This window comes from Micromonospora sp. NPDC049049, assembly GCF_040649115.1.
Taxonomy (GTDB): domain Bacteria; phylum Actinomycetota; class Actinomycetes; order Mycobacteriales; family Micromonosporaceae; genus Micromonospora.
Genome location: NZ_JBEZEX010000020.1, coordinates 14,770 through 130,112, shown reverse-complemented (window position 1 = coordinate 130,112; position 115,343 = coordinate 14,770). Strand labels below are relative to the sequence as shown.

99 protein-coding genes (1 of these 99 running past the window's edge) are annotated in these 115,343 nt (G+C 71.4%); 55 read left to right on the top strand and 44 right to left on the bottom strand.

All coding sequences use genetic code 11. The features are described 5' to 3' along the window. Positions 1-166 carry the 5' portion of a LytR C-terminal domain-containing protein gene (locus AB0B68_RS21130; RefSeq protein ID WP_355009418.1) on the bottom strand. It extends 347 nt beyond the left edge of the window, so only the first 166 of its 513 coding nucleotides appear in the window; it begins with the start codon at positions 164-166; its stop codon lies beyond the left edge, outside the window. A 433-nt stretch (positions 167-599) separates the two neighbouring features. Between AB0B68_RS21130 and AB0B68_RS21125 the strand changes: the two genes are divergently transcribed. Both AB0B68_RS21125 and AB0B68_RS21120 read left to right on the top strand, forming a co-directional pair. Further along, positions 600-896 (top strand): DUF4193 domain-containing protein, encoded by a 297-nt coding sequence (locus AB0B68_RS21125; RefSeq protein ID WP_007075406.1) that lies wholly within the window; start codon positions 600-602, stop codon positions 894-896. A gap of 119 nt (positions 897-1,015) precedes the next feature. After that, complete coding sequence (locus AB0B68_RS21120; protein WP_357261934.1) at positions 1,016-1,921, top strand: hypothetical protein; 906 nt, start codon at positions 1,016-1,018, stop codon at positions 1,919-1,921. A 78-nt stretch (positions 1,922-1,999) separates the two neighbouring features. Here AB0B68_RS21120 and AB0B68_RS21115 read toward each other — a convergent pair whose 3' ends face one another. Further along, a complete protein-coding gene (locus AB0B68_RS21115; protein WP_357261955.1) occupies positions 2,000-2,527 on the bottom strand; it encodes a DUF3093 domain-containing protein in 528 nt (175 codons plus the stop codon). A gap of 90 nt (positions 2,528-2,617) precedes the next feature. Between AB0B68_RS21115 and dut the strand changes: the two genes are divergently transcribed. From dut to AB0B68_RS21095, 4 genes are all read left to right on the top strand, one after another. Continuing rightward, positions 2,618-3,154: a dUTP diphosphatase gene (gene dut / locus AB0B68_RS21110; RefSeq protein WP_355009340.1), complete on the top strand. Its 537-nt coding sequence runs from the start codon at positions 2,618-2,620 to the stop codon at positions 3,152-3,154. A gap of 25 nt (positions 3,155-3,179) precedes the next feature. Then, the gene (locus tag AB0B68_RS21105) at positions 3,180-3,842 is read left to right on the top strand and encodes a DUF3710 domain-containing protein (RefSeq protein ID WP_357261931.1); all 663 of its coding nucleotides are present in this window, start codon (positions 3,180-3,182) and stop codon (positions 3,840-3,842) included. A 114-nt stretch (positions 3,843-3,956) separates the two neighbouring features. Then, positions 3,957-4,337, top strand: a complete 381-nt coding sequence (locus AB0B68_RS21100; RefSeq protein ID WP_357198509.1) for an OB-fold nucleic acid binding domain-containing protein — start codon at positions 3,957-3,959, stop codon at positions 4,335-4,337. Positions 4,338-4,362: 25 nt separating this feature from the next. Further along, complete coding sequence (locus AB0B68_RS21095; protein WP_357198506.1) at positions 4,363-5,046, top strand: DUF3159 domain-containing protein; 684 nt, start codon at positions 4,363-4,365, stop codon at positions 5,044-5,046. Positions 5,047-5,083: 37 nt separating this feature from the next. On the opposite strand, the gene AB0B68_RS21090 is transcribed toward AB0B68_RS21095, so the two are convergent. Then, positions 5,084-5,773 (bottom strand): TrkA family potassium uptake protein, encoded by a 690-nt coding sequence (locus AB0B68_RS21090; protein WP_357198503.1) that lies wholly within the window; start codon positions 5,771-5,773, stop codon positions 5,084-5,086. Between the two features lie 3 nt (positions 5,774-5,776). Beyond that, on the bottom strand, positions 5,777-6,442 hold the full coding sequence (locus tag AB0B68_RS21085; RefSeq protein ID WP_355009344.1) for a TrkA family potassium uptake protein: 666 nt from the start codon (positions 6,440-6,442) through the stop codon (positions 5,777-5,779). 163 nt (positions 6,443-6,605) lie between these two features. On the opposite strand from AB0B68_RS21085, the gene AB0B68_RS21080 reads away from it, so the two are divergent. The 3 genes from AB0B68_RS21080 (at position 6,606) to dxs (ending at position 12,042) form a co-directional block, all read left to right on the top strand. After that, on the top strand, positions 6,606-8,690 hold the full coding sequence (locus tag AB0B68_RS21080; RefSeq protein WP_357261928.1) for an APC family permease: 2,085 nt from the start codon (positions 6,606-6,608) through the stop codon (positions 8,688-8,690). A gap of 70 nt (positions 8,691-8,760) precedes the next feature. Further along, the gene (locus tag AB0B68_RS21075) at positions 8,761-9,981 is read left to right on the top strand and encodes a TRAM domain-containing protein (RefSeq protein ID WP_357261952.1); all 1,221 of its coding nucleotides are present in this window, start codon (positions 8,761-8,763) and stop codon (positions 9,979-9,981) included. A 114-nt stretch (positions 9,982-10,095) separates the two neighbouring features. Further along, on the top strand, positions 10,096-12,042 hold the full coding sequence (gene dxs, locus AB0B68_RS21070; protein WP_355009346.1) for a 1-deoxy-D-xylulose-5-phosphate synthase: 1,947 nt from the start codon (positions 10,096-10,098) through the stop codon (positions 12,040-12,042). A 715-nt stretch (positions 12,043-12,757) separates the two neighbouring features. Here the strand turns inward: dxs and AB0B68_RS21065 are convergent. Then, entirely contained in the window at positions 12,758-13,951 is a 1,194-nt protein-coding gene (locus AB0B68_RS21065) for a hypothetical protein (protein ID WP_357261925.1), read from the bottom strand. 398 nt (positions 13,952-14,349) lie between these two features. Between AB0B68_RS21065 and AB0B68_RS21060 the strand changes: the two genes are divergently transcribed. Then, on the top strand, positions 14,350-16,113 hold the full coding sequence (locus AB0B68_RS21060; protein WP_357261949.1) for a hypothetical protein: 1,764 nt from the start codon (positions 14,350-14,352) through the stop codon (positions 16,111-16,113). After that, positions 16,113-17,909, top strand: a complete 1,797-nt coding sequence (locus tag AB0B68_RS21055) for a hypothetical protein (RefSeq protein WP_357206243.1) — start codon at positions 16,113-16,115, stop codon at positions 17,907-17,909. The genes AB0B68_RS21060 and AB0B68_RS21055 overlap by 1 nt, the downstream gene beginning before the upstream one ends. Here the strand turns inward: AB0B68_RS21055 and AB0B68_RS21050 are convergent, their stop codons facing one another. Further along, positions 17,910-19,772, bottom strand: a complete 1,863-nt coding sequence (locus tag AB0B68_RS21050) for a hypothetical protein (protein ID WP_357261922.1) — start codon at positions 19,770-19,772, stop codon at positions 17,910-17,912. A gap of 133 nt (positions 19,773-19,905) precedes the next feature. Between AB0B68_RS21050 and AB0B68_RS21045 the strand changes: the two genes are divergently transcribed. Next, positions 19,906-21,204 carry a PQQ-binding-like beta-propeller repeat protein gene (locus AB0B68_RS21045; protein ID WP_357261919.1) on the top strand — a complete coding sequence of 433 codons (1,299 nt, stop codon included), beginning with the start codon at positions 19,906-19,908 and terminating at the stop codon, positions 21,202-21,204. Further along, positions 21,201-22,478 carry a PQQ-binding-like beta-propeller repeat protein gene (locus AB0B68_RS21040; protein ID WP_357261916.1) on the top strand — a complete coding sequence of 426 codons (1,278 nt, stop codon included), beginning with the start codon at positions 21,201-21,203 and terminating at the stop codon, positions 22,476-22,478. The genes AB0B68_RS21045 and AB0B68_RS21040 overlap by 4 nt, the downstream gene beginning before the upstream one ends. Here AB0B68_RS21040 and AB0B68_RS21035 read toward each other — a convergent pair whose 3' ends face one another. Then, positions 22,479-23,630, bottom strand: coding sequence for a peptidase C39 family protein (locus tag AB0B68_RS21035; RefSeq protein WP_357261913.1), 1,152 nt, complete (start codon positions 23,628-23,630; stop codon positions 22,479-22,481). 141 nt (positions 23,631-23,771) lie between these two features. Between AB0B68_RS21035 and AB0B68_RS21030 the strand changes: the two genes are divergently transcribed. The 3 genes from AB0B68_RS21030 to AB0B68_RS21020 all read left to right on the top strand — a co-directional run bounded on the left by AB0B68_RS21030 (position 23,772) and on the right by AB0B68_RS21020 (position 26,289). Beyond that, on the top strand, positions 23,772-24,440 hold the full coding sequence (locus AB0B68_RS21030) for a response regulator transcription factor (RefSeq protein WP_357206235.1): 669 nt from the start codon (positions 23,772-23,774) through the stop codon (positions 24,438-24,440). After that, the gene (locus AB0B68_RS21025) at positions 24,437-25,612 is read left to right on the top strand and encodes a HAMP domain-containing sensor histidine kinase (RefSeq protein WP_357206233.1); all 1,176 of its coding nucleotides are present in this window, start codon (positions 24,437-24,439) and stop codon (positions 25,610-25,612) included. Before AB0B68_RS21030 ends, AB0B68_RS21025 begins: the two co-directional genes overlap by 4 nt. Positions 25,613-25,851: 239 nt before the next feature. Beyond that, complete coding sequence (locus tag AB0B68_RS21020; protein ID WP_357206231.1) at positions 25,852-26,289, top strand: VOC family protein; 438 nt, start codon at positions 25,852-25,854, stop codon at positions 26,287-26,289. A 111-nt stretch (positions 26,290-26,400) separates the two neighbouring features. On the opposite strand, the gene AB0B68_RS21015 is transcribed toward AB0B68_RS21020, so the two are convergent. The 8 genes from AB0B68_RS21015 to AB0B68_RS20980 form a co-directional block, all read right to left on the bottom strand. Beyond that, positions 26,401-27,027 carry a dihydrofolate reductase family protein gene (locus tag AB0B68_RS21015; RefSeq protein WP_357261910.1) on the bottom strand — a complete coding sequence of 209 codons (627 nt, stop codon included), beginning with the start codon at positions 27,025-27,027 and terminating at the stop codon, positions 26,401-26,403. Next, the gene (locus AB0B68_RS21010; RefSeq protein ID WP_357208556.1) at positions 27,024-27,500 is read right to left on the bottom strand and encodes an SRPBCC domain-containing protein; all 477 of its coding nucleotides are present in this window, start codon (positions 27,498-27,500) and stop codon (positions 27,024-27,026) included. The genes AB0B68_RS21015 and AB0B68_RS21010 overlap by 4 nt, the downstream gene beginning before the upstream one ends. After that, positions 27,497-27,835, bottom strand: a complete 339-nt coding sequence (locus AB0B68_RS21005) for a metalloregulator ArsR/SmtB family transcription factor (protein WP_357220954.1) — start codon at positions 27,833-27,835, stop codon at positions 27,497-27,499. Before AB0B68_RS21005 ends, AB0B68_RS21010 begins: the two co-directional genes overlap by 4 nt. A gap of 117 nt (positions 27,836-27,952) precedes the next feature. Then, on the bottom strand, positions 27,953-28,813 hold the full coding sequence (locus AB0B68_RS21000; RefSeq protein WP_357261907.1) for a hypothetical protein: 861 nt from the start codon (positions 28,811-28,813) through the stop codon (positions 27,953-27,955). 170 nt (positions 28,814-28,983) lie between these two features. Then, positions 28,984-31,053, bottom strand: a complete 2,070-nt coding sequence (locus AB0B68_RS20995) for a 3-hydroxyacyl-CoA dehydrogenase NAD-binding domain-containing protein (RefSeq protein WP_357261904.1) — start codon at positions 31,051-31,053, stop codon at positions 28,984-28,986. Further along, complete coding sequence (locus tag AB0B68_RS20990; RefSeq protein ID WP_357261901.1) at positions 31,050-32,246, bottom strand: thiolase family protein; 1,197 nt, start codon at positions 32,244-32,246, stop codon at positions 31,050-31,052. The genes AB0B68_RS20995 and AB0B68_RS20990 overlap by 4 nt, the downstream gene beginning before the upstream one ends. 241 nt (positions 32,247-32,487) lie before the next feature. Next, positions 32,488-33,816: a ribonuclease D gene (locus tag AB0B68_RS20985; protein WP_357207092.1), complete on the bottom strand. Its 1,329-nt coding sequence runs from the start codon at positions 33,814-33,816 to the stop codon at positions 32,488-32,490. A gap of 95 nt (positions 33,817-33,911) precedes the next feature. Next, complete coding sequence (locus AB0B68_RS20980) at positions 33,912-34,484, bottom strand: DUF3000 domain-containing protein (RefSeq protein WP_357207090.1); 573 nt, start codon at positions 34,482-34,484, stop codon at positions 33,912-33,914. Positions 34,485-34,621: 137 nt separating this feature from the next. Between AB0B68_RS20980 and hemE the strand changes: the two genes are divergently transcribed. Genes hemE through hemQ form a run of 3 tightly spaced genes read left to right on the top strand, consistent with a single transcriptional unit; the run spans position 34,622 to position 37,832 of the window. Further along, positions 34,622-35,719 (top strand): uroporphyrinogen decarboxylase, encoded by a 1,098-nt coding sequence (hemE, locus tag AB0B68_RS20975; RefSeq protein ID WP_357207088.1) that lies wholly within the window; start codon positions 34,622-34,624, stop codon positions 35,717-35,719. Positions 35,720-35,724: 5 nt separating this feature from the next. After that, a complete protein-coding gene (hemG, locus tag AB0B68_RS20970; protein ID WP_357261898.1) occupies positions 35,725-37,134 on the top strand; it encodes a protoporphyrinogen oxidase in 1,410 nt (469 codons plus the stop codon). After that, positions 37,131-37,832, top strand: coding sequence for a hydrogen peroxide-dependent heme synthase (gene hemQ, locus AB0B68_RS20965; RefSeq protein WP_196921722.1), 702 nt, complete (start codon positions 37,131-37,133; stop codon positions 37,830-37,832). Before hemG ends, hemQ begins: the two co-directional genes overlap by 4 nt. A gap of 264 nt (positions 37,833-38,096) precedes the next feature. Here the strand turns inward: hemQ and AB0B68_RS20960 are convergent, their stop codons facing one another. From AB0B68_RS20960 to AB0B68_RS20945, 4 genes are all read right to left on the bottom strand, one after another. Then, on the bottom strand, positions 38,097-38,297 hold the full coding sequence (locus tag AB0B68_RS20960; RefSeq protein ID WP_357261946.1) for a GNAT family N-acetyltransferase: 201 nt from the start codon (positions 38,295-38,297) through the stop codon (positions 38,097-38,099). A 405-nt stretch (positions 38,298-38,702) separates the two neighbouring features. Further along, a complete protein-coding gene (locus AB0B68_RS20955; protein WP_357261895.1) occupies positions 38,703-39,833 on the bottom strand; it encodes a lytic polysaccharide monooxygenase in 1,131 nt (376 codons plus the stop codon). A gap of 117 nt (positions 39,834-39,950) precedes the next feature. Next, the gene (locus AB0B68_RS20950) at positions 39,951-40,406 is read right to left on the bottom strand and encodes a GNAT family N-acetyltransferase (protein ID WP_357203277.1); all 456 of its coding nucleotides are present in this window, start codon (positions 40,404-40,406) and stop codon (positions 39,951-39,953) included. 82 nt (positions 40,407-40,488) lie between these two features. Beyond that, positions 40,489-40,749 carry a Prokaryotic metallothionein gene (locus tag AB0B68_RS20945; protein WP_357203274.1) on the bottom strand — a complete coding sequence of 87 codons (261 nt, stop codon included), beginning with the start codon at positions 40,747-40,749 and terminating at the stop codon, positions 40,489-40,491. A gap of 156 nt (positions 40,750-40,905) precedes the next feature. On the opposite strand from AB0B68_RS20945, the gene AB0B68_RS20940 reads away from it, so the two are divergent. The 3 genes from AB0B68_RS20940 to AB0B68_RS20930 all read left to right on the top strand — a co-directional run bounded on the left by AB0B68_RS20940 (position 40,906) and on the right by AB0B68_RS20930 (position 42,716). Further along, on the top strand, positions 40,906-41,181 hold the full coding sequence (locus tag AB0B68_RS20940; protein WP_357203271.1) for an isoamylase early set domain-containing protein: 276 nt from the start codon (positions 40,906-40,908) through the stop codon (positions 41,179-41,181). A 109-nt stretch (positions 41,182-41,290) separates the two neighbouring features. Beyond that, the gene (locus AB0B68_RS20935) at positions 41,291-42,043 is read left to right on the top strand and encodes a lytic polysaccharide monooxygenase (RefSeq protein ID WP_357203268.1); all 753 of its coding nucleotides are present in this window, start codon (positions 41,291-41,293) and stop codon (positions 42,041-42,043) included. 64 nt (positions 42,044-42,107) lie between these two features. Further along, entirely contained in the window at positions 42,108-42,716 is a 609-nt protein-coding gene (locus AB0B68_RS20930) for a DUF305 domain-containing protein (protein WP_357261892.1), read from the top strand. 12 nt (positions 42,717-42,728) lie between these two features. Here the strand turns inward: AB0B68_RS20930 and msrB are convergent, their stop codons facing one another. After that, entirely contained in the window at positions 42,729-43,133 is a 405-nt protein-coding gene (msrB, locus tag AB0B68_RS20925) for a peptide-methionine (R)-S-oxide reductase MsrB (RefSeq protein WP_030336225.1), read from the bottom strand. A 47-nt stretch (positions 43,134-43,180) separates the two neighbouring features. Here msrB and ligD point away from each other — a divergent pair, with 47 nt between their 5' ends. After that, the gene (gene ligD / locus AB0B68_RS20920) at positions 43,181-44,212 is read left to right on the top strand and encodes a non-homologous end-joining DNA ligase (protein ID WP_357203261.1); all 1,032 of its coding nucleotides are present in this window, start codon (positions 43,181-43,183) and stop codon (positions 44,210-44,212) included. A gap of 19 nt (positions 44,213-44,231) precedes the next feature. Here ligD and AB0B68_RS20915 read toward each other — a convergent pair whose 3' ends face one another. Continuing rightward, positions 44,232-44,483 carry a hypothetical protein gene (locus AB0B68_RS20915; protein ID WP_357261943.1) on the bottom strand — a complete coding sequence of 84 codons (252 nt, stop codon included), beginning with the start codon at positions 44,481-44,483 and terminating at the stop codon, positions 44,232-44,234. A gap of 166 nt (positions 44,484-44,649) precedes the next feature. On the opposite strand from AB0B68_RS20915, the gene AB0B68_RS20910 reads away from it, so the two are divergent. The 11 genes from AB0B68_RS20910 to AB0B68_RS20860 all read left to right on the top strand — a co-directional run bounded on the left by AB0B68_RS20910 (position 44,650) and on the right by AB0B68_RS20860 (position 56,751). Then, positions 44,650-44,805, top strand: coding sequence for a hypothetical protein (locus AB0B68_RS20910; RefSeq protein WP_357203258.1), 156 nt, complete (start codon positions 44,650-44,652; stop codon positions 44,803-44,805). A 73-nt stretch (positions 44,806-44,878) separates the two neighbouring features. After that, complete coding sequence (locus AB0B68_RS20905) at positions 44,879-46,129, top strand: DUF222 domain-containing protein (protein ID WP_357261889.1); 1,251 nt, start codon at positions 44,879-44,881, stop codon at positions 46,127-46,129. 71 nt (positions 46,130-46,200) lie between these two features. Continuing rightward, positions 46,201-47,427 (top strand): hypothetical protein, encoded by a 1,227-nt coding sequence (locus tag AB0B68_RS20900; protein WP_357203251.1) that lies wholly within the window; start codon positions 46,201-46,203, stop codon positions 47,425-47,427. Positions 47,428-47,474: 47 nt separating this feature from the next. After that, the gene (locus AB0B68_RS20895; protein WP_357203247.1) at positions 47,475-48,119 is read left to right on the top strand and encodes a YdeI/OmpD-associated family protein; all 645 of its coding nucleotides are present in this window, start codon (positions 47,475-47,477) and stop codon (positions 48,117-48,119) included. A gap of 31 nt (positions 48,120-48,150) precedes the next feature. Continuing rightward, on the top strand, positions 48,151-48,630 hold the full coding sequence (locus AB0B68_RS20890) for a DUF2975 domain-containing protein (protein ID WP_357203244.1): 480 nt from the start codon (positions 48,151-48,153) through the stop codon (positions 48,628-48,630). Next, entirely contained in the window at positions 48,630-48,845 is a 216-nt protein-coding gene (locus tag AB0B68_RS20885; protein WP_030336216.1) for a helix-turn-helix transcriptional regulator, read from the top strand. Before AB0B68_RS20890 ends, AB0B68_RS20885 begins: the two co-directional genes overlap by 1 nt. Then, entirely contained in the window at positions 48,842-49,006 is a 165-nt protein-coding gene (locus AB0B68_RS20880; protein ID WP_357203241.1) for a hypothetical protein, read from the top strand. Before AB0B68_RS20885 ends, AB0B68_RS20880 begins: the two co-directional genes overlap by 4 nt. A 117-nt stretch (positions 49,007-49,123) precedes the next feature. Next, a complete protein-coding gene (locus AB0B68_RS20875) occupies positions 49,124-52,312 on the top strand; it encodes an ABC transporter permease (protein WP_357203238.1) in 3,189 nt (1,062 codons plus the stop codon). After that, entirely contained in the window at positions 52,309-55,017 is a 2,709-nt protein-coding gene (locus AB0B68_RS20870) for an FtsX-like permease family protein (protein ID WP_357261886.1), read from the top strand. Before AB0B68_RS20875 ends, AB0B68_RS20870 begins: the two co-directional genes overlap by 4 nt. A gap of 1 nt (position 55,018) precedes the next feature. Then, positions 55,019-56,014, top strand: a complete 996-nt coding sequence (locus AB0B68_RS20865) for an ABC transporter ATP-binding protein (protein ID WP_357261883.1) — start codon at positions 55,019-55,021, stop codon at positions 56,012-56,014. Between the two features lie 11 nt (positions 56,015-56,025). Beyond that, the gene (locus tag AB0B68_RS20860) at positions 56,026-56,751 is read left to right on the top strand and encodes an ABC transporter ATP-binding protein (RefSeq protein ID WP_357203283.1); all 726 of its coding nucleotides are present in this window, start codon (positions 56,026-56,028) and stop codon (positions 56,749-56,751) included. Positions 56,752-56,908: 157 nt separating this feature from the next. Here AB0B68_RS20860 and AB0B68_RS20855 read toward each other — a convergent pair whose 3' ends face one another. Then, positions 56,909-57,361, bottom strand: a complete 453-nt coding sequence (locus tag AB0B68_RS20855; protein WP_357261880.1) for a GNAT family N-acetyltransferase — start codon at positions 57,359-57,361, stop codon at positions 56,909-56,911. A 389-nt stretch (positions 57,362-57,750) separates the two neighbouring features. Between AB0B68_RS20855 and AB0B68_RS20850 the strand changes: the two genes are divergently transcribed. Then, positions 57,751-61,644 carry a LamG domain-containing protein gene (locus AB0B68_RS20850; RefSeq protein WP_357261877.1) on the top strand — a complete coding sequence of 1,298 codons (3,894 nt, stop codon included), beginning with the start codon at positions 57,751-57,753 and terminating at the stop codon, positions 61,642-61,644. Positions 61,645-61,733: 89 nt separating this feature from the next. After that, positions 61,734-68,423: a polymorphic toxin-type HINT domain-containing protein gene (locus AB0B68_RS20845; protein ID WP_357261874.1), complete on the top strand. Its 6,690-nt coding sequence runs from the start codon at positions 61,734-61,736 to the stop codon at positions 68,421-68,423. A 502-nt stretch (positions 68,424-68,925) separates the two neighbouring features. Here the strand turns inward: AB0B68_RS20845 and AB0B68_RS20840 are convergent. The 3 genes from AB0B68_RS20840 to AB0B68_RS20830 all read right to left on the bottom strand — a co-directional run bounded on the left by AB0B68_RS20840 (position 68,926) and on the right by AB0B68_RS20830 (position 72,438). Further along, positions 68,926-69,471, bottom strand: a complete 546-nt coding sequence (locus AB0B68_RS20840) for a hypothetical protein (protein ID WP_357261871.1) — start codon at positions 69,469-69,471, stop codon at positions 68,926-68,928. A gap of 221 nt (positions 69,472-69,692) precedes the next feature. Next, a complete protein-coding gene (locus AB0B68_RS20835; protein ID WP_357261940.1) occupies positions 69,693-71,234 on the bottom strand; it encodes an alpha/beta hydrolase in 1,542 nt (513 codons plus the stop codon). An 88-nt stretch (positions 71,235-71,322) separates the two neighbouring features. After that, positions 71,323-72,438: an ATP-dependent DNA ligase gene (locus AB0B68_RS20830; protein ID WP_357201437.1), complete on the bottom strand. Its 1,116-nt coding sequence runs from the start codon at positions 72,436-72,438 to the stop codon at positions 71,323-71,325. A 135-nt stretch (positions 72,439-72,573) separates the two neighbouring features. Here AB0B68_RS20830 and AB0B68_RS20825 point away from each other — a divergent pair, with 135 nt between their 5' ends. Beyond that, on the top strand, positions 72,574-72,786 hold the full coding sequence (locus tag AB0B68_RS20825) for a hypothetical protein (protein WP_357201440.1): 213 nt from the start codon (positions 72,574-72,576) through the stop codon (positions 72,784-72,786). 148 nt (positions 72,787-72,934) lie between these two features. Further along, a complete protein-coding gene (locus AB0B68_RS20820; RefSeq protein ID WP_357261868.1) occupies positions 72,935-73,357 on the top strand; it encodes an SRPBCC family protein in 423 nt (140 codons plus the stop codon). On the opposite strand, the gene AB0B68_RS20815 is transcribed toward AB0B68_RS20820, so the two are convergent. Further along, complete coding sequence (locus AB0B68_RS20815; RefSeq protein ID WP_357261865.1) at positions 73,332-73,826, bottom strand: GNAT family N-acetyltransferase; 495 nt, start codon at positions 73,824-73,826, stop codon at positions 73,332-73,334. The genes AB0B68_RS20820 and AB0B68_RS20815 overlap by 26 nt on opposite strands. A gap of 97 nt (positions 73,827-73,923) precedes the next feature. Between AB0B68_RS20815 and AB0B68_RS20810 the strand changes: the two genes are divergently transcribed. Next, entirely contained in the window at positions 73,924-74,427 is a 504-nt protein-coding gene (locus tag AB0B68_RS20810; protein ID WP_357261862.1) for a DUF1990 domain-containing protein, read from the top strand. A 21-nt stretch (positions 74,428-74,448) separates the two neighbouring features. On the opposite strand, the gene AB0B68_RS20805 is transcribed toward AB0B68_RS20810, so the two are convergent. Next, the gene (locus tag AB0B68_RS20805) at positions 74,449-75,369 is read right to left on the bottom strand and encodes a DNA-3-methyladenine glycosylase 2 family protein (protein ID WP_355009388.1); all 921 of its coding nucleotides are present in this window, start codon (positions 75,367-75,369) and stop codon (positions 74,449-74,451) included. Between the two features lie 400 nt (positions 75,370-75,769). Between AB0B68_RS20805 and AB0B68_RS20800 the strand changes: the two genes are divergently transcribed. From AB0B68_RS20800 to AB0B68_RS20790, 3 genes are all read left to right on the top strand, one after another. After that, positions 75,770-77,587 carry a stealth family protein gene (locus tag AB0B68_RS20800; protein WP_357201453.1) on the top strand — a complete coding sequence of 606 codons (1,818 nt, stop codon included), beginning with the start codon at positions 75,770-75,772 and terminating at the stop codon, positions 77,585-77,587. Between the two features lie 67 nt (positions 77,588-77,654). Further along, positions 77,655-80,384 carry a CDP-glycerol glycerophosphotransferase family protein gene (locus tag AB0B68_RS20795; RefSeq protein WP_357261859.1) on the top strand — a complete coding sequence of 910 codons (2,730 nt, stop codon included), beginning with the start codon at positions 77,655-77,657 and terminating at the stop codon, positions 80,382-80,384. Then, positions 80,381-82,138, top strand: coding sequence for a stealth family protein (locus AB0B68_RS20790; RefSeq protein ID WP_357261856.1), 1,758 nt, complete (start codon positions 80,381-80,383; stop codon positions 82,136-82,138). The genes AB0B68_RS20795 and AB0B68_RS20790 overlap by 4 nt, the downstream gene beginning before the upstream one ends. A 78-nt stretch (positions 82,139-82,216) precedes the next feature. Here the strand turns inward: AB0B68_RS20790 and AB0B68_RS20785 are convergent, their stop codons facing one another. The 8 genes from AB0B68_RS20785 to AB0B68_RS20750 all read right to left on the bottom strand — a co-directional run bounded on the left by AB0B68_RS20785 (position 82,217) and on the right by AB0B68_RS20750 (position 91,947). Beyond that, positions 82,217-82,864 (bottom strand): hypothetical protein, encoded by a 648-nt coding sequence (locus AB0B68_RS20785; RefSeq protein WP_355009394.1) that lies wholly within the window; start codon positions 82,862-82,864, stop codon positions 82,217-82,219. Positions 82,865-83,066: 202 nt separating this feature from the next. Beyond that, positions 83,067-83,849 carry a zf-HC2 domain-containing protein gene (locus tag AB0B68_RS20780; protein WP_357201463.1) on the bottom strand — a complete coding sequence of 261 codons (783 nt, stop codon included), beginning with the start codon at positions 83,847-83,849 and terminating at the stop codon, positions 83,067-83,069. After that, positions 83,846-84,538, bottom strand: a complete 693-nt coding sequence (locus tag AB0B68_RS20775; protein ID WP_030488630.1) for a sigma-70 family RNA polymerase sigma factor — start codon at positions 84,536-84,538, stop codon at positions 83,846-83,848. Before AB0B68_RS20775 ends, AB0B68_RS20780 begins: the two co-directional genes overlap by 4 nt. 125 nt (positions 84,539-84,663) lie before the next feature. After that, positions 84,664-85,521, bottom strand: coding sequence for a fused MFS/spermidine synthase (locus tag AB0B68_RS20770; protein ID WP_357201467.1), 858 nt, complete (start codon positions 85,519-85,521; stop codon positions 84,664-84,666). Between the two features lie 18 nt (positions 85,522-85,539). Beyond that, positions 85,540-86,499 (bottom strand): hypothetical protein, encoded by a 960-nt coding sequence (locus AB0B68_RS20765; protein ID WP_355009397.1) that lies wholly within the window; start codon positions 86,497-86,499, stop codon positions 85,540-85,542. A gap of 55 nt (positions 86,500-86,554) precedes the next feature. Continuing rightward, positions 86,555-89,029: an SMC family ATPase gene (locus tag AB0B68_RS20760; RefSeq protein ID WP_357261853.1), complete on the bottom strand. Its 2,475-nt coding sequence runs from the start codon at positions 89,027-89,029 to the stop codon at positions 86,555-86,557. After that, the gene (locus tag AB0B68_RS20755; RefSeq protein WP_357261849.1) at positions 89,029-90,177 is read right to left on the bottom strand and encodes an exonuclease SbcCD subunit D; all 1,149 of its coding nucleotides are present in this window, start codon (positions 90,175-90,177) and stop codon (positions 89,029-89,031) included. The genes AB0B68_RS20760 and AB0B68_RS20755 overlap by 1 nt, the downstream gene beginning before the upstream one ends. A gap of 18 nt (positions 90,178-90,195) precedes the next feature. After that, positions 90,196-91,947, bottom strand: a complete 1,752-nt coding sequence (locus AB0B68_RS20750; protein WP_355009400.1) for an ATP-binding protein — start codon at positions 91,945-91,947, stop codon at positions 90,196-90,198. Between the two features lie 234 nt (positions 91,948-92,181). Here AB0B68_RS20750 and AB0B68_RS20745 point away from each other — a divergent pair, with 234 nt between their 5' ends. Together AB0B68_RS20745 and AB0B68_RS20740 are read left to right on the top strand one after the other, a co-directional pair. Next, positions 92,182-92,700 carry a SigE family RNA polymerase sigma factor gene (locus AB0B68_RS20745; RefSeq protein ID WP_357206980.1) on the top strand — a complete coding sequence of 173 codons (519 nt, stop codon included), beginning with the start codon at positions 92,182-92,184 and terminating at the stop codon, positions 92,698-92,700. Then, positions 92,693-93,442 (top strand): hypothetical protein, encoded by a 750-nt coding sequence (locus AB0B68_RS20740; RefSeq protein WP_357206982.1) that lies wholly within the window; start codon positions 92,693-92,695, stop codon positions 93,440-93,442. The genes AB0B68_RS20745 and AB0B68_RS20740 overlap by 8 nt, the downstream gene beginning before the upstream one ends. A gap of 4 nt (positions 93,443-93,446) precedes the next feature. On the opposite strand, the gene AB0B68_RS20735 is transcribed toward AB0B68_RS20740, so the two are convergent. After that, on the bottom strand, positions 93,447-94,193 hold the full coding sequence (locus AB0B68_RS20735; RefSeq protein WP_357261845.1) for a pyrimidine reductase family protein: 747 nt from the start codon (positions 94,191-94,193) through the stop codon (positions 93,447-93,449). A 150-nt stretch (positions 94,194-94,343) separates the two neighbouring features. On the opposite strand from AB0B68_RS20735, the gene AB0B68_RS20730 reads away from it, so the two are divergent. From AB0B68_RS20730 to AB0B68_RS20705, 6 genes are all read left to right on the top strand, one after another. Beyond that, positions 94,344-94,907, top strand: coding sequence for a plasmid pRiA4b ORF-3 family protein (locus AB0B68_RS20730; RefSeq protein ID WP_357206984.1), 564 nt, complete (start codon positions 94,344-94,346; stop codon positions 94,905-94,907). Between the two features lie 345 nt (positions 94,908-95,252). Next, positions 95,253-96,542 (top strand): extracellular solute-binding protein, encoded by a 1,290-nt coding sequence (locus AB0B68_RS20725; RefSeq protein ID WP_357206986.1) that lies wholly within the window; start codon positions 95,253-95,255, stop codon positions 96,540-96,542. Positions 96,543-96,651: 109 nt separating this feature from the next. Next, the gene (locus tag AB0B68_RS20720) at positions 96,652-97,623 is read left to right on the top strand and encodes a sugar ABC transporter permease (RefSeq protein WP_357206988.1); all 972 of its coding nucleotides are present in this window, start codon (positions 96,652-96,654) and stop codon (positions 97,621-97,623) included. Positions 97,624-97,633: 10 nt separating this feature from the next. Beyond that, positions 97,634-98,476, top strand: coding sequence for a carbohydrate ABC transporter permease (locus tag AB0B68_RS20715; protein WP_357206990.1), 843 nt, complete (start codon positions 97,634-97,636; stop codon positions 98,474-98,476). Continuing rightward, positions 98,473-99,894 carry a GH1 family beta-glucosidase gene (locus tag AB0B68_RS20710; RefSeq protein ID WP_357206992.1) on the top strand — a complete coding sequence of 474 codons (1,422 nt, stop codon included), beginning with the start codon at positions 98,473-98,475 and terminating at the stop codon, positions 99,892-99,894. The genes AB0B68_RS20715 and AB0B68_RS20710 overlap by 4 nt, the downstream gene beginning before the upstream one ends. An 82-nt stretch (positions 99,895-99,976) precedes the next feature. Further along, entirely contained in the window at positions 99,977-101,023 is a 1,047-nt protein-coding gene (locus AB0B68_RS20705; RefSeq protein WP_355009408.1) for a LacI family DNA-binding transcriptional regulator, read from the top strand. Positions 101,024-101,300: 277 nt separating this feature from the next. Here AB0B68_RS20705 and AB0B68_RS20700 read toward each other — a convergent pair whose 3' ends face one another. Together AB0B68_RS20700 and AB0B68_RS20695 are read right to left on the bottom strand one after the other, a co-directional pair. After that, positions 101,301-102,512: an acyl-CoA dehydrogenase family protein gene (locus AB0B68_RS20700; protein WP_357261842.1), complete on the bottom strand. Its 1,212-nt coding sequence runs from the start codon at positions 102,510-102,512 to the stop codon at positions 101,301-101,303. Then, complete coding sequence (locus AB0B68_RS20695) at positions 102,512-103,591, bottom strand: phosphotransferase family protein (RefSeq protein ID WP_357261839.1); 1,080 nt, start codon at positions 103,589-103,591, stop codon at positions 102,512-102,514. The genes AB0B68_RS20700 and AB0B68_RS20695 overlap by 1 nt, the downstream gene beginning before the upstream one ends. Before the next feature lie 150 nt (positions 103,592-103,741). Here AB0B68_RS20695 and AB0B68_RS20690 point away from each other — a divergent pair, with 150 nt between their 5' ends. Next, complete coding sequence (locus AB0B68_RS20690) at positions 103,742-104,446, top strand: amino acid-binding protein (RefSeq protein WP_357205263.1); 705 nt, start codon at positions 103,742-103,744, stop codon at positions 104,444-104,446. Between the two features lie 88 nt (positions 104,447-104,534). After that, a complete protein-coding gene (locus AB0B68_RS20685; RefSeq protein WP_357261836.1) occupies positions 104,535-105,599 on the top strand; it encodes a GNAT family N-acetyltransferase in 1,065 nt (354 codons plus the stop codon). A gap of 7 nt (positions 105,600-105,606) precedes the next feature. Here the strand turns inward: AB0B68_RS20685 and AB0B68_RS20680 are convergent, their stop codons facing one another. After that, positions 105,607-106,005 (bottom strand): VOC family protein, encoded by a 399-nt coding sequence (locus AB0B68_RS20680; RefSeq protein ID WP_357261834.1) that lies wholly within the window; start codon positions 106,003-106,005, stop codon positions 105,607-105,609. A gap of 65 nt (positions 106,006-106,070) precedes the next feature. Further along, positions 106,071-107,636, bottom strand: coding sequence for an aldehyde dehydrogenase family protein (locus AB0B68_RS20675; RefSeq protein WP_357261831.1), 1,566 nt, complete (start codon positions 107,634-107,636; stop codon positions 106,071-106,073). Between the two features lie 434 nt (positions 107,637-108,070). On the opposite strand from AB0B68_RS20675, the gene AB0B68_RS20670 reads away from it, so the two are divergent. Beyond that, a complete protein-coding gene (locus tag AB0B68_RS20670; RefSeq protein ID WP_357261828.1) occupies positions 108,071-110,974 on the top strand; it encodes a glycoside hydrolase family 9 protein in 2,904 nt (967 codons plus the stop codon). A 72-nt stretch (positions 110,975-111,046) separates the two neighbouring features. On the opposite strand, the gene AB0B68_RS20665 is transcribed toward AB0B68_RS20670, so the two are convergent. After that, on the bottom strand, positions 111,047-111,394 hold the full coding sequence (locus AB0B68_RS20665) for a hypothetical protein (protein WP_357205279.1): 348 nt from the start codon (positions 111,392-111,394) through the stop codon (positions 111,047-111,049). A 278-nt stretch (positions 111,395-111,672) separates the two neighbouring features. On the opposite strand from AB0B68_RS20665, the gene AB0B68_RS20660 reads away from it, so the two are divergent. Further along, the gene (locus AB0B68_RS20660) at positions 111,673-112,200 is read left to right on the top strand and encodes a DUF488 domain-containing protein (protein WP_357205281.1); all 528 of its coding nucleotides are present in this window, start codon (positions 111,673-111,675) and stop codon (positions 112,198-112,200) included. 1 nt (position 112,201) lies between these two features. On the opposite strand, the gene AB0B68_RS20655 is transcribed toward AB0B68_RS20660, so the two are convergent. The 3 genes from AB0B68_RS20655 to bioB are packed head-to-tail and all read right to left on the bottom strand — an operon-like array spanning position 112,202 to position 113,906. Further along, positions 112,202-112,708 carry a GNAT family protein gene (locus AB0B68_RS20655; protein ID WP_357205284.1) on the bottom strand — a complete coding sequence of 169 codons (507 nt, stop codon included), beginning with the start codon at positions 112,706-112,708 and terminating at the stop codon, positions 112,202-112,204. A gap of 5 nt (positions 112,709-112,713) precedes the next feature. Next, a complete protein-coding gene (locus AB0B68_RS20650; RefSeq protein ID WP_355007073.1) occupies positions 112,714-112,905 on the bottom strand; it encodes a hypothetical protein in 192 nt (63 codons plus the stop codon). Positions 112,906-112,910: 5 nt separating this feature from the next. Continuing rightward, complete coding sequence (bioB, locus tag AB0B68_RS20645) at positions 112,911-113,906, bottom strand: biotin synthase BioB (RefSeq protein WP_124819840.1); 996 nt, start codon at positions 113,904-113,906, stop codon at positions 112,911-112,913. 155 nt (positions 113,907-114,061) lie between these two features. On the opposite strand from bioB, the gene AB0B68_RS20640 reads away from it, so the two are divergent. Then, positions 114,062-115,198, top strand: a complete 1,137-nt coding sequence (locus tag AB0B68_RS20640; RefSeq protein ID WP_357261825.1) for an 8-amino-7-oxononanoate synthase — start codon at positions 114,062-114,064, stop codon at positions 115,196-115,198. Positions 115,199-115,343: the final 145 nt, after the last annotated feature.

The window sequence follows — 115,343 nt, the reverse complement described above, 5'->3', positions numbered from 1 at the left end:
TGATCTTGACGTCCTTGCGCTCGCGCAGGGTCAGATCCGCCAGCGGCCAGCCCTCGGGGCAACCCGCCGCGGTGCCCACGTTGCCCTGGCTGTCGCGGACCACGGCCACGACGACGAAGACCAGGGCGATGATCGCCAGCAGGCCGACGACGACGAGTGCTCGCACGCGCGCAAAACTCATCAGGGCTCTCCCCGGAACCTCAGTGGGTGGTGGCGGCCGGGAACGATCGCTCAGGCCGCCGGCCGTCGAATACGCCGCTGAGGTTAACGGTTGTCCGGCCGTCGCGTGGAAACAGCCCGACATGCCGGCGCGCCGACCGCGAACCGGGTACTACTACCCCTATCTTCGTGTCGCCTGAATCACATTGGGAACAATCTCGCGTGCGGGGGCGTACATCTCAGCCGCAAGGGCGGTATACATGCCTCGCCCAAGGGGGGGTAAGGTTCCGCGCTCGCAGGGCAGTCGCCCCAGCGAGCTCGACCCGTTCGGTCCTCGGGTCGGGTGCCCGACACAAGTGATGGCCGGCCAGCGGAACCGAAACAGCGTCGTCCGGCGTTACAACCGGAAGCGACAACATCGATATGGGAGAGTGAAACCGATGGCCACCGACTACGACGCCCCGCGTCGCGACGAGGTCGACCTCGGCGAGGACAGCCTGGAAGAGCTCAAGGCACGGCGCGTCGACTCACAGTCGGGCGCGGTGGACGTCGACGAGGCCGAGGTCGCCGAGAGCTTTGAGCTGCCCGGTGCCGATCTGGCCGACGAGGAGCTCACGGTCAAGGTGCTTCCGATGCAGCAGGACGAGTTCCGGTGCGCCCGCTGCTTCCTGGTCCACCACCGTAGCCAGCTGGCGGTCGAGCGTAACGGCGAGCTGATCTGCCGCGAGTGCGTCTGAGAAGCACGACAACACCGGCGGCGGCCTCCTGAACGGGGTCGCCGCTGCCGGTGTAGGCATGCGGCCGCGGTGGGTACCTGCTTGACTCGTAGCGGGTAGCCACAGCACCGGGAGGTCCGATGAGCGATCGAGGCGGCACCACCGAAGGCGGCACGGACGGCCTGGGTGCCACCCGTGGCACGGACGACCTTGGTGCCACCCGTGGCACGGACGACCTCGGTGGCGACGGTGGCTCGGACGACCTCGGTGGCGACGGTGGCTCGGACGACCTCGGTGCCACCGTCGCGGCGTTGACCGCGGACGACATCGCGCCGGCCCGACGCCGCCAACTACTGACCCGAATGGTCGGGCAGGCCCGTGCACGGGGCATCTCCGACCTTTTCAAGCCCCGCGCCGCCGTGCGGTGGATGGTCGACGCCGTCGCCGAGATCGCCCCGCACGTGCCGGTACGGGACCTGGACACGTTGCGCCAGCACTTCCCCGGCCTGGACGACACCGCCCTGGCCGACCGGCTCATCCGTAACGCGTCGAGGACCACCGCCGCCATCGGCGCGGCCGGTGGGGGCGTCGCGGCCGTCGAGTGGACGGTGGCCCCGACTTTGCTCTCCGCGCCGGTGCTGCTGGCCGCCGAGACCGTGGCCGTGGTGGCGGTGGAGCTGAAACTCGTGGGAGAGCTGCACGAGATCCACGGCGTGGCGCTACCGGCCGCCGGGAGTCAACGGGCGGTCGCGCTGGTGCACTCCTGGGCCACTCAACGCGGCGTCAACCCGATGGTGCCCGGCGTGGGAGTGGGAGCGGTGCTCGGCACCGCCGCCCGCAAAGAGTTGCGGGACATGCTGCTGCGGCGCTTCGGTCGCAACCTCACCACGCTCGGGCCGTTCCTGACCGGGGCGGCGGTAGCCAGCTTCCTCAACCGTCGCGCCACCCAGCAGATGGCCGAGCAACTCCAGGTGGACCTGCGCCGGCGGGGTATCGCCCGGCCCGCGCCACCGGCGGCCCTCCCAGGCCCGCCGACCGGCACCTGAGCGGGCCCTTCGGCGTCAGACGGGCAATTGAGCGCCCTTCGGCGTCGGACCGCCAATTGAGCGCCCTTCGGCGTCGGGTCAGCCCGGCTCGCCCGCCGTCGGGTGGGAGGCCGACAGGGCGTCCCGTGCGGTCAGCACCGCCTCGGCCAGTTCGACCGGGTGGCGGGTGCTCACCACCCAGAACGGGGTCGGGTCCGCGGGATCGTCGAGGATCACCTGCACGGCGCCGCCGATCCACGGTCGCTGCACCACGAAGGCGAGCGGGTCCGCGCCGACGCCGAGCACCTCACGTCGGCCGGCCACGTCCAGCGGCACCACGTCGGCCACGAAACGGACCGGCAGGCGGGCGTCGTCCACCCGCAGCTCGGCGTCGGCAACCGCGACCCGGATCCGGCCCAGCCACCACAGCCCCACCGCGGTGAGCGGCACCAGCACGGCGAACGGCAGCCAGGCGCGGACGCCGGAGGCGCCCATCCAGATCTCGACGGCCAGCAACGCGGCGGCCACCAGCCCGGCCAGCCACAGCCACCAGGGCAGATCCAACCGCTCGGTGTACGCCGAGCGGGCGGTGACCGGCGGCTGATCGGCGGACGGGGAGGGCGACATGCTCACTCCTGCGAGGGTACGGCGCACGGCGGCTCGACGAACCGGCAGGATGGCAGGGTCACCCCGCGAACCGGACGGAAGAGGGGACCCGTGACCGACGTCGTACCCGTGCCTGTGCAGTTGCTCGACCCGGAGCTGCCGTTGCCCACGTACGCGCATCCCGGCGATGCCGGGGCCGACCTGGTGGCGGCCGCGGACGTGGAGCTGCCACCTGGCGGCCGTGCCCTGGTGCCCACCGGCGTGGCCATCGCGCTGCCGGAGGGGTACGTGGGCCTGGTCCATCCCCGCTCCGGTCTGGCGGCCAGGCTCGGCGTGACGGTGCTCAACGCGCCCGGTACGGTCGACGCCGGCTACCGGGGTGAGATCCTGGTCAACCTGATCAATCATGATCGGGATGTGCCGGCGAAGATCTCCCGCGGCGACCGGATCGCTCAGCTCGTCGTCCAGCAGGTCGCGCGGGCGCGGTTCGAGCCGGTGGTCGAGCTGCCCGCGTCCCGGCGCGGGGCTGGTGGGCACGGGTCCACCGGTGGGCACGCCGGGCTGGTGCCGTCGCCGACGGGCCAGGACCGGGTCGAGCGGCGGCCGAGCGAGCCGGGCCGCGGGCAGACGGAAGAGGTGGCAGGGTGAGTGTGAACAGCGGAGGGCAGGCGCAGTGATCTTCTCCCGAAAGCGGGCCGACGCGGAGCGGCAGACCCGTGACGAGCGGGCCACCCAGGGCCCGGACCAGGGCGATGCGACGCCGACGTTGGAGCGCGGCCCGTACGACATCTCCGAGAGCTACGACGACGTGCAGCGACTCGACCTGGGCAGCCTGCACATCCCGGCGATCGCCGACGTCGAGGTGCGGGTGCAGGCCGACCCGCAGGGTGTGGTCCAGCAGGTGGTGCTGGTGCACGGTGACAACGCGCTCCAGTTGGGCGTCTTCGCCGCCCCCCGGTCCGAGGGCATCTGGGACGAGGTGCGCGAGGAGATCCGGCAGTCGCTGCTCCGCGACGGCGCGAGCGCGCAGGAGGTCGCCGGCGAGTACGGCCCCGAGCTGCACGCACAGGTGAACACGCCGGACGGCGCGACGAACCTGCGGTTCGTCGGAATCGACGGGCCGCGTTGGATGGTCCGGGGCGTCTTCCAGGGCCCGGTGGCCACCGACCCGGCCATGGCCGGTCCGCTCGTCGAGTGCCTGGACGGCCTTGTGGTCGACCGTGGGCAGGAGGCGAAGCCGGTCCGCGAGCCCCTGCCGCTGCGGCTGCCTCGGGAGATCGCCGACCAGGCCGAGGCCGAGGCGGGCGACGCCGCCGCCGCGCCGCGTCAGGTCTGACCGGCGCGCACCGGCCCGCCGGAACCAGCCCCGTCGGCGTACGCTGGCGGCACGGTTCCGGCGCCGCCGGGGCCGGCCGGGGACGGCGAGCGTGGAGAGGGTGACGCGGAGGTCATGACGACCGACGAGGGCCGGGTGTCGCTGCGGCGCATCCTGCAGAGGTTCACCGCCAGCGAGGCCGAAATCGACGCGCAGGAGCTGCGTCGGGAGAGCGCCCAGTGCGGCGGGATCCCCGCCCAGCAGTGTTCCCGGGGTCAGCTGGTCTCGGTCGCCGGTCGGCTGCGCACCGTGGTCTACACGCCGCGCACCAATCTGCCGACCCTTGAGGCCGACCTGTACGACGGCAGTGACGTGGTCACCCTGGTCTGGCTGGGGCGACGGCACATCGCCGGGATCGAGCCGGGCCGGCATCTGACCGCCCGTGGCCGGGTGGCCGTGCGGGACGACCGCAAGGTCATCTACAACCCCTACTACGAGCTGGACACGCCCAAGTGACGGCACTGCGGACGGAAGGCCGGCGATGACGACGGGACAGGACCGGGCGGCACAGCCGGATACCGACCCTCAGGACGAGGAGCCGCTGCCGACGATCGCCGAGCAGATGGCCGACCAGCTCGGCGGCTGGCGCGGGCTGGTCGAGTCCAGCATCCCGGTCGTGGTGTTCGTCGTCGCCAACATCATCGGCGAGCTGCGCCCGGCGGTGATCGCGTCGATCGCGGTCGCCGTGCTGATCGCGGGGCTGCGGCTGGCCCAGCGTCGACCGATCCGACACGCCGTCAACGGGCTCTTCGGCGTCGGTGTCGGCGCGGCCATCGCGTGGCGCACCGGCGACGAGCGTGACTTCTACCTTCCCGGCATCCTCTACGGCATCGGCTACGGCATCGCCCTGCTGGTCTCGGCCGCGATCCGGCAGCCGTTGGTGGGCTGGATCTGGTCGGTGCTGGTGGCCAAGGGCCGTTCGGAGTGGCGGTCCGACCCGAAGCTGGTGCGCACGTTCACCCAGCTGACGGTGCTCTGGGGCGTGGTCTGGCTGGCCAAGGTGGGCGTGCAGGCCGGGCTCTACCTGGCCCACCAGGACACCGCGCTGGGCGTGGCCCGACTGGCGTTGGGCTACCCGCCGTACGCGCTGCTGTTGCTGATCACGGTCTGGACGGTGCGCCGGGTCACCCGGGAGACACCGCCGGCCCCGCTGCCCAGCGCCTGAGCGACGTCGGGCGGCCGGACCGCTCAGCCCCGTGGGGTCAGCGTGAGCCGCGGGTCCGTTCGACGCTGTCCGGTCCGAGGATCACCGCGCGGACGGCGTCCTCCACCTCGGCGGTGCAGACGAAGATCAGCTCGTCCCCGGCCTCGATCGGGTCGTCCGGGCTGGGCACCAGGACCCGCTTGCCGCGCAGGATCGCCACCAGGGCGGCGTCTCGGGGCAGTGGCACGGCGTGGATCGGCTCACCGACGTACGGGGCGGTCGGCGGCAGGGTGATCTCGACGAGGTTCGCCTCGCCCTGTCGGAAGGTCATCAGCCGGACCAGGTCGCCGACGGTGACCGCCTCCTCGACGAGCGCAGCCATCACCCGCGGCTTGCTCACCGCGACGTCCACGCCCCACTGCTCGGTGAACAGCCACTCGTTCTCGGCCCGGTTGACCCGGGCGACCACCCGGGGCACCGCGAACTCGGTCTTGGCCAGCAGCGACAGCACCAGGTTGGTCTTGTCGTCGCCGGTCGCCGCGACCACCACGTCGCAGCCGGCGACGTCGGCCTCCTCCAGGCTGCTCACCTCGCACGCGTCGGCCAGCACCCACTCGGCGGCCGGCACCCGGTCCGGGCGAAGCATCTTGGGTTGACGCTCGATCAGCATCACCTGGTGGCCGTTGTCGATCAACTCCTGGGCGATCGAGCGGCCCACGTTGCCCGCGCCCGCTATGGCGACCCGCATGGCTCAGTGCCCTCCTTCCGGCGGCGTCGCCGCCACCGACGTGACAGTCGCCACGATGTCATCGCTGACCAGCATGAACGCCTGGTCGCCCTCCTGAATGACGGTGGAGCCGGTGGGCAGCGTGCCGATGCCGAAGCGGATCAGGTAGGCCACCCGCGCCCCGGTCGCGTCCTCCAGCGTCCGCACCGGTCGGCCGATCCAGTCCTTGTGTACGGGCACCTCGACGATCGACACCGTGCTCGTGGGGTCGCGGAAAATCTCCACGTTGCCCTCCGGGACCAGGTGTCGCAGCATCCGGTCCGCCGTCCACCGCACGGTCGCAACGGTGGGGATGCCCAGCCGCTCGTAGACCTGCGCCCGGCGCTGGTCGTAGATGCGGGCGGCGACCCGGGACACGCCGAACGTCTCGCGGGCCAGCCGGGCCGAGATGATGTTGGAGTTGTCGCCGCTCGACACCGCCGCGAAGGCGTCCGCGCGTTCGATGCCGGCCTGCCGGAGCACCTCGCCGTCGAAGCCGGCCCCCGTCACGGTGATCCCGGCGAAGTCGGGGCCGAGCCGGCGGAAGGCGTCGGCGTCCTGGTCGATCACCGCCACCGAGTGCCCTCGGGACTCCAGGCTGTGGGCGAGCGTCGACCCGACCCGACCACATCCCATGATCACGACGTGCACGCTGTCCCTCCCAAGGTGCGTACCACTCCCGCTGCCGGTGGCCTTCGAGTGCGAGCCTGCCACGTCCCGGTCACGAGCGGGGACCGACCGTACCCCGCCGTCGCGAGCAGCGGTGATCGCCCACCCCCGCGCCCCCGCCGTGGTGGTCGTACTCTTGGCGTTCGTGGCCAGTCCCACCTCGCTGCTGAAGCGGCTTCTTCTCGGTCGACCGTTCCGGTCCGACCGGCTCCAGCACACCCTCCTGCCGAAGCGCATCGCGCTGCCCGTGTTCGCGTCCGACGCGCTGTCCAGCGTCGCGTACGCGCCCGACGAGATCCTGCTGACCCTCTCCATCGCCGGTGCCTCCGCGTACGTCTTCTCGCCGTGGATCGCGCTGGCCGTGGTCGTGGTCATGCTCACCGTGGTGGCGAGCTACCGGCAGAACGTGCACGCCTACCCGTCCGGTGGCGGCGACTACGAGGTGGCCACTGTCAACCTGGGGCCGAAGTTCGGCGTCGGGGTGGCCAGCGCGTTGCTGGTCGACTACGTGCTCACGGTGGCGGTGTCGGTCTCCTCCGGGGTGGCCAACCTGGGCTCGGTGGTGCCGTTCGTGGCCACCCACAAGGTCCTGATCGCGGTGAGCGCTGTCGTCCTGCTGAGCGCGGTCAACCTGCGTGGTCTGCGCGAGTCGGGCACGGCGTTCGCCATCCCCACCTACGGCTTCGTGATCGTGATGGGCGGCATGCTGCTCACCGGTCTGTTCCGGGTCTTCGTGCTGGGTGACGAGCTGCGCGCGCCGAGCGCCGACCTGGTGATCCAGGCCGAGCACAGTGTGACCGGTTTCGCGCTCATCTTCCTGCTGCTGCGGACGTTCAGCTCGGGCGCCGCCGCGCTCACCGGTGTCGAGGCGATCTCCAACGGGGTGCCGGCGTTCAAGGCGCCGAAGAGCCGCAACGCCGCCACCACCCTGCTGCTGCTCGGCACCATCTCGGTGAGCATGCTGGTCGGGATCATCTGGTTGTCCCGGCTGACCCACCTCCAGTTCGTGGAGGACCCGGGCCTCCAGATCATCTCCGGCCCCGAGGGGTACGTGCAGAAGACGGTCACCACCCAGCTCGGCGAGACGGTCTTCGGCTCCGGGTCGATCCTGCTCTACGTGGTGGCCGGGATGACCGCCCTGATCCTCTTCCTGGCCGCGAACACCGCGTTCAACGGTTTCCCGGTGCTCGGCTCGATCCTCGCCCAGGACCGCTACCTGCCCCGCCAGTTCCACACCCGGGGCGACCGGCTGGCCTTCTCCAACGGCATCGTCTTCCTGGCTCTCTTCGCGATCGTGCTGATCGTCGGTTTCCAGGCCGAGGTGACCCGACTCATCCAGCTCTACATCGTCGGGGTCTTCGTCTCGTTCACCGTCTCCCAGGCCGGCATGATCCGGCACTGGAACCGGCACCTGCGCACCGAGCGGGACCCGGAGGCGCGCCGCCGGATGTACCGCTCGCGTGCCATCAACACCTTCGGCGCGGGCCTGACCGGCGCGGTGCTGGTGATCGTCCTGATCACGAAGTTCCTGCTCGGTGCCTGGATCGCCATCGCCGCGATGGCGGTGATCTATGTGCTGATGCTGGCGATCCGCCGGCACTACGACCGGATCGCCGTCGAGCTGACCCCGCCGGACGAGGGCCGGGCCGTGCTGCCCGCCCGCAACCACGCCATCGTGCTGGTCAGCAAGCTGCACCAGCCGACGCTGCGGGCCATCGCCTACGCCCGCGCCACCCGGCCGGACACGCTCACCGCGGTGACGGTCAACGTGGACGAGAAGGACACCCGGGACCTCCAGGCCGACTGGGAGCGACGGGAGATGGCCATTCCGCTCACCGTGATCGACTCGCCGTACCGGGAGATCACCCGCCCGATCCTCGACTTCGTCGCCTCCACCCGCCGCAAGTCGCCCCGGGACGTGGTCACCGTGTTCATCCCCGAGTACGTGGTCGGCCGTTGGTGGGAGAACCTGCTGCACAACCAGAGCGCCCTGCGCCTCAAGGGCCGGCTGCTCTTCGAACCGGGGGTCATGGTGGTCAGCGTGCCGTGGCAGCTCGCGTCGACAGCGAGCAAGAACCTGGACCGGCTGGACGCCACACTGTCCCGGACACCGGCGCGTGGGCCACGGAGCGCCGTGCCAGCGCCGGTCGCCGCACCGCCGGTGGCCGCCGCGCCGCCCGGCGAGGGCGGTCCTGAGAGCAGCGCAACGATGGGGAACACTCGTGACTGAGCCAGGCGGTCAGCGGACCGCGACACCCGGGACGCCGTCGGCGTCGGCCTCACCGGCGTTCGAGCGGGGCCTGGCCGAGACGGACCGGGTCGAGCTGACCGTCGACGCGGTCGCGCCCGGCGGGCACTGTGTCGCCCGGGTGGACGGGCAGGTGGTCTTCGTCCGGCACGCGCTGCCGGGTGAGCGGGTCGTCGCCGAGGTCACCGAGGTGCACCGGGGGTTCGTCCGGGCCGACGCGGTGACAGTGCTGGAGCCCTCACCGGACCGGGTCGAGCCGCCCTGCCCGTACGCGAAGCCGGGTGCCTGCGGGGGCTGCGACCTCCAGCACGTCGCACCGGCCGCCCAGCTGGCCTGGAAGACCGCAGTGGTCCGCGAGCAGTTGGTCCGCCTCGGTGGGCTGACCGACGTCGAGCTGGACCGGCTCGGCGTGCGCGTCGAGGCGTTGCCCGGTGGGCTGCTCGGCTGGCGCTCCCGGGTCCGTTACGCGGTCGACGCCGCCGACCGTGCCGGCCTGCTCAAGCACCGCTCGCACGAGGTGGTGCCGATCGACCGCTGCCGGATCGCCCACCCGGCCATCCAGCAGCTTCCGGTGCTCACCCCCACCGGTGCGCGCTGGCCGGCCGCCGAGGCGGTGGAGACCGTCGCCAGCACCGGCGGAGACGTCACCGTCACGGAGATCCGCGACGGGGCGCCCGCCCCGGTCAGTGGCCCGACCGAGGTCCGCGAGGTCGCCGCCGGACGGGACTGGACGCTGCCCGCTTCCGCGTTCTGGCAGGTGCACCCGGCCGCCGCGGACGCCCTCTCCGCAGCCGTGCTGGAGTTGCTGGACCCGCAGCCGGGCGAGGTCGCCTGGGACCTCTACGGCGGCGCTGGGCTGTTCGCCGCCGGGCTGGCCGCACGGGTCGGCGCCACCGGCCGGGTGACAGTTGTCGAAGCGGCGGCGCAGGGTGTCGCCGCCGCCCGAAAGAACCTCGCCGACCAGCCCAGCGTCGAGGTGGTGTCGGCACGGGTGGAGACCGCGCTGGCCCGCCGACGGATCACCGGCCCGGTCGACGTGGTGGTGCTCGACCCGCCGCGCTCCGGGGCCGGAGCCCAGGTGGTCCGCGCGCTGGTCGCCGCGGGCCCGCGGGCGGTCGCGTACGTGGCCTGCGACCCGGCCGCCTTCGCCCGGGACGTGCGTACCTTCGCCGGGCTGGGCTGGCGGTTGGCGGCGCTGCGCGGATTCGACCTCTTCCCGATGACGCAGCACGTCGAGCAGGTCGGGCTGCTGCTTCCCCCGGACGTGCGGTAGAACACCCGCGTCGGCGCCTGACCGGGTGCTCAGCTGCCCACTTCCGGCCCGGCCCGGGTGCGTGCGGCTCGGGCCGGGCTGCGGAGTACCGGGGGGCCGATAGACTCTCCGGTCATGAGTGTTGAAGAGGACACGGCCAACCACGGCCGGCTGCTGGGGACGGTTCGCGGTCCGCAGGACGTCAAGCGGATGTCCGGCGAGGAACTGGACGTCCTCGCCGCCGAGATCCGGGACTTCCTGATCACCAAGGTCTCCCGCACCGGCGGGCACGTCGGGCCCAACCTCGGTGTGGTCGAGCTGACGCTCGCCATGCATCGCGTCTTCGACTCACCCCGGGACCGGCTCCTGTTCGACACCGGCCACCAGGCGTACGTACACAAGATCCTTACCGGGCGTCAGGCCGGCTTCGACAAGCTCCGCCAGCGCGGTGGCCTCTCCGGCTACCCCAGCCAGGCGGAGAGCGAGCACGACCTCATCGAGAACTCGCACGCTTCCACCGCGCTGTCCTACGCCGACGGCCTCGCCAAGGCGTACGCCCTCCGGGGCGAGGCGCGCAGCGTCGTGGCCGTGGTCGGCGACGGCGCGCTGACCGGCGGCATGTGCTGGGAGGCGCTGAACAACATCGCCACCGCCGGCAACTCCCTCGTGATCGTGGTCAACGACAACGGCCGGTCCTACTCGCCGACCATCGGCGGGCTGGCCGACCACCTCTCCTCGCTGCGGCTCAACCCCGGCTACGAGAAGGTCCTCGACACCGTCAAGGACGCCCTCGGCTCCACGCCGCTCGTCGGCAAGCCGATGTACGAGGTGCTGCACGCGGTCAAGAAGGGCATCAAGGACGCGGTCGCCCCGCAGGCCATGTTCGAGGACCTGGGCATCAAGTACGTGGGCCCGGTGGACGGGCACGACGTGACGGCGGTCGAGGCGGCGCTGCGCGCGGCCAAGAACTTCGGCGGCCCGGTCATCGTGCACGCCGTCACCCGCAAGGGCTACGGCTACCGTCCCGCCGAGGAGGACGAGGCCGACTGCCTGCACGGCCCCGGCAGCGCCTTCGACGTGGAGACCGGCGCGCTGCTCGCCGCCCCGTCGGTGAAGTGGACGCACGTCTTCGCCGACGAGCTGCTGGCCATCGCTGACGAGCGCCCGGACGTGGTGGGCATCACCGCCGCCATGGCCGAGCCCACCGGCATCGCCAAGCTGGCCCGCAAGTACCCCGAGCGGGTGTACGACGTGGGCATCGCCGAGCAGCACGCGGCCACCTCGGCGGCCGGTCTGGCGCTCGGTGGCCTGCACCCGGTGGTGGCGGTCTACGCCACCTTCCTCAACCGTGCCTTCGACCAGGTCCTGCTGGACGTGGCGATGCACAAGCTGCCGGTGACCTTCGTACTGGACCGGGCGGGCATCACCGGCCCGGACGGGCCCAGCCACTACGGCATCTGGGACATGTCGGTCTTCGGTGTGGTGCCGGGGCTGCGGATCGCCGCTCCCCGCGACGCCGCCACCCTGCGCGAGGAACTGCGCGAGGCGATGGCCGTCGACAACGGTCCGACAGTGGTGCGGTTCCCAACCGGTGCGGTCGCCGCGGACCTGCCGGCGCTGCGCCGGGTCGGCACTGTCGACGTGCTGGCCGAGTCCGCCCGTACCGACGTGCTGCTCGTCGCCGTCGGCTCCTTCGGCCAGTTGGGCATGGAGGTGGCCGCCCGGGTCGCCGAGCAGGGCTACGGCGTCACCGTCGTCGACCCCCGCTGGGTGCGCCCGGTCCCGGCGGAACTGGTCGACCTGGCCGCCCGCCACCGGCTCGTGGTCAGCGTCGAGGACGGCGTCCGGGTCGGCGGGGTGGGCGACGCGCTCGCCCAGGCGATGCGCGACGCCGACGTCCGGGTGCCGCTCAAGGACCTGGGTGTACCGGCCGACTGGCACCCGCACGGCACCCGCGCGCAGATCCTCGCCGACCTGGGCCTGACCGCTCAGGACGTGGCCCGCAACGTCACCGGTTGGATCTCCGGCCTGGACGCCACCCCGGACCGCCTCACCCCCAGCGACGCAGCCGCACAGAACTGACGAGAACAAACAACGGCGGGCGTCCCTCGGGACGCCCGCCGTCGCATATCCACCCCCAGCCCCCAGCCCCCAGCCCCCAGCCCCCAGCCCGCAGTCCGCAGCCCCCAGCCCGCAGTCCGCAGTCCGCAGTCCCCAGCCCGCAGCGCCCAAGCCCTCCGACTGACTGCCCCGCCCCGCCCCGCCCCAGCTCCGCCTCGGCTGCGTCGATCAAGGACTTGTGGTGCCCCGCAAAAGGTGCGTATGGCCAGTAGTTGCCCACCACAACTCCATGATCGACTTTGCGGAGGGGTGGCGGGGGTGGCGGGGGTGGCGGGGGCGGCGGAGCGGCGGGGTGCGGCGTGGCGGGGTGCGGTGCGGCGTGGCCGGGTGCAGCGTGGCGTGGCGGGGTGCGGCGGGACGCCCGACGTCTCCATATCCGCCCCACCGCCACCGCCCAACCCTTCCCACCCCCACCGCGCCGCCCGCGCCCTTCCCGCGCCGATCTTGCACTTTCGGTCGACGTAATGCGCCTTGAGCCCGTTTTGTCGGCACAGAAAGTGCAAGATCGACGCGGCTGAGCGGGCTGAGCGGGCTGAGCGGGCTGGGCGGGCTGAGCGGGGTGAGCGGGGTGAGGCCGGCTGAGGGCCTGCTCCGGCCCGGCCCGGCCCGGCCCGGCCCGGCCCGGCCCGGCCCGGCCCGGCCCGGTCTGGCGGGGTGAGGGGGCGGGGCGGGTGGGTTAGCGGGGGGAGATTGAGCGGTAGTGGGTTTTGTCGGTGTTGGCGAGGCTGTAGGTCTGGGAGCGGGACGGGGTGGGGACGACCACCAGGCCGGGGCGCTCGACCAGCAGGGGAGTGCCCGGCGGAACGGACAGGGAGCTGTCCCGGGTGGCCCGCCAGCTCAGCACCACCAGCGGCTGACCGGGCACCGGCAGTTGGTACGCCTGCAACGGGGTGGCCCGGTCGGCGGGTGAGACGACGGGCGCGCTCCCGTCGGCAGGTCGATAGATCACCGCCGTCATCGCGCCGGCGTCGGTGTCCCAGCTGAGCTGCTGCAACTCGGCCGGCTCGCCGCCGCCGAGGGCAACTTCGCCGAGCGAGCGTACGGTGAGTTTCGCCATCGGCCAGGACGTCGGCACCGAGCGTGGGGCGTCCCGGTCCCCGATCCGGCGCGGGATGCTGCCGAAGGGGCCCCGGTCGCCGGACAGCACGCAGGTGTCCAGACCGGTGAGCGCACGCCGGCCCGTGCCGGACTCGTCGCGGACCAACGGGTAGCGCGGGTCAACGGTGCCGGTGCCCAGGTCGAGCAGCCGGTCGGCGGCCCGACCACGGGGGAGCGACTCCGTGGTTCGCAGGGTCGCGGTCACGCCGACGGCGGTGCAGGACGGCACGTCGACCGGTGCGCTGAGACCGTCCGCGATGGTCAACGTCCGGTCCTTGGGCCCGAGGAGGCTCTGCACCCGGGCCGAGACCAGGTAACGCCGGCCGCCGGCCGTCTGCACCGGCAGCACGTCGGAGTAGACGAGGTAACCCGGATCGGTGTATTCGGTGGCGCGGGTCACCGTGTACCGGTCGCCCTCGCGAGTCAGTTGCAGAAGCCAGGATGCGCTTTCGCCGGGCACGTCGGCGGCCACCAGCGCCACCGGGGCGCCGTCGACCCGACCGGAGAAGAGGATGCCCGACGAGGGCAGGTGCGCGCGGTCGTCGGCCGGCGACCGCCAGCTCCGGACCGCCGCGGTGACCGCCGACGTCGCCGTGGCGTCGCTGGAGAGGTCGCCCCGGGGCGGCCACACGGCGAGGGTGCCGTCCAGGCTGTCGTACCCGACCCGGAGGTCCTGCGGCTTCCGCTCGGCAACCGGACCGCAGGCGGTGCCGGCCAGCAGCGCGCTCAGCAGGACGGGAAGCGCCCTGCCGTACCGACGGCCTGGAATCATCTGGACCGCCCCCGATCGCCTCGCCGTCGCTGTCGGAAAGCGCCATAGTACGAGATGTCCGATGCGGCGCCTCAGTTGGCCGGCACCCGAAGCACCACAATGGACACCACCGGGGGTTTAGGGCGTTTTGGTTACTCCGGTAGACTCCGCCGACTGTGACGCCTGCCGAGTCCCGCGCCCTGCCCGCGCCGCACCCGGAGGCGGTAGCCGACTCCGCCGAGCTGGTGAGCTACCGCACACCGGCCGGTCTCTTCGCCGGCCCGCCCGCGCTGGCCGCCCCCACCACAGCGCCGGCCGATCCCGAAGCGCCGGCCGACCCGGCCACAGCGCCAGCCGATCCCGAAGCGCCGGCCGCCCCAGGAGCGCCCGCCGAACCCGGAGCGCCGGCCGAGAGCGCGGTGCCGACGCGAGCACGGTGGCGGCGGTGGACCCGGCGGCGGCAGCATCTGGCGGTGGGCGGGCTGTTCCTGCTCGCCGCACTCTGGGTGACCAGCCGGATCTGGTTGGACCCCTCCGGTCGGGTGGCCTCGCTCTACACCGGTGACCCGGCGCAGGTGCAGTTCTTCCTCGCCCACTCGGTACGCGTGGTGCTGCACGGCGAGTACCCGTTCTACACCGAGCAGTTCAACTACCCGGACGGCGTCAACCTGATGGCCAACACTGCCGTGTTGGCGCTGGGCATTCCGATGGTCCCGGTGACGCTGCTCTTCGGGCCGGCGGTCTCCTTCGTGGTGCTGGTCACGCTCGGTCTCGCCGGCACCGCCATGGCCTGGTACCTGATGCTCTCCCGCCACCTGGTGCGTACCCCGCTCGCGGCGGCGGTCGGCGGCTGGTTCTGCGGTTTCTCGCCCGCGATGCTCTCGCACGCCAGTTGGCACCCGAACATCATCAGCCAGTTCCTGCTGCCGTTCATCGTGTGGCGGGTGCTGGTGCTCACCCGCTCCGGAAAACCGGTTCGGGACGGGGCGCTGCTCGCCCTGCTGGTCACCGCGCAGGCGTTCATCAACGAGGAGATCCTGCTCTTCACGGCGCTGGCCTGCGGCGTCTTCCTGCTGGCGGTGCTGGCTCAGGAGCCGGCCCGGTGGCGAGCGGCCTGGCGGCCTCTGGGCGTCGGCGTGGTGACCTGCGCGCTGCTGGCGGGGGCGCTGCTGGCGTACCCGCTCTACGTGCAGTTCGCCGGGCCGATGGCCTACCACGGGCTCAGCGACGCGGTGAAGGACTACGGCAACGACATCGCCGCCTTCTTCGCCCCCGGCTCGCCCACCCTCGGCGGCAACCAGCGAGCCAACATCAACCTGGCGCCGAACTACTCCGAGGAGAACGCCTTCTTCGGCTGGAGCCTGTCGATGCTGGCCATCGGCATCGTGGTCTGGCTGCGCCGGGAGTTGATCGTTCGGGCGCTCGCGGCGACCGGCGTGTTCTTCGCCGTGCTGTCCCTTGGCGAGCGGGTGTCCTGGTGGGACCGCGAGCTGATCACCGGACCGTGGCAGTGGTTGGTCCACCTTCCGCTGCTGGACGCGGTGGTGCCGACCCGGTTCGGGCTCATCACCAGCGTGGTGATCGGCCTGCTGCTGGCGCTCGCCGTCGAGCGGGCCTGGGCGCTACGCCCGGCCGACCGCCGTACCGTCCGGGTGCTGACCGCCGCGGGCCTGGCCTTCGCGTTGCTGCCGATCGCACCGATGCCGCTGCGGATGGTCTCCCGGCCGCCGGTGCCGGACTTCATCACGGCGGACCGGTGGCGGGCGTACGTCGGGCCGGACCAGACGCTGGTGCCGATCCCGGTGCCCAGCATGGGCAACACGCACGGCATGCGCTGGGCGGCGGCCACCAACCTCGACTTCAAGATCCCAGGCGGTTACTTCCTCGCGCCCCGCAACGGCAACACCGGTGACGCGGGCCGGTTCGGCGGTCGTCCCAGCGGCGTGGGTCAGATGTTGGAGGAGGTGGCGACCACCGGGCGTACGCCCAAGCTTGACGACCGGCAGCGTCGGCGCTTCGCCGACGAGCTGCGGCACTGGCGGGCGGCGATCCTGGTGCTGCCGGTGCGGCAGCAGAACGTCGAGCCACTGCGTCGTACTGTCGAGGAGCTTGTCGGTCCGGGCCGCCAGGAGTTGGACGTCTGGGTCTGGGACGTCCGGACGCTCACCGACCGTTCGGTCTGATGACCACCGGGACGACGTCCCCGAACATCTCGCCCCCGGCGACGGTCGGCGCGTCCCGCTCGGCCTGGCTGCGGGACGCGCTGGTGGTGGCCGGCTATCTGGGCCTCGCGGTGCTGGTGACCAGCGGGCAGTGGAGTCACCCGTGGCGGCTGTTCCACCAGGCGGGTGACCAGATCCTCTTCGAGTGGATGCTGGCTCACGCCGCGCATGCGGTGGTCGAGGGGGAGAACCCGCTCTTCAGCACCGCGTTGAACGCGCCCGACGGGGTCAACCTGATGGCGAACACGTCGGTGCTCGGTCTGGGTGTTCCGCTCACTCCGGTCACAGTGCTCTTCGGCTCGCAGGTGGCGTTCTGCGTGGCGGTCGTCTGCTGCCTCGCCGGGTCCGCCGTCGCCTGGTACGTGCTGCTGCGCCGCCGGCTGGTCGGCACCCGGGCCCCTGCCGCGGTGGGTGGGCTGATCTGTGGCTTCGCCCCGGGCATGATCGCCCAGGCGGGGGCCCACCTGCACATCGCCGCCCAGTTCCTGGTGCCCGCGATCCTCGCCCTGGTGTTCCGGCCGGCCTCGAAGACGACACGAGACGGCGTGTGGCGGCCCGGCGTCGGCCTGGGGCTGCTGCTCGTCTGGCAGGTCTTCATCGGCGAGGAGGTGCTGGTCTTCCTGGTGCTCGCGGCCGGCGTCTTCGCGTTGGGTTACGCGCTCGCCGACCGGGTGGCCGCACGGCGGCTGGCGCCGGCCCTCTGCGGTCGGCTCGCGGTGGCCGCCGGCGTGGCGGGGGTGCCGCTGGCGTACCCGTTGTGGTTCCAGTTCTACGGCCCGCAGCACTACTCCGGGATGGCGTTCGCCACGCAGGGCTTCCAACTGGACGTCGCCTCGTTCACCGCGTCGGCCCGGCAGACAGTGCTGGGTGACGACTGGCTGCCAGGGCTGCTCTCGCCGAATCCGACCGAGGAGAACTCGTTCTTCGGCCCGGGCCTGCTGGTGCTCGCCGTGGTGATCGTGATCTGGCAGTGGCGACGACCGCTGGTCCGGGCACTGGCCGCCTGCGGCGTGGTCTTCGCCCTGCTCTCGCTCGGCGACGAGTTGCGGGTGGACGGTGCGGCCACCGGCATTCCGGGGCTGTACCGGCTGGTCGGTGGGTTGCCGTTGCTCGATCTCGCGGTGCCGGCCCGGTTCGCGCTGGTCTGCGTACCGGTGCTGGGGGTGCTGGTGGCGCTGTCAGTGGACCGGGTCCGGGCCGCGCGGGGGCCGAACGTGGCACCGGGCCTACCGGTGCGGCTGCTGTGGGCCGGCGCGGTCGCCGCCGCGTTGCTGCCCCTGTTTCCGACGCCGATCCGCGTCGTGCCGGTCGCGCCGGTGCCGGAGTTTCTCGCCGCCGGTGGCTGGCGTCCGCTGGTGCCGCCCGGTCGGACGGTGGTCGCGGTGCCCCCGGTCACCGGTGCCGGGCGCAGCCCGGTGATGCTCTGGTCCGCCCGTACCGGTTTGGAGTTCGCCGCGCCGGGCGGTTACTTCATCGGCCCCAGCGCCCCGGACGACCCGGCGGCCCGCTGGGGCGCGCCGGACCGGCCCACGTCGGTGCTGCTGCGGCAGGTGGCCGAGACCGGCGTGGTGCCGGCGCTCGACGACGCCGCCCGCCGCCAGGCGGTCGAGGACCTGCGGCACTGGCGTGCCGCCGTGGTCGTACTCGGGCACCTGGAGCACGGTGACCCGGTCCGCCGAACCGTCGACGACCTGCTCGGCCCGGGCCGACCGGTCGACGGCGGATGGTTGTGGGACGTCCGGGACCGGGTCGGCTGACTAACCCACCAGGGCGCGCACGTCCCAGACCCAGACGTCGTCCACCCGCTGCGGTGGCCCGATCAGGGCGGTGACCAGCTCACGGAGCACCGCCTCGCGGGGGTGCGCCCCGAGCACCACCACCGACGCCCGCCAGAACCGTAGATCCTCGACGGCCTGCCGGCGGTTCTCGTCGGTCAGCGCCGGAACCGTGCCACTGTCCATTGTCGAGTAGATGAGGGTGCTGGTTGGTCGGTTCGGCGCGCCGAAGACCCCCTCATCCAGCTCGTTCGGGCCGATGAAGTAGCCGCCCGGAACGGGGAACTCCTGCCCGGTCAGCGCACTCCACCGCAGCGTCGGCAGACCGTGCACGTTGCTCGGGATCGGCACCGGCACCAGGGTGCGACCCGCCGGCACATACGGCCGCCAGCCGCCCGCGGTGATGAAGTGCGGCGGCGGGTCGATCTGCTGAGCGGGCAGCGGGCGGGGGAAGAGCGGCAGCACGGCGAGGGCGACCGCCGCGTACCCCACCGGGCGCAGCCACCGGCGGCGGGAGGCGGCCGGCGCGGCCGGCGCGTCGTCGGTCGTCGCCGGAGTCGCGTCGTCGACGCGCTGGGCCGGCACCCGCGGCCGGTCGGCCACCGCGCGCCCCTGGCGGTGCGCGGCGTCCCAGGTCAACGCGAGCAGTACGCCCACCGCGGCCGCGACCACCAGCGTCAACCGGGTCGGCATCATCATCTCGACCAGCGGCAGGTCGTCCGACACGTACGACCACGGGCCGCGCACGCCGGTCTCCACACCGTTGAAGCGCACGAACGGCCCGATCGCGGCCACGCTGAACACCACGATGAGCACCGCGGCGATCCGGGCGGCCAGCGAGCGGCGTACGAGCAGCACCAGAGCCACCACCGAGAGCAGCACCAGCGGCCAACCGAACCAGGTGTTCTGCTCGGTCAGACCGATCGTCTTCTCCACTGCCGGGTCACCGGCCCAGGTGTCCCTGGCGAACGTGACGAAGGCGACCAGGTCCTCGCCCCAGTTGTGGAACACGCCACCCTGCAGGCCCCGGTAGGACTGCGGGCCGTTGAACTGGAACCAGATCGGGTACGCGGTGAGCACCAGCGCCAGCCCGCCGGCGACGCCGAGTCCGGCCAGGAAGGTGCCGGCGGCGGCCCGGGTGGCCCGCGGCCGCTGCACGGCGTACGCCAGCACGATGACCAGGCAGGCCAGCGCGGTGAGCAGCAGCATCTCCTCGTTGATGAAGATCTGGTACGCCACCAGCGCACCGAGCACGAGGCCGTTGCGGCGCCACCGGCCCGGCTCACCCAGGGTCAGCACCCGCACCACGATCAGCGGGAGCAGGAAGTTCGAGACGAAGTTCGGTTGGCCGTTGGCGTGGTGGATGATTCCCGGCGCGAAGCCGAGGAAGGCGCCGCCGACGAACGCCGCCGCCCGGGAGCGCACCAGGTGGCGGGAGAGCATCCAGTACCCGGTGCCGGCGGTGGCCGCCAGCGCCGCGCCCAGGTAGACGGCGTACATCACCTGGGGGCCGAGCAGCATGGTCAGCGGGGCCAGCGGCAGGGTCACCCCGAGCAGCGAGGTGTTGGCCATCATGTTCACCCCGTCCGGGGCGTTCTGACGGGCCGTGAACAGCGGGTTCTCCAGGTGCCGCACCGAGTACTCGCCGTGCGCGAACAGCCACTCGAACCAACTGTGGTCGGTGGGCAGGTGCGAGGAGACCCGGCCGTTGACGTCACCCCAGTAGTTGAGGCAGACGAAGACGCCGAGCAGCACATAGGCTCCGAGGGCCAACAGGTCGGCTCGGGCCGGACGGCGTCGAGGCCGCCGTGTCGACTCGGCCTCGACCGGGTCGGCGTCGGTCACGGGAATCAGCGAAGGGTCTACCACCGGCACAGCCACGACGCGCCATCGTACAGGCGGGGTTCCGTCACTTTTGCCGGGCCGGTGCGCTGACGGTCGGTTTGCCGGACGGTGACTCGTCGGCCAGCCTTACCTGGTGACGGAAGGACGGTCGTTGTCGATCATCGAGCTGGGCGAGATCAGCGACGAGCCCACGTCGGCACCTCCGGTTCGCCGCCCGCGCGCCGTCGGTCGCCCGCTGCGCAGCGCGACTGTGTTGCTTCTCAGCCTGGTGATGCTGGCCGGTGCCGCGCCGCCGACGCAGCGCACGGTGAGCGTGGTGCCGGGGTCGCGGATGGCCACCGCGTATCTGGCCGGGGACGGGGTCTACGTGGTCGATCCGCCGGCACCCGACGGGGAGCGGTACCTGACCGCGTACGCCCAGCCGGCACCGACCGGCGTCGGGGTGCGGCGGCGGTGGCAGGCGCCGCTGGCCCGCACGGCCAACTACCTCGAGGTCCGGGTCGAACGGGGTCTGGTGCTGGCGCTGGCGGTCACCGCCCCGAATCGGCGGTTCCAGACCACCGCCTTCGACAGCGCGACGGGCCAGCAACGCTGGCAGCATCCCGGTGCTCCCCAGCCGACCCCTCGCGGTGGCCTGCTGGTGACCAATGGCCGAGAGGACGGGTCGGGCGCGATGAGCGGGGTGGAGCCCGACACCGGCCTGGTGCTCTGGTCGGTGCCGCTCCCGCCGGCCGCCAGCCCCACCTACCACCTCACGTCAGAGGGGCAGGTCGACCGGTTCGTGCTCCTGCAACCGACCGGCGAGGTGCAGGTGCACGACGCCGACACCGGCCAGCTGCTGCGCAGCATCGACACGCTGCCCGGTGACCGGTCGGCGTACCAGCGGGTGCAGATCGTCGCCGACCTGCTGCTGCTCGTTCCGCCGGGCAGCACCCGGCTGGTGAGCTTCGGGCTGGCCGAGTTGGAGCCACGGTGGACGGCGGAGGTGACGTTGGTGTCGCATGCGCTCGAATGCGGCGGTCTGCTCTGCGCGGTGCCGCAGACCGGCGGCCTCCAGGTGCTCGACCCGGCCACCGGCTCGGTGCGGTGGTCGGAACCGGGCCAGGACGTCCTGGCCGACGTCCGCTACGGTCGGCTGCTGATGGCCAGGCCCGGCCAGGGGTACGCGGTGCGGGACGCGGCCACCGGGCAGGTACGAACCGAACTGGGCGTGTGGAGTCTGATGCCGGTGCTGGGACCGGACGATCCGTTGGTCGGTGTGCGGCGAAGTGACGACGGTCGGATGGTCGTCGCCGAACTGGACCTGGTGGCCGGTCGGACGCGGATCGTCGACGTGCTGCCGGGTATCGCCGGCAGCTGCCAGGCGTCCCTGCCGGTCCTGCTCTGCCAGCGCCTCGACGGCACCACCGCGCTGTGGCGGTTGACGCGATGACCGGGCCGGTGATCGACCTCGGTGAGCTGCGGCACGACCCGGACCCGGACCCGGTGCCCCGCCCGCCCCGCGCTCATGGTCGTCCGCTGCGCGTGGCGCTGGTCGTGGTGCTCGCGCTCGTCACGCTCGCCGGTTCCGTCGTCACACCATCCCGGCCGGCCCCGGTGACGCTGCCGGTCCGGTCCGGGTCCGACGTCATGGTCGACGGTGACCTCCTCCTGGTCCTGGAGCCGACCAACACCACGACCCGACGGGCGCGGGTGTCCGCCTACCGGTTACCCGGCGGCGAGCCGGTCTGGCAGGCGCCGCTGTCGGCGGAGGCCAGGTACTGGGGGATGACTCCACTGGCCGGGATGCTGCTGGCCACCGGCTACGAGATCGGCCCGGAGGGTCGGGACACGATCACCGTCGCGCTGGACCGGGCGACCGGGGCGTACCGGTGGCAGCAGCCAGGCACCGTCTCCAAGCTGACCGACGGCAACGTGCTGCTGCGTAGCGGCGGCGAGACCTTACCGTCCACTCTGCGCGCGGTCGATCCGTGCTGCGGCACCGTGCGTTGGCAGCTCTCCGGCGCCAGCGCCGAGACGACTGTGCGGGGCACCGAGCGCGGGGTGGACCGGGTGGTGCTCAGCGAGGCGGACGGGCCGGTCGAGGTACGCGACGCGATCACCGGCGCGGTGCTGGCCCGCGCCGACCTGCGCCCGCCCGACGGTGGTCGGATCGGCCTGGACCTGACGAAGGACCTGCTTCTGGCCATCGACAGAGGCTCGGGCACTGTCACCGCGTACGGGCTGGACCAGCTTGAGGCCCGCTGGACCCGCGCCCGGCTCCACATCGACTTCGCGCTGGACTGCGGCCCCGTCCTGTGTGTGCGTACCGGCAACAACGAGCTACAGGCGCTCGACCCGGCAACCGGCGAGGTGCGCTGGAGCAGCACCCAGTGGGGGTGGGCCTGGCCGACCGGCGGCCGGCTGATGGCCAACATCAGCGGAATCGGTCCGCTGGAGCAGTACATCGTGCTCGATGCGCTGACCGGCCAGCAGGTGGCCGACCTGGGCCGGTGGGAGCTGTACCAACTCGGCCCCGGCGGCCGGTTGGTCGGCATACGGCGGCACCCCGACGCAGGGGTGCTCGTCGGTGAGTTGGACGTCGACGCCGGAGAGGTGCGCATCGTGGACGTGCTGCCCGACGCCACCGGGGAGTGTCAGGCGATCACCGGCTACCTGGTGTGCAGTGCGGCCGGCGGGTACCAGCTCTGGAAACTGACCGACTGATCACCAGTTGGCCTGGGCGGGTGGCGGGGGCAGCGGCACCGACGCGGGTCGCAACACGTACGCCACCCCGCCGCTGCCCCGTTGCCAGACCGCCTCGAACGCCTGCCGGGGCACTGTGCGACGGACCGCGTCGTCGTCCGGGGCGTACGGGTCGTTGAGCACCGGGTCGCCGTCGGCGCTGAAACCGACCAGGGCCATCAGGTGCCCACCGGTGTCGTACCCGAGCCCCGGCACCTCATGGGCCCGAAACGCGGCGGAGACGATCAGGGGGATGCCGGCGGCGACGAACTCCTCCGCCTCGACCAGCGACCGCAGCCGGGTGACGAACGCGTCCACCCCGTGCAGACCGGCGTACGCGGTGTTGAACGGCCAGTTGCCGGCCCCGGCGTACGCGTGGTCGTAGCAGTGCCGGGCGGCGTGGACCACCACCGGACGCGGGCCGGACGGCTCCACCCAGGCGTAGCGGTCCGGCGTCGGCTCGGCGCCCCAGTAGGCGAGCACCATCGAGGTGCAGGTGGGGCTGCACCAGGAGTCCCCGCCACCACCCCACTGCGGGTACTGGCCGGCGTGCAGCCGCTGCGAGTAGCGGGGCACGTCCAGCACCCGGCCCCAGGCGGCGGACGAGACGGGTTCCCCCGTGTACCCCTGGTCGACCGTCGCGGGGCCGGTGGCGACAGCGCCGATGCTGCGCAGCACCGGGCCGGTCGGGTTGCCGGCGGGCCGGCACAAGGTCACCCGCGTCTGCCAACCGGTGACCGTCGCTCCGGTCACGATCAGGGTGTCGGTGTCGACCCGGGCGGCAGTGTCGCGCTGTCCGGGCAGCGAGGTGCGCCGTACGGTGTCGTCGCCGGCGGCCCAGCGGGCCAGCCGGTACCAGTCGGTGCTGGGCGCGTCGTCGTGCCAGCCGCGCAGGTCCACCTCGATCCAGCAGCCGTCGGGGGTGTCCGCCGTCCAGGACGGCACCACCTCGGCGACGGCGAAGCCGACCGGTACCGGCGGCGACGTCCAGGTGCCCCGTTCGGCGACGCCGTCGAGGACGAGCCCTCGACCGTCGGCGAGCAGGTCTTCGCCGCTGCCGCTGCTCAGGTCGGCCGGCAGGTGGAAACCCCGGTAGGCGATGTCCCGCCGGGTGGGTGGTGCCGCAGTGGTCATGCCAGTCCGTCCGTCGCTCGATACCGCCGGCCAGCATCGCGTACGCCGCGGTGGCCCGCAACGCCGGCCGGCGCGGACGGCGAGGGACGATGGTTGCCCGCCGGCACTAGGTTGTCGGTGGTCAGCAGCGAGGAGGCCGGGATGCGGGTACTGGTGGTCGAGGACGAGCGCAACCTCGCCGACGCGATCGCGCGGGGGTTGCGCAAGCGGGGCATGGCTGTCGACGTGGCGTACGACGGCGACGCCGGCCACGAGGCGGCGTTCGTCACCCGGTACGACGTGGTGGTGCTCGACCGCGACCTGCCGGGTGTGCACGGCGACCAGATCTGCGCCGACCTGGCGTCCTCCGGAGCGTTGACCCGGGTGCTGATGCTCACCGCCAGCGGCACGGTGGCCGACCGGGTGGAGGGCTTGCAGCTCGGCGCTGACGACTACCTGCCCAAACCGTTCGCCTTCGACGAGCTGGTCGCCCGGGTGCAGGCGCTGGGCCGGCGGGCCACCCCGGCCGCGCCTCCGGTGCTCGAACTGGCCGACCTGGTGCTCGACCCGGCCCGTCGGGTGGCCACGCGCGCCGGGGTGCCGGTGGACCTCACCAACAAGGAGTTCGGGGTGCTCAGCGAACTTCTCAGGGCGCGTGGCGCGGTGGTCTCCAGCGAGGAGCTGCTGGAACGGGTCTGGGACGCGAACACCGACCCGTTCACCACCATCGTCCGGGTCACCGTGATGACGCTACGCAAGAAGCTCGGCGACCCGCCGTTGATCGAGACGGTGGTCGGTGCGGGCTACCGCACCGCCGAGGTGAGCGCGTGAGCCGCCGGCTGCGACCCACTCTGCGGTTGCGGCTGACCCTGCTCAACGGGGTGCTGCTGGTCGGGGCCGGAGCGATCCTGGTGTTGCTGGCCTGGCTGCTGGTCCGCGACGCGTTGCGACCCACCGACGAGTTGGTGCCCGGCACGATCGTGCTGCTCTCCGACGGCCGGCGGATGGACGCCGCCGAGTGGCAGCGGCAGTTGGTCGATGCCGCCTCCGGGGAGCTGCTGGCCAAGGGCCTGGTCGCGCTGCTGGCGATCAGCGTGGTCGGGGTGGCCGGCGCGTACGCGGTGGCCGGTCGGGCGCTGCGCCCACTGCACCAGGTCACGGCGACCGCTCAGCGGCTGGGTGAGGCGACCCTGGACCAGCGGATCGGCTACTCGGGCGCCGACGACGAGGTGGCCGAGCTGGCCAAGACGTTCGACGCCATGCTGGACCGGATCGCGTCCGCCTTCGAGGCCCAGAAGCGTTTCGTGGCGAACGCCTCGCACGAGCTACGTACCCCGCTCGCGGTGATGCGCACGGAGATCGACGTTACGCTCAGCGACGACGACGCGGATGCCGCCGAGTATCGACGGATGGCGACAGTGGTCCGCGACGCCTCCGAGCGGGCCAACGGCCTGGTGGACGCGCTGCTGGTGCTGGCCCGCAGCGAGGCGCAGGCCGGACGGCAGCTCGGCCGGCGTACCGAGTGTGACCTCGCCGCGGGCACCGCCAACGCGCTGTCGGCGATGCGCCGCGAGGTGGAACGGATCGGCCTGCGGGTGCAGACGTCGCTGGAGTCCGCGCCGGTCGTCGGCGATCCGGGGCTGCTCGACCGGTTGGCCGGAAACCTGATCGAGAACGCGGTCCGCTACAACCACCTGCACGGTCGGCTCTGGGTGCGTACCGGCACCGACGGTGACCGGTCCTGGCTGGTGGTGGGGAACACCGGTTTCGAGGTGGACCAGGCCGACGTGCCGGGGCTGTTCGAGCCGTTCCGCCGTGGTGGCCGGGAACGCACCGGTGCCCGTGGCTCAGGTCTGGGGCTGTCCATCGTCCGGGCGGTCTGCACCGCGCACGGCGGCACCGTACGGGTGGTCGCGCAGCCCGGCGGTGGCTTGGAGGTCACTGTCACCCTCCCGTCGTCGGACGCCCCGGCGGCGTCCGCGACGGTGTCCGCCGCCAGCTGATCGGGGTTGCGCACCTCGCTCGGCCGATGGCAAGATCACGTCGTCAGCTCGACAGGGAAGGGGGTGCGTCGATGTCCACCAGTCTCGGCTCCGCGCCCCGGGTCAGCGTCGGCTGACGTCCTGGAGGCGGAGCGCCCCCGCACGGGTCGGGCGCTGATCGCCCACTCGAAGGGGAACCAGTTCCTGCGTGGTGCGCCGGGTACACGGGCCGCACCACGTCACCACCGTGGAGGACCACTGTGAGTTCGACGATCCACAACATCAGCATCGACTGTCACGACACGTACGCCCTTGCCGGCTTCTGGTCGCAGGTCTTCGACTGCCCCCGGCAGCCCGACGACTTCCCGGGTGACCCGGAAGCGATGCTTCTGCCGCCGGGTGGCCCGGAGGTGCTGTTCATCGCGGTGCCCGAGGGCAAGACGGTGAAGAACCGGCTGCACCTGGACCTGCAACCCGCCGACCGGACCCGGGCCGAGGAGGTCGAGCGACTGCTCGGCATCGGCGCGACGCTGGTCGCCGACCACGTCGGCCCGACCGGTGGAGGTTGGGTGGTGCTCGCCGACCCCGAGGGCAACGAGTTCTGTGTGCTCGGAAACGCCGACGAGCGGGCGGCAGCGGCGGCGGCGCGGGCAGCGGCAGCGGCGCTCGCCACGTCGGAGGTTGCCGAACCGGCCTGATGGTCGACGTACGGCACCGGGGCACCGGCCACCTTCGCGTGGCCGGTGCCCCGGTTTCCCGCTGTCGGGGCGGGGCCTGATCGCGAGATTCCGGCGGTGGCCGGGCCGTGTCTAGACGAAGGCCGTCGCGCCTTCGTACTGCGCCGTCGGGGCGGCGCCGACATGCTCGTACTCGAGCAGGAGCAAGCCCTTCGCCGTCGCTTCGTGGTGAACCAGTCGGAGGCCGACGGATGCGTTCGGGTGGTCGAGCAGCCGCCGCCCGGAGCCGGCCACGGTGGGGGCCACGACGAGTCGGAGTGTGTCGACGAGGCCAGCTGACAACAGAGCCTTGCCAAGTCGTGCGCTTCCGTGAATCTGGAGCTCCCGTCCTGGCTGCGCCCTGAGCGCCCCGACGCTGTGGATCGGGTCGCCGTGGAGCACTGTCGTCGGGCGCCAACCACCCTCCGCCAGGGTGTTGGTCACGACGTACTTCGGTAGTGAGTTCATCATTTCGGTGAACGGATCGTTCGGGTCGGTGATCTGCGGCCAGTCGCGAGCGAACGCCTCGTAGGTCCGCCGTCCGAGTAGCAGACCGTCGGCGAGACCCAACCACTCCGAGGTACGGCGGACGAAGACCTCGTCCAGGTAGGGCACGAGCCAGCCGCCCAGGGTGAAGCCGCCGCTCGTGTCCTCGGTCGGCGAGCCGGGCCCCTGGCTGACGCCGTCGAGAGTGACGAACTCGGTAAGGACGATCTTCACAGCGCCTCCTGGCTCTCGGCGAGCCCGGCGAGTTGTTCGGTGACCGAGCCCCAGCCGTCCGCGAAGCCGATCTTCTCGTGAAGGTCACGAGCGGCGGGATCACCGTGGCGGACGATGATCCGGTAGTCCGTGCCGTCCGGATGGTCCTTCATGGTGATCTCCGCCGTCATCGGGACCGGGGTGGGGTTCGCGGGCCGCCAGGCGCTGTCGATCACGTTGGTGAACACGATCCGTTCGAGGTCGTCGACGACGAGGAAGCACGCGTCGAGGTGCGGGACGAACTCCACCCCGTCCTCGCTCAGTCGGGTCACGAGTGCGCCACCGGGCCGGACCTCCAAGCGGTCGACGCGGCACAGAGCCGGCGCCGGTATCCACCACTTCTCGAAGCGGGACGGGTCGGTCCAGGCGGCCCACACGGTGGCGCGAGGGGCGCGGATGACCCGTGTCATGGTCAGGTCCAGGTCGGGATTCATTGTTGGTTCTCCTGCTGATCGGTGACGAGGCGTTCCAGGCGATCCGTGCGCTCTTCCCAGACCCTGCGCTGCTCCGCGAGCCAGTCGTCGACGACAGCGAGGCGCTCGCGGTTGAGCACGCAGGTGCGCACCCGGCCGGACTTGGTCGTGTGGATCAGCCCGTTCGACTCGAGCGTCCGCACGTGCTTCATGAACGAGGGAAGGGTCATCGGAAGCTCGCGGGCGAGGTCGCCGACGCTCGTCGGACCGTGGCCGAGGCGTCGGATGACCCAGCGCCGGGTCGGGTCAGCGAGGGCGACGAACACGCCGTCGAGCTGCGCCGAATACTGTGCCATGCGGCTAAGTATTTCGGGAGATGATACTTAGCGCAAGGGCAAAGTATTGGCGGCCGCAGGAGAAGCAATGGGGGCCCCGGCCACCCGAAGGTGGCCGGGGCCCCGGTCGCGTACGGATCAGGACTGCTGCTCGACCTGGCCCCGGATCGCGGTGAACTCGGCCTTCGCCTGGTCGGCGGACTTGAAGTACATCACCACCATGCCCAGGCTGCCCCGGTCGGCCCAGACGCAGATGCCCAGCGGCACGGTCTCGGCCTTGCCGTCGCCGCAACGCGCCTCACCGCCGAGCGGGCCGGCGTCGACGGCCGTCATCGTGTCCACCGTCAGCTGCTTGGACAGGCCGTCCACATAGGCGTCCAGCTCCTTCTTCGGGTCCGACAGCAGCCCGGACACGCCCGCGATCATGACGAGGTCCTGCTTGGTCGGGTCGCCGTAGAAGGCGGCGACCGTGCTCGTCTCGTTCCCCGCCGCCGTCTTCATCCCGGCGACCGCCTGCTCGGCGGCCGTCAGGAGCTCCGGGTTGGTGAGCTTCGGCCGGCCGGCGAGGGTGGTCGGCGCGACGACCCGGGTCTTGCTCGCGTCCAGCGCTTCGTTCACCGGCCCCTTGGCGACGGCCCAGATGATCGCCGCGCCGCCGACGCAGAGCACCAGCACCACCGCCAACACGATCAGCACGATCTTGCCGACGTTCGACTTCTTCGCCGGGGGAGGACCGCCGGCCAGGTTCGGGTCACCGTACGGCTGACCCGGCTGCGCGTGTGGGAAGCCAGGCTGGGCCGGCGGGAAACCGGGCTGCGCGGGCGGGAAGCCCTGCTGCGCGTACGGCTGACCCGGCTGCGCGGGCGGGAAACCACCGGGCTGCTGCGGCTGTCCCTGCTGCTGCGGCGGCGGCCACCCGCCAGGCTGCTGGCCCGGCTGCTGCGACGGGTCGGGGGAATCGTGCGGCGGGCCGTAGGGATTGGCCGGCGGCTGAGACATCAGTCAGCTCCAAGATGGGGTTGCAAAACGCGTGATCCTAACCCGGCGCGATGCCCGCCGCCGTCCCCGCGAAAACCCGCATCCCGCAATCGTCTGATCACAAACGGTCGCGGTGGCCGGTCCGTCCGATAGGGACGGTCCGACCACCGCGACGGTGGTGCTGCGATCTGTCAGGCGGGCAGGCTCGCCGCGCCGGGCGGCAGGAACCGCTGGCCGGTGACCCGCTCGGAGGTGCCGGTCCGGTCCAGGTACGGCGTGACACCGCCCAGGTGGAACGGCCAGCCGGCGCCCAGGATCATGCACAGGTCGATGTCCTGCGCCTCGGCGACCACGCCCTCGTCCAGCATCAGCCGGATCTCCTGCGCGAGCGCGTCGAGGGCGTTCTGGCGTACCTGCTCGGCGGTCAACGGCTGATCACCCACCACGAGCAGCTTGGCCACCTCCTCGTTGACCTCGTCGTCGACCACGATCGGCTGACCGGAGTCGGCGATCCGCTTGAGGTTCTCGCTGACCCCGAACCGGTCCGGGTACGCGGCGTGCAGGGTGCCGCCCACGTGGTACGCGACGGCCGGCCCGACCAACTGGAGCAGAGCGAGCGGACGCATCGGCAGGCCCAGCGGGTCCAGTGCGCTGTTCGCCACGTCCAGCGGGGTGCCAGCGTCGACGGCGGCGAAGACGGTGCCCAGGAAGCGGGTGAGCAGCCGGTTCACCACGAACGCCGGAGCGTCCTTGACCAGCACGCTCGACTTCTTGAGTTGCTTACCCACGGCGAACGCGGTGGCCAGGGTGACGTCGTCGGTGCGCTCGCCCCGGACGATCTCCAGCAGCGGCAGCACCGCCACCGGGTTGAAGAAGTGGAAGCCGACCACCCGCTCCGGATGCTCCAACTCGGCGGCCATCTCGGTGATCGACAGCGAGCTGGTGTTGGTGGCGAGCACCGCCTCCGGAGAGACGACCTTCTCCAACTCGGCCCAGACCTGCTTCTTGACGCCCAGGTCCTCGAAGACGGCCTCAATGACGAAGTCGGCGTCGGCGAACGCGCTCTTGTCGACAGTGCCGCTGACCAAGCCGTACAGCTTGGCGGCGGTGCCCTTGTCCATCCGGCCCTTGGTGACGGCCTTCTCGATCTGGGTGTGCACGTAACCGACGCCCTTGTCCACCCGGGACTGGTCGAGGTCGGTCATCACCACCGGCACCTGGAGGCGGCGGGCGAACAGCAGCGCCAGCTGGCTGGCCATCAGACCCGCGCCGACGATGCCGACCTTGGTGATCGTGCGAGCCAGGCCCTTGTCCGGTGCGCCGGCCGGGCGCTTGGCCCGCCGCTGCACCAGGTCGAACGCGTACAGGCCGCTGCGCAGCTCCTCGGAGAAGACCAGGTCCGCGAGGGCCTCGTCCTCGGCGGCGGTGCCGGCGGCGAAGTCGCCGTCCTTCGCCGTCTCCAGCAGGTCGAGCGCCTTGTACGCGGCCGGGACCGCGCCGTGCAGCCGCTGGTTCAGCGTCTCCCGGGCGAAGTAGAGCACGCCCGCCCACATGTCCTTGTCGACCTCGGGTCGGGTCACTGTGACCTGACCCCGGACCACGCCGGCAGCCCACTCCAGGGACCGCTCCAGGAAGTCCGCCGGCTCCAACAGGACGTCCGCGATGCCCAGCTCGGCGGCCTGCTTGGGCTTGAGCATCTTGTTCTGCATCAGCGGGTTCTGGATGATCACCTGGGTCGCGGCGGGGATGCCGATCAGGTTCGGCAGCAGCTGGGTGCCGCCCCAGCCCGGCACCAGACCGAGGGACACCTCGGGCAGCGCGAGGGCCGCCGCGCCTCCGGAGAGCGTCCGGTAGTGGCAGTGCAGCGCCAGCTCCAGGCCACCGCCCATCGCCGCGCCGTTGACGAACGCGAAGGTGGGAACGGTGCTGTCCTTGAGCCGGGCGAAGACCCGGTGGCCGAGCCGGCCGATCTCCAGCGCCTGCGCGCGGTCGGCGAGCTGCGGCAGGCCGACGATGTCCGCGCCCACGCAGAAGATGTACGGCTTGCCGGTGACCGCGATGAACGCCGGGTCGGCGGCGAGCGCGGCGGTGATCGCCTCGTCCAGGCTGGCCAACCCACCCGGGCCGAAGGTGTTCGGCTTGGTGTGGTCGAAGCCGTTGTCCAGCGTGATCAGGGCGGCGGGCCGGTCCAGCCCCGGCACGTTCACCTGGCGCAGCAGCGCCTTGGTGACGACCTCGTTCGGTGCGGCGAGCGTGCTCACTTGTTGCCCTCCGTCCAGTGCGGGTTCTCCCAGATGACCGTGCCGCCCATGCCGATGCCGATGCACATCGCCGTGAGGCCGTAGCGGACCTCCGGGTGCTCGGCGAACTGGCGGGCCAGCTGCGTCATCAGCCGTACGCCGGAGGACGCGAGGGGGTGACCAATGGCGATCGCACCACCCCACGGGTTGACCCGCGCGTCGTCGTCGGCGATGCCGAAGTGGTCGAGGAAGGCGAGCACCTGCACGGCGAAGGCCTCGTTCAGCTCGAACAGGCCGATGTCGTCGATGCTGAGCCCGGCGAGGCGCAGCGCCTTCTCCGTCGACGGGATCGGGCCGACGCCCATCACCTCCGGCTCGACACCGACGAAGCCGAACGACACCAGCCGCATGGCGACCGGCAGACCCAGCTCGCGGGCGGTGGCCTCGTCGGCCAGCAGACTCGCGGTGGCGCCGTCGTTCAGGCCGGCCGCGTTGCCCGCGGTGACCTTGCCGTGCGGGCGGAACGGGGTCTTCAGGGTGGCCAACTTCTCCAGCGAGGTGTCCCGCGGGGCCTCGTCCACGGTGGCCAGGCCCCAGCCGCCCTCCGCGTCGCGGATCGACATCGGCACCAGGTCGTCCTGGAGCTTGCCGTTGGCGTACGCCTTGGCGGTCTTCTGCTGCGAGGCGAGCGCGAACGCGTCGGTGCGTGCCTTGGTGATGTGCGGGACCAGGTCGTGCAGGTTCTCCGCGGTGGAGCCCATCACCAGCGCGGACGGGTCGACCAGCTTCTCCGCGATGATGCGCGGGTTGGGGTCGACGCCCTCACCCATCGGGTGGCGGCCCATGTGCTCGACCCCACCGGCGATGGCGATGTCGTACGCGCCCATGGCGATGCCGCTGGCCACTGTGGTGACCGCTGTCATCGCCCCCGCGCACATCCGGTCGATGGCGAAGCCGGGAACGGTCTTGGGCAGCCCGGCCAGCAGGGCGGCGGTGCGGCCGATGGTGAGGCCCTGGTCGCCGATCTGGGTGGTGGCCGCGATGGCGACCTCCTCGACCCGCTCCGGGGGCAGCTGCGGGTTACGACGCAGCAGTTCCCGGATGCAGCGGATCACCAGGTCGTCGGCGCGGGTGTTGGCGTACATGCCACCCGCCTTGCCGAACGGGGTACGGACGCCGTCGACGAAGACGACGTCGCGAACTTCACGGGGCACTTGAGCCTCCTAGCCGAGGGGCACGTTGCCCCGAATGCTACTCGTCAGTAACCAACCCCGTCCCCCACCCCCCGCTGTGGCCCACCCCACACCGGCGCGCGCCAACGCCCCGTTGATCATGAAGTTGTTGCCATCGGCATCGGCGTGTCCTGGCAATAACTTCATGATCAACGGGCGGGCGGGCGGGGCGGGCGGGCGGGCGGGCGGGTGGGGGGGCGGGGCGGCAGGTCGGGGTGGGGGGTTAGGGGATTGGGGTTTTTGGGGCCAGGGCTTCGGTCAGGTCGGGGACGAGGAGGCCGATCTGCCACTCGCGGGCGTTGAGGCCGCGCAGGGTCTCCGCCACCGACTCCTCGGTGATCTCCTCCGGCGGGGTCCAGGCCAGCCGGCGGACCGAATCCGGAGTGATCAGGTTTTCCGGCGGCAGGTTGTGCTCGCCGGCGATGCGGATCACGACCTCCCGGCAGCGGGCCAGCCGACCGGCCGCCACCGGGTCCCGCTCGGCCCACCGGTGCGGTGGGGGCGGGCCCTCCACGGCCGGCGAGACCGGCAGGGAATCCTCCGGTAGTTGCCGGGCGTCGTCGAGCGCGGCGAGCCAGGTGCGGGCCAGCCGACGGACCGACCGACCGCCGAAGCCGGGCAGGGTCAGCAGGGTCTTCTCGTCCTTCGGGTCCAGCTCGGCCGCGGCGATGATCGCCGAGTCGGGCAGCACCCGACCGGGAGCGGCGTCGCGCCGGGACGCGATCTGGTCCCGGGCGTACCACATCGAGCGGACCCGGGCCTGCGCCCGCGCCCCCCGCAGCCGGTGGATGCCCGAGGTGCGCCGCCACGGCTCCGCCCGAACCCGGGGCGGGCGTGCCCCGGTGCGGACCAGCGCCGCGAACTCCTCCGCGGCCCAGGCCGACTTGCCCTGCCGGGTCAACTCGGCGTCCAGCGCGTCGCGCAGGTCGGTGAGCAGCTCCACGTCGAGGGCGGCGTACGTCAACCACGACTCGGGCAGCGGTCGACTCGACCAGTCGGCCGCCGAGTGGTGCTTCTCCAGGGTGAACCCGAGCAGCTGCTCGGTGAGCGCGGCCAGCCCGACGCGTTCGAACCCGGCCAGCCGAGCCGCCAGCTCGGTGTCGAACAGTCGGCGTGGACGCAACCCCACCTCGGCCAGGCAGGGCAGATCCTGGCTGGCCGCGTGGAGGACCCACTCGGCCTCACCGATCACCGCGTCCAGCGCGCTGAGGTCGGGCAGTGGCAGCGGGTCGATCAGCGCCGTGCCCGCACCGGCCCGGCGAAGTTGAACGAGGTAGGCCCGTTGGCTGTAGCGGTAGCCGGAAGCCCGTTCGGCGTCCAGCGCGACCGGGCCGGTGCCCGCCGCGAAGCGGGCCACGACCTCGGCAAGCTCGGCCGGGGCGGCCACCGGATCGGGGGTGCCGTCACGCGGGGCGATCAGCGGAACGGGCCCACCGTCGGCCGGGTCAGCCCCCTCGCCCGCCGGCTGCGGCTGGGCCGACGGCGGGTGCTGGGGTGCGTTTCCCGGAAGTGCTTCGGTGGGCCGACGGCGCAGGGGTGGTTCGTCGGTCACCTGCCAACCCTAGTGCGCGCGGAGATCCGGCGGGTGCAGCCGGTCCGGCGTGTGTCGATCAGGTGTCCGCAAGATGTCCTCCCGAGGGCCGAACGTCAGGCTGCGCCAGCCGGGCGGCGGTCGGCGAGGGCGGTGACGCCCGGTGGGGGGAGACCGGCGGTGGAGGCGAGCAGGGCGCACCAGCCGAGCAGGTGCGGGGTCAGGTCGTCGTCGACCGGCGTCCAGGACGCGCGAATCTCGATGTCACCGATGGTCGGTGGCCCGGCGAGATCGCCGAACCGGGTCGACATGGTCTGCGTCACCGTTCCGCCGATCGCCCGGTGGCCGGCGTCCTGGGCGTCCAACGCGTCGGTCAGCCACGTCCAGCCGACCCCGGGCAGCAGCGGGTCGGCGGCCAGATCGACCTCCAACTCGGCTGTCACGTAGGTGACCAGCCGCAGGGTGCCCTGCCACGCCTCGTGCCCGACCGGGTTGTGCAGCAGGATCAGCCGACCGGTCGCCACCTCGTCGTCGTCGCGCAGCACTGTCGCGGCGAGCGCGAACGCGTACGGGGCCAACCGCTGGGGAGCGCCGACCTCCTCCAGGGTGATCTCCGGCCGGGGGGCGGCCGACCGCAGCCCGGCGACCGCGCGGGCGAACGTCTCCGGGAGCGCGATCGGGGGGGCCATGTCGGCAGCCTATGCCGCCGTCCGTCGCCCGCTTCGACGGCGCGCCGACGCTCGTGAAGGGCACCGGGCGTAAGGAACGGTGCCCTTCCTCTCACCCCCACCCGGTTTCCGGTGGTGGGCGTGGCACGATTGCGGCGATGACCACGGACACCACGGGCACTGTCGCCCGAGACGGAGAATCCCGCCCCGGCGGACCAGCCGACTCGCCCTTCATTCGGGCCTGCCGACGTCGGCCCGTCCCGCACACCCCGGTCTGGTTCATGCGCCAGGCCGGCCGCTCCCTCCCGGAGTACCGGGAGATCCGGGCGAGCGTGCCGATGCTGGAGTCCTGCCGGCGCCCGGAGCTGGTCACCGAGATCACCCTCCAGCCGGTGCGCCGACACGGCGTGGACGCGGCGATCCTGTTCAGCGACATCGTGGTGCCCGTCGCCGCCGCCGGGATCGACCTGGACATCGTGCCGGGCACCGGCCCGGTGGTCGCCGAGCCGATCCGCACCGCCGCCGACGTGGAGCGCATCCGCCGGATCACCCGCGACGACGTCTCGTACGTCGACGAGGCCGTCCGGCAGTTGGTGGTCGAGCTCGGCGACACCCCGCTGATCGGTTTCGCCGGTGCGCCGTTCACGCTGGCCAGCTATCTGGTCGAGGGCGGACCGTCGCGCACCCACGCGAAGACCAAGGCCCTGATGTACGGCGACCCGGAGCTGTGGCACGCGCTGTGCGCCCGGCTGGCCGAGGTGACGCTTGCCTTCCTGCGGGTGCAGATCGAGGCCGGCGTCTCCGCCGTGCAGCTGTTCGACTCGTGGGCCGGCGCGCTCTCCGAGGCCGACTACCGCCGTTTCGTGCTGCCGCACTCGACCACCGTGCTGAGCGGGCTGGCTGACGCCGGGGTGCCCCGGATCCACTTCGGGGTGGGCACCGCCGAGCTGCTCGGCGCGATGGGCGAGGCCGGGGCCGACGTGGTCGGCGTCGACTGGCGTACGCCCCTGGACGTGGCCACCGGCCGGATCGGCGCGGACAAGGCGGTGCAGGGCAACCTGGACCCGTGCGTGCTGCTCGCGCCGTGGCCGGTGGTGGAGGCCGAGGTGCGCCGCATCCTGGAGCAGGGCCGGGCGGCCCCCGGGCACGTGTTCAACCTCGGCCACGGGGTCATGCCGGAAACCGACCCGGAGGTGCTGACCCGGGTGGTCGCGCTGGTGCACGAGCTGTCCAGCCGCCGAGCCGACCAGGGCTGACCGGAATGCGGCGGCCCTGGCGGGTGGCGGTGGTCGGCGGCGGGATCGCCGGGCTGGCCGCCGCGGTCCGCCTGCGCGACCGCGCACCCGCCGGCACCGAGATCACTGTGTACGAGCAGTCCGGCGCGCTGGGCGGGAAGCTGCGCACCGGGGAGCTGGCCGGTCAGCCGGTGGAGTTCGGCGCGGAGTCGTTCCTGATGCGCGACCCGACCGGCGCCGAGAGCGCGGCGGTGGCCCTCGCCCGCCGGCTCGGGCTGGCCGAGAAGATCGTGCACCCCACTGTGGGGCAGGCCGCGCTGGTCATCGACGGAGGGCTGCGCCCCATCCCGGGCGGCACCCTGGTGGGCGTACCCGGGGATCTGGATCGGGTGGCCACTGTCGCCCGCCCGGCCGCGGACGCCGACACCGACGGCGGGCGGCCGCTTGTCGGGCCGGACGCTGACGTTTCGGTGGGCGCGCTGGTCCGGTCCCGTTTCGGCGACGAGGTGGTCGAGCGGCTGGTCGACCCGATGCTGGGCGGCGTGTACGCGGGCCGTGCCGACGATCTTTCCCTGGTCACGACGATGCCGGCGCTGGCCCGCACGGCCCGGGTGGAGCACACCCTGGTCGGTGCGGTCCGGGCCGCGCAGGCCGCCGCGCCGCGCGCGCCCGGTGCCCCGGTCTTCGGCACCCTCGCCGGTGGGCTCAGCACCCTGGTCGAGGCCGCCGTGACGGCCAGCGGCGCGACGGTACGGCGGGACGCCGCCGTGCGCGAGCTGACAGCGACCGACACGGGTTGGCGGCTCACCGTCGGCCCGACCCGCGACAGTGAGCTGGTCGACGTGGACGCCGTGGTGCTGGCCGTGCCGGCGCGACCGGCGGCGCGGCTGCTCGCCGGCCCCGCGCCGGCGGTGGCGGCGGGCGTCGGTGCGCTGGACTACGCGAGCGTCGCGCTGGTCACCATGGCGTTGCCGCAGCCGCGACTACCCGAGCTGTCCGGCTTCCTGGTGCCGAGCACCGAGGGCCTGCTGATCAAGGCGGCGACCTTCTTCACCACCAAGTGGGGGCACCTGCGCCAGCCGGACGGGTTGGCACTGGTACGCGCCTCGGTGGGCCGGTACGGCGAGGAGGCGCACCTGCAGCGCCCCGACGCGGACCTGGCGGCGACCGTGCACCGGGAGTTGTCGGCGGTGCTCGGCACCTCGCTGCCCGCCCCGGTCGACGGGCACGTGCAGCGGTGGGGCGGTGCGTTGCCGCAGTACGCGCCGGGGCACGCCGACCGGCTCGGCGCCGCGCGGACGGCGCTGCGGGCCGCGCACCCCACACTGGTCCTCGCCGGCGCCGGCTACGACGGCGTCGGCATCCCGGTCTGCGTCCGCTCCGGCGAGACGGCGGCCGAAGAGATCATCACAGCACTGGGAGGATCGGCGAGATGACCGAGCAGACCAACGCGGCCCGGTTGCGGGAGCTGAACGACAGCATCCGCTACACCATGTGGTCGGTGTTCCGGGCCAGCTCCCCGCTGCCGTCGCTGCGGGACAACGTCACCGGCGAGGTGGTGTCCCTCTTCGACGAGCTGGCCGGTAAGGACGTGGTGGTCCGGGGCGTGTACGACGTCTCCGGGCTGCGCGCCGACGCGGACGTGATGATCTGGTGGCACTCCGCGTCCCCCGACGCGCTCCAGGACGCCTACCTGCGGTTCCGTCGCACCACGCTGGGCCGGGCGCTGACCCCGGTGTGGTCGCAGATGGCGCTGCACCGGCCGGCGGAGTTCAACAAGAGCCACATTCCGGCGTTCCTGGCCGGTGAGGAGGCTCGCCCCTACATCTGCGTGTACCCGTTCGTCCGCTCCTACGAGTGGTACCTGCTGCCCGACGCCGAGCGGCGCGAGATGCTGGCCGAGCACGGCAAGATGGCCCGCGGCTACCCGGACGTGCGGGCCAACACCGTCGCCTCGTTCGCGCTCGGCGACTACGAGTGGATGCTCGCCTTCGAGGCCGACGAACTCCACCGGATCGTCGACCTCATGCGGGACCTACGCGCCTCCGGCGCCCGCCGGCACGTCCGCGAAGAGGTCCCGTTCTACACCGGCCGCCGCCGCTCAGTAGCCGAAATCGTCAACTGCCTGGTCTGACGGGCGCGCCCCTCGCGCCCGCGCCTCCGCGATCTTGCACTTTCTGCTCCGGCGAAAGGGGCGTAAGCCGCGATCTGGCAACCGAAAGTGCAAGATCGGCGCACCGGCTGCCCCGACCTGGTCGATCATGGAGTTGTGGTGCCGGTTTTGGGAACCCACGGGTCCTTTGTCGACCACCACAACTCCTTGATCGACGAGGGGCAGGTGGATCGGCGAGGGGCACGGGGCTGGCTCGGCGGCATGGAGGGTTACGGGTCGTCTCGCTCAGCGTGACGGGGTGAGGTGTGGTGGTTGGAGGGGGCGGAGCATGATCTGTTCTCGGCGTACGCCGTCGGGCATCAGGTCGCCTGGCTCGTCGGTCAGGCGGAAGCCAGCGCGGTGGTAGAGGGCCTTCGCGCGCGCGTTGTCCGTCCTGACGGAGAGCCGTAGCAGCTCGGCGCCGCGCTCCTGGGCCCAGCGCGCCACCTCGTCCACCAGGCGGTCGCCGACACCGCTGCGCGAGCGTCGGGGTGCACCCACATCGAGATCAGGTCCACCATGAGCGGGTCCGTCGTGGGTACGCCGCTCGACATCCCAACCGGACGCCGGTCCAGGACGGCCACCAGGTTGAGTGAGCCGGGGATGTTCAGCCGGTCGCGCCAGCGCTGTTCGCGGTCGCCGTCGCCCTGCCAGTCGGCGAGCCGTGAGCCGAACGCTTCCGGTGCCTCGGCGAGGGCGGCCAGCCGCAGCTCCCGCCAGGTGGGCCAGTCGTCGGGGGTGAGCACCAAGATGTCGATCATGCGGCGATGGTGCCCGGACGGATCGCCGGGCACCACCGCATTTCCGCCGTCCGGCGCCGCACCCCCGCCCGGGTGCGGCGCCGGCCGGGGATCAACTGGTCGTCGTACAGGAGACCAGCGGAACCGGGTTGCTGCCGTTCCACGAGCCGAGGAATCCGAACGTGGTGCTCGCGCCGGCGGCGAGGGTGCCGTTGTGGTTGACGTTACGTGCGGTGACGAGCGTGCCGTTGGTGCTGACCGTCGCGTTCCACGACGACGTGACCTGCTGACCGTTGCCGTAGTTCCAGCTCACGGACCAGCCCCGGGTCGGTGAACCGCCGGCGGTCACCTTGACGTCGGCCTGGAAGCCACCGGACCACTGGCCGGTTACCTGGTACGTCGCCGTGCAGGCACCGGCCGGCGGCGGGGTGCTCGGCGGCGGCGTGGTTGGCGGCGGCGTGGTTGGCGGGGGAGTGGTTGGCGGGGGAGTGGTGGGCGGCGGGGTCGTCGGCGGGGGCGTGGTGGGTGGCGGGGTGGTCGACCCGCCGCCGAAGTCGACGTCGCTGCACAGGTAGTACGACTGGTCCAGGTGGCTGGCCTGCCAGACGGTGTAGACGATGTGCCGTCCGGTGCGTCCCGGCGCGCTCACCGGGATCTGGATCGAGACACCACCGGTGTCCGGGTTCCACTGGGAGGCCGGGGTGTTGCCGATCTGGCCGGCCAATTCCAGGTTGCCCCAGCCGAGCGGTTGGGTGGCGGAGTTGAAGCCCTGCTTGGTCACGTACACCCGGATGTAGTCGGCGCCGTGGCTGGCCTGGTCGAAGAAGCGGAGCCGGAAGTTGTTCGACACCGATGTGGTCTTCCAGGCGCCGACGGTGTCCAGCGCGTTGTAGCGGGGGCTCTGGGTGCGTCCGCCGCTGCACAGTTGGCCGTCGGGTACGGCGGCCTGGTGGTTACCGCCCACGCCCTCGCGGAACAGGCCGTTCCAGTTCCACATGGCGGCCGGGTCGGACTGCCAGGCCTGCCAGCACATCGGGTCCTCGGTGGCCATCCGAGGGTTCTGGAAGTCGGCGCCCCAACGTTGCCAACAGCTGTAGTTGCGCGACGCCGGGTCGACCACCGAACCGTGCGCCGAGGCGGGCTTGGTCAGGATGGTGGTCAGTGCGGCCGTCAACAGGAGCGCGGTGGCCGCCACGATGGCGAACAGCCAGAGCACGCGTCGTGATCGGGTGAGTGTGGACATGGAGCCCCCGGGGGGATGAGGTGGGACGTCGACACCCGGATCGCCGGGAGTTGCCCACTCCCGTGCCTGTCGCTGGCTCCCGCGACGGCTCTACCCGGCACCATGCCAGCTCGATAGTCAGCCGTCAATGGCATCGCGCCGCATCGGGGTGTGCGGGATGCCGTCCTCGACGTACTCGGGGCCGCTGACCGCGAAACCGTGCCGGGCGTAGAACGCGACCAGGTGCGACTGGGCCTCCAGCACGCAGGTCCGGTTGCCCACCACCTCCAGCGCCGCCGTCATCAGCCGGCCGGCGTGCCCACCGCCGCGCGCCGCCGGGGCCACCACGACCCGACCGATCCGGGCGACACCGTCCGGGTCGGCCAGAATCCGCAGGTACGCCAGCGGCGCGCCGCCGTCGGTGAGCCAGACGTGCCGGGTGCCCGGCTCGACGTCCCGCCCGTCCAGCTCCGGGTACGGGCAGTTCTGCTCCACAACGAACACGTCGATGCGCAGTTTGAGCAGGTCGTGAAGGGTGCGGGCGTTCAGGTCGGCGAAGGAGGCCGTCCGGAGTTCGGTCGTCTGCTGGGGCATCCACCGATGGTAGGTCGGACGGGTTCGCCGGGAATCCGCCCGGTCCGGTGCGAGGTGGGTGGCGGCGGTCGGGCGGGCGCGGTCAGGCCGGGCGGGCGCCCACGGCGTCGCGGACCTCTGCGCCCACCGCTCCCTCGACGGCGCGGGCGCAGTGTGCGCAGCAGAAAAAGCGGCCGTTGACCTCGACGCCGTGCCCGGAGATCTTGACCTGGCAGTGCTCGCAGATCGGTGCCATGCGGTGGATCGCGCACTCGAACGAGTCGAAGGTGTGCACGTCGCCGCTGACGGTGTGCACCTCGAACGCCATCCAGTAGTCGTTGCCGCAGACCTCGCAGGTTGCCACCGAAAACCTCCGTTAAATGGACAAGTGCCTACAGAATCCTCCAGATGGCACCGACGTAGGGGCGGAACGTCGACGCCCGACCGCGGCGGCGGCGTGTCGGCGTCGGCGTGTTGCCCGTTGTGCCTGGTGAACCGCCGCAACCCCCGGAGGATCACCGTGATCAAGCGCAACAGGCTCTTCGGCAACCAGACCCGGGTCACCTTCTGCCTGCCCCGCGATGTCCCGCCCGGCCCGGTGAGCGTCGTCGGCTCGTTCAACGGCTGGCAGCCCGGTCGACACGAGTTGGTGACCCGCCGCGACGGCACTCGGACGGTGACGGTGAAGCTTCCGCCGGGGGAGTACCGGTTCCGCTACCTCGGCACCGGTGGCGTCTGGTTGGACGACGAGTCGGCCGACGGGGTCGACGGCGGGGGCAGCCTGCTCCGGCTCTGAGAAGAAAACTGCCGTCATCGATGGATTTATCGATGAGAGTCTTTACTGTTAACAATGTTTAAATTACTTTGAGGGGCACCTCACCGCACCTGGAGAAGGAGCTGCCCCGATGCGTCGAAGAATTACCGTCCCGCTGGTGGCGGCGGGCGCTGTCGCCGCCACCCTCACCGTCGCCGCCCCCGCGCAGGCGCACGGCTACGTCTCCGCCCCACCGAGCCGGCAGGCGCTCTGCGCGCAGGGCCGGGTGCCCGACTGCGGGCAGATCAGGTACGAGCCGCAGAGCGTCGAAGGGCCCAAGGGCCTGCGCAGCTGCAACGCCGGAATCTCCCAGTTCGCCGTCCTCAACGACGACAGCCGGGGCTGGCCGGCCACCTCGGTGGGCACCTCGCTGACCTTCACCTGGGTGAACACCGCCCGGCACGCCACCAGCAACTGGGAGTACTGGATCGGCAACACCCGCGTCGGCGTGGTCAACGGCAACAACCAGCAGCCGGGCGCCACGGTGTCGCACAACGTCAACCTCGGCGGCTTCTCCGGCCGCCAGAAGATCCTCGCGGTGTGGAACATCTCCGACACGGCGAACGCCTTCTACTCCTGCATCGACGTGCAGATCGGTGGCGGCGGATCGAACCCGACCCCGACCCCGACCCCGACACCGACCCCGACCGCCACCCCACGGCCCACCCCGACCCCCACCCCGACCACTCCGCCCACCCAGGGCGGCACGTGGGCGACAGGCCGGGCGTACCAGGTCGGCGACCAGGTCACCTACGGCGGAGCCACGTACCGCTGCCGGCAGGCGCACACCGCGATCCCGGGCTGGGAGCCGCCGAACGTACCGGCGCTCTGGCTCCAGGTCTGACCGCACGGGTGCGGCCCCTGGTCGCACCCGTGTCGCCACTCTCGCGCGAACGGAGGCAACCGGCATGCCCCGCCGTACCCCGCTGGTCTTCCTCGTCGCGGCCCTGCTGCTCATCGGAGCCTGCGCCGGACCGCCCACGTCGAGCCCGTCGACCCTGCCGCAGCCGACACCCACGTCCCCGGCCGGCTCGGCGGCGGCCGGGTCCGCGGGTGCTGGGTCCCCGATCGGGGCGGACTCGATGAGCGGGATCGACGTGGTGTTCCTGAGCACCATGGTCGGACACAGCGAACGCACCCTGCAGATCGTCCGGCTGGCCCGGGACCGGGTACGCGACGACGCGCTGCGCACCCTGGCCGCCGCCGTCGAGGCGACCGAGGCCGACGAGCTGGCCGCCATGCGCGGCTGGTTGCCCACGGCCGGGCCGGGCGCCAGCGCGGCCGCACACCACCACGACGGGCACGGCGACGACGCCGCGCTCGACCGGCTGCGGACCGCGCCGGACGCGGACGTCGACCGCGTGCTGCGCGAGGTGCTCGCCGACCACCAGCGATCGGCTGCCGACCTGGCCAGATCCCAGGTCGGTGTCGGCCGCAACGAGCAGGTCCGCGACCTGGCCCGCCGGATCGAGCAGTCCCGGACCGCCGAGGTCGAACTGCTCAGGGGTACGCCCTGAGCGGCTCCTCGCTCAGCGGGGTTCCAGCTTGATGGAGACCGAGTTGACGCAGTGCCGGGTGTCCTTCGGGGTGAAGCCCTCGCCGTGGAAGACGTGCCCGAGGTGACTGTCGCAGCGGGCGCAGCGGATCTCCGTACGGGCCATGCCGAGGCTGCGGTCCTCGATCTCCTTGACCCGGCCCGGGATGGCGTCGTCGAAGCTCGGCCAGCCGCAGTGCGAGTCGAACTTCGTGTCGCTGGAGAACAGCTCCAGCCCGCAGGCGCGGCAGTGGTAGACCCCCTGGGTCTTCGTGTCCACGTACTCGCCCGTCCACGGGCGTTCGGTGCCGGCCTCCCGGAGAACGTGGAACTCCTCGGGGGTCAGTCGGACCCGCCACTCTTCGTCGGTACGGGGCAGCTCGTTGTCGTCAAGACTCACCCGTCAACGGTACGTCGAACGTCGGGGGCGTGGCATAAGGTCGCGGGATGGGTGGCACCAAGGCTGCGGCCGCCGAGGTCGAAGTAGCCGGGCACACCGTCCGGTTGAGCAGTCCGGATCGGGTGATCTTCCCGCAGCGGGGGTTCACCAAGGCGGACGTCTTCCACTACTACCTCGCGGTCGGCGACGGGATCATGCGCGCCCTGCGGGACCGCCCGACCACCCTGCAACGTTTCCCCGAGGGCGTCGAGGGCGAGGCCTTCTTTCAGAAGCGGGTGCCCACCCGGGGGGTGCCGCCCTGGGTGACGACCGCCCAGATCACCTTCCCGAGCGGTCGGAGCGCCGCGGAGCTCTGCCCGGCCGACCTGGCGCACGTGGCCTGGGCGGCGCAGATGGGCACCATCGTTTTCCACCCGTGGCCCGTTCGAGCCGCCGACGTCGACCGCCCCGACGAGCTGCGCATCGACCTGGACCCGCAGCCCGGCACCGACTTCGCCGACGCCGCGCGGGCCGCCGGCGAGGTCCGCGCGCTCCTCGACGAGCTGGGCGCGACCGGCTGGCCGAAAACCTCCGGCGGTCGGGGCGTGCACGTCTACCTGCGCATCCAACCCCGCTGGACGTTCACCGAGGTGCGCCGGGCCACCATCGCGCTGGCCCGGGAGGTGGAACGCCGCAACCCCGACCTGGTCACCACCGCCTGGTGGAAGGAGGAGCGCGGCACCCGGGTCTTCGTCGACTTCAACCAGATGGCGCGCGACCGCACGATCGCCTGCGCGTACTCGCTGCGGGCCAACGCGCGGGCCACCGTCTCCACCCCGGTCACCTGGGACGAGCTACCCGACGTCGACCCGGACGACTTCGACCTGCGCACCGTGCCGGCCCGGTTGGCCGAGCGAGGTGACCCGCACGCCGGGATCGACGACGCACCGTGGGACATCACCCCGCTGCTGGAGTGGGCCGAGCGCGACGCCGCCGCCGGCCAGGGCGACCTGCCGTACCCGCCGGACCACCCGAAGATGCCCGGCGAACCCAAGCGGGTCCAGCCCAGCCGCGCCAAGCGCACCCCCGACGAGAGCTGACCAGCCGCTGTTGTCGCAGCTACGACTTGGCCGTCCACGCCAGGAACCTGTCGAACAGCTCCCGTGGGTCGGGTCCCGGCTCGGGGTTAAGCGTGAACAGGTCGGCCGTCGCGTCGAAGAGCTGGCTCGCCATGTAGATCGACAGTGCCACCTGGTCGGTGCCGTACTCCACCCGTAGCAACATCCGGGCAAGCGCACACGGCCAGGCGGCGGCGCACACCCGACAGAGCCACGACGGCCGGCGTGGTAGGTGCTGGTGCACCGGATGCAGAGCTTCAAGTGGGTGAGGGCAGTGACGGCTATTCGGCGTGGTCATACGTCAATCGTGGCGTCAGCTATTGTCTCTGTCAACAGTCTGCGTAGTTGTCGCCGTATAGCGACTGCGCCACTGTCATCGTCAATGTGTGGACCTTGTTGGCGTGTCGGAGATTCGGGAGATGCTGGGAAATGTGTCCCGGCAGCGCGCGTCCGTGATCGCCAACCAACGGAACTTCCCCGAGCCGGTCGCCGTGCTCGCCATGGGCAAGGTCTGGCGGAGGTCGGACGTGGTGGCCTGGATCCGGGAGCACCGGCCGGAGTTGGCCGAGGGTTGACCCGGGCCTGATTGGGTCGCCCAGGGCGCTTCGCGCGGCCGTTTTTGTCGTACACCTGTTCTAGAGTTTGCCTGTGATCGATGAGTTGGCGCGGGCGGAGGGTGCGGTGGCGGCCTGCGCCGACGCCCCGGCCTGGGCCCTCTCTGAGCACGATCTGATCGCGGTGCTCGATGCCACGCACCGGTTGCAGCAGCGGCTGGCGGCGGTGCAGCTGGCGGCGGTCCGCGAGTTGGACGGTCGGGGCACCGCTGTCGCGCAGGGCGCGTCCTCGACGACGGTCTGGTTGCGCCATCGCCTGCGGCTCGATGTCTCGGCCGCGCGCCGGCAGGTCAGTCTCGCCGCCACGCTCGACGTGGCCCCGCCCGCCGTGCGCGACGCCCTGGCGAGCGCGGCGGTCACCGTCGAGCAGGCCCGGGTCATCGCCGACACGGCCGCCACGGTGTCTGCGGCGGCCGGCGCCGAGGTGACCGACAAGGCCGTCGGTGTGCTGGTGGAGTGGGCCGGGCAGTTCGAGCCGGCAGTGCTGCGCCGGTTGGGTGCCCGGATTCTCGACCATGTGGCGCCCGACCTCGCCGAGGCCGCCGCCGCGGCGGCCCTGGCCGCCGAGGCCGCCCGCGCGGCCCGCGACCGGCACGTCACGATTTCCGAGCAGACCGGCGGGTGCCTGCGACTCAGTGGCATCCTCGACGCCGAGACCGCCGGCCTGCTGCGCGCCGCCATCGACCCGCTGAGCGCACCCGCCGGCCCCGACGACGCTCGCGGAGCCGGTCAGCGCCGCCACGACGCCTTCGCCGACGTGTGCCGCCTCGCGCTGGGCACCGGCGAGGTACCTGACAGCGGCGGCGACCCCGCCCAGGTCGTTATTACCGCCAGTTATGACGCGTTGGCTGCTCAGGTGGGCGCCGGGACGCTCGACATCGGCCTTCAGCTCACCCCCGACACCGTGCGCCGGCTCGCCTGCGACGCGGCCGTGCTGCCCGCCGTGCTCGGCGGCGCGGGCCAGGTCCTCGACGTGGGCCGGCAACGCCGCCTGATCGCGGGGCCGCTGCGGCGGGCACTGGTGTTGCGCGACGGCGGCTGCGCCTTCCCCGGCTGCGACCGGCCGGCGCGCTGGTGCGCCGCGCACCACATCCGGCACTGGGCCGACGGTGGCCCGACCAGCCTCGACAACGCGGTGCTGCTCTGCGGCCACCATCACCGGCACATCCACCAGGCCGACTGGGTGGTTCGGCTGGGTGACGACGGCCACCCGGAGTTCATCCCGCCGGCCTGGCTCGACCCCGACCAACTCCCGCGCCGCAATCACTACCACCGACGGACGTAGGCCGATCCGTGCCGGCCGAGACAGTTGACGTTGTCGATATTCTGCAGAGGCTCGTCGGGGGAGGGTCGCTGATGCTCAAGGACGTCACGTCGATACGCGTGATCGCCTACTTCCCGTGTCAGATGTCCGCCGAAACCGGGTCCCGGCGCGACGTGCCGGCGGGATGGCACGTCACCGACGGCCTCGACGACCTCGCCCTGCAGCCTTACGGTCAACGGCTGCTCGACGAGCTGCTGGGCAGCATGCCCCGGCCCACCGTGGAGATCAGTGGTGGCTCGGAGGTCCTGCGGATGGCCGGCGAGGAGGTCGACGCCTCCCTGCTGCCCACCACGAGCGCTGGCGCGTGGCAGGTGGTCTCGGCCCGGATCAGCCTCTGGAACGTCGACTGTGGTCTGTTGTGCGTCACCTACGAGCTGCCGGACGGCATCCTCGGTGTCACCGACGACGTGGTCGCCGACGTTGCCCCGCCGGTGCAGCGGATGGTGCCCGCGGTGACCCGGCTGCTGCGAGCCGTCCTGCCGGCGCCGGTCGGGGCGGACGAGGTGTTCGTCCTCTGGGCCAACACCACTTTCGCCATCCGGGTGGACCCGGGCTGCGATCCGGCGCGGCGGCGGGCCATCGCCGAGGAGCTGACCCCGGACGGCGTGGACTGCACGCCCGACGGGGCGAGGGACGGCGTGTTGCGGGTCGGTTCGCACACCACGGCGGTGGTCAGTGACTTCGGGTCCCGTACGGGCCTGCTGTTGTCGCGGTTGACCGGTGTTCATCACGTCTGCTGGGCGGCGGCCCTGCGCTACGACGCGGTGCTGTCGGCGGAGCTGTCCCAGATCGACCCGGGGCGTGCCGACGTCTCGATGAGCGTTCTCGAAGAGCAGGCCAAGCGCATCCTCACCGGTTACCACCGCATCCGCCTGTTCCGGCTCGGATATTCGTCGGTGGAGGCGCACCTCGACGCGGCCGGTGGCACGGTGTGGAACGCCCTGGAGCAGCAGTGGAAGTTTCGTTTTGTCCTCGCCACGCTGGATGAGCGGCTCGACTTCGTCCGAACGTTGCACCAGCAACTGGTCGGCCGGCTCCAGGACCGCCGTTCCCGCCTGCTCAACGAGCTGGTTCTGGCTTTCACCTTCCTCAACATCTTCGCCATCGTGCTCGCCGCCCTGACCTTCGTGGCGTTGCCGAGCCTCGACGCGGGGCTCCTGGCCTCGATGATCGGGCTGGTGATGCTCCTCGTGAACCTGAGCGCGTACCTCGCCTTCCGGCGGAAGATCAACGACCCGGGGCGGAACCTGCGCGCCTGAGCCGGACAGCGCCGCCGGCTGTCGGACCCGGGGTTTAGCCTGCCGGCATGACGAGCGCCGAGCTGGATGAGCTGATCGTCGCGGACGCCGACGCCCTGCGCGTGTGGTTGTCGGCCCACCACGCCACGTCGCCCGGCGTCTGGCTCGCGCTGACCAGGAAGGGTGGCACGGTCACGACGCTGACCTGGCAGCAGACGGTCGACGAGGGCCTGTGCTTCGGCTGGATCGACGGGCAGGCCAGGAAACGCGACGAGGAGTCGTCCTGGATCCGGTTCACCCCGCGCCGGGCGCGCAGTTCCTGGTCCCAACGCAACGTGGCGAACGTGGCCCGGCTGGAGGAGCAGGGGCGGATGCAACCGTCGGGCCGCGCGGCGGTGGACGCAGCGAAGGCGGACGGACGGTGGGCCGCCGCCTACGCCCCGCCGTCCGAGGCCGAGGTGCCGGCCGACCTGCTCGCTGCCATCGCCGCCGAGCCCGCCGCCCAGGCGATGCTCGACGTCCTCACCAAGGCCAACCGGTTCGCTCTCATCCATCGGCTCAATGCCGTCAAGCGCATCGAGACCCGCGAACGCAAGATCGGCGAGTTCGTCGCCATGCTGGCCCGGCACGAGACCTTCTACCCCCAGAAGGCCAGGCCGGCCGCCGGGCCGACGCTGCCGTCAGTCGGCGCGGGCCTCAAGGAAACCGATTGACTTTCGATAGGTAACGAGCGAAACTCGGTGCATGGTTACTGAGCATCGAGCGGTTGCCGCTCTCCGAGTCTTCCTCGTGGTGCTGTTCGGGGTCCTGGTGGTGTTCCAGACCCTCTCGCTGCCCGGGCAGTTCAGGTACATGGCCGAGCAGTCGCCGCAGGACGCCCACCTCAGGTGGCCGGCGACCGCCGTGACGGTCTTCTGGGTGCTCTGCGTCCAGGTGGTCATCGTCGCGACCTGGCAGCTGCTCAGCCTGGTCAAGAACGACCGCATCTTCACCGAGGCGTCCCTCAAGTGGGTGGACGCGATCGTCTGGGCCATCGCCGCCGCCTGGGTGGTGCTGGTGGCGGTCTTCCTCTGGGTCGGGTTCAACGCGGACGACCCCGGGGTGCCACTGCTGCTGTTCCTGCTGACGGTGGGCGTCACCGTGCTGGGGCTCCTCATGGTGGTCATGCGGGCGCTGTTGCGGCAGGCCACCACCCTGCGGACCGACCTGGAAGCGGTGATCTGATGCCCATCGTCGTCCGCATCGACGTGGAGTTGGCCAAGCGCAAGATGAGCGTCGGAGAGTTCGCCGAGCGCGTCGGGCTCACCCCCGCCAACGTGGCGGTGCTGAAGAACGGCCGCGCCAAGGCGGTCCGCTTCAGCACCCTCGAAGCAATGTGCCGAGTGCTCGACTGCCAACCGGGTGATCTGCTGGAGTGGGTCGAGGAAGAAACCCCATGAGGTACGTCCTGGTCGTCGGCGTCGTCCTCTCGGTAGCGCTCGGCATCACCGTCGTGGTGCTCGGCGGGGCCGACGACTCCCCGGGACTGCAGCTCATCGGCGTCGTGCTGGTGCTCTGCGCGGTGGTCTTCGGCATCCGCAACCGTCGAGGCCGCAACTAACCGTCCCGCCCCGACCAACTCTCTCCGTAGTAACGATCATGTAACGGGCGCGAACCTTTCCCGGTAGGTGGCCTGTCTTGATGGTCGTCGGCCCGCCAGGGCCAGGGGAGGCGTCGGATGAAGCTGGTGTGGAGGCGGGCCCGCGAGGCGCGAGGGTTGCTGGTCGCGGCGGTGATCGCTGCCCTCGTCGCCGTCGCGTTGGTCACTGGGCTGTCCGACTACAACCGTCGGGCGGTGGACGCCGGGCAGCGGGCACTGGTCGCCGCCTCACCCGCCGAGGAGCGCGGCCTTCTGGTCAGCGGCTCGGGTGGGCGGGACGCGGCCGAGTTCGCCACCCGTGACAAGGCGGTCCGAGCCGAGTTCGCCACCGGGCTCGGCGGCGTCCCGGTCAGTGTCACCGCCGCCCGTTACGGCACCGGCCGGGAACTGACCGGCGATCTCGGGCAGATCCCGCGTACGGCCGACGAACCGGTCTTCGCGAACCTGGCCACGTTCGCCGACCTCGCCAGTCACGCGGAGCTGACCAGCGGAGCCTGGCCCAGCCCCGGAGCGAACCCCGTCCAGGTGAGCCTGCCCGAGCGGGTCGCCGGCGCCCTCGGCCTGACCGTCGGCGAACGCGTCCCGGTGCGCGACCGGGCCACGGAACGACGCGGGGAGTTGGTGCTCGCCGGCACCTGGCGGCCCCGCGACCCGGCGGACGCGTACTGGCTGCTGGCCCCCGGCGTGGGGGCGGGCAGCGCCGGTTCCGGCACCTCGTACGGGCCGTTCACGCTCGACCCGGCCGACTTCGCGGCCACCTTCCCGGGCTCGGTGTCGGCGTCCTGGCTGGCCCAACCGGACCTCGGTGCCGTCGACACCGCCGACCTGCCCGCCGTTCGGAAAGCCCTCACCGAGGCGGTCACCGCAGTGCCCGAGGCCGCCCAACTGGGCAGCTCCGGGCAGACGGTGACCAAGATGGCGCAGCTGCTGGACCGGATCGGCCGCGCCGACCTGGTGGGTCGCTCGTCGCTGGCCACCCCGCTGCTGCTCATCCTGGTGCTCGCCGGGTACGCGCTGGTGCTGGTCGCCGCGCTGCTGCACGAGGACCGCCGCCCACAGACCGCGCTGCTGCGCGCCCGCGGCGCCGCCCGTCGGCAGTTGGCCGGCCTGGCCGCCCGCGAGGCGACCCTGGTGGTCGCCCCGGCCGCCGTGCTCGGTCCGCTGATCGCCGGTGAGGCGTTGCGGTACATCCGACCCGGCGGGTCGGGTGACCTCTACACCGCCGGCGGCAACACCACACTGGTCTGGGCGGCGGCAGCGGCCACCGCGGCCGGCTGCCTCGTCGCCATGGTCCTTCCGACGCTGCGCGGCGCCGGGACGTACGTCGCTGACATGGCGGCCCGATCCCGGCCGAACCGGGCCGCGAGCGTCCAACGCGCCAGCGTCGACCTGGTGCTCGTGGCGCTCGCCGTGCTCGCCTGGGTGCAGCTACGCCGGTACGCCTCCCCGCTGGCCGGCTCGGGTGGACAGCTCGGGCTCGACCCGCTGCTGGTCGCCGCCCCGACGCTCGGCGTGCTGGCCGGTGCCGTGCTGGCGTTGCGGGTGCTCCCGCCGCTCACCCGGTTCGCGGAGCGGTTCGTCGACCGACGTCCCTGGACCGCCACCATGTTCGGCATGTGGCAGGCCGGCCGGCGTCCGCACGCCGGCCCGGTGCTGCTGCTCGCCCTCGCCGTCGGCGGCAGCACTCTGGCCTGGTCGCTGATCAGCACCGGCGAGCGGTCCCAGGTCGAACAGGCCGGCCACACGGTCGGCGCCGACCTCCGGGTGACCGAACGGACCGGGGGCGCCCCACCGACCCGGGCCGGTGAACTCGCCGCGCTGCCGAGCGTGGACCGGGTACTGCCGGCGTGGCGCGACGAGATCCGGGTCGGGCGGGAGAACCTGCCGGCGACAGTGATCGGTGTCGACCCGGCCAGCGCCCCGGGCGTCGTCCGGCTCGCCGACCGCCTCGGCGACGGATCGGCGGCGGAGCAGTACCGGAAGATGGTCGACGCGCGGGGAGAGCGCGCCGGCGTCGAACTGCCCGCCGGCGCGCGTGAGATCGCCGGCACGATCCGTACCCCGGTGAGCGACGCCGCCCGGTCGGTGAAGGTCGCGGTGACGCTGCTGTTGACCACCCCCGACGGGCTCGCTTTGCGGCTGCCGGTGGCCAACGCCGACGGCGACGGCCGGGCCACCCCGTTCACCGCGCGACTGCCCGACATGGGCGGGGCGCGGCTGCGGCTGGCCGGCTTCGAAGCCGACGGCGGACTGGCGGCCGGCAACGCCTACCGGCTCCAGGTGGACGGGTTGGCGGTGGTCGACGCCGACGGCACGACCCGACCCGCCGACCTGACCGGCGACTGGATGCTGACGGCCCCCGGCGTGGAGTCCACGCCGGTCCGGACCACCGCTGCCGGCTTCGCCGCCGTCCACCCCGTGGAGGTGATTCCCGGCGGGCAGTTCGCGTACCAGCCGCCCACCCGGTTCTCCGTCGTGGCGGGCGGGGAGAGCAAGCCCGCACCGGTGCTGATGACCCCCCAGGTACGTGAAGCCCTGAGCCTGAACGTCGGCGACACCGTCGACCTCACGCTCCCCGGGGTGACGATGCCGGTGCACCTGGTCGGCGAGCTGAGCGCCGTGCCGACGACCAGCACCGCCGCCGGCGTGCTGTTGGACCTGCCGGCTGCGGTCGACGCGATGATCCGGAGCAGCGGCGCGGTGCGACCCGTACCGGAATGGTGGGTCGGCGCCGCCGACGCGAACGCCGCCGCCCAGGCGGTCAGCGCGCTCCCGGGCGTCACAGTGCTCAACCGGGAGGCGGTCATCGAGGCGGCCGCCGACGACCCGTACTGGCGCGGCTCGCGTACCGGCATGCTCGCCGCCGCGCTCGGCGCGGTGCTCCTCGCCCTCGTCGGCCTGGTGGTGGACGTGTGGGCCACCGCCCGGCGTCGGCTCGGCGAGTTCGCGGTCCTGCACACCCTCGGCGCCACGCCCCGGCTGATGGCCCGGGCGCTGCTCGCCGAACAGACGTTCCTCGCCGGCATCGGCGTGGGCGTCGGGCTGTTACTCGGCACTGCGGTCGGCGCGACGATGGCCCCACTGGTCATCCTCACCCCGGCCGCCGGTCGGCCGACACCCCCGGCGGCGTTCGTGCTGCCCTGGGTGCCGATCGGCCTGACCGCTGTCGGTCTGCTGCTGGCGGCGCTCGCCTTCAGCGCGTTCATCGCCGCAGGCATCCGTCAGCGGGTGGCGGCGGTTCAGCTGCGAATCGGGGGAGAACGATGAGCGTCGGGGCGGCCGTCCGGCGGGTCCGGGCGTACGGGGGGCAGTTCCTGCTGCTGGCGGTGCTGACCCTGGTGGTCACGCTGCTGATCAGCGGAGTGCCCCGGCTGGTCAACCGGCTCGCCGAACAGGGGCTGCGAGCACAGCTCACCAGCGAGCCGGCCGCGCGCCGGGACATCTCGTACACCACCAGCCTTGAGCCCGCGACGTCGCGGCGGACGGCGATGGGCGACGCCGCCGAGCGGTTCGACGCCCTGGCCGCGGAGATGCCGCCGCCGGTGCGTTCGGCAGTGACCGAGCGGTGGTACAGCGTCGAGACCGCCCAGGCCCGCGTGGTCGGGCCGGACCTGGCGGCCCGCAACCTGCTGGTCGACATGGGCCTGCGGGCCATGCCCGACATTCAGGGAGCGAGCACCCTCGTCGAGGGGACCTGGCCGAGCGAGACCTACGTTCCTGACCGGCCGATCGAGGTGGCGCTCGACGTCGACGTGGCCGGCAAGCTCAACCTGCGCGCCGGCAGCCAACTGCGCATCGGCGGAACCGACGAAAAGGGCAGACTCGTCGACGGTGTCCCGTTGACGGTGTCCGGGCTGTTCCGCCCCGTCGACCGCGCGAACGGCATCTGGGACGGGCTCCCACAACTACTGCGGATCATCGAACCGCAGGGTGATGGCCAGCCGTTCGTCATCGTCGGCGTCGTCGCGCAGTCGCCCTTCAACAAGCGGGCCGCGGAGGGCTGGGCGATCCAGTCCACCTGGCGGTACCGACTGGGGGTCGACCGGATCGACGCACGTGAGCTGGACCAGATGATCGACGGCCTGCAGGTGATGCAGCGCAACAAGCCGCCGGGGCTCAGCCTGACCCAGGGCGTCGACGTCCCGTTGCGCGCGTTCGCCGCCCAGATCAACGCCGTCCGGACACTGCTCGCGGTGATCGCGGCCGGCGTCCTGGCCACCCTGGCGGGGCTCATCGTGCTCGCGGCCAGTCTCGCCACCAGACGGCGTCGCTCGGAGTTCGCGTTGCTGCGTGCCCGTGGCGGCGGGGCCACCGCCGGCGCCCGGCGTAGCCTCGCCGAATCGGTGCTGGTGGTCCCGATCGCCGCCGTGCTGGGCTGGTGGCTGGGCACGCTGTTCCCCGGCGACCCCGACCCGACCACGCCGTACCTTGTCGCGGCGACCGTGCTGGTGACACTCGCGCTGCCGGTGGCGACGCTGGCCGTACCGGCCGGCGCAGCGGCTCGTCGGGACCTGATCCGGGTGCGCCCGTCGGCCCGTCGACTCACCGCCGAGGTCTCCCTGCTGCTCCTGGCCGGGCTCGCGGCGGTGCTGCTGCGTCGGCGTGGCCTGACCCTCGGAGAGGTGGACCCGCTCCTGGTGTCGGTGCCGGTGCTCCTGGCGGTCGCGGCGGCGGTGCTGGCGCTGCGCGCGTACCCCTGGCCGTTGTTGCTGGTCAGCCGGCTTGCCGCGCGGACCCGGGGCAGCGTGGCCTTCCTCGGCACGGCCCGCGCCGGACGCTCGGCGGTCGCCGCCCCGCTGGTCGTGGTGGTGTTGGCCATCGGCACCGCGGCGTTCTGCGCGGTCGTCGCCGCCGGCGTCGACGCCAGCCGGGAACGGGCCGCCGCGCAGATCGTGCCCGCCGACGCGGTGATCCGCGGGGAGCGCTTCGCACCCGACACCATCGACGAGCTGGGCCGCCTGCCGGGGGTCCGGGCCGTCACCCGGGTGCTGTACGAGGACGACGAGCGGTTCGCGTCCGACGAGGCCGGCACCGACGCCTTCATCGAGCAGACGGACGTGCTGCTGGTCGACGGCTCGGGGTTGGACAAGGTGGCCCGCGAATCGCAGGTGGACGTGTCGGTTCCGGCCGCGCTGCGCACCGCCGCGCCCGGCCCGGGACCGCTGCCGGCGATCGTCTCACCGGCGGTCGCCGCCGACCTGGCCAAGGCCGGGCTGGCCGACTCGGCCTTCATCTCGGTGCAGGGCCAGAGGTACGGGTTCCGGGTGGCCGGCACCGCCGACGGTTTCCCGATGCTGGCGGCGAACGCCAGCCGGTTCGTGATCCTGCCCTGGCAGGCCCTGCCGACGCGGAACACCACACCCGTGCCGACCAGCCTGCTGATCGCCGGGAACTCGCTGGACGCCGAGGCGCTACGCGTCGCCGGCGACCAGGGGCAGGAGCGCTACCAGCGGGACGGCACGGTCACCGGTCGGGAACGGCTGATCGGGGTCACCGTCGACACCCGGGCTGACGTACGCCGGGACCTTGGCGAGGGCGGCGCGAACGGGGTGCTGGCCTTCGGCTTCGTGGCCGGGGCCGTCGGCGGCACCGTGCTCGGGCTGTTGGCCATCGCGTTCACAGTGCTGGCCGGAGCGCGCGCCCGAGGTCAGGTGCTGTCCCGACTTCGTACCCTCGGCCTGTCCCGCCGGCAGTGGCGAGGGCTGCTGCTTGTCGAGTTGACCCCGCTGGTAGCGGTGTCGGTGCTGACCGGCGCGCTGGTCGGTGCGGTACTGCCCCTGCTGCTCAACCCGGTGCTCGGCCTGTCCGCGTTCACCAGTGGTGTGCCGGTCCAGGTGGCTTTCGAGCCCAGCCTGGTCGCCGCGGTGCTCGCGCTCGGGGCGGTCGCCCTCGGCTTCGCGGTCGCCGTCGAGGCCCTGAACAACCGCCGGTTGCGCCTCGGAGAGGTGCTTCGGCTCGGAGAGGAGAGCTGAGATGACCGCTACCGCCCAAACTCCACTGGTGCCTGACCTGGCCGCCCTGCAACAGCGGGCAGCGCAACGCGCCGCCGAGCGGGCCGGCGGGCAGGACCGCCTTCGCGGGCACATCGTCTGCGACGGCCTGGTGCGCATCTTCAAGACCGAGGGGGTGGAGGTGGTCGCCCTACAGGGGCTCGACCTGGTCATCGACCGGGGCGAGCTGGTGGCGATCGTCGGTGCCTCCGGTTCGGGCAAGTCGACCCTGCTCAACATCCTCTCCGGCCTGGACACCCCGACCGCCGGCATCGCCCGGGTGGCCGACTACGACCTGCTCTCGCTCTCGGCGAAGCGACGGCTGAGCTACCGCCGGCAACTGGTCGGGTTCGTCTGGCAGCAGACCGGCCGCAACCTGCTGCCGTACCTCAACGCGCTGGAGAACGTCGAGCTGCCGATGCAGTTGGCCGGCAAGCGCAGCAGCAAGGCCCGCCGAAAGCGGGCCCGGGAACTGCTCGACCTGGTCGGTGTGGGCTACTGCGCCGACCGGCGCCCCGGGCAGCTCAGCGGTGGCGAGCAGCAGCGGGTCGCGGTGGCGGTGGCGGTGGCCAACGACCCGGAGGTGCTCTTCGCCGACGAGCCGACCGGTGAGCTGGACGAGGCGACCGGGGCGGAGGTCTTCGCGGCGCTGCGCACCATCAACGCGGAACTGGGCGTGACCATCGTGGTCGTCACCCACGACCACGCCGTGGCCACGCAGGTCCGTCGGACCGTCGCGATCCGCGACGGCCGGACCGCCTCCGAGGTACGCCGGACCGCGCGGATCGACGCGGACGGCAACACCGAGCTGGTCAGCGAGGAGTACGCGGTGCTGGACCGCAACGGTCGGATGCAGTTGCCGGCGGCGTTCGTCGACGCGCTCTCGCTGAAGGAGCGGGTCCGGCTCGACCTGGAACCGGACCATGTGCAGGTACGGCCCGGCGACCGGGCCTCGGACGAGCGGGGGGCACGGGCATGAGCCGGCAGAACATGGTGGTGACCGGCGCGGCCGGGTTCGGCGGTGCGCCCGGTGTGCACCCCGACGAGGTGGTCCGAGTCAGTGGGGTGAGCCGGACCTTCGGTCGGGGCGAGCACGCCGTGCACGCCGTGCGGGACGTGTCGTTCAGCGCCGACCGGGGCGAGCTGGTCGCCATCCGGGGTCGGTCCGGGGCCGGCAAAACCACGTTGCTGAACCTGATCGGCGGGCTGGACCGACCGGACGGCGGCCAGGTCGTGGTGGCCGGGCACGAGGTGACCTCCGCCGGGGAGGCAGAGCTGCTGCGGCTGCGCCGGGGGACCGTCGGTTTCGTGTTCCAGACCTTCGGACTGGTGCCGATCCTCTCCGCCGCCGAGAACGTGGGAGTGCCGTTGCGGCTGGCCCAGGTGCCGGCCGCGGAGCGGGAGGAGCGCGTCGCGGTGCTGCTGGAGCTGGTCGGCCTGGGCGGGCACGCCGCGCAGCGCCCGTACGAACTCTCCGGCGGGCAGCAGCAGCGGGTCGCGGTGGCCCGCGCGTTGGCCAACGAGCCGGACCTGCTCATCGCCGACGAGCCCACCGGTCAGCTCGACTCGGAGACCGGCCGGTCCATCATGGACCTGCTGCGTGCGGTGGTGCACGCCCGCGGCATGACGGCCCTGGTGGCCACGCACGACCCGGCCCTGATCGACCTCGCCGACCGGGTGCTGGTCCTGCGCGACGGCCGCCTGGTCGACGGCTGACCCTGCCGGGCAGTGGCCTGCGCGGCTCGCTGTGGAGCTGATGTCGTAAACGAATCGCCAGGGGTGACTCGTCTACGACATCAGCTCCACAGCGTTTGTACTGACGAGGGAGTTCCCCTACCGCGTCTGGCCATGGCCGGGCGGGCGCGACGCCGGGTCAGAGCGCGAGCTTCATGCCCTCGTGGCTGGCGACGAAGCCGAGGCCCAGGTAGAAGCGGTGCGCGTCCTCGCGGGTCTTGTCGGTGGTGAGCTGCACCAGCGCGCAGCCACGCTCGCGAGCCTGGTCGACGGCCCAGGTCATCAACTGTCGGCCCAGGCCCTGACCACGCCGGTCGGAACGGACCCGGACCGACTCGATCAGCGACCGCTCGGCGCCGTGCCGGCCGAGGCCGGGGATGTAGGTGATCTGGAGGCAGCCGACGAGATCACCGCCCTGCTCGGCGACGATCAGCGCGTTGCGCGGGTCGGCGGTGATGTCCGCGAACGCTCGCTCGTACGCCTCGTCCACCTCGGTGAAGTCGCGGGCCTTACCCAGCACGTCGTCGGCGAGCAGGGCGATGACGGCGGGCAGGTCGGCCCGGACCGCCACTCGGAAGATCACGTCACTCATCCGGCGAGAATCTCACAGCGCCGGGAATGCGAATCGGCCTGTGGGTGGGGGCGCCGCTCAATTTCGGTCGATTCGCCATCCTTCGATCCATCGCATCGCACATATTTTCACCGTTCTTGGATGACTTTCGATGCATCCGACGTCCACACGGTGAAGCCAATTGATGGACCATATTGATGATTCTTACCCATGGTGTTGGGGTCGAACCCTCTGTAGCGTGTGCCGAACATTCGTTGATCACTTTGCCTCACGGGGGTTTGGCAGTGCCGTCGACTCGTTCTGTTTGGCGTGCGTCCACTGTGGTCGGCGCACTGTTGGCGTCAGTCCTTCATGTGGTCGGGCAGCCTGATCGCGCCGCCGCCGAGCAGCCGGATTCCTGTGCGGTCAGGGTGTCGCCGACAGCCGAGTCGGAGCGCGCCGCCCAAGCCTTGGCGGAGTCGTGTGACACGTCCGTCGAGGTGCTCGCGGCGGCAACGGAGACGACCAAGGTCTTCGCCCAGCCGTCCGGTGACTTCACCTTCGAGGCGTGGGCCGAGCCGCGTTGGACCAAGCGAAACGGGTCCTGGCGGCAGATCGACACGATGCTGGCGGTGGGCGCCGACGGCCTCGTGCGCCCCGTCGCGTCGACGGCCGACGTGGTGTTCTCGACCGGTGGGGTGGGCCCGTTCGCCACCATGACCGGCGCCGGCACCACCTTCTCGCTCGGCTGGCCGAGCCCGCTTCCGGCGGGCGTCATCGACCGGGACACGATCACGTACCCCAACGTCCTGCCCGACGTCGATCTGGTCGTCCGCGCCGAGAAGTCGGGGTTCTCCCACCTGCTCGTGGTGAAGACCGCAGCCGCGGCCAAGAAGCCGGCGGTTCGTGAGACGCGCTACGTCGTGGGCGGCTCCGCTGACGTGGCAGCCGGGCGTGGGGGAGTCGTCATCTCCGGTCCCGACGGAGTGCTCGCCGCGGCACCGCCAGCGCTGGCCTGGGATTCGGCTCCGTCGCCCGTGTCGTCAGGGGCTCGGCGGGCGGGGCTCGGTTCGTCGAGCGATGCGCGTTCGCCGGGTGCGCGCTCCAGCGTCCGCGGCCCGGCCGAGACCGCTGCTGTCACTCCGGTCTCGGTACGAGTCGACGACACGACCATGACGGTGGCCGCAGCTCCGGAACTGCTGGCCAGTGACCACTTTCCGATCTTCATCGACCCTGCCTACGACAAGAAGCCGTCTCGATGGGCACCGGTGAACGACTCGAACCCCGGCACGGCGTGGACCTCCGGATCGGCCTGGCCCCGGGAGATCGTGCGGGTTGGGTCCAACTGGGACGACTACGGCGACATCTGGCGGTCACACTTCCAGTTCGACACCACGGCTCTCGCCGGCAAGCGAATCACCGGTACGCCGAGCGTCGACGCGTACGCCGTGCACTCGGGTGACTGCGCCGGCGAGTCGGTCGGCCTCTGGCAGACGGGAAACCTGTCCAGCTACACCAACAGTTGGGACGGGATGGCGGGCCGTTGGATGCACGGCGGCGCCCTGCAGACGAAGTCGGTCAAGGCCAACGGCAGCAGTTGCGGCCAGTCGGCCAACTGGGTGGCGTTCAACGCGGCGGCGATCAGGGAGAAGATCCAGGACAACGCCGACGACGGACTGTCGGCGATGACGTTCGGTCTGCGGATGGGCACCGAGAGCGGCGGCCGCTGGGCGAAGTTCGACCCGAGCAACGTGAAGATGGTCGCGAGCTATCAGCACAAGCCGACATCTCCGGTTGCGATTCGAACGGCTCCGGGCGGCAACTGCAGCAAGACCTCACCGGGTCCGTGGGTCAACGTCGCCACCCCGACGCTGTACGGGAAGGCCAGCGACGGCGACGGCTCGGTGAAGGTCGTCTTCGACCTGAACGGGCCGACGAGCCCGGCGGAGCACTTCTCCGCGTGGACCACGTCGGGCGCGGAGCGCGGCTGGGCCACCCCCACACTTGCCGAGGGTGACTACAACTGGCGGGTACGCGGGACGGACGAAACCGACCCCACCGGCTGGACCGGCCTGTGTTACTTCCGGGTGGACCGTACCGGCCCCACCACCCCGATCGTCACGCGCACCTCGGGGACCCCGACCGTCGGGCAACCGGTGACGCTCAGCTTCACCTCGTCCGACGCGCGGTCCGGGATGAAGCAGTTCGCCTACGGCATCGGCGTCGACGCAAAGCAGACGTTCGTGGCTTCGACGGGCACGACGTCCATCACGTTCACCCCGGAGGCCGGCCGCACCGTCGTGTACGTGTGGGCGCAGGACAACGCCGGCAACTACTCCGCGAGGGCCGCCTTCAACTTCTTCACCGGCCGCATCACCGAGGCGCAGAGCCAGGGCGCCTGGCGGCTCGACGGGGACGGCCTCGACGACTCTGGTGAGGGCCGTGACCTGCTACTCGGCAGCGGGGTCGGCTACGGACCAGACCGGAAGGGGAGCGCGAACGCCGCGTTGACCTTCAACAGCGCGGGCTGCGCGCAGGCGTCGCCGGCGGTCCGCACCGACGCCGAGTACACCGTCGCCGGTTGGGTGAACCTGGCCTCGAAGAATGGCAACAAGGCCATCGTCGCTCAGACCGGTTCCATCGCTTCCGCCTTCGTCCTCAGCTACAACGCCGACGTCGATCGGTGGCGTGTCTCGCTGACCAACGCCGACAGCTCCACCGTCACGTACGCGACGGCCGATGGGGCGGCTGCCGCCGTTGGCGTGTGGCAGCACGTCGCCGCCACCGTCGACCCCGTGGCGAAGGTCGTCCGCCTCTACGTCGGCGGCGCGCTCGCGGCGGAGAACGCCATCCCCTTCACGCCGTGGAACGCCAAGTCGCGGCTCCTGCTCGGTTGTGCCGGCGGCGCGTCCACGTCGTGGCACCACATGACCGGTTCGGTCGATCACGTCGGAGTCTGGCAAGGCCTGCTCTCCGAGGCGCAGATCGCCCGGGCGGCCACCGAGCTGCCCGCCGGTCAGGTCGGTAGGTGGCAGCTGCGTGGTGACGGTGTCGACTCGACCGGCTTCGCCCGGGACGCCACTGTCCCAGCGGACCTGACCTGGGTGGACGACCCATTCGGCCGGGTGGAGTCGGCGGCGCAGATGAACGGCAACCAGTGCCTCGGCACGGCCGGACCGGTGGTACGAACCGACGAATCGTTCACCGTCGCGACGTGGGTCAAACTGACCGATGTATCGGCAGGTACGCAGACCGCGCTCGGTCAGGACAACGAGCAGGTCAGCGGCTTTCTGCTGGGCACCAGACAGGCCAACGACGGCGCGCGGGTCTGGTCGATGGTCATGAAGGACACGAGCAGTGTGTCCTCAGGTTCGGTGACGGCCAAGGGCAGTGCCGCCGGCAGTTCCGGTAAGTGGACGCATCTGGCAGGCACGTATGACGCCACCAGCAAACGGCTGAGTCTGTACGTCAACGGGACGCTGGCCGAATCCGTGACGCGCAACGCCGCGGGCTGGCAGGCCAACGGGCCGTTGACGATCGGCTGCGGGCGCTACGACAGCAGGGTGGTCGACCGGATCAACGGCGCGGTCTCGGATGTGCGGGCATGGCGTGGAGCCCTGACCGCTGCCGAGGTGGCCGCCGTGCACGGTGGTAACCCGGCGGTGAAGCTGGAGGGGATGTGGCCCCTGGACGGCCCGGCTAGCGACACGCCCACCTACCTGACCGACTGGTCCGGCAACGGCCGGGACCTCAGCATCACCGGCCCGTACGCCTGGACCCGCGATCGCGGTTTCGGTCGGGACGGAGCGCTCGGGCTCGAACTGGCCGAGGGCTCCTGCGCGGAAACGTCCGGACCGACGGTCCGCACCGACGCCTCGTTCACGGTCTCGGCATGGGTTGTGCTGGACCAGACGACCGGTCATCACTCGGTCGTCACGCAGATCGCCACCGCCGCTCCCGGCTTCTTCTTCGGATACAACCCGGGGCCCGACCGCTGGCACTTCGGGATGCCCTCCGCGTCCGGTGGGACTCCTACCTGGCACATCGCCGAATCGCGGCAGGCCCCGGAGCTCGGCAAGTGGACGCACCTGGCCGGCGTCTACGACCTGGCGAAGGGCAAGGTCCGTCTGTACGTCGACGGCGTGCTGCAGGACGAACAGGACGGCCCTTCCTCGCCCTGGATGGCGAGCGGCCCCACCCTCGTCGGATGTAACGGAAACGTGAGCGGTACCCGGTTCTCCCGGCTGGGCGGCGTCGTCGACGATGTCCGGCTCTGGACCTCCACAGTCGATCCGGACCGGATCGCTGATCTCGCAGCTGGCTGACCATCTCGGGGTGAGGGTGCGGCTGGACGCCGCGGGCCTCGCCGTACCTGCCGACCCCCCTTGCACCCCTCGCCCGTCAGGAAGAGGCCATGCCGAATTCACCCGCACTCCTTTCCCGTCCCCGACGGTTGATCGCCCTGAGCAGCATCGCGGTGCTGGTGGCGTCGACTCTCACGGTTCCTCAAGCCGCGCAGGCATCCCAGGTGCCTTCCGGGGACCGCCCCGTCAAGGCGACCAAGGCGGAGACCGTCCGCCGGGTGCCGGTGGACCGGACCCCGCTTCCGGACGACGGCGGCAGGTGGGCGGGGCCGAAGCACGCGACCTGGCCGAAGGCGGGTGCGGCCACGCTGGCGGTCGCCGAGACGCGGCGCGAGCGGCAACTCGATGGCGATCGGCAGTCGGCGTCGGCGGTGCGGGGCCTCGCCGGTGGCTTACCGGTGACGGCCTCGGCCGTCACCGGTAAGCGTGTCCCCACCCAGGCGCGCGTGGAACTCCTGGACGAGCAGCACTCCCGCCGACTCGGGGTCAGCGGCCCGGTGGTCGTGGTGAACGGCGACGCCGGGACGGTCGACGCGGTCTTCGACTACGCAGAGATCCGGCAGCTCTACGGCGCGGGCTGGGGTGAGCGGCTGACCCTCAAACGGCTGCCGGCCTGCGCGGCGACGACCCCGCAGCGGTCGGAGTGCCAGGAGACCGGTCGGGTTGACGCGACCAATGACCCGGCCACCAGCACGTTGTCGACCAGGGTCGACCTCTCCGGTGCGGCGCCGGCGGTCTTCGCCATCACCGCCGAGGAGTCCTCGGAGGAGGGCGACTACAAGGCCACCGACCTGAAGGCGTCGGGATCCTGGACCGCGGGAGACAGCTCCGGAGGGTTCTCCTACTCGAACCCGCTGCGCCTGCCGCCGGCAGAGGGTCCGCTGCCGGAGATGTCGTTGGACTACTCGTCACAGGTGGTCGACGGGCGGATGGCCGGCGCCAACAATCAGGCGTCGTGGGTCGGCGACGGGTGGGATTACGCGCCGGGCTTCATCGAGCGTACCTACGCCACCTGCACGGACGACCGCGACGCTGTCGCCGGCAAGGATCCGAACAACAAGGACAAGAAGACCTACGACCAGTGCTGGAAGGGTGACTCGCCGAACGTCACGGTCTCGCTCAACGGCACCAACGCGTCCCTGATCAAGGATGACGCCTCGGGTGTCTGGCGGGCCCAGAGCGACAGCAACTGGCGGATCCAGTTGGACGGCAGTCCGGCGACGTCGGGGAGCGCCACGACCGAACGGTGGACGGTCACCACGCCCGACGGCACCCGCTACTTCTTCGCGGGCGAGGCCGCCGCGACCGACTCACGGTGGACGGTCCCGGTCTTCGGCAACCACTCCGGCGAGGACTGCCACGCCACCGCCTTCAAGGACTCGTCCTGCAAGCAGGCCTGGCGCTGGATGCTCGACAAGACCGTGGACGTGCACGGCAACACGGTCCGCTACTACTACCAGGGCGAGACGGGTCACTACGGCGCGGCTGACGACAAGGACAACCGGCAGTCGTTCACCCGGGGCGGTTACCTGACGCGAATCGACTACGGGCTGCACGCCAACTATTCGAGCGTCGCTGCCACCGGGCGAGTGGTGTTCAGCGTCGCCGACCGGTGCCTGGCGACCGAGTGTCACAAGGACGGCAAGCCGGTCAAGGCGAACTGGCCGGACGTGCCATGGGACAAGGAATGCGACGCGGTGCCCTGCACCGACAAGCTGGCACCGGTCTTCTTCAGCACCAAGCGACTCACGAAGATCACCACCCAGGTACGTGACGGCAGCGCGTTCCCCGACGTCGAGTCGTGGAGTCTGAGCCACGAGTTCAAGGCGCCGAAGGTGGCCGGCTCGGCGTCGCTGTGGCTCAAGGAAATCGTGCACGCCGGGCACGTCGGTGGCCTCGTCACGGACCCGCCGGTGCAGTTCACCGGCGTGGAGCTGGTGAACCGGGCCAATGTCCTGGCGGGTGCGCCGCTGTTCTCTCGGTGGCGGATTCAGAACATCCGCACCGAGTCGGGCGCCGACATCCACGTCACCTACTCCGATGCTGACTGTGACCTGAACGACCTGCCGGGCTCACCGGAGACCAACTCGCGGCTGTGTTACCCCGTGTACTGGACTCCGGACGGCTACACCGACCCGAAGCGCGACTGGTTCCACAAGTACGTCGTCACCGAGATCTCCGAGATCGACCGCACGGCTGATCAGCCGGCGATCACGACCCGGTACGAGTACAGCACCGACGGGGGTGGCACGAGCGTCCTGTGGGGCTACGACGACGGTGAGTTCACCAAGAAGAAGCACCGCACGTACGGGCAGTGGCGTGGTTACTCCCAGGTGGTCACCAAGGTCGGCGAGCCGGGTCGGGGCGTACCGCTGACGACTCGCAAGCGGTTCTACCGGGGCCTGGACGACCAGCCGTTGCCAGGCGGTGGCAGGCGCAACGTGCAGGTGTCCGACTCGGAGACCACCACGTTCTCGGACCATCCGGCGCTGGCCGGTTCCCCACTTGAGGAGGCGACCCTCGACGGGTCAGACGTCGTCGAGGCGTCCACCACGCAGTACTGGACCCACCAGACCGCCGCGCGGACCCACACCGGGGGCACCGACCGGGCGTACTTCACCGGCCCGTCCGTCGTGAAGACCCGCAAGTTGCTGGCGCCGAACGTGTGGGCGCGGACCGAGACCCGCACCACCTACGACTCGGACGGTCAACCGGAGACGGTGTCCGAGCTGGGGGACACCGCCCGTACCGGCGACGAGACCTGCGGCACCACCACGTACGCGAAGAACGGCACCGCGTGGATCCGCGCGGCGGTGTCCCGGGTGGAGACGGTCGCCAAGTCGTGTGGGGCGACGGTGAACCGCCCGGCGGACGTCATCTCCGATGTGAAGACCTACCACGACGGATCGGACACCCACGGCTCCGCTCCCAGCAAGGGCCTGGTGACCCGCGAGGACACCCTCGACACCTGGAACGGTGGACCCGTCTACGCCACCACCTCCCGGAGCAGCTACGACGCGCTCGGGCGGATCGGAAGCGTGACGGACGCCCGGGGCGGGGTCACCACCACCACGTACACACCCGCGGGCCCGGGGCCGGTCACCCAGACGGTCACCCTCAACCCACTCCAACACAAGACGACCACCACCCAACAGCCGGCCTGGGCCGAGCCGACGTCGGTGGTGGACGCCAACGACAAGCGCACCGACCTGGCACACGACCCGTTGGGGCGGCTCACCAAGGTGTGGCTGCCGGGCCGGGCCAAGGCGACCAAGACACCGAACCTGGAGTTCGGCTACCGGGTACGTGCCGACGGGCCGCTCGCCGTCACCACCAAGCGACTCGGACCCAACGAGACCTACATATCCGAGATCGGGCTCTTCGACTCGCTGTACCGGCCTGTCCAGACGCAGGAGGACTCCCTCAGTGGGCAGCGTCTGGTCGAGTCGACCGGTTACAACGACCGGGGCCTGGAGGCGTATCAGGCAGGTCCGGCGTACGTCACCGGCGCACCAGCCGACGAGCTGCTGCAACTGAACCCGGGCGAGGACCGTGTCCGCACCGTCCTGAGTCATGACGCCGTCGGACGGGTCGTCAACGAGGGCACCTGGTCGGGCCACAGCCAGTTGTGGGCGACGGTCACCAGCTACGGCGGCAACCCGGACGGCTGGCAGGTGGCGGTCACCCCGCCGCGGGGCGGCACGGCCACCGCGACCATCAGCGACGTCCACGAGCGGACCACGGAGCTCCGGCAGTTCCATGGGATCACCCCGAGCGGCGGGTACGACGCCACGAAGTACACGTACACCCCGCGCGGTGACCTGGCGACCGTGACCGGCCCGGCCGGCAAGGTCTGGGAGTACGGGTACGACCTGCGCGGCCGGGAGGTGCGCACGGTCGACCCGGACAAGGGCGAGACGACCCTCACCTACGACAACAACGACGACGTCACGTCCTCCAAGAACGACCTCGACGACGTGGTCTCCACCGAGTACGACGTCCTCGGACGGCAGAAGAAGCGCCTGGTCAACGGTCAGCCCGCCGCCGAGTGGGCGTACGACACGGTGGCCAAGGGGCACCTGTCCAAGCAGGTGTCGACCGTCGACGGACACCAGTTCGTCCGGGAGATCTTCGCGTACAGCGACGCCTACCAGGTCGCCGACGAGGAGGCGCGCATCCCGGCGATGCCGGGCCTGGGGACGGCGGCCGGGACGTACGTCTCGACGTACACCTTCAAGGCCGACGGGTCGCCGGACCGGATGAACGTTCCCAAGATCGGTGCCTTGGAGCGGGAGACGATCGGCCACACCTACGACGACCTGGGCAATGTCACGCGACTGGTGGGCACGTCGTACCCGTCGGGAACCAACACCGTCTACGTCGACGCCGCAACCTACTCGCCCTACGGCGAGGTCCTGAAGCGCACGCTCGGCGTCAACAACAAGCCGCAGGCGTACCAGACCTACGTCTACGACGACCCGACCCGCCGGCTCAAGGAGTTCTATTTCGACCGGGACGCGACGGTCAACAACGTCGCCGCCCTCTCCTACGAGTACGACCACGAGGGCAACGTCCTGTCGATGGCGAACACGCCGCTCGACAACGAGGACAAACCTCGACCTGGCGACAGTGACGTCCAGTGCTTCCAGTACGACCAGTTGCGGCGTCTCACCCAGGCGTGGACGCAGGCGACCACGACCTGTGCCGCGGATCCGACCGCGGGCGCCATCAGCGGTAAGTCGCCGTACTGGAAGGCGTACGCCTACCACGCGGACGGTTCCCGCAAGTCGGTCACCGACCGTCGTACCGGTGTCGCCTCCGACTACGGGTACGCCGCAGCCAACGCGGCCCAGCCACACGCGGTTCGGACCGTGACCACCGGCAGCCGGGTGGACCACTACGACTGGGATGCCACGGGCAACCTCACCTACCGCAAGGTCGACGGGGTCACCGAGAACCTGGAGTGGAACCCCCAGGGCAAACTCCAGAAAATCACCGGACCGGGTGGCGCGACCCGGATGGTCTACGACGCCGATGGCAACCGGATCGCCCGGATCGACCCGAACGGTCAGGCCACCGTCTTCATCGCCGGGCAGGAGCTGGTCGTTCAGGGTCAGGACACCACGGCGACCCGGTACTACCAGCACGCTGGCGACACGATCGCCTCTCGGGCCGCGTCCACCGCGACGGGTCCCAAGGACCTGACCTGGCTCGCCGCCGACCAGCACGACTCGGCGCACTGGGCGGTCAACTCGGTCACCCGGGTGGACACGGTCCGATACTCCGACCCGTTCGGAAACGCCCGCTCGGGCGGCACCGGCGGCACCTGGCCCTCCGGCCAGCGCGGCTTCGTCGGCGGCATCAGCGATCCGACCGGCCTGTCACTGCTGGGTGCCCGCTTCTACGACGCGGCGCTGGGCGCGTTCATCTCCGTCGACCCGGAGACTGACGAGTACGACCCGCAGCGGATGCACCCGTTCGCCTACGCCAACAACAACCCGGTCACCTTCGCCGACCCGGACGGCCTCTTCTTCGGAAAGATCAAGAATGCGGCCAGCCGGGCCGCCAACGCGGTGGCAAACACCGCCAAGTCGGCGGTCAAGGCCGTGGTCGACAACGCGGGCACCATCTCCGCGGTCGCGGGCGGGATAGCCATGGTGGCGGCGGTACTGCCACCACCAGCCCAGGTGGTGGCAGCCGCTGCCGCCGCGGTGTCGGCGGTGGCCGGCGCAATCGACACGGCGAAGACCTGCAAGGGTGGCGACACTGCGGGCTGCGCCATGGGTATCGCGTCGATGGTCCCGGGAGTCCGGCAGGCGAAGACGGCTGCCCGTGGCGCCGGCGCGGTCAAGAAGGCTGTGAAGGGGAAACGCCCGAGCGGTTGTAACAGCTTCCTGCCCGGTACGCCGGTCCTGATGGCCGATGGTAGCTACAAGGCCATCGAGGAGGTTCAGCTCGACGACGTCGTGTGGGCCGCCGACCCGGAGTCGGGCAAGGAAGGCGCCCGACCGGTCACCGCGCTGATTACCGGCGACGGGCAGAAGACGCTGGTCGACATCAGCATCGACTCCAACAGCGACGGCGTGGCCGACGGCACGGTGACCGCCACCGACGGGCACCCGTTCTGGGTCGACAACCAGGGTGAGTGGCTGCGGGCGGAGCACCTGAAGCAGGGTGACCTGCTCCTGAGCCCGGACGGTGCTCGAGTCAGCGTCATCGCGGTCGTCGCCTATGGCGCGGTCGCGACGGTCCACAACCTCACTGTCGACGACATCCACACCTATCACGTCCTGGTCGGCGACACCGACGTCCTCGTCCACAATGACACCATCATTGAGGGATGCCCGGTGGATCTGGGGCGGGTATCCACGGGAGAGGCCTTTGAGCAGGCAACGGCCGCCCGAGACAGGCTTATCAGCCTTATGGAATTCACGATGACGAGATCGAAGATCAGAGATCATTCAACTGTGGTTGGCGCGGTCGACATTCGTACCGGCAATTGGGTGGCTGCCGCTAAGAGTACGGCGAAGGGAAAGAACTATTGTTCTGAGACTCTTTGTCGAAACGCGCTGGTCAAGAGAGGCGCGAGGCCAAAAGATATTCGTTATAGCGTTGCGCTTCGACCCGCGAGCAAGAAGCCCATCAACGTCTGCAAGTATTGTCAGCAATGGTCTCGCCCGAAGAGCTATCCGACAACGATCGGCTTTGACCCGGGCTCATGGGGGCGAGGCGGCATCTAGTACTTCAGGCGACATCGTAAAGACGGCTCGGTGTGGCTTGCCGGGGTAGTGGGTGATTGCGTCGTGCTCGGTGATGAAAAGGGGTGTAGTGGTTTCAGGACGTCCAGCGACGGCCGGCCATCCCGACGGGGGTGGGTAGCGGCGGGCTCGACTGGAGAGCTTCGGGGACGTCCATCTTGCCGATGCTTGATTGGGGCGGATCAGCGGCCAGTGGTGCGCGAGGTGGGCGTCGATGTCCTGTGGCAGCACGGCGCAGAGCCGGTCCGTGGTGTCCCTCTGCGCCTCGACCCATGGGCACGCCAGTTGATAGGCGGGCGACCAGAAGCAGCCAGCAGGCCAGGTCGTGGAGCAGTGGCCGGTGATCAGCCGACGCGGGGGGTCACGGCCATGAAGTAGCCGAATCGTGCCTGACGGGTATTCGCCACAGCCATGGATCTTGGCCGTAAGCCTCGCTCACCATCCTCTGGTGAGCGTGGATTAAGCGCTGGTGGCAGGGGGCCCGTCAGGCTCCCCGAACGCGAACTGTGCGATGCGGTGGCTGGTCGGTGGTCCCAAATCCCGTCTGAATCAATTCCATTCCCGTGTCGGCGAACCGCCATCGCTGTACCTGAACGATGTCACCACGGAGCCACTCCTGGCGCACGATGGGCCGGCGAAGTTGGGCCTCAAACCACGACGCCGTTGCCTCTGCGCATTCCTCGACAGCTCCTGCAACCTCGAACGCTAGTTCTGTCGGCTGTTTCGGGAGATCCAGAATCGTGCTGTGGATTTGGTCGCCGCGCACGCGTCCCCCACCCAGGTACGCCCCGAGGCAAAACAGAACGCGACCGTCGACACCGTCAACAGCGTCCGCCCAGGCCAACATCTCATGCCCATCTGCATTCCATGCGGCTACGTCGGCATCGTCTTGCGGGTCAGGCAACAGGAGATACGTGTCGGCGGGATCCCCAGGCCATGCCGCCGCCGCGCGACGACGCAATATCGCAACAAACGCGGCGAGGTGCGGAGCAAGCGGTCTGTCGTACTCAAACCACTCTGCCATGACCACAAGCACACGGTACCCGACCGAGCCGTTCGCGGTTCATCGTTGCCGCAGTCACCAGGGGTTAGGCCAAGTAGAGCAACCGCCGACGGCTTGGGGTAGCCGTTCTGCCCGATCGGCTAGTGGGACCAGGCATTAGTTGTCTTCGTCCACGATTGAGCGTGACGATCAGGCTTACCGAGGGGAGTCCAATGCCATTGAAGAAACCTTAAGCGGCGCACCGATAGCTAGCGGGGTGGGCAGCGCAGGCCCTCGCGGGGGACCGTGAGGTCGATCAGGTAGGCGTTGACCGCGTTGGTGATGCAGGACGTCTGCGGGTACGCGGTGTGCCCCTCGCCCTCCCAGGTCAGCACCCGACCCACACCCAGCATCGACGCGAGCCGTGGGGTCTGCTCGTACGGCGTCGCCGGGTCGCCGGTGGTGCCGACCACCACGATCGGCGGTGCGCCGTTCGCCTTCCCGGTCGGGTAGGGGTCACGCCCGCCCGGCCATTCGACGCAGCTCAGCATGCCGACCGCCAACGCCGGCCCGAACAGCGGGTATTTTCCGCGCCACTCGGACTGCAACTGCCGGATCTGCTGCCGGCTCGGCTTCTCCGTCTCGTCGGCGCAGTTGATGGCCAGGTTGGCGTCGAACAGGTTCGAGTAGTGCCCGTTGTCCTCCCGGCCGGCGTACGCGTCGGCGAGTCGGAACACGTCCTTCGGGTCGCCCTCGGCGAGCTTGTCGATCGCCTGGGCCAGCTCCTGCCAGCCGGATTCGGTGTAGAGCGAGGAGATGACGGCGTAGAACACCCAGCCGGCGGTGGCCTCCCGCCCGTCGTCGCCGCGTACCGGGGAGACCTTGGCCTTGTCGATGGCCGAGGTGACGGCGGCGCGGGCGTCCGGGGCGATCGGGCAGCGGCCCGCGTTCGCCGCGCACCAACGGGTGAAGTTGGTGAAGGCCCGCTCGAAGCCGCGGGCCTGGCTCTCCGAGCCCTCGACCAGCCGCTGCTGCGGGTCGACAGCGCCGTCGAGCACCAGCGCCCGCACCCGCTGCGGGTAGAGCTGGGCGTACGTGGCACCGAGCAGGGTGCCGTACGAGTAGCCCAGGTAGGTGAGCTTGTCGTCGCCCACGGCGGCGCGTACCGCGTCCATGTCGCGGGCGGCCTGTTCGGTGCCGTACAGCGGCAACTGGTCGCCGTAGCGGTCGCCGCAGCCGCGCCCGATCCGCTGGCTCAGACCGACGAAGCCGTCGAATGCCGACTGGCTCGCCGGGTCCGGGTCGAAGCCGAAGCTGGCGTCCAGGTCGGCGTCGGAGATGCACTTCACCGGGCTGGAGCGGGAGACCCCGCGCGGGTCGAAGCCGACAATGTCGAAGCGCTCCGTGATCGAGGCGGGCAGCCCGCCGAACTGGGCGCCGAAGGAGAGGTAGACGGCGGTGTCGACACCGGAACCGCCAGGGCCGCCCGGGTTGATCACCAGGGAGCCCAACCGGTCGCGCAGCTTGGTGGACCGGGCGCGCAGCAGGGCGATCTCGAAGGTCTGCCCGGCACCCGGGCCGGCGCTGGCCCCGTTGCCGGTGCCCCAGTCACGGGGCACCTGAATCCGCGTGCACTCGTAGCGCATGTTCGGTGCGCTCCGCCCGACCAACTCGTCGGGCACCTCCGGGCAGGGCCGCCAGTTCGGCGAGCTGCCGGTCGGGGCGGCCGCGCCCTCCACCTCGGTGCGCGGCGCGAACGCCGGCAGCGTGCAACCGGCGGTGAGCAGCGCGGCGACGACGAAGGCTGCCAGAGTGCGACGGCCCCGGCGGCTGGACGCCCTCCGAGGCTGGTCGGCGGTGCGGATCACGTGGTCCTCCGGAATCGGGTCGACGGCCAGGCTACGCCGAGCCGGTGGCGGCTCGGTCCACGGTGGCCGTCGGGTCGCCGCGCAGCACCTGGTCCACGTCGAAGCGGATCGGCCGGTCGAGCTGGTCGTAGCGGCAGGATCGGGGGTCGCGGTCCGGGCGCCACCGGACGAACTGCGCGGTGTGCCGGAACCGTTCGCCCTCCATGGCGTCGTAGCCCACCTCGACCACCAGCTCGGGGCGCACCGGCTCCCACTCCAGGTTCTTCGTGCCGGTCCACCGGCTGACCCCGCCGGGGATGCGTTGGCCGCGCTCGTGGTCGCCGTGCACCCACGGGTGCTCACCGGCGATGTCCCGATAGGGCGCCAGCTCGTCGAGCAACTCGGCGCGGCGGGCCATGCTGAACGACGCGCTCACGCCCACGTGGTGCAGGACCCCGGCGTCGTCGTAGAGGCCGAGCAGCAGCGAGCCCACCACCGGGCCGGACTTGTGCCAGCGGAAGCCGGCCACCACCGCGTCCGCGGTGCGGGCGTGCTTGACCTTGAACATCAGTCGCTTGCCCGGCTCGTACGGCAGATCGGCCGGCTTGACGATCAAACCGTCCAGCCCGGCGCCCTCGAAGACGTCGAACCAGCGCCGCGCGGTGTCCGGGTCGGTGGTGACCTGGGTGACGTGCACCGGCGGGCGCACCCCGGCCAGCGCCTCGACCAGCCGCTCCCGGCGGCGCGGGTAGGGCTGGTCGAGCAGGGCCTCGTCCCCGATCGCCAGCAGGTCGAACGCGACGAAGTCGGCCGGGGTGGTCTCGGCCAGCATCTTCACCCGGGACGCGGCCGGGTGGACGCGCTGGGCCAGCAGCTCGAAATCCAGCCGGGGCTGGCCGCTCGGCCCGTCGCGCCGAATCACGATCAACTCACCGTCGACGGCGCACCGCGGCGGCAGCTGCCGGCGGGCCTGCTCGACCACCTCGGGGAAGTAGCGGGTCATCGACTTGCCGCCCCGGCTGGCCAGCTCGACCTCGTCGCCGTCGCGGAAGACGATGCACCGGAACCCGTCCCACTTGGGCTCGTAGGTCACCCCGGGTGTGGTGGGCAGCTTGGGAACGCTCTTGGCCAGCATCGGCTCGATCGGCGGGTTGATCGGCAGGTCCACGCCGACCAGTCAATCAGACGGTGCCGACAGTCGTGAGGCAGATCACCGTGCACGGCGGGGCGGCGTGTCCCCCCGCGCGCCGCTCGTCCCGACCGGGCGAATCGAATAGCCCCAGGTCAGAGCTACTTTCGCGAGGTGTCCGAGTGGGTCTGTGGCTGCTGCGGGCGGTGGCGGGTGAGCGTCGAGCTGATCCGGGGCCGCTACCGGTTCCGGCTGACCCGCCGCTACCCGCAGCGGTTCGGCGGCGGCCGGAACGTGCTCGGCGAGGTGGGTTCGGTGCCGGAGCTGGAGGAGCTGTTGCGGCGGCGTACCCCACTCACCCTGGCCGACCTGCGCGAGGCCGCCTGATCCGTGCGGGGACGGCGTACGGCCGGGAACTGCCGGGTACCTCCACTGAGGAGGGACGGACGGCGGTGGACCGCGCTGTCACAATGCTCTCGGCGGCCTCGTCTGCACCCGTGGCGGTGCCGAGCGGCGTCGCCGGGGAGGGGACACCATGCGGTTCGAGGCCGACACCGAGATCGCCGCGGACGCCGAGCAGGTCTGGGCGGTGCTTGTCGACGTGCCCCGCTGGCCCGAGTGGACGGACTCGGTGACCCGGGCCGAGCGGGGCGAGCCGGGGCCGCTGACCGTCGGCGCCACCGCGCGACTGACCCAGCCGAAGCTGCGGCCGGCCCTCTGGCGGGTCACCGAGCTGACCGACCGGCGGGAGTTCGTCTGGGTCTCCGACGCGCCGGGTGTGCGGACCACCGCTGAACACCGGCTGCTGCCGCTGCCCGACGGGCGTACCCGCGTCGAGTTGGCCTTCAGCCAGTCCGGCCCGCTGGCCGGCGTGATCGGTCGGCTGTACGGCGGGCTGTTCCGTCGTTACGTGCGGATGGAGGCCGACGGGCTCAGACGTCGCTGCGAGCGGGGCTGACGGCCGGCTTCTCCAGCACCGCCAACGGGATGCCGTTCGGGTCCGGGCGGTGCGCCACGATCCGGTAGCCGTGCCGCTCGTACAACCGCAGGTTGCGCGCGCTGTCCGCTCCGGTGAACAGGGTGAAGCGGGCCGCCCGGCCGGCGCAGGCCCGCTCGATGGCGGTGAGCAGTTGCGCCCCGACACCCCGCCCCTGCTGGTCCGGGGCGACCGAGAGGCGGCCGACGTGCGCAGTGTCCCCGTCCAGGTGGGCCCGCACCGAGCCGACCAGCCGGTGCCCCAACCGGGCCGCGAGCACGATGCTCGGGCCGGCCAGCACCGCCGTGACCTCGTCCAACGTCTCGGTCAGCGGAGGCAGGAACGGATCGCTGTAGTGCTGCGCCTCGGTCAGGTACGCGGCGCGCTGGACGGTGAGGATCTCGCCGGCGTCCACGACACCGGCCGGAACGATGCTCGCCTCTGCGTTCATCGGGGCAGCACACCACAGCCGCCGTTGCCATCGACGGGCGGCCCGACCGCACCGGCCGTACCCTGACCGGTGTCCGGTCGAGGTCGAGGGGGCAACGGTGGCCGAGTTGACGTACCCGGAGGTGGGGTCGACCCGGCACGGGCCGTTGCCCGGCGGGTACCACCACCTGCGCCACCGGTATCCGTTGCCCGGCGACTGCTTCGAGACCGCCGCCGACGCGGTGTTGAGCTGGCGGCTGCACCGCGCCGCCGGTGTCCGGATCCGCACCGACGCGCCGCGGGCCACCACCGGTGTGCTGGTGGCCTCCGGCCTCGGCGTCGGCCCGGCCCGCCTCTGGGGGCCGTGCCAGGTGGTCTGGAGCGTGGACTCACCAACGCTCGCCGGTTTCGGTTACGGCACCCTGCCCGGGCATCCGGAGCGGGGTGAGGAGGCGTTCGAGGTCGTCCGCGACGACGCGGGCGCGGTCTGGTTCGAGGTCCGCGCGTTCAGCCTTCCGGACCGCTGGTTCACCCGCGCCGGCGGCCCGGCGGTGAGGGCCGTGCAGCACACGTACGCGTGGTGGCTCGGCCGTACCCTGCGTCGGCTGTGCGAGGGTCGCTGAACGCCCTCGCGCCGCAGCGACTCAGAACCGGGCGAACGAGCGGATCGGGGCGCGCGGGCCGTACTTCGGTGCCCGGATGCCGGCCGCCTCCAGCAGCAGACACACCCGGCCCCGGTGACCTCGGAACGGCTCCAGCAGGGCCATCATCCGGGCGTCGTCGCCCCTCGGTTCGCCGGCGAGCGCCCAGGCCACCGTGTTCGGGATGTGGTAGTCGCCGACGCTGACCGCGTCCGGGTCGCCGTACGCGATCCGGACCACCTCCGCGGCCGTCCACGGCCCGATGCCGGGGATCGCGGTCAGCCGGCGGGTGGCGTCAGCTGCGTCGGTGCTGCGCTCCAGGCGGTCGGCGAGCGCGGCGGCGCGACGGAGCGTGTCGGCTCGGCGCTGTTCCACCCCGAACGGGTGGAACACCCAGTACGGGGCCGCGGCGACGGTGGCTGCCTCGGGCGGAAGGAGCAGCGGCTGCAACGGGCCGGGAGCCGGCTCCCGGAAGTGCCGCACCATCGCCGAGTACGCCCGGTAGGCCTCCTTGCCGGTGACCTTCTGCTCGAAGACCGCGCGCAGCAGTCGGGGGAAGACCTCCCCGGTGGCGGGCATCCGCAGCCCCCGGTGCTCCCGGGCCAGCCGGGCGACCAGCGGGTGCGCCGCCGCCAGTTCGGTGAAGCCGGTCAGGTCGTCGCGCAGCCCGGCGATCGCGTCGGCGCGGGCGAGGACGTGCTCGGCGCCGGGCCCGTACCCTTCCGCGAGCAACTCGCCGCCGGCCGGTCGCAGCGCGAGCGTGGCCGGACCGTCCGGGGTGCGGGTGGCCCACCAGAAGGTGCCGGCCGCCACCCGGGCGCACGGGTCGTACGGGCTGAAGGTGAGGGCGCGGACCGAGGCGATCAGCCGGTAGCCGACCGGTGGGTGCAGCACCCTGGTCGCGGCGGGTCCGGTCTCGGTCACCCCGCTACTGTGCCAGGTCACGGTGCGGGCTGACGAGCGGCCGTACCGGTTCCGCCCGGGGGTTGAGGAGCTTCGCGGGGGTACGTTCGTCCGACCTTCCCGGTGTGGTTGATCATCCGAACGGCCAGGATTATCTTGGCGAACCCTCGCATACCGCCCTTATGCCATTTTCGGCGGTGGGTCAGATATCGATCATGTGGTTGTTTGATGGCCTGCAGGTAAACGAGTGCCTCGGGCACCTGCGCAGTGTCAACGGGGGATCTGCGGAAGGGCATGCAGTGATGGCTGCGCGAGTCTGTGTCAAATCATCGCGAGTGGGATTTCGCCCCGCTACCCGTCCGCAGGGCTGACAGGTGCCCGCTGACGAGGCGGCCGTCCCGAGCGGACGGCGGCCCAGCGCATGATCGCCCTGAAGGTCTATCGACTCCTACCGTCGTCGGCGCGGCGACGGCTGCTGGGTCTGCTGCCCGCACACCGGCGGCTCGGCCTGGTGCAGACGCTCTCCCGACCGCGCGGCAGCGACACAGTGCATCACCTCGGTGCCCGGGTGGCAGTGACCGACGGCGGCGTTCGGACCCGGGCCGAGGTCGTCGCCACGGCGACCCCGTTGCAGCAGTGGCACCGCAACCTCACCGCCGTCACCACGGCGCTGCACGCCGCCGGCATCGAATACCACTGCATTCGTAACGACGACCACCTGCGCAGCACCGTCGCGGTCCTCGACGACCAGCGGACGGCGGTACGACGCCTGATCCGCTCCGCGCCGGAGCTGTCGGGCGCGGACGTCCGGGTGGTGCAGGTCCAGCCCCGTCGCGATCAACCGGACGGCGCCCCGACCGAGGTGATCCAGGTCTGCTTCCCGGTCACCGACACCCGCGCCGGTGTCGTCCTCGGCGCCCAGTTCGCGTGCGAGATCGAGTTCTGGAGCCGGCACGGAGACATGGTCCGCGCTCCCCGGCGCAACGGGGTCGTCGACGAGGCCCCCGCCCAGGCACAGCCGGTCCGGGTGGCGGCGGCGCTGCTGAGCCACTTCGTGCCCGAAGCCGACGACCACACCTACGGCACCCGCCGGGATCTGGCCGTCCGGGCGCCGGACCGGGTCGGCTTTCCGATCGACGCCGTCTACACCTGGGTGGACGGTTCCGACCCGCAGTGGCTCAAGCGCAAGTCGATGGCGCTCGGCACCCCCGGCGGCCCGTTGCACGCGGTCGCGGCCAACTCCTCGCGCTACCACAACCGCGACGAGCTGCGGTATTCGTTGCGGTCGCTGCACAGCTTCGCGCCCTGGCTGCGCCGGATCTTCCTGATCACCGACAGCCAACTGCCGAGCTGGCTCGACCCGAGCGATCCGATGATCACGGTCATCTCGCACGCCGAACTCTTCGCCGACCTCGGTGGCCGGTCGTCGTACAACTCGCACGCCATCGAGTCCCGACTGCACCGCATCGACGGACTGGCCGAACACTTCCTCTACCTCAACGACGACGTGTTCCTCGGTCGTCCGCTGCTGCCGAACCACTTCTTCCACGCCAACGGGATCGCGAAGTTCTTCCCCTCGCCGGCCCAGTTCGGCCTGGGGGAGGCGAAGCCGGAGGACCCGCCGGTGAAGGCCGCCGGAAAGAACAACCGTCGGCACATCCAACGGCAGTTCGGCGTGACCATCACGCAGAAGATGAAGCACACCCCGTTCGCGCTGCGCCGCAGCATCATGCAGCAGATCGAGGGCACGCTTCCGGACGAGGTGGCGGCCACCGCGCGGCACCGGTTCCGGCACCACGGCGACCTGTCCATCCCGTCGTCGCTGCACCAGTACTGGGCGTTCCTGACCGCGCAGGCCGTCCCCGGCGACATCGAGTACGAGTACGCCGACCTGGGTCACCCCTCGACCCCCGCCCGGCTGGCCGAGCTGCTGGCTCGTCGCAACCGCGACGTGTTCTGCCTCAACGACACCGACTCCGACCCGCTGTCGTTCGCCGAGCAGGAGCGGATGCTGGCCGACTTCCTGCCGCGCTACCTGCCCTTCCCCGCCCCGTTCGAGCTGCCGGACGACGTGGTGGCGGAGCGGCGGAACGTGGGCGCGGGGGAGCTGTGGCGGCGTTCGTACCGTCCGGTGCTGGATGCCCGTCGACGCGCCCCGGTCGACGCGCCCACTATGCCCAACAACATGCTCAACACGGTCAGCGACTTCAAGGCCGTCCTGCTCGGGCGCGACGAGTGAGCCCGCACCCGGCCGACGCGCCGATGTTCCCCCCGCGTTTCCCGCATCCTCTCCAGTGGAGCCCAGAGTGGTAGACCCCGCCCCGCAGGTCACGATCATCGTTCCGGTCTACAACGTGGTGGACTACCTGCCCGAGACACTCGGGTCGATCGCGGCGCAGACCGTCTTCGGCCAGTGCCACGTCATCCTGGTCGACGACGGCAGCACCGACGGCTCCGACCTGCTGGCCAAGCAGTTCGCCGCGGAGCACCCGAACGTGACCGCCCTGCAACAGCCCAACAGCGGGCCCGGGGCGGCCCGCAACCTGGCGCTCGACCTGGCCGACACGCCGTACGTGGCGTTCGTCGACTCCGACGACCTGCTGCCACCGCGCGCCATCGAGGTGCTGCTCAAGGCGATCGTGACCCATCGGGCGAGCATCGCCGTCGGCGACATGGACACCTTCCCGAAGCCGACCGCGTTCCTGTGGAAGAAGCCGTTCGGCAAGGGTGACCGGCTGCTGGAGTCCGTCGTTGACGCGCCAGATCTGATCTTCGACGCCGGCCCGTGCCACAAGCTGTACGACCTCGCCCAACTGCGCCGGCACGGTTTCCGGTTCCGCGAGGGGGTCCACTTCGAGGACGCCTTCCTGGCCATCCCGATGCTGCTCAAGGCCGAGCGCATCGCCCTGGTCGACACGGTGGTCTACCAGTACCGCAAGCGCGCGGTCAGCAGCTCCATCATGGACAATCTCTTCGTCCGGGAGCAGAACTTCTGGGATCACCTGGAGCTGTGCGAGACCCTGGCCGACCTGCGGCCCGACCTGGACGTGTTCCGCCGCGAGGTGCTCGAACGGTGGCTCGTCCGCAGCTACCAGGGCTTCGCCATGCGGGCGCACACCCTCTTCGAGGACGCCGACCTGTGGAAGATCTTCGAGAAGTGCACCCGGATCTACCAGGACATCGATCCCGCCTTCATCGCCCACTGGACGATCGACACCCGGCACCGCGTTCCGTACCTGGCGTTCAAGTTGTACGACTTCGAGTTGTTCGCGCGTCCCTGGCAGCGGCTGCGGGGGGTCGTCGCCTGCGGCGGTGACCTGCACCTCGACTACCCGGTGACGCCGGCGCTGCTCCCGCTGACCAAGGTGACAGCGGTCGGGGTGCGGCTGGAGCAGACACGGCTCACGTCCTCGGGGGAGACGCTCAAGGTCTCCGGACACCTGGTGGTCAACGGTCTGCCGATGCGTGCGCCGCTGAGCACCCCGATGGGGCTGCGGGTGCGGGGCAGCAGCCTCACGGTGCCGGTCACCGCTGAACGACGGGCGGACCTCAAGGCCGGAGACGACGACCGGGAGTGGTCGGGCTTCTCGGCGGAGCTGCCGATCAGCAAACTGCGTGGCGGCCAGCACGCGCTGCGGCTGGTGTTCCTGACCGCGACCGGGCAGGCCTCCCGGCACTGCCTGATCTCGGCGGCCTACCTGCGTGACGCGACCCTGAAGCTGTCCGGCAACACCCGGGTCCTGCCCACGTTCAGTGGGCGGGAGAACGCGGAGCTGCTGGTCCAGCGCAAGGCCGGGGTGGCTGGGCAGCGCCGGTGGCGACGCCTGATGCTCCGCAAGGACCTGCGGCACGCGGCCTCCCGGGGCCCGTTCTGGAAAGAGCGGCTGCTGCGTACGCTCACCGCGCCGTTGATGAGCCGACGCGACGTGTGGCTGGTAGGCGAGCGCACCGACACCGCGCAGGACAACTCCTCGCACCTGTTCCGGCACCTGCGGCAGGTGGAGCGTCGGCGCAACGTCTACTACCTGTTGGCCAAGGAGAGTCCGGACCGGCACCGGTTGCAGGGATTGGGCAACGTGGTCACGCACGGGTCGTTGCGGCACAAGTTCCTGATGTTGCACGCCACCAAGCTGATCAACTCGTACGACATCGACTCCTACATGCTGCCGTCCAGTTGGGAGCGGTCGCCCTTCCTCAAGCACCTGAACTGGCGGATCGCCCCCACCCGGGTATTCCTCGACCACGGGGTGATCGAGAAGGACGTCAGCGCCGGTGTGCACCGTGGCCGGGCCTCCTTCGACCTCTTCGTGACCTCGGCCGACCGCGAGGCCGAGTACGTGGCGAAGGACCTCGACTACGGCGACATGGTGGCGAACACGGGCCTACCCCGCTTCGACGCGTTGATCCCGGACCGGGGCCACCGTCGCATCCTGTTCATGCCGACCTGGCGCACCTACCTCGTCACCCCGTCGTACAACAAGGCGGCCCGGCCTCGCGTCGCCTTCGAAGGCTCCGCATACCAAATATTCCTCGCCGCGTTGTTCGGTGACGAGCGGCTGCGGCAGGCGCTGCGGCAGTACGGGTACACCCTCGAACTCCTGCCGCACTACGAGATGCGCTCGCTGCTGGCCGGGCTCGTGCCGACCGACGACTGCTTCGCCATGGCGGACCAGACCAGCCGGACGGTGCAGGACGCGCTGCGCCAGTGCGACCTGTTCATCACCGACTACTCCTCCACGGCCTGCGACGTCGCCTACCTCGGCACCCCGCTGATCTACGCGCAGTTCGACGCCGAGGAGTTCTGGACCATCGGCGGCTACAAGTTGGGGTACTTCGAGCATCGGGAGGACGGGTTCGGCCCGGTCTGCGAGACCGCGTCGGAGACGGTGGACGCGATCATCCGGTACCTGGAGAACGGGTGCGTTCGTGAGGAGGAGTACACCCGCCGGGCGACGGACTTCTTCGTCACCCAGGACCGCAACAACTCCCAGCGGGTGGCCACCGCCATCGCGGCGCTGCCGGGCCCGCAGCGGTGAGCGGCCCGACGCCCCCATCGGGGGAGCCAGCCCGGGCGCTGGCCGAACCCACCGGGTTCGTGGAGGTGTACCGCCGGGTGCTGAGCCCGCAGACCCGGCGGGCCATCGCGACGAAGGTGAGCCCCAGGGCCCGGCACCAGCTGAAGCAGTGGGTCGCCCGGGCCGCGCGGGACGGGCACCTCTCCGAGCGCCGGGGCGAACGGCTGGCCCGCCGCCAGCCGGAGTTGCTGGCCGGCGCGGACCGGGTTGTAGTCACCGCCGACCGGGGACCCAGGGTGGCCCGGATCGGGGCGGCCACCCCCCTGATGGCACGACTGGACAACCTCACCGCGGTGACGGCGGCGCTCGACGAGGCCGGCGTACCCCACTTCCGGGTACGCGGCGAAACCCACCGCTCGTCGGTCGTCGCCGTCGACGCCGCGCACCGCACGCGGGCGTACGCCGCACTCGCCGCCGCCTGCGGTCGGGTCCCTGGCTACGTCGGCGTGCCGAACGACACCGGGCAGCCGGCGGCCGGCTTCGAGCCGAAGACCTGGGACCGGCTGGCCGACGCCGCGGTGTTGCGGCTGACCTGGTACTGGACCGACCCCCAGCGGCGGCTGGTGCTGGGGCAGGCGTACGGGTGCGACGTCGAGTTCTGGACCCGGGACGGTGACACCCTCGTCGCCCCGCGGCCCAACGCCGTCGCCGAACAGGTGACCGTGGCGGCGCCGCTGGTCCTCGTACCGGAGTCGCGGTTCACCGGCCTGGCACCCGCCGCCGCACCCGCGACCGCCTGGACGCGTCCGGAGTTCGCCGCACCGCGCCCCGACGACGTGCCGTTCCCGGTCGACGTGGTCTACACCTGGGTCGACGGCACCGACCCGGCCTGGCTGCGCCGACGGGCAGAGGTGGCCGGGGTGCCGTACCACGCGGAGGCGGCGAGCGCGGCCCGCTTCCTCAGCCGCGACGAGTTGCGCTACTCGCTCCGATCACTGCACCTGTTCGCGCCCTGGGTGCGCCATGTCTACGTGGTGACCGACGACCAGGTGCCGGCCTGGTTGGACCCGTCCGCCAGCGGACTGCGGGTGGTCAGCCATCGGGAGATCTTCACCGATCCGACGGTGCTGCCGACGTACAACTCGCACGCCATCGAGAGTCAACTGCACCACATCGACGGGCTCTCCGAGCACTTCCTGTACTTCAACGACGACGTCTTCCTCGGCACCGAGGTGCTGCCCCAGGACTTCTTCCTGGCCAACGGCATCTCCCGGTTCTTTCCGTCGCCGGCGCTGGTGCCGCCGGGCCCACCCGCCGCCGGGGACATTCCGTCGTCGGCGGCCGGGAAGAACAACCGGGCGTTGATCGCGGAGCGGTTCGGCACCGTGCTGACCCAGAAGATGAAGCACATGCCGCACGCGCTGCGGCGAAGCGTGCTCCAGGAGATCGAGCAGACGTTCCCGCAGCAGTACCGGCGGACCGCGGCGAGTCAGTTCCGCAGCATGGACGACCTGTCGGTCGCCTCGTCGCTGCACCACTACTACGCGTTCCACACCGGTCGCGCGGCACCGGGGAACCTGCGGTACACCATCGCCGAGCTGTCCCACCCGGACACGCCCGCCCGGTTGGCGCACCTGCTCGCCCGTCGGGATCGGCAGGTTTTCTGCCTGAACGACGCGTTCTCCGTCGAGGAGGACCTCGAGGCGCAGATGGCGCTGCTCATCCCGTTCCTGGAGACGTACTTCCCGGTGCCGAGCCCGTGGGAACGGGCCTGACCCACCCCGGAAACGGCGGTGGCCGGTCGCGCCCTCCCCGGCGACGACCGACCACCGTGCCCTCGTGGGCGACCAGGCTCAGTACGAGTAGCCCGAGCCGCCGGCGTCGTTCGAGCCACTGTCCGCCGGCGGTGCGACGGCCTTCGGCGTGCCCTTGGGCAGGCAGCTCAGGTTCTTCTTGCCGTCCGGCTGGACCACGAACCAGGTGCCACCGACAGCCTGGCCCTTCCACTGGCCGGGCTTCTTGTCACCGATGTAGCGGTAGACCGGCCAGCCGCCGACAGTGAGCTGACGGGTGCCGTCCTGCCGGGTCACGCTGCTGACCTTGTCGTCCGAGACGCCGGTGAGCTCCGGGTTGCCGTCGGTCAGTGCCGGGGGCCACACCTCGGCGCACTTGTCGACGCAGTTCGACGACGGCGGGTCGGCGGTGTCCTTGTCGAAGCGGTACAGGATCCAGCCGTCCTGGTCGGTGACCACCTTGCCCATCCGGGCGACGCTCTTACCGACCAACTTCTCGGTCAGGTCGACGTCCGCGGGCGGGGCGTCGGCGGCGGGCGCCTCCGCAGAAGCCGAGGCCTCAGGTTCAACCGTCGCGGTGGGCTCGGCCGCGGCGACGGCGACCGGCTCAGCCGCGCTCGAGTTCGCCCCGTCGTAACCCGCGGGAGCGCAGGCCGTTAGTGCGACCATCGCGCTCGCGACGATGACGGTCCGCTTCATCTGTGCCACGTGCCCTCCTCATTCTTGACAGTTCACCCATAGGTACGGCGGTTGGGCTGTCAAGGTTGAAGTAGTAACAGTGGTCAATTTCACTTAAATCGATTGAACCGTTTCCGGCTGCCATGCGTACGCACCCGCGAGGGACCCTCACGTAACGACAGATCGGCGCCGGCCATTGTGACAATGACCGGCGCCGATGCGGTAGGCGCGCTTACATGGGTACGGTGACCAGCGGACTCGCCACGCCGTTGGCATCCACCGACTGCACCTGGAGCTGCTTGATGTCCTTCGGCAGAGCCGACGTCGAGGCGCTCAGTTCGAGACCCTGCGGCCGGGTGTTGGTGCCATAGCCGCCCTCCGGCACCGACCAGGTTGAGATGACCTCGGTGGTGGCGTTCTTGCGTACGACCACCAGTCGGCAGACGCGTGGGCCGGGCAGCTTCCGCAGGCTGAAATTGATCCGGGTGCCGTAGTCCTTGGTCACCAGGAACATGGTGGTCTGCACACCGGTGGTCGGGTCGGTCGCCTCGACCTGGTCGCCCTCCACCTCGGTGCCGCCCACACCCGGGCCGCTCGGCGCGGCCGTCGGCACGCTCGTCGGAGGGTCGTTGGGCGCGCTCGGCGTCGACTCGGCGAGCACCCCCGGCGGTTGATCGTTGGCGGTCACGCTGACGAAGCCGTACCCGGTCAGACCGCCGAAGACCACCACCGCGGCGGCCGTCGCGAGCATGTGACGAAACCGGCTACGTCGCCGGTCGGCCCGGACCGCGCCGAGCGTCCGGTCCAGCAGGGCCGGGTCGGTCGCCGTCTGTTCCAGCGCCATCATCGTCTCGCCGTCGATGTCGGAGAGCAGCCCGACGACCGGCACCATCGTCTCCAACTCGGCCGCGCACGCCCAGCAGGTGGCGAGATGTTCCTCGAACCGCTCAGTGTCCTGCTCGTCGAGCACACCGAGCGCGTACGCCGCGACGTCCATGTGGTCCGGCCGGCTCATTCTGTCACCCCCCGCTCCTGCAGAGCCGTGCGCAGCGCGCGCAGCGCGTAGTAGACCCTCGACTTGGCGGTGCCGAGCGGCAGGCCCAACTCCTCGGCTGCCTCCGGCACCGTCCGCCCCCGGAAGTACGTCGAGATCAGAATCTCCCGGTGCGACTGACTGAGCGTACGCAGCGCGTCCGCCACCGTCATGGTGCGCAGGACCCGGTCGGTGCTGTCCGCCTCGGCGAACGCGGTGAGGTCCCGGTCGTACGTCTCCGGCGGCCGGGCCTCCTGGCTGCGGTGCTCGTCGATGGCGATGCGGCGGGCCACAGTCACCAACCACGGCCGCAACGAGCCCTGCCCCTGCGTGCCCAGCCGGTGCGCGTTGCGCCAGGCACGCAGCAGCGTCTCCTGGACGATGTCCTCCGCGCGCTGCCGGTCCCCCCCGGTGAGGCGCATGACGAACATCAGCAACGGGCCGGCGTGTTCGGCGTAGAGCTGACGGATCAACTGGTCGGAGTGGCTGGCCTCGGTTGTCGTCGCCTGATGGCGTCCGGGCGCCGGTCGCGGCGTCACCGGACCATTCTGGCGAGTCGACGCCCGTGCGTCGACCCCTCGGGCAGACGAGGTCGACCGTGACGAGGGTCGCGCCGACAACCAGTCAGCGCGTACCGCGTCGCCATGCCAACCGGCCGCCACCGCGTGCATGCAGACCTCCGGGATGTCCGTGACCAACGCCAGCCCACGAGGTGGGCCGCCCGGTGGTACGCAGCGCCTGCCCCAGCGGATCAACAAACGACGAAAAAACTTCCCCACCGCTGTCGGGTGGACGGTCAGCGGCGTACCGAGAACAGCCCCGGCGGTGGCGGATCGGAGCCGGTGGCGTCCGCGTCCCGAACCACCTGCGCGCCACCGACGAAGCGGTCCAGGTCGTCGCCGGCCACCACCCGGCCGGGGAACCAGTCGCCGGCGGCGCGTCTGGTCAGCTCCGGCACCGGCGGTGTAGACCGCCCGGCGACCAGCACCAGATTGCCGTACCGGCGCCCACGCAGCACCGCCGCGTCCCCGACCAGGCAGGCCTGCGGCAGCACCGAACGGACCGTGGCGACCTGCCCACGGGCGTGCCGCAACGGCGGGCCGTCGGCCAGGTTCGCCAGGTACCAACCGGCGGGGCGGAGCACCCGGGCCACCTCGGCGGCGTACTCCACCGACGTGAGGTGGGCCGGCGTACGCGCACCGGCGAACACGTCGGCGACCACCACGTCGTAGCTGGCCTCCCGGGTGGACGCGAGCACCGCCCTGGCGTCCTCCACCCGGACCCGCAACCGGGCGTCCGACGGCCACGGCAACGCCCGACGGACCAGCTCAACCAGCGCGCCGTCCACCTCGGACACCCGCTGGGTCGACCCGGGTCTGGTGGCGGAGACGTACCGGGGCAGGGTCAGCGCGCCGCCACCAAGATGCAGCACCCGCAACGGCTCACCGGCCGGCGCGAGCAGATCCACAGCGGCAGCCAACCGCCGCACGTACTCGAACTCGAGGTGGGTGGGATCGGTCAGGTCGACGTGCGACTGCGGCGCGCCGTCCAGCAGCAGCGTCCACGAGCCGGCCCGGTCCGGATCCGGCACCAACTCCGCCAGCCCGGTGTCCACCTGCTCGACCACACGGTCACCCGCCCGTTTACGCCCCATCGGAACCAGTGTCCGCGCTCATCGGGCGGCGCGGGCCGCGGCGGTCAACGCACGGTGCAGCAGCCGGGAATCGCCGAGCAGGGCCCGCAGTCGGCGCTCCAGGCCGGCGATCGGGATCAGGTTCTGCGGGGCCCGCGGATCCTTGTACGGGGTGGAGGCGAAGCGCGGCAGGGTCACCAGCGACAGGTCGGCCAGCTCGATCGCCGCCTCGACGGGCAGGTCGGCGGAGCACTCCACCCGAACGATGCCCGCCCACGGCGCGCCGGTCGCCACCGGCAGCCGCAAATACCACGACCAACCGCCCCAGGCGGTGCCGAGCCGGAACACCGGGGAACGCTCACCCGATGCCATACCCGTCACCACAGCGGTCAGCCGGGCGTCCAGGTACTGACTGTGCTGCGTCTTGATGTAGCCCAGGGTGCGCGGCAACTGCCGACGACTGCGCAGCGGGCCGTCCACCACCAACAGGTCACCGTCGACCCGGGCGGCGTCGGACACCGCCACCTCCAACGCGGTCAGCGGGCCCTGCACGGCGGCCGGCAACTTCGCCAGCTCACCGGTGCCACCCACCCGGTGCACCGGGTAACGGATCGCGCCCGCCACCACGTCCTGCGCCGACGGGCTCGCTGTGAACAGGCCCCGACCAACCCGGGTACCCGCCAACTGCGCCGCACCCCGCCCCAGGTCACACCGGACCACCCCGGCCGCGTACGAGGCGGCCAACCCGGGGAACGACAGACCGTCGGTCTCCGCCGTCCAGATGCTGGCGTCGATGCGCCGAACCCCGTCGACGAGCAACACCACGTCCGGCGCCCGCACCCCGGGGCGTACCCCGATCGCCCGCCAGTCCACGGCGGGCAACTCCACGTCCGCGTCGACCTGGGCGCTGCTCGGCGCTGCCGGCCCGGCGGTCGACGCCTCGAACGACGCCCCGTACGCCGGATCCCACGAATCCACGAAGAACGCGGCGTCGCTCACCGGGCCGGCCCCTCGTCAGCGACTGCGCTGCTCCCGTGCGCCGCACTCCCCGCGCTCACCGGCCGGTCCGTTCGATGCGTGACGAGCGCGCGTCCTTGCGCACCTCGAACCGGACCGGGATCCGCTCGGCCAGCGCCGGCACGTGGGTGACCACACCGACCATCCGATCGCCCCGGGCCGCCAGGTTCTCCAGGGTCGCCGCCACCGTGTCCAAGGTGGCGGCGTCGAGCGTGCCGAAACCCTCGTCCAGGACGATCGACTCCAGGCTCGCCGCCGTTGTCGACATGCCGGCCAACTGCTCGGAGAGCGCCAACGCCAACGCCAGCGACGCCTGGAACGTCTCACCGCCGGAGAGGGTGCGCACACCCCGGCGCAACCCCGCGTCGTGGTGGTCGACCACCACGAACTCGCCCTTGTCGTGCACCAGCTCGTACTGACCGGAGGAAAGCTCCCGCAGGATCCCCGACGCGCCGTCGACGAGCAGGTCCAACGCCTCGGCCAGCAACCACCGCTCGAAGTTGTTGGCCCGCAGGTGCCCGGCGAGCGCGCGCGCCACCTGCGCCTCCCGCTCGTGGCCCGCCCGCTGCTCGCGCAACGTACCGGCCTGCTCGCGACGCTCGTGCAGCCGCCGCCGGTCGGCGTCGGCCCGCTCCACCGCCACCGTCGCCGCGTGCACCGGGTCGTCCCCGACCGGCACGTCGGCGGCGGCGAAGATGCCAGCGATGCCCCGCTGCACCCCGTCGGCCACCGACTCGGCCTCCGCGACGGCGTCGGCCCGGCCGGCCCGCTCGGCGCGCCGGAGGTCCGCCTCGGTGGTCGCCCACCCGGTCAGCGCCGCCCACGCGGCGGCCACGTCGTCCCGGTCGGTCGCCGGAGGGCCGAACCGGGCCAAACCGTCACGGGCGGTGTCGAAGGCCCGCCACGCCGCCCGCAGCCGCTCCTCGGCGGCGTCCACCCCGGCCCGGGCCTGCCGAGCGGCCTCACGGCCGGCCCGGACCGCTGTCGCCGCCTCCTCCAGCGCGCGCCGCAACCGGGCATGCTCGGCCAACTCCCGGCGCAGCACGGCCGGCTCGGCCGCGCTGGAGAGCTGCCCGTCCAGCTCGGCCAGCCGGGCCTCCATCTGCTCCTGGCGCGCTCGCGCCTGCACCAGCAGCCGCTCCAGCTCCCGCGCCGCCGTGTCCCGCTCCTGCACCGTCGCCTGCGCGGCCTTGGAAGCGGCCCGCGCCGCCTTGCCCGCCGCCGTCGCGGCGGCCACCGCCGAATCGGCCGGCACCGCCGGCACCTCGGCCACCGGCTGCTCGCACACCGGGCACGCCGCACCGGCATGCAGGTGCACCCGCAGGCTCACCGCCAGATCGGTGGCCTTCGCCTCCTCGTGCGCCCGGAAGGCCGCCTCCAGCTCGGCGTCGGCCCGCTCGGCGACCACCCGTGCGGCGGCCAGCGCCGCCACCGCGGCGGTGTGCTCGTCATTCGCCGCGCGCACCGTCGCCCGGACCGTCTCGGCCTCACCGGACAGCCGATCCCGATCGTCGTACGCCCGCAGTTGCAGTCGCAGCGCGCTCTCGTCACCGGCGGCGGCCAGCTCGCCGCGCAGCTTGTCCTCCCGCTCCTCGGCCAGCGACACCCCGGCCGCCGCCGCCTCGGCGTCGGCCCGCGCCGCGGCGACCGCGCGGGCGACAGCGGTCACCCCACCCGGCGCGCGCACCCCGGTCAGCACTGTGAGCTCGTCGTCCAGCGCGGTCAACGCCGCCGCGGCCTCCCGTGCGGTGACCCGGGCCGCCGCCAGCTCCGGCACCGCCTCGGCCACCGCCGCCGCCAGCTCGGCCATCCGCTCCACCCGGGCGTCGGCCTCGGCCAACGCCTCGTCGTCCACGCCGGTCAACCCGGCGAGCACCTGGTCGACCGCCTCCAGCCGGGCCTCCGCCTGCGCGGCGCGTGCCGTCGCCTTCTTCTGGACGTCCTCGTAGACGCCGAGGCCCAGCAGGTTGACCAGGATCTGCTGCCGGGTCGCCGGCTTGGCGTGCAGGAAGTCGGCGAACTGCCCCTGTGGCAGCACCACACAGCTGGTGAACTGCTCGTACGGCAGCCCGACCGCCTCCAGCACCGCCTGCTCCATCTCGGCGGGGGTGCCGGCCACCACCTCGCCGAGGTCGTCCGGGCTCAGACCGGTGTCCAGTTTGGTCACGTCAAAACCGGCCGGCATCAGCTGCAACCCGGCGTTCGCGGTCTTCACGTTGCCCCGGCCGTCCCGGCGGACCACCCGGGTCGCCACGTAACGGGCGCCGCCGGACTCGAAGACCAACCGCACCCGCGCCTCGGTCGCCGACGGCGCGAGCGCGTTCGCCAACCCCCGGGCACCACCCCAGCGGGGCACCATGCCGTAGAGGACGAAGCAGATCGCGTCCAGCACCGTCGACTTGCCCGAACCGGTGGGGCCGATCAGCGCGAAGAAATCGGCGTCGGTGAAGTCGACAGTGGTCTCGTCCCGGAAGACCGTGAAGCCGGCCATGTCCAACCGCATCGGACGCATCAGTGCTCGACCTCCTCGAAAAGCTCGTCGAAGAGCTCCTGGACACCCTCGTCGGCGTGACCCCGGCTGTCCAGGTAGTCGGCGAACAACTCCCGGGGCGAACGCCCCGACCGCTGCGCGATGCGCGCGCCGCTGCCCGGCGCGGCCAACAGCTCCGGGTCGATCCGGATCTCCAGGGCCCGGGGGAGCAGCTCCTGGATCTCCTCGCGCAGGCCGGCGCGGGGTTGCTCCCGCACGTACACCCGCAGCCACGCGTCCGGTGTCTCGATCTCGGCGAGCTGCTCCAGGGTGCCGCGCACCGTCCGCAGCGCGCTCGCCGCCGTCACCGGCACCTCCCGCACCCGGGCGGCGGTGCTGGCCGTCACCTCGACAATCGTCACGGAGGGGACGTTCTCCTGCTCACCGAAATCGACAGCGAGCGGGCTGCCGCTGTAGCGCACCGGGCAGGGGCCGACGACCCGCTGCGCCCGGTGCAGGTGGCCCAGCGCCACGTAGTGCGCGGTGGCCGGGAACACCGTGGCCGGAACCGCGTAGCCCAGCACCGTGTGCGCGTCGCGTTCGCCGCCGCCGGTGGTCGCGCCGGTCACCGTCAGGTGCGCGGTGACCAGGTGCACCCGGTCCGGCTCGGTGAAACCCTCGGTGAGTCGCCCCAGCACCCGGCCCAGGTGGTCGGCGTACGTCTGGTTGGTCTCCGCGGCGGTCAGCTCGTACATCTCCAACGCGCGCACCGCGTACCGCTGGGACAGGAACGGCAACGCGGCCAGCCGCCACCGCTCGCCACCGGCGGTGGTGCCGTCGATGACGTGCTCGTCCGGGTTTTCCCGCACCCCGCCGCGCAACGTGATGCCGGCGGCGTCGGCCCACGGACGCAACGCGTCCAGCGCCGGGCCGTTGTCGTGGTTGCCGCCGATCGCCACCACGTCCGCGCCGGTACGCCGCAACGCCGTCAACGCCCTGGTGACCAGGCGGGTGGCCTCCGAGCTGGGCGCGGCGGTGTCATAGAGGTCACCGGCGACGATCACCAGATCCGGCTGTTCCGCACGGGCGATCTCGATCACCCCGGCCAGCACGGCCTTGTGCTCGTCGGCCCGGGACTGCCCCTTGAGCACCTTTCCCACGTGCCAGTCGGAGGTGTGCAGGATCTTCATGGCTGTGCCGGCCCCTAGCTAGAACGGGATGTCGTCGTCGGTGCCGCCGCCGGAGCCCACCACGGCGAACGGGTCGGCGGACTGGGTGATCGAGCGCAGCGTCTCCGATGGTGCCCGGCCCGCCTCGGAGACCCGGGTGGCCCAGGCCGGGAACGGGAACTCCAGGCAGAGCGGCACCGGGATGTCCGGCTGGTTGACGAACATGGTGCCCGGCTTGGCCAGCAACGCCCGCTGGCGCTGCGCGGGCGGCAGGAAGCCGTACTCCGGGCGGGACGCCTCGGCCGGGTCGAGCCGGCCGACCACCCGGATCGCCGAGTTGGTGACGATTCGCCGCTCCACCTCGCTCGCCGTCTGCTGCGCGCCGATCAGGATCACCCCGAGCGAGCGGCCCCGCTCGGCGATGTCCAGCAGGACCTCCTTGATCGGCGAGGAGCCCTCCCGGGGGGCGTACTTGTTGAGCTCGTCGAGGACGACGAAGAGCAGCGGCTTGGCGGTGCCCGACTTCTCCTTGCGCTCGAACTCGCTCTTGAGCGTCACGCCGACCACGAACCGCTGCGCGCGGTCGGGAAGGTTGTGCAGGTCGACCACTGTCACCTGGGCCGACTCGCTCGTGTTGATGGAGTGGGGGCGGCGGGTGGCGAGGTCGCCACGGATCAGCCGGGCCAGGTCCTTCTTGCTGCCGATCAACCGCCGGGCGAACGCGTTGACGGTCCCCAGCCCCACAGCGCTACCCGCCCAGTCGGAGCGGGTCTCGTCGTCGTTGAGCTGATCGACGATGTGGTCGACCAGATCGCCGTAGGAGCCGAGCCGCACCCCGTCGATGCTCACTCCGCCGTCGGCGGGCTGGGCGTAGCGGGCCAGGTGCGCGGCCACCGAGTGGACCACCATCGTGTACTGCTGGCGCTCGTCGTCGGCGTCGGCGAAGACGTACGGCAGCAGGCGGTCGGTGCAGAACTCGCTCAATGTCCAGTAGAACGCGTCGACCCCGGTGAGCCGGCTGCTCACATCCGGCGTGCCGGCCGAGTCACCGACCCGGGGCGGGGCGTACACCCGCACGTCGGGGAAGGCACCAGCGCTCAACCCGAGCTTCGCGTACGCGGCGCGGGTGGGCTCGTCGAGGCGGGTGTTCGGGTGGTCGAGGAAGAGCAGATCCTCGCCCTTGACGTTGAAGATCAGCGCCTTGGCGTTGACCGCGTCGCCGCCCAGCACGCCGGAGCGGAACACCGAGTAGAGCAGGAAGGTGGCGAAGCTGGTCTTGGTGGCCACCCCGGAGATGCCGGAGATCGAGACGTGCGCGCCCCGGCTGCCGTCGAGGAAGTCGGCGTTGAGGTAGACCGGGACCCCGTCCCGACCCATCCCCATCGGGATGCGCCGCTCCATCCGGTCGAAGTGCAGCGCGCGGGCCCGGGCGTCACCCTCGGCCCGGTGCACCACAGCGCCCGGTGTCGGCGGCACATACAGCTCCGGATCGACCCGGGTGGTGGTCACCTCGGCCGCCTCCTGCACCTGCGCGGGCAGGGTGCCGTCGGCGATGGCGAACACGTCGGACTCGAACTGGGCGCCCTCGTGCCGAGCGCGGACCTGGGTGACCACCCCGGCGATCGTCACCGGCTCCCGGTCCGGCAGCTCGCGCCGGGTGACCACCACGTCGTCGAGCTGGAGGTAACTGCCCGGGGCGACGGCCGTCCAGAACTGCAACGGGGTGGCGTCGGCGGTGCCCAGCACGCGGCCGACCACGCCGCCCGGGCTGTCGAGCTCGGCGTCGGTCATCGGGCGGCTCGGGTCGGTCGGGCATCACGGTCGGCGCGCATGCAGTGCATCCTGCCCGAGGAGTACGACAGGTCGCCACGCGACGCGGCGGACGACACCATGCGCCGTCACACTCATGACGCTGGGTGTTCGACCGAGCGCATGAGGTGGGCGGGAGTCGTGTTGGCGTGCACCGCGCGAGGTCCGGACTCAACTCCCGGGGTACCGGGCGCGTTACCTAGGCATGGAGCACGTATGAATGACGACTTCGGCGCCTTCGTCGCGACGAGCGGCCCGCGACTGCTCCGCTTCGCCGTACTGATCACCGGGCAGCGGGCGGACGCCGAGGACCTGTTGCAGGAGGTGCTGGAGCAGGCGTACCCGCGCTGGCACGTGGTCCGGCAACGGCAGCCGGAGGCCTACCTGCGTCGCGCCATGACCAACCGATTGGTCAGCCGGTGGCGCTCCCCGTGGAACCGACGTCGGGTCGCCGGTCTTCCAGAGGCGGTGCCGCAGCAGGATGAGATGACCCGGGTCGACGACCGGGAGTTGCTGCTGACGGCGCTGCGGGAGCTTCCACCGCGGATGCGGGCGGTGGTGGTGGTCCGGTACTGGCTCGGTTTCTCCGAGGCGGAGGCTGCCGCCGAACTGGAATGTTCGGTGGGCTCGGTGAAGAGCCAGGCTTCGCGTGGTCTGCGCCGCCTGCGGGCCCGACTGGAGGCGGCCGGTGTTCCCCCACTCGACCTCGACCTCGCGGAGGAGAACCATGCGTGACAACGAGGTGGCGGCCCTGCTCGACCACGCCGTCGCGACAGTGGAGCTGCCACCCGGTCTCGCCCAACGGGTCGTCACGAGAAGCCGGGCGCGTCGCCGTCGGCGTCTGCTGCTCTCGGGCGGCACGGTGACCGTGGTGGTCGCCGCTGGGGCACTGCTGCTCCCGCAACTGGGACCGGCCGGTCGCGGTGGCGGCAGCGAGGGCGGGGGCACCGCGTCGAACGCGGCTGCCGACGTCCCGACCGGGATCGTCGGTTCCGACGGTCGACCGGTGACGCAGGCGCAGGTCGTCGCCGTCGGCCGGATCGGGACGGAGACGCTGGTGCTGCTGCGACGGGAGCCGCGCGCCGAGGAGCGGGCCGCCGGGGGACAGGCGGCCGAGGTGCTGATCACCCCGGACGGGGGCGGTCCGCGCCGGTTGCTCGACTACCTCTCGTACGACCTGGCCTGCGTCGATGGTGACGCGGTCTGCGCAGCCGTCCGATCCACCGGCAGCGGGCTGGGCGTGGCCGTGGCCCGGCGCTCCGGCGGTCGGCTCTACGTCCTGGTCCAGGCTCCGCAGGGGCGTACCGTCGAGGTCGTCGCCGACGGCGTGTCGCATCCCCTCGGCGCGGCACCGCGCGGCGCGGTGGCCGAGGTGGTCGCCGCCGAGCCGTACGACGAGGTGCAGGTCTGGGCGAGCACCGCCGACGGCCAGCGCTACCGGATCCCGTGGGCTCCCGGGGCGGTGCTCACCGACTGAGGTCTCACGGGCGGGCGTGGCGGAGCATCAGGACGCCGTCGTCGGAGGCGAGCACGTGGCGCAGTGGCAGGTGCCGGGGCGGTGCGGTGTCGCCGGCGGTGATCCGGCCGGGGCCGGCCCCGGCCAGCAGCGGCGAGACGGTGAGGCACAGCTCGTCCACCAGGTCGGCGGCGGTGAGCGCGCCGAACAGGTGCGGACCGCCCTCGCAGAGCAGTTGGGTGAGCCCACGGCGGTGCAGCTCGGCGAGACCGGCGGCCAGGTCGACCCGCTCGGCGCCGCAGCGAAGCACGTCGGCGACGTCGGTGAGACCGGACGGGGGATCGGCGTCGGCGTGGGTGAGCACCACCGGGCGGGTCGGCGCGTCGGCGAAGGCGGCCTGCGCCGGGTCCAGGTCGAGGGAGTTCGAGACGACCACCAGCGTCGGGTACTCCGCCAGCCCGTTGGCCAGACGCCAGGCCCGGCGGCGCTCGTTGAGCCGGACCGCCCGGTACTTCTCGTGGCGCAGTGTGCCGGCGGCCACCACCAGCGCGTCGCAGACCATCCGCAGCAGGCCGAACACCCGCTTGTCCGGCTCGCCGGAGAGCCCGGCCGAGTAGCCGTCCACGGTGACCGCGCCGTCCAGGCTGGCCACGAAGTTCACCCGCAGTCGGGGCTCGTCGGCGCGGCCGTAGAGGGCGGTCAGCGTGGCGTCGTCGAGCGGCTGCGTCGACGGCTCGGGCCAGAGCCGTCGGATCGGAATTCCGACGGTCATTCGTCGGCCGGACCGGTGACCGGAGGGGTGGGTTCGGCGGTACGGTGCTGGCAGTCGCACCAGTTCCGGCCCGGGCAGTCGTCGTGTCGCCGGGCCCGGCACGCTCGGCAGATCATGCTCGCAGCCTAAGCCGCGGGAGGACAGGACAGCATGGCGCGTCAGATCTTCCAGCTGAAGATGTCCCTCGCCGGCACCCGCCCGCCGGTCTGGCGCCGGGTTCTCGTGCCGGCCGGCTACACGCTGGATCGGCTGCACCGGGTGGTGCAGCACGCGATGGGTTGGCGGGACTGCCACCTGCACTCGTTCGAGATCGACGCGGTGCAGTACGGCGAGCCGGACGCGGACGGGGAGTTGGGGTTGCACGACGAGCTGGACGTGCGGCTCGACGCGGTGCTCGGCAAGGGCAGCCGGTTCTCCTACACGTACGACTTCGGCGACTGGTGGGAGCACGACCTGGTCGTGGAGGACGCGTTGACGGCCGACCCCGACGAGCGGTACCCGGTCTGCGTGGCCGGGGAGCGGGCCTGCCCGCCGGAGGGTGTCGGCGGGTCGTTGGGCTACCAGGCGCTCCTGGAAGCCGTGGACGACGAGAGCGACACGGCCGACCTCGTCAGCTCCCGCCACGCGATGCTGCGGGACTGGGCGGGTCCGACCTTCGACCCGTCCCGCTTCGACCCCACCCGCGCGACCACGCTCCTGCGCCACTTCTGCTGATCCACCACCCACCCCACCCACCCCACCCACCACCCACCCCTGCCGCGCCCCGACCGAGCGTTGTCGATCAAGAGGTTTGCGTCAGCTGGGCTCCGCTTTCTGACCGAAACTTCTTGATCACCCGGTGGGGCGGGGGGTGTGGTTGGGGTTGGTGCGGGGGGAGTGGTCAGGGGTAACGATCTGGGAACGCTCCCAACGTCCTATTGACACTCCCGTTACCCGCCGGCAATCTCATGGGAGCGCTCCCGGAGGTGGCATGGGTCACTCACGCATCCCCGGCCTAGCGCGATGAGACACCCCCCACCACAACCACCCAGCCTCACCACCGGAAAGAGGGGTCAGCGCATGAGTGTCACCACGCGGCGTACCCGCCTGGCGGCCGCTGCCCTGGCCGCGATCACCGCAATCGGCGGACTCGCGGCCTGCGGCAACGACGACGACAAGCCAGCGGCCGGCGAGAAGCCCGCCAAGTTGGTCGTCGACACCTTCGGCGAGATGGGCTACGACGATCTCGTCAAGCAGTACGAGAAGGACACCGGCATCAAGGTCGAGCTGCGCAAGACCGCGCAGCTCGGTGAGTACCGGCCGAAGCTGGTCCGCTACCTGGCCACCGGCAAGGGCGCGGCGGACGTCACCGCCCTGGAAGAGGGCATCCTCAACGAGTTCAAGCCCAACGCGCGTAACTGGGCCGACCTCACTCCGCTGGTCGCCGACCACTCGAAGGAATACCTGCCCTGGAAGTGGGAGCTGGGCAAGGCGCCGGACGGTCGACTGATCGGCCTGCCGACCGACGTCGGCAGCCTCGCCGTCTGCTACCGCAAGGACCTGTTCCAGGCGGCCGGCCTGCCCACCGAGCGTGACCAGGTGTCGGCGCTCTGGCCGGACTGGAAGGGCTTCCACGACGCCGGTCTGAAGTACAAGCAGGGCAGCGGCGGCAAGGCGTTCATCGACTCGATCACCGCCGTCTCCAACGGTGTGCTCTTCCAGGGCAACGGTGACCTGTTCTACGACAAGGAAGACAACATCATCGCGGACACCAGCCCCGCGGTGAAGAACGCCTGGGACACCGCCACCTCGATGGCGGACATCTCCGCCAAGGCGTCCACCTGGTCGCCGGAGTGGTCGGGTGGCTTCAAGCAGGGCACCTTCGCTGCCACCTTCTGCCCGTCGTGGATGCTCGGCATCGTGTCGGACAACTCCGGTCCGGCCAACAAGGGCAAGTGGGATGTCGCGTCCGTGCCGGGCGGCGGCGGTAACTGGGGCGGCTCGTGGCTCGCGGTTCCGGCGCAGAGCAAGTACCCGAACGAGGCGGCGAAGCTCGCCGAGTACCTGACCAACGCGAAGAGCCAGGTCGAGGCGTTCAAGCTCAAGGGCCCGCTGCCCACGAACCTGGAGGCGCTGAAGAACGAGGCGTTCATCAGCTACACCAACGAGTACTTCAGCAACGCGCCGACCGGCAAGATCTTCGGCGAGAGCGTCGCCAAGATCCAGCCGACCCACCTGGGCCCGAAGCACCAGGCGGTGAAGGAGAACGCGCTCGAGCCGGCTCTGCGGGCGTTCGAGAACGGGCAGGCCGACAAGGCGAAGGCCTGGGAGCAGTTCACGAAGGACGCAAAGACTCAGGGTGCCTTCTGAGTGATTCCCTGCCGGTGGCGTTCGGGGCTTCCCGGACGCCACCGGCCGGTCCCCTCCGCGTAGCGCCCTGCGCGAGGGCCCCCGGGCCTCGCCGGAAAAGGAAATTCGCATGAGCCTGTCGGCCACGACGGCACGGCCGTCGCCAGCAGCACCGCCTTCTCCCGACGTCGATCGCCAACGTCGACGGGGAAGATTACTCAACCGCCTCGATGTGAAGTACTCGCCGTACCTCTACATCGCCCCGTTCTTCCTGATCTTCGGTGTGTTCGGGCTGTACCCGATGGTGCGTACGGCCTGGATGTCGCTGCACGACTGGGACATGATCGGCGACCACACGTTCATCGGCTTCGACAACTACACCCGGCTGGTGTCCGACGAGTACTTCTGGAACGCGCTGGTCAACACGTTCGGCATCTTCGCCCTGTCGACCATCCCGCAGTTGTTGCTCGCCCTCTTCCTGGCGAACCTGCTCAACCGGACCCTCCTGCGCGCCAAGACCTTCTTCCGGATGGCCATCTTCATGCCGAACGTGGTGTCGGTGGCCGCGGTCGCGATCGTCTTCGGGATGCTGTTCCAGCGGGAGTTCGGTCTGTTCAACTGGCTGCTCAGCTTCGTCGGTGTCGACCCGGTCGACTGGGACGGGCACCGGTGGAGTTCCTGGACGGCCATCTCCTCCATGGTCAACTGGCGGTGGACCGGGTACAACACCTTGATCCTGCTCGCCGGCATGCAGGCCATCCCGAAGGACCTCTACGAGGCCGCGGAGATCGACGGCGCCGGCCCGTGGCGACAGTTCTGGCAGATCACCCTGCCGATGCTCAAGCCCACCTTCATCTTCGTCGTCATCCTGTCCACGATCGGCGGCATGCAGCTCTTCACCGAGCCCCTGCTCTTCGGTAACGGCAACATCATCGGCGGCAACCAGCGGGAGTTCCAGACGCTGGCCATGTACATGTACGAGATGGGCATCGTGAACCTGAACACCGCCGGCTACGGAGCCGCGGTCGCCTGGGCGATCTTCATGATCATCATCGTGGTGTCGCTGTTCAACTTCCTACTCGTCCGCCGCTCGGCGAAGTGAGGAGAGATCGATGATCTCGGCTTCCCAGCGCCTGTGGCGCACCAGCCCGCTGACCTACCTGGCGCTCGTCCTGGCGGCACTGCTGTCGATCTACCCGTTCTACTACATGCTGGTGATCGGCAGCCGCAGCCTGGACAACATCAACGACGTGCCGCCGCCGCTGACCCCCGGTGGCGCGTTCGGTGACAACTTCCAGCGGGTGCTCGACAACGACGCCGCCAACTTCCTCACCGGCATGATGAACTCGATCATCGTCTCCTCGGTGGTCACCCTGTCGGTGGTGCTCACCGGTTCGCTGGCCGGGTTCGCCTTCGCCAAGCTGAAGTTCCGCGGCAGCAACGCCCTCCTGCTGGCGATCATCGTCACCATGATGATCCCGACCCAGATGGGGCTCATCCCGCTCTGGGGCATGATGCAGGACCTGGGGTGGTACGACACGCTCTACGCGGTCACCGTGCCGTTCCTGGTCACCGCCTTCGGCGTGTTCATGATGCGGCAGTACGCCAGCCAGGCGATCTCCGACGAGCTGATCGAGGCCGGTCGCGTCGACGGGGCCAGCACGTTCCGGATCTACTGGAGCATCGTGCTGCCCGCGCTGCGTCCCGCCGCCGGCGTGCTCGGTCTGCTGACCTTCATGGAGACCTGGAACTCGTTCCTCTGGCCGTACGCCATCCTCACCCCGGAGAACCCGACCCTCCAGGTCTCGCTCTCCTTCCTCTCGTACGCCTACTACACCGACTATTCCCAGGTGTTCGCCGCCACGGCGATCGGCACCATCCCCCTGGTAATCGTCTTTCTCGTGTTCGGCCGCCAGATCATCGGCGGGATCATGGAAGGTGCCGTCAAGTCGTGAGCAACCCCGCCAGCCCACCCGCCGTCGACGTCCTCGACGAGCGTCCCGGGCTGACCTTTCCACCCGGATTCCTCTGGGGGGCCGCGACGGCGGCATACCAGATCGAGGGGGCGGCAGCCGTGGACGGCCGCACCCCGTCGATCTGGGACACCTTCAGCCACACCGACGGCCGCGTCCTCTCCGGGCACACCGGCGATGTGGCGTGCGACCACTACCACCGCCTCGGCGAGGACGTCGCGCTGATGGCCGAGCTGGGCCTCAAGTCGTACCGTTTCTCGGTCTCCTGGTCCCGGGTGCAGCCCGGCGGCGTCGGCGCGGCCAACCCGCAGGGCCTGGACTTCTACCGGCGACTCGTGGACGAGCTGCTGGCCAACGGCATCGAGCCGTGGCTCACCCTCTACCACTGGGATCTGCCGCAGCCGCTCGAAGACGCCGGCGGTTGGCCGGCCCGGGACACTGCGGCCCGCTTCGCCGACTACACCACCCTGATGGCCGACGCGCTCGGTGACCGGGTGCGCTACTGGACCACGCTGAACGAGCCGTGGTGCTCGGCGTTCCTCGGCTACGGCTCCGGCGTGCACGCCCCCGGCCGCACCGACGGAGCGGACGCGGTGCGCGCCGGCCACCACCTGATGCTCGGTCACGGCCTGGCCGTGCAGGCACTGCGGGCCTCCCGGCCGGGCGCCGAGGTGGGCGTGACAGTCAACCTCTACCCGGTCGACCCGGCCAGCGACAGCCCCGCCGACGTGGACGCGGCGCGGCGTATCGACGGTTTGGCCAACCGGTTCTTCCTGGACCCGCTGCTGCGGGGGTCGTACCCGGAGGACCTGGTGGCCGACCTCAGCACGGTGACCGACTTCGAGCACGTGCACGACGGCGACCTGGCGACCATCTCCACGCCGCTGGACCTGGTCGGGGTCAACTACTACAGCCGGCACGTGGTCGCCGCGCCGGTCGAGGGCGTGGAGGCCGACCCGGCCCCCTCGTGCTGGCCGGGCAGCGAGGACGTCCGGTTCGTCAGCCGTGGCGTTCCGGTCACGGACATGGGCTGGGAGATCGACGCCCCGGGTCTGACCGAGACGCTGCGCCGGGTGCACGACTACACCGAGCTGCCCCTGTACGTCACCGAAAACGGCTCCGCGTTCGTCGACTCGATGGTCGACGGGCAGGTCGACGACGTCGATCGGCTGGCCTACTTCGATGCCCACCTGCGCGCCGCCCACGAGGCGATCGACGCCGGAGTGCCTCTGCGGGGATACTTTGCCTGGTCGCTGATGGATAATTTCGAATGGGCCTGGGGTTACACCAAGCGGTTCGGCATGATCCACGTCGACTACGACAGTCAGGTCCGCACCCCCAAGTCCAGCGCCAAGTGGTACGCCTCGGTGATCCGGCGCAACGGTCTGGCCGCACAATAGGCTCGGGCCAGCCATCAGGACGGCCCCGGCGTCCACCTCCCGCAGGTGGCGCCGGGTCCGCCCGCCGTCGGAGGAGCACACGATGACAACGCAGCGCACCCGGTCGCTCGGGCGCCCGACCCTCGACGCGGTCGCGGCGCGTGCCGGCGTCGGTCGGGGCACAGTCTCCCGCGTGGTCAACGGCTCGCCCCAGGTCAGCCCGGAGGCCCGGGCCGCGGTCCAACAGGCCATCGCAGAGCTGGGGTACGTGCCGAACCGGGCCGCCCGTGCGCTCGTCACCCAGCGGACCGACTCCGTCGCGTTGGTGGTGTCCGAATCCGGCGAGCGGGTCTTCACCGAGCCGTTCTTCGCCTCCATCGTGCGGGGGATCAGCTCCGGGCTGCTGGAGACGCCGATGCAGCTCTGGCTGGCCATGGCCCAGTCGCCGGTGGAACGGGAGCGCGTCGAGCACCACCTCACCAACCAGCACGTCGACGGCGTACTGCTGCTGTCGTTGCACGACTCCGACCCGCTGCCGACGCTGCTGGAGGAGCGCGGCCTGCCCGCCGTGCTCGGCGGTCGGCCCGCCCGGATGCTGCAACCCGGCGCCCAACCGGCCTGGTTTGTCGACGTGGACAACGTTGGCGGGGCCCGGCAGGCGGTGGAGTACCTGGCGAGACAGGGCCGGCGGCGCGTCGCCACCATCGCCGGTCCGCAGGACATGGGTGCCGGGCTGGCCCGTCTGGCTGGCTACACCGATGCGGTCAAGGCCACCGGCGCCAGCGTCAACCCCGACCTGATCGCGTACGGCGACTTCAGCGAGGGCAGCGGCGCTGCCGGAATGCGCCGACTGCTGGATGTCTGCCCGGACCTGGACGCGGTCTTCGTCGCGTCCGACCTCATGGCGTTCGGCGCGCTGCGTACCCTGCGGGAGGCCGGCCGGCGTGTGCCCGAGGACGTCGCGGTGATCGGCTTCGACGACGCGACCATCGCCCGACAGGCTGAGCCGCCGCTGACCACTGTCTTCCAGCCGGTGGAGGAGATGGGCCGGCAGATGGCCCGCCTGCTGGTGGCCCGGATCCGTGGCGAGGAGCTACCCGCCTCCCACATCCTCCTGGACACCCAACTGATCCACCGAGCCTCCGCCTAACCCCACCCCCACCCCGCCCACCCGGTGTCGATCATGGGGTTGGTCTGGACATTTCCGGCATTCCAGCCCGTCAACCTCATGATCACGAAGGCTGGCGGGGAAGGTCGCGCTCGTTCCTGGATGTAGTGGCCTTCGGGCGAGCGCACACCACTACATCCAGGATCGGGCGCGATCTTGGGGTGTGGTGGCGTGCGGGCGCGGGACGTGCGGGTGCGGTGGGCGCGGGGCAGGGTGCAGGGGCGGCGCGAGCGCGGGGCGGGGCGGGGTGTGGGCGGGGTTACGGGGCCCAGCGGCGTAGTTCGCGCTTGGCCAGGGAGTTGCGGTGCACCTCGTCGGGCCCGTCGGCCAGGCGCAGGGTGCGGGTCTGCGCCCAGAGGGCGGCCAGTGGCGTGTCCTGGCTGACGCCGGCGCCGCCGTACCCCTGAATAGCCTTGTCGATCACCCACTCCGCCATCGCCGGCGTGCCGATCTTGATGGCCTGGATCTCGGTGTGTGCGCCCTTGTTGCCGACGGTGTCCATCAGCCAGGCAGTCTTGAGCACCAGCAGCCGGGCCTGCTCGATGCGGACCCGGGACTCGGCGATCCACTCCCGGACCACGCCCTGCTCGGCCAGCGGTCGGCCGAACGCGATCCGTTCGTTGGCGCGGCGGCAGAGCAACTCAAGGGCGCGTTCGGCCATTCCGATCAATCGCATGCAGTGGTGGATCCGGCCCGGCCCGAGCCGGGCCTGGGCGATGGCGAAGCCGGTGCCCTCGGCACCGATCAGGTTCTCCGCTGGCACCCGGACGTCGGTGAAGTCGATCTCGGCGTGCCCGCCGTGCGAACCGTCGGTGTAGCCGAAGACGGTCATGCCCCGGCGCACTGTCACCCCGGGGGTGTCCCGGGGGACCAGCACCATGCTCTGCTGGCGGTGCCGGTCAGCGGTGGGGTCGGTCTTGCCCATCACGATGAAGATCTCGCAGCGCGGGTCCATGGCCCCGGACGACCACCACTTTCGTCCGTTGATCACGTACTCGTCGCCGTCGCGGGTGATCCGGGTGGCGATGTTGGTGGCGTCGGAGGAGGCGACATCCGGCTCGGTCATGCAGAAGGCCGAGCGGATCTCGCCCTCCAGCAGCGGCATCAGCCAGCGCTGTTGCTGCGCCTCCGAACCGAACTCGGCCAGCAACTCCATGTTGCCGGTGTCCGGTGCCGCGCAGTTGACCGCCTCCGGCGCGAGGTGCGGGCTGCGCCCGGTCAGCTCGGCCAGGGGGGCGTACTGGAGGTTGGTCAGGCCGGCGCCGTAACGCGGGTCGGGCAGGAAGAGGTTCCACAGGCCGCGCTTGCGGGCCTCCGTCTTCAGTTCGGCCAACACCGGGGTACGCGACCACGGCTCCCCGGCGGCCACCTGTTCGGCGTGCACGGCCTCGGCCGGGTAGACGTGCTCGGTCAGGAACCGGGTCAGCTCGGCGCGCAGCTCTTCGGTCCGGCTGTCGTATGAGAAGTCCATCACCGCTCCCTGGCGGCGGTCAGTCCGTGCGCGACCAGCGGTGCCACCATCTCGCCGATCCGGTCGAAGCCCTCGCCGAGCGTCTGCCCGAGCGTGTGGCGGTAGTGGATGCCCTCGCAGATGACCGCGAGCTTGAAACAGCCCAGCGCCACGTGCCAGTGCAGCGGCCCGACGTCGACATCGCTGCGGCCGGCGTACCTGTCGATCAGCTCGCTGCCGGTGGGGAAGCCGGCGCGCGGGCCGAGCCCGTCGGCGACGGGGTTGCCCGCGGCGGTGTCGCTGCCACCGAGCACGTCCCAGTAGGTCAGCAGCAGCCCCAGATCGGCGAGGGGGTCGCCGAGGGTGGCCATCTCCCAGTCGAGCACCGCGTGCACGGCCACCGGGTCGGCTGAGGCGAGGAGGTTGTCCAGCCGGTAGTCGCCGTGCACGATCCGGCCGGCGTTCGCGCCCTCCGGTGCGGTCGCCGCGAGCAGGTCACGCAGCTCGTCGATGCCGGGCAGCGGCCGGCTGCGGGAGCGGTCGAGCTGCCCGGACCAGCGGCGGACCTGCCGGGCGAGGTAGCCCTCGGGGCGGCCGAAGTCAGCCAACCCGACGCTCGACGGGTCGACGCTGTGCAGCGCCGCGAGGGTGTCCATCATCGCCATGGCGAGTGCGCGGCGGCGCTCGTCGCCCAGCGGGTCGGTCTGCGCGCGGGTGCGGAACACCTCGCCGGGCATCCGCTCCATGAGGTAGAACGGCGCGCCGATCACCTCGGGGTCGGTGCAGAGCAGCATTGCGCCCGGGACCGGCACCTCGGTCGGCGCCAGCGCCGAGATGACCCGGAACTCGCGCGCCATGTCGTGCGCGGTCGCCAGCACGTGGCCCAGCGGGGGGCGGCGCAGCACCACCTCGCGGTCGCCGAGGCGCAGCAGGTAGGTGAGGTTGGACTTGCCGCCCGCGATCAGCTGTGCCCGCAGCGGCCCGACGGCCAGCTCGGGTCGGTGCTGTGCCAGATGGTCGGCGAGACGGTCAAGGGCCAGCCCCGCTGGGGAGACGGCCGTGGCCTCCGGCCGTGACTCGTCGACGGCCGGATCGCTCATCGGACTAGTTGATGGCAGCCCGCTCACGTTGTCAAGGTCAGAATTTCCGCTTGGGACATGCCCTTGCAACAGGGACGAAATGGTCAACTACCAGGCTGTGGTCAGCCTGCCGGTCGCTTCTCTGCCGGCCCGCCGAGCGGAGGGACAGACATGTTGCTGCGAGTTCGGGTCACCCTGCCGGACCGTCCGGGCACCCTCGGTCAGGTCGCCCGCACCTTGGGCGTCTCCGGGGCGGACATCGTCCAGGTGGTGGTCCTCGAACGGCTCGGCGGGCGCGCGGTGGACGACTTCACTGTCGTCTGGCCGGGTGCGGCGCGGGTGGAGCGGCTGCTGGCTGGCCTCGCGGCGATACCGGGGGTGCGGGTGGACGGTGTGTGGCGGGCGATCGGCGCGCCCACCACCACCGGCCAGGACGCGGAGCTGTTGGCCCAGGTCGCGGCAAACCCGGCCGACGGGTTGGCCACCCTGGTCGACGCGGTGCCGGGGCTGCTGGCCGCCGACTGGGCAGTGGCCGCCGTGGTGCCGGTCGACTGGGCCTCGCGCAGCGGGGGCGGCGGGGCGACCGTGGGGTACGCGAGCTGGCGGGCACCCGTACCCGCGCGGTTGCCGGAGGTGACCCCGCTGCGCGGTCGGTCGATGACCACGCCCGACGGGACCCACCACGCGATCACGCCGTTCGGTCGGGCGGGCCTGGTGCTGGTGGTGGCCCGTGAGCGCAGCGAGACCACCCTCTCCGCCGCGGCGTTCCACAGCACCGAGGTGGATCGGCTCACCCAGCTCGTCCGCGCCTGCGCGGTGATCCTCGGTGACCGACTCGATCTCGTCGGTTCGCCGCCGGTGGTCGCCGGCCCCTGAGCGGCCGAGGAGTTCCCGGGCCGACACCGCTGGGCAACCGGGCGGCAACAGGCGGGGGTGAGGCTCTTACCGGGGAAGGGAGCCAACCATGACGTTGTGGCGGATCCGAGCGACGGTGGACGACCGACCGGGTTACCTGTCGGTGCTCACGGCGAGCCTCGCGCTGCGTGGGGTCAACATCCTCACCGTGCAGGTGCAGCCCACCGAGCAGGGCGCGGTGGACGACTTCCTGGTCGACGCGCCGGACGCGCTCGACGAGGCTGGGCTGATCGCCGCCGTCGAGCGGGGTCGGGGCCGGGACTGCTGGGTGGCGCGCAGCGAGGCGCGTGGTCTGGCCGACCAGCCCACCCGGGTGCTCGGGCTGGCCAACCGGTTGGTGCGTGACCCGGACGCGACGGGCGAGGCGTTGCGGACGCTGCTCGCCGCCGACGTCGTGAGCTGGCGACCGGCGTCGGTCGGCGGCGAACGGGGGATCACCGGGGCGAGCATGCTGTTGGCGGACCCGGCGGGCGGTTCGTTCGCGCTGCGCCGGGCCGCGCCCGACTTCACCCCGGCGGAGTACGCGCGGGCGCAGGCTCTCGTCGAGCTGGCCGCCACTGTGGCGCGCCGGGCCGCCGAACAGGTGACAGTGGTGCTGCCCGACGGCGCGGAGGTGGCCGTCCGGCCGGCGAGCGCCCACGATCTGCCCGGCGTGGTGGAGCTGCACGAGGCGTGCTCGCCGTGTAGCCGGCAGCGGCGTTACCTGGGCGGGGCGGCGCTGCCGCAGCCGGCCCGCCTGCGTCGACTGCTGGAGCCGAGCCGAGGGCTGACGCTGATCGCCAGCACCACCGGCTCCGACGGCGCGGCAGAGTCGGTGGTCGCGATGGCGAACCTGCTTGGCGAGGGCGACGAGGCGGAGGTGGCGCTGCTGGTGCGCGACGACTGGCAGCGGCGTGGGCTCGGCTCGGCGTTGCTGCGCCGGGTGGTTCAGCACGCCGACCGGTCCGGGTACGCGGCGCTGGTGCTGCACGTGCAGGCCACCAACGACCCGATGCTGCGGACGCTGCACCGGCTGGGCCGGCCCACCGTTGTGGAACGCGACGGCGGGCTGCTCACCCTCACCGTCGCGCTCTCTGTCCCCACCGGGGCGGACCGGACGGGCGCGTTCGCCTAGGGCCGGCTCAGGGCCCGGGCGGCTCGCGGCGGCCCGAGACGCAGAACCGGTTGCCCTCCGGGTCGGCGAGCACCACGTACGGCGGCTCCGTCGGGTGTGGGTCGGTGGGGTAGTGCCGCCAGTCGACGATCCGCGCGCCGAGGGCGAGCAGCCGGTCGAGTTCCTCGTCGAGGGGTCGGTCGCCGGCGTCCAGATCCAGGTGGAGCCGGGGGAACTCCCGCACGGGGCTCTCGCTGAGGTCCATCGCGAGGGCTGAGCCCGACACCCCGGGCGGCGGCTCCAGCACGATCCACTCGTCGCCGGTGAATCGGGGCTCGCGGCGACGGTAGCCGAGGGCCGCGGCCCAGAACGTTCCGGCCCGTTCGGCGTCGGCCACGCCCAGGGAGAGCTGTGCGATCAATGCCATCTCCCGACCGTACGTGGTGACGAGAGCCCCTTGTGCGCGGCGAGCTTCCACAAGGGGCCCGGTCGTCAGGTGCTGGGGTAGCTGCTGTAGTCGGGGAAGTTGCCGTAGAGCCGGCTGTCTCCGCCGACGGTGACGGCCTGCACCAGCAGGTCGCCGCCGACGAACGCGCCCTTCCAGGAGGCGCCCCGGCCGCCGAACGGTTCGTCGCGGTCACCGCGTGAGCGCGGCTTGTTGATGCCCACCTTGAACGCCTGAAGGTCCACGGCGAGCTTGCCGGCCTCGTCGGTGTCGTCGCAGGCGAGTGAGGCCACCAGCGCGCCGTTGGAGGCGTTCATCGCGGCCAGCAGCTCGTCGGTGGTGTCCACCACGACGATCGTGTCGACCGGACCGAACGGCTCGGCGTGCATCAGTCGGGACCGTCCGGGCGGGGCGAGCAGCACCGACGGCGCCACGTACGCGGAGGTGTCCTGCCCGGGCAGGAACGGCGCGCCGGCGAGTTTGCCCCGGTGCAGGGGGATCGCGCCGCCACGGACGGCCTCGTCGACGGTACGGCGGAGCTCGTCGGCCTTGGTGGCGCTGATCAGCGGACCGAAGTCCAGCTCGGGCAGCGGGTCACCGGCGGCCCAGTCGTCACCGACGGCGAGCGGGTGACCGAAGCGGACGGAGCGGACGACCGGCAGGTACATGTCGAGGAACTCGTCGACGAGGTCGCGCTGCACGACGAACCGGGGGTACGCGGTGCAGCGCTGCTTGCCGTACTCGAAGCCCTTCCTGAGGTGCGTGGCGAGCAGGTCCCACTGGGAGAAGTTCCAGATGCCCCAGGCGTTGAGGCCCTCCTGCTCGATGAAGTGCCGCTTGTCGCTGTCGAGCAGAGCGGCGGCCACCTTGCCGCCGTTGGAACGGCCGCCGACGAATGCCACAGCGCCGATCTCGGGTGCCCGGACCAGCACCTCGGACAGTTCCGAGCCGCTGCCGGAGACGAGCGTGGCGGGCAGTCCGGCCCGGCGCATCAACGCGTGCGCGACGGTCAGGCACACCGCGCCGCCCTGGGACGGGGTCTTGGCGATGACCGCGTTGCCGGCCAGGAGCTGCACCAGTTCGGCGTGCACCAGCACGCTCATCGGGTAGTTCCACGACGCGATGTTGCTGACCGGGCCGGGCAACGGCTCGCGGCCGTCGGCGAGCATCCGGTCGATCTCGCCCGCGTACCAGCGGACGCCGTCGAGCGCCCGGTCCACGTCGGCGCAGGCCAGCCGCCACGGCTTGCCGATCTCCCACACCAGCAGCAGGGCGAGCAGGTCGCGGTGGGCGGTGAGCAAGTCCAGGGCCTCGGCGACCCGGGCCCTGCGGTCGGCCAGCGGGGTCCGGGCCCAGGCCCGGTGCGCGGCGGCGGCGTGGGCGACCGCGGCGCGCGCGGTGGTCGCGTCGACCCGGGGCAGGTTGATGAGGACGGTGTTGTCCACCGGGGTGCGGACCGGGGCGGGCTGGCCGACCGCCCGCCATTCGCCCTCGACCAGGTTGTGCAGGGTGGTGACGCCGTCGACCTCGGGGCCGAACGCCTCCGGGGCGACGGTCACCGCGCGGGCCAGGATGTCGGCCCAGGCGGTGTCGTCGGCGAGTCGTAGTGCCATCGCTTCTCCTCAGGGTTGACCAGGGAGCGGCGGCGTCGACGGCACCGCTGGTGAGCGGTACTGTCTCGCGCTTCGTAGCGGGTCAGCAACAGTACGTTTGTCTGGCTGGTCGCCGGAGCGCTCGATCGGTGCGAAATCTATCGCGGACGCTCCCGCCGTGAGCTGCGCAAACGTCTTTCATAAATCGAGATCTATCGATGGTGTGAAATGGTCCGCAGTGGTTACTCGCGAGTACGGAAGTGGTGCCGCGCGCGTCGGCCCCGATCGGCAGGCTTCCCAACCAGCGACCCGCCCATTACATTGTCGTTTATCCATGGGAGCGCTTCCACGACCCATGGTCACACCGCCACCCCCGCTGTCGCCGGTGGCCGTGCCGCCCGTACGCCGTCCCGCGTCGGTGCGACCGCCGGCGGCGCCTCCGACAGGAGTCCGCCATGCGCCACCTGACCCGGCCGTTCAGCGGCCAGCCCGGCCGGTCGCCGGCCGCCGACCAGCCCTGGCCGCGGCGGCTGCTGGCCCTCGGCGTCGCGCTGCTCACCGGCGCGTCCCTCGCGGTGACCGCGCCACCGTCCGGGCCTGCCTCCGCCGCGCCGGCGGCGACCTACAACTACGCCGAGGCGTTGCAGAAGTCACTGCTCTTCTACGAGGCGCAGCAGTCCGGTCCACTGCCCGACTGGAACCGGGTCTCCTGGCGCGGAGACAGCGCGCTCACCGACGGCGCCAGCGCGGGCGTGGACCTCACCGGCGGCTGGTACGACGCCGGCGACCACGTCAAGTTCGGTTTCCCGATGGCGTTCAGCGCCACGATGCTCGCCTGGGGCGCTGTCGAATACCGCAGCGGTTACACCTCGTCCGGGCAACTGCCGCACCTGCTCAACAACCTGCGCTTCGTCAACGACTACTTCATCAAGGCGCACCCGTCGGCCAACGTCCTCTACGGACAGGTCGGCAAGGGCGACGACGACCACAAGTGGTGGGGTCCGGCCGAGGTGATGCAGATGGCGCGGCCCGCGTACAAGATCGATGCGAGCTGTGGCGGCGCGGACCTGGCGGGGGAGACGGCGGCCGCGATGGCCGCCTCCTCGATGGTGTTCCGCCCCACCGACGCGGCCTACGCCGACAAGCTGCTCGGCCACGCCCGGCAGCTCTACACCTTCGCCGACACGGTGCGGAAGGCCTACCACGAGTGCATCACCGACGCCACGAGCTTCTACCGCTCGTGGAGTGGCTGGCAGGACGAGCTGGTCTGGGCCGCGATCTGGCTGCACCGGGCCACCGGCGAGGCCAGCTACCTGGCCAAGGCCGAGAGTGAGTACGACAAGCTCGGCACCGAGAACCAGACCACCACCCGCTCCTACAAGTGGACAATCGCCTGGGACAACAAGCAGTTCGGCGCGTACGTGCTGCTGGCCAACCTGACCGGCAAACAGAAGTACGTCGACGACGCCAACCGGTGGCTTGACTACTGGACCGTCGGGGTGAACGGGCAGCGGGTGCCGTACTCGCCGGGCGGGATGGCGGTGCTCGACTCCTGGGGCGCGCTGCGCTACTCCGCGAACACGTCCTTCGCCGCGCTGGTCTACAGCGACAAGACCACCGACACCACCCGCAAGGCGCGCTACCACGACTTCGCCGTCCGGCAGATCAACTACGCGCTCGGCGACAACCCGCGCAACTCCAGCTACGTCATCGGGTTCGGCGCCAACGCACCGAAGAACCCGCACCACCGCACCGCGCACGGCTCCTGGTGGGACAGCCAGACCGTGCCGGTGGAGACCCGGCACACCCTCTACGGTGCGCTGGTCGGCGGCCCGTCCTCGGCCAACGACGCGTACAGCGACAGCCGGTCGGACTACGTGATGAACGAGGTGGCCACCGACTACAACGCCGGCTTCACGTCCGCGCTGGTCCGGCTGACCTCCGAGTACGGCGGCACGCCGCTGGCGAACTTCCCGGTCGCCGAGACGCCGGACATCGACGAGCTGACAGTGGAGACCACAGTGACGCAGGCCGAACCTCGGGCCACCGGGCTCAAGGTGATGGTCTACAACAAGTCCGCGTTCCCGGCCCGCGCGCTGACCGACGGCCGGTTCCGGTACTACTTCCGGCCCGACGGCACCGGCCCGGTGCAGGTCACCGCCGGCTACACCCAGGGCTGCCCGTCCCCGACCACCGCCAAGCAGTTCAGCGGCGACATCTGGTACGTCGAGGTGGACTGCGCCGGGTACACCATCGCTCCGGCGGGTCAGTCGCAGCACCGGATGGAGGTCCAGTTCAAGATCGGCGTGCCGGAGGGCGGCACCTGGGACCCGACCAACGACCCGTCGTACCAGGCCACCGCCGGGCCCAACCGGAAGGTGCCGCTCTACTCCGGAGCCACCCGTGTCTGGGGCGAGGAGCCGGGCCCGGTCGTCCCGGACACCACCAAGCCGACCGTCCCGGGTACCCCGGTGGCGTCCAACCTCGGCCCCCGCACTGTCACCCTGACCTGGGCGCCGTCCACCGACAGCGGCGGCAGTGGCCTGGCCGGCTACGACGTCCGCGAGGTCCAGGTCAACAGCGACACGGTCCTGGTCCGGCCGGTCACCGGCACGACGTTGACCATCACAACGCTGCTGCCAGCGACGTCGTACGAGTTCACCGTCGTGGCGCGCGACGGCGCCGGCAACACGTCCACCGCTTCACCGAAGCTCACGGTGACCACGCCGCCGGCCGGCACCGCCGACACCACAGCGCCGAGCACCCCCGGCACGCCGGTCGCCTCGGCCGTCACCGCCACCGGTCTCACCCTGGCCTGGACCCCGTCGACCGACAACGTGGGCGTCACCGGTTACCGGGTCTACCGCGAGGCCGGCGCCACCGACGTGCTTGTCGGCTCGCCGACCGGCAGCACCCAGGCGGTGTCCGGGTTGACCGCCTCCACGGCGTACCAGTTCTACGTGGTAGCGGTGGACGCGGCGGGCAACACCTCCGCGGCGTCCACGCCGGTCGCGGTGACCACCGCGGCCCCGCCGGTCGGTGGTACCTGCACTGTGGGGTACGCCACCACCGACTGGGGCGGCGGCTTCACCGCCAACGTGTCGATCACCAACACCGGCACCACCGCGATCAACGGCTGGACCCTGCGGTTCAGCTTCCCCGGCGGGCAGAGCGTCAGCCAGGGCTGGTCGGCGGCGATCAGCCAGAGCGGCGCGGCGGTCACCGCCACGAACCTGTCCTACAACGGCACGATCGCGGCCGGCGCGTCGGTGAGCTTCGGCTTCAACGGCACGTACAGCGGCGCCAACCCGAAGCCGACCGCCTTCACCGTCAACAACACCACCTGCACCGTGTCCTGAGCCCATCCCGGGCAGTCGCGGCCGGTCACCGTCCCCCGGTGGCCGGCCGCGAACGACCACCGGGAACGCTTGTCAGCCGGCCCGGTAGGAAAGGTAGTAGCCCTCGTGCGGCCAGCTGTGGAAGTTGTTGAGCTCGGACGCAGCGCCGGTGCAGTCGGAGGTCCGGTAGCCAGAGACGGAACCGAAGCCGTTCCAGCCGATCGCCCAGATCGCCTCGGCCGGGACCGGGCGGCAGATGCCGTCGCGCGTGGCCTGCCTGCCTACGATGATCTGCGTGTAGGCCTGGTAGAAGACGAGGCCGGTGTCGGGAACCTTGAGCGTCTCGACAGCGGCTGCGGGCGACGCCGGTATCGTCACGGTCAGTGTGGTGATCAAAGCGGCGGCGAGACCCGCAGCGATTCGGCTGGTGAATCTGCGCATGAGCTTCCCTTCCTAACGGTGTTCAGGGACGGGGCCGGAGCTCTTTCAGCCCAGAGGCAGATTGATTTGCGTCGATTATATTCCTCATGTCAACCAACCCGCTGCTGATCGCTGTCGCTGAGCGGCCCGAAAGCAGAGGTGGCTGGAAGTTGGTCGCCTGGGGGCACCGCGACGAGATCTTGGACAGTTACCGTTCCGCGCGGACGGAAACTGGATGGCCGACCCTCGCGGGCGAACTCGGGTGGATAGGTCGGGGGGATTCCGGGCAAGCTGCGGTCGTGCGGGAGTTGCTGACCGTCGGGCACGGCGCGGCCGATCGGGGCCGGCTGGGAGAGTTGCTGACCGGGGCGGGGATCGCCCAGGTGGTGGACGTGCGGCGATACCCAGCCAGCCGCACCAACCCGGACGTCCGCCGGGAGGAACTCGAACGGTGGCTGCCCGAGTGCGGCATCGACTACCGCTGGGAGCCGCGGCTCGGCGGACGACGGCACGTCCCGGCCGGGGAGCCGGAGCCGGACACCTGGTGGACGGTCGCGGCGTTCCGGGCGTACGCCGCCCACACCCGGACGGCCGAGTTCGACGACGCGCTCGCCGAGGTGCTCGCCGGGGCGGATCGTCGGACCACCGCGATCATGTGCAGTGAGAGCGTGTGGTGGCGCTGCCACCGGCGGTTGATCGCCGACGTCGCGACGCTGAGCAGCGGAGTCTCCGTGGCGCACCTGATGCCGGACGGCCGCCTCAGCCCGCACCGGCCGGCCGAGGGCGCCCGCCGACTGCCCGACGGCCACCTGCTGTGGGACGACTGAGTCACTCCACGAGGTCGTCGGCGAGCAGGTCCATCAACAGGCCGTCGTGCCAGCGGCCGTCCGCGCCGCGCTCGTAGCGGCGCAGCACCCCCACCGGGCGGAAACCAACCTTCGCGTACGCCCGGATGGCGGCGCTGTTCGCCGCGGCCGGGTCGATGGTGAAACGGTGGTGGCCGTACTCGTCGATCAGGTGTCGGGCCAGGGTGCGGATCGCGTCACCACCGAGGCCGGCGCCGCGCTCCGCCGGGTCGAGGAAGACGTCAAGGCTGGCGTGCCGGTAGTCCGGGTCCGCCTCGGCGTACCACTGGATCGCGCCGACCACCCGGCCCTCGTGCTCGATCGCGTACACGTGCAGGTCGTCGTCGGCGAGGTCGGCACGCACGGAGTCGGCCAGATCGTCGCCGCCCCGCCACCACCGGCGTACCTCCGGGTCGGCCCGGATCGCGGCGAGGGCCGGCACGTCAGCGACCGTCGCCGGTCGTAGTGTCACCGCCCGCCCTCGCAGCATCCGGCTCAGCCCCGCATCTCGCCGTGCTCGACGCAGATCGCCGACCAGCCCACCGGCAGCACCTGAACCTTCATCCGGCGACGGCAGCGGGGGCAGAACCGGGGCGGCTCCAACTGGCGGGCCGACGCGCAGGCCGGGTGGACGGTGGCCGTCGCCGGCTCACCGCACCTGTCGCACCACAGCTCCGTCGTCGTCATTGTCGTCACAGCGTGGCGGAGAGCGCCTTGACCGGCATCTTCAACTCGTCCAACAGCTCCAGGTCGGCCGTCGCCGGTCGACCCAGCGTGGTCAGGTAGTTGCCGACGATCACCGCGTTGATGCCGCCGAGCAGGCCATCACGGGTGCCGAGGTCGCCGAGAGTGATCTCGCGGCCACCGGCGTACCGCAGGATGGTGCGCGGCATGGCCAGCCGGAACGCGGCGATGGCCCGCAGCGCGTCCTTGCCCTCCACCACCGGACGGTCACCGAGCGGCGTGCCGGGACGCGGGTTGAGGAAGTTGAGCGGCACCTCGTGCGGGTTCAGCTCGGCGAGCTGCGCGGCGAACTCGGCCCGCTGCTCGACGGTCTCACCGAGGCCGAGGATGCCACCGCAGCACACCTCCATGCCGGAGTCGCGAACCATCCGCAGCGTCTCCCAGCGCTCCTCCCACGAGTGCGTGGTGACCACGTTGGGGAAGTACGACTTGCAGGTCTCCAGGTTGTGGTTGTAGCGGTGCACGCCCATGTCGACCAGGTCGTCGACCTGCTCCTTGGTGAGCATGCCCAGCGACGCGGCGACCTGGATGTCGACAGCCGCCTTGATGGCGGCGACGCCCTCGCGCATCTGCTTCATCAGCCGGGCGTCCGGACCGCGGACCGCGGCGACGATGCAGAACTCGGTCGCCCCGGTCGCGGCGGTCTGCTTCGCCGCCTCGACCAGCGACGGGATGTCCAGCCAGACCGAGCGCACCGGCGAGGTGAACAGGCCCGACTGCGAGCAGAAGTGGCAGTCTTCCGGGCAGCCGCCGGTCTTGAGCGAGACGATGCCCTCGACCTCGACCTCCGGGCCGCACCAGCGCATCCGCACGTCGTGAGCGAGCTGGAGGGCGGCGGGCAGGTGCTCGTCGGGCAGGTTCAGCACGGCGAGGATGCCGGCCTGATCGAGGCCGACACCGTCACCCAGGACCTGGGTCCGGGCCTGGTCGAGGATCTCTGGCATGGCTCGTACCCTACAAGGCTCTCCGATCAGCCTGAATGACCTGGCGGCCCGTCGGTGCCTCGCACCGAGTGGAATCGTCGGGCCGATGGCGGCGGGTGGTAATTTCGCCCGGCGGGTGTCGGGCTGACCGGCACACACAGCGGGGGAGGGTGACGGTGGCGGACTGGCTGGCGGCGCTCGACCGCCGCGCGGAGCTGCGGGCGAAGGCCGGGCTCACCAGGCGACTGCATCCGCGTCCGGCCGACGATCAGATGACCGATCTGGCCGGCAACGACTACCTCGGCCTGGCCACCCACCCGGACGTCGTCGCCGCGGCCACGGCGGCCCTCTCGGCGTACGGGCTGGGGGCTACCGGGTCGCGCCTGGTCCGGGGCTCCACCGACGCGCACCGGGCGCTGGAGGAGGATCTGGCCCGCTGGTTGGGCACCGACGGCGCCCTGGTCTTCTCCTCCGGCTACCTCGCCAACCTCGGCGCGCTGCGGGCGCTCGTCCAACCTCGGACGCTGCTCGTCTCCGACGCGCACAACCACGCGTCGCTGATCGACGGCTGCCGCATCTCCGGTGCGGAGACGGTGGTCACCCCGCACGCCGACGTCGACGCGGTGGCCGCCGCGCTCGCGGCCGCTCCCGGCCGCCCGGCGGTGGTGGTGACGGAGTCGGTGTTCTCGGTCGACGGTGATCTCGCCCCGCTGGCTCGGCTGCACGCGGTGGCCCGCCGTCACGGCGCGCTGCTGCTGGTCGACGACGCGCACGCGCTGGGCCTGACCGGTCCGGCCGGCGCGGGCGCGGTGGCGGCCACCGGGCTGGCCGGCGAGCCGGACGTGGTGATCACCGCCACCCTGTCCAAGGCGCTCGGTGGCGCGGGCGGCGTTGTCGCCGGCCCGGCCGAGTTCGTCCGGCATCTGGTCGAGACCGGGCGCACGTTCATCTTCGACACGGCACTGCCGCCAGCGGTCGCCGCCGGCGTGCACGCGGCGCTGCGGCTCGCCCAGGCCGGCGACGACCTGCGCGCCGAACTCTCCGACCGGGTGGGACTGGCGGTCGGTCGGCTGAGAGCGGCCGGGCTGACCGTCTCCGCCCCGGACGCGGCGGTGATCTCGGTGACCGCCCCGGGTCCGGAGGCGGCGACCGCGTGGGCCGCGGACTGCCGGGACCGGGGTGTCGCGGTGGGCTGTTTCCGGCCACCATCCACCCCGGACAGCCGCTCCCGCCTGCGCCTCACGGTGAGCGCGGGGGTGCCCCGGACGGCGTTCGAGCGGGCGCTGGACGTCATCGTGGAGACGGCGCCGTGAGCGCGAGGAGTGAGCCGGGTTTGCGAGCCCCGCAGTCGCGAACCGAGGTGGCGCCGTGAGCGCGAGGAGTGAGCCGGGTTTGCGAGCCCCGCAGTCGCGAACCGAGGTGGCGCCGTGAGCGCGAGGAGTGAGCCGGGTTTGCGAG

What these genes read in the sequence shown, in the direction of transcription:
- AB0B68_RS20865 (WP_357261883.1), top strand. Translation starts at nt 55,019, where the DNA reads ATGACCGCTACCGCCCAAACTCCACTGGTGCCTGACCTGGCCGCCCTG.
- AB0B68_RS21000 (WP_357261907.1), bottom strand. Translation starts at nt 28,813, where the DNA reads ATGTCTCAGCCGCCGGCCAATCCCTACGGCCCGCCGCACGATTCCCCC.
- dxs (WP_355009346.1), top strand. Translation starts at nt 10,096, where the DNA reads ATGAGTGTTGAAGAGGACACGGCCAACCACGGCCGGCTGCTGGGGACG.
- AB0B68_RS20735 (WP_357261845.1), bottom strand. Translation starts at nt 94,193, where the DNA reads ATGACCGTCGGAATTCCGATCCGACGGCTCTGGCCCGAGCCGTCGACG.
- AB0B68_RS20815 (WP_357261865.1), bottom strand. Translation starts at nt 73,826, where the DNA reads ATGAACGCAGAGGCGAGCATCGTTCCGGCCGGTGTCGTGGACGCCGGC.
- AB0B68_RS20845 (WP_357261874.1), top strand. Translation starts at nt 61,734, where the DNA reads ATGCCGAATTCACCCGCACTCCTTTCCCGTCCCCGACGGTTGATCGCC.
- AB0B68_RS20860 (WP_357203283.1), top strand. Translation starts at nt 56,026, where the DNA reads ATGGTGGTGACCGGCGCGGCCGGGTTCGGCGGTGCGCCCGGTGTGCAC.
- AB0B68_RS21065 (WP_357261925.1), bottom strand. Translation starts at nt 13,951, where the DNA reads ATGATTCCAGGCCGTCGGTACGGCAGGGCGCTTCCCGTCCTGCTGAGC.
- AB0B68_RS20910 (WP_357203258.1), top strand. Translation starts at nt 44,650, where the DNA reads ATGCTGGGAAATGTGTCCCGGCAGCGCGCGTCCGTGATCGCCAACCAA.
- AB0B68_RS20885 (WP_030336216.1), top strand. Translation starts at nt 48,630, where the DNA reads ATGCCCATCGTCGTCCGCATCGACGTGGAGTTGGCCAAGCGCAAGATG.
- ligD (WP_357203261.1), top strand. Translation starts at nt 43,181, where the DNA reads ATGGGTGGCACCAAGGCTGCGGCCGCCGAGGTCGAAGTAGCCGGGCAC.
- AB0B68_RS20760 (WP_357261853.1), bottom strand. Translation starts at nt 89,029, where the DNA reads ATGCGTCCGATGCGGTTGGACATGGCCGGCTTCACGGTCTTCCGGGAC.
- AB0B68_RS20900 (WP_357203251.1), top strand. Translation starts at nt 46,201, where the DNA reads ATGCTCAAGGACGTCACGTCGATACGCGTGATCGCCTACTTCCCGTGT.
- AB0B68_RS20725 (WP_357206986.1), top strand. Translation starts at nt 95,253, where the DNA reads ATGAGTGTCACCACGCGGCGTACCCGCCTGGCGGCCGCTGCCCTGGCC.
- hemG (WP_357261898.1), top strand. Translation starts at nt 35,725, where the DNA reads ATGCGGCGGCCCTGGCGGGTGGCGGTGGTCGGCGGCGGGATCGCCGGG.
- AB0B68_RS20955 (WP_357261895.1), bottom strand. Translation starts at nt 39,833, where the DNA reads ATGTCCACACTCACCCGATCACGACGCGTGCTCTGGCTGTTCGCCATC.
- AB0B68_RS20695 (WP_357261839.1), bottom strand. Translation starts at nt 103,591, where the DNA reads ATGAGCGATCCGGCCGTCGACGAGTCACGGCCGGAGGCCACGGCCGTC.
- AB0B68_RS20980 (WP_357207090.1), bottom strand. Translation starts at nt 34,484, where the DNA reads ATGGCCCCCCCGATCGCGCTCCCGGAGACGTTCGCCCGCGCGGTCGCC.
- AB0B68_RS21035 (WP_357261913.1), bottom strand. Translation starts at nt 23,630, where the DNA reads ATGACCACTGCGGCACCACCCACCCGGCGGGACATCGCCTACCGGGGT.
- AB0B68_RS20685 (WP_357261836.1), top strand. Translation starts at nt 104,535, where the DNA reads ATGACGTTGTGGCGGATCCGAGCGACGGTGGACGACCGACCGGGTTAC.
- AB0B68_RS20745 (WP_357206980.1), top strand. Translation starts at nt 92,182, where the DNA reads ATGAATGACGACTTCGGCGCCTTCGTCGCGACGAGCGGCCCGCGACTG.
- AB0B68_RS21040 (WP_357261916.1), top strand. Translation starts at nt 21,201, where the DNA reads ATGACCGGGCCGGTGATCGACCTCGGTGAGCTGCGGCACGACCCGGAC.
- AB0B68_RS20690 (WP_357205263.1), top strand. Translation starts at nt 103,742, where the DNA reads ATGTTGCTGCGAGTTCGGGTCACCCTGCCGGACCGTCCGGGCACCCTC.
- AB0B68_RS21030 (WP_357206235.1), top strand. Translation starts at nt 23,772, where the DNA reads ATGCGGGTACTGGTGGTCGAGGACGAGCGCAACCTCGCCGACGCGATC.
- hemQ (WP_196921722.1), top strand. Translation starts at nt 37,131, where the DNA reads ATGACCGAGCAGACCAACGCGGCCCGGTTGCGGGAGCTGAACGACAGC.
- AB0B68_RS21115 (WP_357261955.1), bottom strand. Translation starts at nt 2,527, where the DNA reads ATGTCGCCCTCCCCGTCCGCCGATCAGCCGCCGGTCACCGCCCGCTCG.
- AB0B68_RS21100 (WP_357198509.1), top strand. Translation starts at nt 3,957, where the DNA reads ATGACGACCGACGAGGGCCGGGTGTCGCTGCGGCGCATCCTGCAGAGG.
- AB0B68_RS20950 (WP_357203277.1), bottom strand. Translation starts at nt 40,406, where the DNA reads ATGCCCCAGCAGACGACCGAACTCCGGACGGCCTCCTTCGCCGACCTG.
- AB0B68_RS20780 (WP_357201463.1), bottom strand. Translation starts at nt 83,849, where the DNA reads ATGAGCCGGCCGGACCACATGGACGTCGCGGCGTACGCGCTCGGTGTG.
- AB0B68_RS21010 (WP_357208556.1), bottom strand. Translation starts at nt 27,500, where the DNA reads ATGAATCCCGACCTGGACCTGACCATGACACGGGTCATCCGCGCCCCT.
- AB0B68_RS21095 (WP_357198506.1), top strand. Translation starts at nt 4,363, where the DNA reads ATGACGACGGGACAGGACCGGGCGGCACAGCCGGATACCGACCCTCAG.
- AB0B68_RS20650 (WP_355007073.1), bottom strand. Translation starts at nt 112,905, where the DNA reads ATGACGACGACGGAGCTGTGGTGCGACAGGTGCGGTGAGCCGGCGACG.
- AB0B68_RS20820 (WP_357261868.1), top strand. Translation starts at nt 72,935, where the DNA reads ATGCGGTTCGAGGCCGACACCGAGATCGCCGCGGACGCCGAGCAGGTC.
- AB0B68_RS20935 (WP_357203268.1), top strand. Translation starts at nt 41,291, where the DNA reads ATGCGTCGAAGAATTACCGTCCCGCTGGTGGCGGCGGGCGCTGTCGCC.
- AB0B68_RS20655 (WP_357205284.1), bottom strand. Translation starts at nt 112,708, where the DNA reads ATGCTGCGAGGGCGGGCGGTGACACTACGACCGGCGACGGTCGCTGAC.
- AB0B68_RS20705 (WP_355009408.1), top strand. Translation starts at nt 99,977, where the DNA reads ATGACAACGCAGCGCACCCGGTCGCTCGGGCGCCCGACCCTCGACGCG.
- AB0B68_RS20715 (WP_357206990.1), top strand. Translation starts at nt 97,634, where the DNA reads ATGATCTCGGCTTCCCAGCGCCTGTGGCGCACCAGCCCGCTGACCTAC.
- hemE (WP_357207088.1), top strand. Translation starts at nt 34,622, where the DNA reads ATGACCACGGACACCACGGGCACTGTCGCCCGAGACGGAGAATCCCGC.
- AB0B68_RS20720 (WP_357206988.1), top strand. Translation starts at nt 96,652, where the DNA reads ATGAGCCTGTCGGCCACGACGGCACGGCCGTCGCCAGCAGCACCGCCT.
- AB0B68_RS20730 (WP_357206984.1), top strand. Translation starts at nt 94,344, where the DNA reads ATGGCGCGTCAGATCTTCCAGCTGAAGATGTCCCTCGCCGGCACCCGC.
- AB0B68_RS21125 (WP_007075406.1), top strand. Translation starts at nt 600, where the DNA reads ATGGCCACCGACTACGACGCCCCGCGTCGCGACGAGGTCGACCTCGGC.
- AB0B68_RS20700 (WP_357261842.1), bottom strand. Translation starts at nt 102,512, where the DNA reads ATGGACTTCTCATACGACAGCCGGACCGAAGAGCTGCGCGCCGAGCTG.
- AB0B68_RS20665 (WP_357205279.1), bottom strand. Translation starts at nt 111,394, where the DNA reads ATGCGCAGATTCACCAGCCGAATCGCTGCGGGTCTCGCCGCCGCTTTG.
- AB0B68_RS20870 (WP_357261886.1), top strand. Translation starts at nt 52,309, where the DNA reads ATGAGCGTCGGGGCGGCCGTCCGGCGGGTCCGGGCGTACGGGGGGCAG.
- AB0B68_RS20930 (WP_357261892.1), top strand. Translation starts at nt 42,108, where the DNA reads ATGCCCCGCCGTACCCCGCTGGTCTTCCTCGTCGCGGCCCTGCTGCTC.
- AB0B68_RS20800 (WP_357201453.1), top strand. Translation starts at nt 75,770, where the DNA reads ATGATCGCCCTGAAGGTCTATCGACTCCTACCGTCGTCGGCGCGGCGA.
- AB0B68_RS21005 (WP_357220954.1), bottom strand. Translation starts at nt 27,835, where the DNA reads ATGGCACAGTATTCGGCGCAGCTCGACGGCGTGTTCGTCGCCCTCGCT.
- AB0B68_RS21090 (WP_357198503.1), bottom strand. Translation starts at nt 5,773, where the DNA reads ATGCGGGTCGCCATAGCGGGCGCGGGCAACGTGGGCCGCTCGATCGCC.
- bioB (WP_124819840.1), bottom strand. Translation starts at nt 113,906, where the DNA reads ATGCCAGAGATCCTCGACCAGGCCCGGACCCAGGTCCTGGGTGACGGT.
- AB0B68_RS20890 (WP_357203244.1), top strand. Translation starts at nt 48,151, where the DNA reads ATGGTTACTGAGCATCGAGCGGTTGCCGCTCTCCGAGTCTTCCTCGTG.
- AB0B68_RS20755 (WP_357261849.1), bottom strand. Translation starts at nt 90,177, where the DNA reads ATGAAGATCCTGCACACCTCCGACTGGCACGTGGGAAAGGTGCTCAAG.
- AB0B68_RS20675 (WP_357261831.1), bottom strand. Translation starts at nt 107,636, where the DNA reads ATGGCACTACGACTCGCCGACGACACCGCCTGGGCCGACATCCTGGCC.
- AB0B68_RS20895 (WP_357203247.1), top strand. Translation starts at nt 47,475, where the DNA reads ATGACGAGCGCCGAGCTGGATGAGCTGATCGTCGCGGACGCCGACGCC.
- AB0B68_RS20775 (WP_030488630.1), bottom strand. Translation starts at nt 84,538, where the DNA reads ATGCACGCGGTGGCGGCCGGTTGGCATGGCGACGCGGTACGCGCTGAC.
- AB0B68_RS20670 (WP_357261828.1), top strand. Translation starts at nt 108,071, where the DNA reads ATGCGCCACCTGACCCGGCCGTTCAGCGGCCAGCCCGGCCGGTCGCCG.
- AB0B68_RS20770 (WP_357201467.1), bottom strand. Translation starts at nt 85,521, where the DNA reads ATGGGGCGTAAACGGGCGGGTGACCGTGTGGTCGAGCAGGTGGACACC.
- AB0B68_RS21120 (WP_357261934.1), top strand. Translation starts at nt 1,016, where the DNA reads ATGAGCGATCGAGGCGGCACCACCGAAGGCGGCACGGACGGCCTGGGT.
- AB0B68_RS20680 (WP_357261834.1), bottom strand. Translation starts at nt 106,005, where the DNA reads ATGGCATTGATCGCACAGCTCTCCCTGGGCGTGGCCGACGCCGAACGG.
- AB0B68_RS20855 (WP_357261880.1), bottom strand. Translation starts at nt 57,361, where the DNA reads ATGAGTGACGTGATCTTCCGAGTGGCGGTCCGGGCCGACCTGCCCGCC.
- AB0B68_RS20880 (WP_357203241.1), top strand. Translation starts at nt 48,842, where the DNA reads ATGAGGTACGTCCTGGTCGTCGGCGTCGTCCTCTCGGTAGCGCTCGGC.
- AB0B68_RS21055 (WP_357206243.1), top strand. Translation starts at nt 16,113, where the DNA reads ATGACCACCGGGACGACGTCCCCGAACATCTCGCCCCCGGCGACGGTC.
- AB0B68_RS20875 (WP_357203238.1), top strand. Translation starts at nt 49,124, where the DNA reads ATGAAGCTGGTGTGGAGGCGGGCCCGCGAGGCGCGAGGGTTGCTGGTC.
- AB0B68_RS20750 (WP_355009400.1), bottom strand. Translation starts at nt 91,947, where the DNA reads ATGACCGACGCCGAGCTCGACAGCCCGGGCGGCGTGGTCGGCCGCGTG.
- AB0B68_RS20740 (WP_357206982.1), top strand. Translation starts at nt 92,693, where the DNA reads ATGCGTGACAACGAGGTGGCGGCCCTGCTCGACCACGCCGTCGCGACA.